Source organism: Brachybacterium atlanticum, from assembly GCF_025669985.1.
Taxonomy (GTDB): Bacteria; Actinomycetota; Actinomycetes; order Actinomycetales; family Dermabacteraceae; genus Brachybacterium; species Brachybacterium conglomeratum.
In genome coordinates, this window is record NZ_JAKJJW010000005.1 from 1 (window position 1) to 111,277 (window position 111,277).

A 111,277-nucleotide genomic window follows, 5' to 3' on the forward strand; every position below is an offset into this window, starting at 1 on the left:
GCCGCGCGGCGAGCCGTGGCGTCCGGCGCCGCGGGGGCGGTGGCGGCCGCGGGTGCCCTTCCGGCCGCGATAGCCGCGGCCGCGCTGTCCCCCGCTGCGCTCGTCCACCGGCAGGGAGAAGGAGGTGATCCGCTCGATCTCGGGGTTGACCTGACGATCGCTGCGGGCACCGGGGCCGTGGGAGACGACGGCCTCCCCGTCGGCGTCGACGAAGAGGTCCAGCAGCTCCTCGCCGACGATCACGTGCTGCCACAGCGGCACCGGCCGCGTCTCGGAGACGATGATCGAGGTCTCGCCCCGCACCTCCTGGAGCCAGGCCCCGAACTCCTCGGCGTTCGAGACCGTCGCCGAGAGCGCGACCAGCTGGACGGAGCGGTCCAGGTGGATGATGACCTCTTCCCACACGGGCCCGCGCAGGCGGTCGGCGAGGTAGTGCACCTCGTCCATCACCACGAAGCCCAGCCCGTCCAGCAGGTCGGAGTCCGCGTACAGCATGTTGCGCAGCACCTCGGTGGTCATCACGACCACCTCGGCGGTGGGGCGGATCGAGGTGTCGCCCGTCAGCAGGCCGACGCGTTCCGCGCCCAGCCAGTCCACCAGGTCGCCGAACTTCTGGTTGGACAGCGCCTTGATCGGCGCGGTGTAGAAGACCTTCCGGCCCTGTGCGAGCGCGAGATGCACCGCGAACTCGCCGACGACGGTCTTGCCGGCGCCGGTCGGGGCGGCCACCAGCACGGAGCGGCCGTCCTCGAGGGCGCGGCCGCCGGCGAGCTGGAAGTCGTCCAGCGCGAAGTCGTAGCGGGCGGTGAAGGCGGTGAGCTCGGAGTTCTTCCGCCGCTTCTCCTCGGCCCAGGCGGCGTAGCGCTCTGCGGGCGAGGTCACTGCGCTCCCCCGTCGACCGCCCTCTCGCCGCGCAGCGCCGAGAGATCGGCGAGCAGGCGCACGGCGCCGGGCAGCACGCGCGCGGTGAGGGGCAGCAGGGAGCGGGCCTCCCCGTCGGCGTAGGCGCGCAGCGAGCGGCCGTGGCGCAGTCCTACGGTCACCTCCCGCACCGGGCGGACGCGCACGCCCTCGAGCTCGGTGTGGGTGCCCTTGAAGACGCGGGGGAAGAAGCGCAGCAGATCGCGCCTGCCCAGCCCCTCGATGCTCAACAGCTCGAGCTGTCCGTCGTCGATGCGGGCGTCCGGAACCATCTGCATCCCGCCACCGTAGACCCCGGAGCTGCACAGCGACAGCAGCGGCGCGTCGATCTCGAACCGCTCGCCGCCGTCGATCTCGAGCCAGTACGGCAGCGGGGTGAAGGTGGGCAGCTCCCGCAGCACGGCGGTGGTGTAGCGCACGGTGTGGGAGGCCCGGGAGCTGTTGGCGCGGGCGTTGACGATCGCGTCGAAGCCGAGGTTGACGTTGCCGAGCGCGAGGGACCGGTGCGGCAGCGCGTTCTCCCCCGCGGAGGTCACCTCGATCGCGTCGATGGTCACGACCGGGCGGGACAGCGCGTGCAGCAGCGCGCGGGTGGACTCCTCGGGGTCGTTGATGCTGAGGCCCAGGGCGCGGGCGAAGTCGTTGCCGCTGCCGGCGGGCACGATCCCGAGCCGTACGGGCGTGCCCGCGACGATCTCTGCGCCGAGCGAGACGGTGCCGTCCCCGCCCACCACGACGAGGGCCGTCAGCGAGTCGCGGACCTCCTCCGCCCGGGCCCGGGCGACGTGCGCGCTGGGACCGGAGAGGTCCACGACCGAGATGCCCGCGAGATGGAGCAGATGCCCCACCTGCCGTCCCACGCGATGGGCGGTGCCCTGGGCGGCGGTGGGGTTCGCGAGCAGGCCGACGCGGAGTCTGCTCACCGGCCGCCCTCGTCGGGCTCGTCGAGCCGGGTGGGGCCGTCGATCTTCTCGACCTCGTCGTCGATGCGGCTGGCCTCGTCGTCGTCGAGGTCCTCGTCGCCGCTGCGCTTCGCCTGGCGCCGGTCGTGGAGCAGCGCGATGACGATCGCGCCGAAGAACAGGCTCGCGATCGCGGCGGACATCGCGATCAGGGTGATCGGCTCGGGCGTGGGCACCATGACCGCGGTGAAGGCGAAGCTCAGGAAGATGATCCAGCGCCAGGCCTTGAGCATCGCGCGGCCGCTGATCAGGCCCATGAAGTTCAGCAGCACCATGACCACCGGCACCACGAACGCGACGCCGAAGGCGAGCATGGTCTTGATCAGCAGGGCGAGGTACTGGTCGTAGGGGATGATCTGCGAGACCGATCCCTCGGTGGGCGTGAAGCTCATCAGCACCGGGACCAGCTGGTTCACGGCCCAGTACCCGGCGACGCAGCCCAGGAAGAACAGCGGGATCGCGGAGCCGAAGAAGCCGATCGCGTACTTGCGCTCGTTCCTGTGCAGGCCCGGCATCACGAACAGCCACACCTGAAGGATGATCATCGGCGAGGAGAGGATCAGGCCGATGTACGCCGCCATCTGGAGCTTGACGTTGAGCCCCTGGCCGACGCCCTGGAAGTTGATCAGCGACTGGAGGTCGGAGTCCTCGCCCGCGGCCTCGATGGGCGCCTTGACGGCGTCGAACACCCACGGGAACAGGAACCATCCGACGATCGAGAAGACGAGCACCGTGACCGCGCTGATGAGCAGGCGGTTGCGGAGCTCGGTGAGGTGCTCGCCGAGGGACATGCGTCCCTCGGGGTCGCGTCCCCTCTTCGTCGCGGGCGCGCCCTGCGCCCGGTCGCGTCCCTGTGTATCACTCGCCACGGATCAGTTTCCTCCCAGCCCGGCAGGACGGGACGGGCACACGGCCCTGCCCCGTCCCGGCGCGGAGCTCAGTCGCGGCGGTAGGGCTCGTCGTCCTCGCGCGGGGCGCGGACGGTCTCGCGGTCGCGGTCCTCGCGGATCTCACGGTCGCGGGGGTCGTACTCGCGGTCGTCGCGAGCGCGGTCGGAGCGGGCGGGACGATCCGACTCGTCCTCGTCGTCCCCGCGCTTCTCGTCGCCGCGCATCTCCTCGACCTCGCTCTTGAAGATGCGCATGGACTTGCCCATGTTGCGCGCGAGTCCCGGAAGCTTGTTGGCCCCGAACAGCAGGATCACGAGCACGATCAGCAGCACGATCGCCCAGGGGTTGCGGAAGAAGTTCATGGAAGTCCCTTTCAACAGCGCCATGACTCAGCGCAGGCGCGCCCATCATCCCACAGCGGACTGGGCGCCGGACGGGCCGCCACGGCGACGGCTCGGCCCACCGCACGGCGGGTCGTCCCAGGGTAGCGCCTAGCGAGGGCTGTGACGTGCAGCCCCCGCGCGCGCCACAGTCACGATCGTGTCTCTGAGCACGGGCGGGGACAGCACCTCGGCGGCGCCGGCGGATTCCAGCACCGCGTCCACCAGCGGTGCCCGCACCGGGCCCTCGAGACGCGCGTAGGTCGCACCGCCACCGGCGCCGTCCGAGCCGTCCTCGCCGGGGCCGCCCCCGCCGTCGCGCAGCTCGGTGGCGGCGAAGGACTCGGCGATCCAGTGCCCGGCGGGCTCCAGGCGCAGCCACACCTCGCCCTCGACACGGCCGGAGAGGTCCGCGTCGACCCCGGGAGCGGTCCGGCTCATCGGGGTCCCGTCCGGCAGGATCTCCACGATCCGGTCCAGGCGGAAGCGGCGGCGGCCGCCGGCGAGCTCGCAGTCGGCCACGAGATAGGAGCGCGCCCCGTCGGACTCGATCCGCTCGGGACGGATCCTGCGCACGCTCGTGCCCGAGCGGTCCGTCGAGGAGTAGCGGATGGTCAGCGTCGCCTCGTCGGTGCCCTGCTCGGCGCGCAGCGCGGCGCCCACCGCGGCGAGCACCGTCTCGGCGCGGTCGGCGGTGCGGGCGGCTCGCTCGTCGGCCGAGAGGGCCTCGGCGATCTCCTCGCGGCGCGGGACGGGCGGGGCGGGGACGCCCTCGGCCGGCGCCTCCCCGGACATGGCGGCCAGCAGCTTCGCCCGGGCGGAGTCGACGACCTGCTCCGCCTCGCCCGCGGCGGGCTCGAGGGCGGCGAGCCCGGCCAGCAGCGCCGTGATCTCGACGGCGCTGAGGCTGAGGGCGCGGCGCAGCGGCTCCGCGTTGCGCACCCGCACGGTGCCGTGCTCCCACTCCGCCTCGATGAGGTCCTCCCAGCCGGCGCCCATATCGCCGCAGACGAAGAGCACCTGCAGGTCGTCGACCAGCTGCTTCTCGCTGACGCCGAGCGCCTCGGCGAGCTCGGCGAGGTCCGCCTCGCCGCGGCTCATGACGAAGGACGCGGCGGAGATCAGGCGCGAGAGGTGGTCGCCGCTCTGCGGGCTCACCCGGATCCGGGGGGCGGGGCGCGGCGCGGCGGCCTCGAGGGCATCGAGCGCGGCGACGCCCTCGTGCCGCGCCGCGACCGCCTCGAGCACCTCGGCGATCTCGGCGCGCCAGGCGGCGGGCTCGAGCAGCTCGACCCAGCGCACGTCGGCGAGGACCAGGCGGCGGGCCGCCGGGCGGGGCAGCTCGGGAAGTCGCAGCTGCTCGGCCTCGAGCGGCGCGACGGCGCGGTCGCGCAGGGCGAGCGCCTTGTAGGGGGCGGCCCGCAGCAGCGCGGAGGCCCGGTCGTCGCTGTCGAGCATCCGATCGAGCACATCGGCGAGGTCGATGTCGTCGGGGCGGGGTGCCTTCGCGGCGGGGCCCTCGGCGGGGAAGGACTCGATCCTCGAGGCGCGGAACACGCGGGGCGCGTCGCGGTCGCGGTCGTGGCCGTAGACGTACCAGTGCCCGTCGTGGACGCCGACGACCCACGGCTCGACATGGCGCTGCGCGGGGGCGCCGTGCGTGCCGCGATAGGTGAAGCGCACCGAGCGCCCGGTCACCACGGCGTCCAGCAGCGGGGAGAGCACGGGCAGGGACTCGACGGCGCCGCGCGGTGTGCGCCGCAGCAGGTCGGGGTCCGCGTCGTGGCCGAGGCTGAGCAGCTTCGCGCGTACGCGCCGGGCCGCTCCTCCGGCCGTCGCGTCGTCCCAGGCGCGGCTCGCGGCGAGCAGCACCGTGTACTCCTCGGTCGTGAGATCGAGCACCGCCGTGGAGGGCGAGGCGTCGATCCGGTAGTGCACGGTGTTCTCGTCCAGCACGTCCCGCTCGGCGACGAGCGGGAGCCCGAGCTCCAGGATCGCGGCCTTGTCGCGCTCGAACATCCGCTCCGCGGCCTGCTCGGACGTCGCCTCGGCGTAGTCGGGGATGACGGAGAAGAGCTTCGCGCGGTCCATCCGCCGTCGCGAGCCGATCGTCATGATGACGTTGAGCAGTCTCTCCACGTTCTTCGAAGCCACCCGCCCAGACTAGCCGGACGGGATCACAGGGATGCGGAGCTTCCGCCGCGCGCCTCTAGGCTGGGGCCATGCTGCGATGGGAACGGGGCACCGTGAGTGCCGTGACCAGCTCCTGGCCCGGAGTGGATCGACTCGAGATCGATCTGGACGACGGGGCGGGGACGCTGAGCGCGATCGCCTACGAGGAGCTCACCGGGCGCCCGCGCGCCGGCGAGCAGGTGCTGCTGAACACCAACGCCGTGCGGCGCGAGCTCGGCACCGGCGGCGACGCCATGATCGTGGCCCGCACCGATGTGCTCCCCGAGGCCGCCGAGGTGCGAGGCCACATGGTCAAGGCCCGCTACACGCCGATGCAGACCATGGTCGACGCGCTCGACGACCCGGATAGCGAGCACTACGAGACGGTCCGGGAGGCCACCGGCATCGACGGGATGCCGGTGGTGGTCGCGGACCTGCACTCCTCCCTCCCTGCGATCGTGGCCGGGATCCGGGCGCGGCGCCGCTCGGTCCGGATCGTCTATGTGCACACCGATGCCGCGGCGCTGCCCGCCGTCTACTCGAGGAGCGCGGCCCGGCTGCGCGAGGCCGGCCTGCTCACCGCCGTGATCAGCGCCGGGCAGTCCTTCGGCGGCGATCTCGAGGCGGTCACGGTCCACTCGGCGCTGCTGGGCGCCCGGCACGTGGTCGGCGCGGACGTCGCGATCGTGATCCAGGGCCCGGGCAATCTCGGCACAGGCACCGGCTGGGGCTTCTCCGGCGTCCAGACGGCGGAGTCGCTCCACGCGACCTCGGTGCTCGGCGGCGTGCCGATCGCGACCCTGAGGGTCTCCGAGGCCGACGAGCGGGAGAGGCACCGGGGCCTGTCCCACCACTCCTCCACCGCCTACGGGCGAGCGCTGCTCGCCCCGGTGCACTTGCCGGTACTGCCCCGCACCGACTCCCGATACAACTCTTTTCATGAGTCCGTGCGGAAACAGGTCAAGAGCACGATCCTGAAGCCGGCGAAGAAGCGCGGCGTGCTGCACCACCTCACCGAGGTCGACGCCAAGGGGCTGCGCGATGCGCTCGAGGAGATGCCCGTGCGGATGACCACGATGGGACGGACCCTCGCCGAGGACTACGCCTCCTTCCAGTACGCGGCCCTCGCCGGGCGCTGCGCGGCCGAGCAGGTCCGGGGCGCCGGCGGCGGCTCGGGCGGCGCGAAGGGCGAGTCCAAGGGCCCGAAGGAGCCCAAGGGCGGCACCAAGCGCTAGACGCCTCGGCGCCGGCATGGGCCCGACGGAGTTGCCGGGGACGGGCGACCGACGGAGTTGATCGACGTGAGGTACCAGGAAAGTGGTACCCGACGTCGAACAACTTGCCGTGCTGCCCTGCGCCGCGGTCGGCGGGGCCGTCCAGCGAGGTTCTTCGACGTGAGGTACCAGGAATGCGGTACCTGAGGTCGAACGACTGCCCGTCCGGCCGTCCGATCCATGTCGGCCGTGCGATCCGCGTCAGCCGCGCTGGGCGTCGCTCTCCCCGTGGGCCTCGCCGCGCTCCTGGACCAGGTGCAGCAGGCGGTGGGCGGCGGAGATCGCCCGCTCCCCGTCGTAGCGCTGGATGGCGTGCAGCGGATGGGTGCGCCCGTCCGCGAGGTCGAGATGGGCCCAGGGATCACCCATCGGGAAGCTGATCCCGAGCACCTCGGGCCACTCGAAGGTCCGGGTGCGCATGAGGTTGCGCACCTCGAGCCCGTCGGGACGGGCGACCACCCGCACCGAGGCCTCGAGATGGCAGAACAGCGCGATGAGCAGACCGATCATGAGCAGGCCGAGCCGTCCGCCGAGCTGGAAGCTCGTGATCATGATCGCGCCGCCGATCATCCCGACCATCACGAAGACGGCGGTGATGTAGGCGGCCCAGCGCACCGCCCGCGGACGGAACACCTCGACGGCGCGTGCGTCGTCGCGGCCCGGGGTCCCTGCGGCACTGCTCATCGGGATCTCAGATGCGGCAGGCCTGGATCGCTGTGACCAGGATGGCGCGGGCGCCGGCCTCGTAGAGCTCGTCCATCATGCGGTGCGCGGAGCGGCTGTCGACCATGGCGCGCACGGCTGACCACTCCCCGCCGTGCAACGGAGAGACGGTCGGGGACTGCAGGCCGGGGGTGATCTCGACCGCCCGCTCCAGCAGCGCGGAGGGGATGTCGTAGTCGAGCATCACGTACTCGCGGGCGACGAGCACACCGCGGATGCGCCGCTCGAGCACCTCGAGCGCGTGCTGCGCCTCGTCGTCCAGCTCCATGCCGGGGCGGGAGAAGAGCACGGCCTCGCTGGTCATGATCGCCTCGCCGAAGGGCTCCAGCCCTGCCTCGCGCAGCGTGGTGCCGGTCTCGACGACGTCCGCGATCACATCGGCGACGCCGAGGCGGATCGAGGACTCGACCGCGCCGTCGAGGTGGACCACCTCGGCGCTGATCCCCCGCTCGGCGAGGTAGTCCTCCACGAGGTTCTCGTAGCTGGTGGCGATGCGGGAGCCCTGCAGCTCCTCGACGTTGCTGTGCGTCCCGGCGGGCGCGGCGAAGCGGAAGGTGGAGCGGGCGAAGCCCAGGGAAAGGATCTCCTGGGCCGGGGTGCGGGAGTCCAGCAGCATGTCCTGGCCGGTGATGCCGACGTCGACCGTGCCGGAGCCGACGTACACCGCGATGTCCCGGGGACGCAGATGGAAGAGCTCCACCCCGTTGTCCTCGTCGACCACGACCAGCTCCTTGGAGTTGCCGCGGCGGCGGTAGCCGGCCTCCTGGAGCAGGTCGGCGGCGGGGTCGGACAGGGCGCCCTTGTTGGGCACGGCGATGCGGAGCACGGATCCTCCTCGGCCGATGCGGCGGCCTCGAGACGGGTGGGACGGGAAGTCGGGGGCGAGCGGCGCGGGACCGGCTCAGAGATGTCGGTAGACGTCCTCGAGGGAGATGTCCTTGGCGATCATCATGACCTGGAGGTGGTAGAGCAGCTGGCTCATCTCCATGGCGGCGTCGTCGGTGGACTCGTGCTCGCAGGCCATCCACACCTCGGCGGCCTCCTCGACGATCTTCTTGCCGATCTGATGGACGCCGGCATCGAGCTCCGCGACGGTGCCCGATCCCTCGGGTCGGGTGCGGGCCTTCTGGGTCAGCTCGGCGAACAGTGCCTCGAAATCCTTCACGGGACCAGGGTACGCGTCCCGGCAGGTGCTCTGCGGTGCGGACCGCCTGCCGGGCACGCGCCCCGCCCGTGGCTCAGCCGCGGCGGACCGTCGGGTCCAGGTGCGCGGTCTCGACCGTGACCCGGTCTGCCTCCGCGTCGCGGCGGCTGCGCACCCGCCACCAGACGAAGAAGCCGGTGAGGGTGAACGCGCCGTAGAAGAGATACATGAATGCGCTCGCGTAGTAGCCGGCGCTCCACAGCAGGGGCACGCCGACGAGGTCGACCGCGACCCAGATCAGCCAGAACTCGACCCAGCCCTTGGCCATGCCGAAGGTCGCCAGCAGGCTGCCCATGAAGATCCAGGCGTCGGCCCAGACCGGCTCGTAGGAGCCCAGCGCCCGGAACAGCGGGGTGAGCGCCGCGGTGCCGCCGACGAGCACGACGAGCAGCAGGGCGCGGGTGCCCCAGGAGGCCCAGACGGGCTCGACGGCGGTGCCGTCCTCGTGCTTCGCCTGGCGCCAGCGCACCCAGCCGTAGACGCTGGTGGCGATGAACATGATCTGTCGGCCGGCCTGGCCGAGCAGGTCGACGGAGTTCGGGTTGCCGAAGACGCTGCCGAGGAAGACGGTCAGCAGCAGGGCGTTGCCCAGGATGCCGATGGGCCAGGCCCAGACCTTGCGGCGCATGCCGCCGAGCGCGCTGAGCAGTCCGAAGACGTTGCCGAGCACCTCGCGGAGCAGGAGGAACTGGCCTCCGCCGAATTCGATCTTGGCGTCGAAGAGCCACTGCAGGATGTCCATGTCGGTCCTTTCACCTCGGATGCAGTGGCTCCGGGGGAAAAGGGTTGCCTGCGGGGCTCGGGGAGGCGTGCGCCGTCCCGGGACCTGCGGGACGTGCGCCTCTCATCCAGGCTGTACTGTCGGTGCCGGAATTCCACCGGCTCCACCGCAGGGTGCGGGTCGCGGACTGTCACCGCCGGCTCGGACTTTCACCGACCCCGGAGCACGTCACAGGATGTGACGGAGCAAGGATAGGTCAGTGCGCGGCGTGGGCGCCCGCCAGTTCGCGCAGGGCGGAGATCTCCTCGGCGGCGTCGCGGGCCTTGTAGATCGCGGAGCCCGCGACGAAGACGTTCGCGCCCGCCTCGGCGCAGCGCTCGATCGTCTCGCGACTGACGCCGCCGTCTACCTGGATCGAGACCTCGAGGTTCGCCTCGGAGATCGCGCGGCGGGCCCGACGGATCTTCGGGAGCATCGTCTCGAGGAAGCTCTGCCCGCCGAATCCGGGCTCGACCGTCATGATCAGCAGCATGTCGAACTCGCCGATGATGTCGATCAACGGCTCGACCGGGGTGGCGGGGCGCAGTGCCACGCCGACCTGGGCGTTCTTGCGGCGCAGGTCGCGGGCGAGCTTGACGGGGGCGCGGGCGGCCTCGAGGTGGAAGGTCACCGACGAGGCGCCGGCCTCCGCGAAGACGGGGGCCTGGGTGTCGGCGTCCTCGATCATCAGGTGCGCGTCGATCGGGATGGGGCTGCGCTCGACGATCTGCTCGACCATGCTCGGCCCGAAGGTCAGGTTCGGCACGAAGTGGTTGTCCATGACGTCGACGTGGACGCTGTCGGCGCTGGAGATCTTGTCGAGCTCGGCGCCGATGGTCATGAAGTCGGCGTTGAGGATGCTGGGGTGGATGAAGCTGGAGTCGGTGGAGTACGAGATGCTCATCAGCTCGGGGTTCCTTCCTCGGTGGGGACGGGGAGCCTGCGCAGCAGGCAGATGAACATGGCGTCGGTGCCGTGGACGTGGGGCCACAGCTGGACGTCGGGGCCCTCGCCCAGCTCGACCTCGTCCCGCACGGCGGGCAGCAGGCCGGCGCGGACGGCGGGGCGGGCGTCGAGGCGCTCGACGTCGTCGCGGCGCTTGAGGACGTCGGCGACGATCAGGCGGGTCTCGGCCAGGTGCGGGGAGCAGGTGACATAGGCGACGACGCCGCCGGGCGCGGTCGCGTCCAGCGCGGAGGTCAGCAGGTCGCGCTGGATCGCGCCGAGCCGGCCGACGTCCGCGGGGGTGCGGCGCCAGCGGGCCTCGGGCCGGCGGCGCAGCGCACCGAGCCCGGAGCAGGGGACGTCGGCGAGGACGCGGGAGAACTCCCCGGGCCGCTCGGCGCCGATGGTGGTGCCGTCGGCGGTGAGGGTGGTGATCTCGCAGCCGGCCTCGCGCAGGCTCGCCACCGCGCGGTCCACCAGCTCGGTGCGGTGCTCCTGCAGCTCGACGGCGAGGAGGTCGGCGTCGTGGTCGATGGTGAGCCCGCCGAGCAGGGCGGTCTTCCCGCCGGGGCCCGAGCAGAGGTCGAGCCAGTGGGCGTCGTCGGTGAGGACGAGGTCGTCGGCGCCGAGCGCGAGGGAGAGGGCCGCGAGCTGGGAGCCCTCGTCCTGGACGGCGACGCGGCCCTGCTTGACCAGGTCCATGCCGCCGGGGTCGCCGGAGGGCCAGGCGGCGGCGAAGACGGAGAGCCGGCCCTGGCTCGCGCCGTGGTCGATCAGCTCGTCGAGGTCGGTCAGCCCCGGGCGCATCACGAGCGAGACCGCGGGGGCCTGGTTCTGCGCCTCGAGCAGCTGGTCGATCTCGTCGCGGGAGCGGCCGTTCCCGGCGAGGGCGTCGGACAGGGCCCGCACCACCCAGCGGGGGTGGGAGTGGACGACGGCGAGATGCCCGGTGGGGTCCTTCTCGCGGTCCGGGGCGACCTCCGCGATCCAGGTGGCGAGGTCCTTCTCCCCCACCCGGCGCAGCACGGCGTTGGCGAAGCTCGCACCTCCCGCGCCGACCTCGGCGCGGGCCAGGGCCACGGTCTCGGAGGTCGCGGCGTGCGGGGCGACGGTCATGTCCAGCAGCTGGTAGGCGCCGAGGCGGAGCACGTCCAGCAGCGCGGGCTCGACCTTCGCCAGCGGTCGGTCCACGCAGGCGGCGATGATCGCGTCGAGCCGGCCCTGGGCACGCAGCGAGCCGTAGAACAGCTCGGTGGTGAAGGCGGCGTCGCGGCCGGAGACGCGGTGGCTGCGCAGCAGGCGGGGCAGCACGAGGTTCGCGTAGGAGTCCTCCTCGCGCACCAGGCGCAGCCCTTCGAGGGCGACCTGGCGGGAGGGGGTGGAGGCGCGGGAGCGCTCGGAGGGGCGGGAGGAGGACCAGCCGCGGCGCGGGCCGCCCTGGCCGCGGGAGCCGGAGCGCTCGCGGCCCTGCGCGTCGCGGGGTAGGTCACGACGGTCGTCCCGCCGACCGCCCCGGTCATCGCGCCGGTCGCCGCGATCGTCCCGTCGACCGCCGCGGTCGTCCCGTCGGTCGTCCCGGCCTCGGCGGTCGTCGCGGCCTCCGCGGTCGTCCCGGCCTCGCCGGCTGTCGTCGTGGCGGCGCCCGCCGCGTCGGTCCTCGCTCATGCGCGTGCTCCGTCCTGCTGGTCGTCCTCGAAGCGGGCGTCGCGGCCGAGCCCCGCCCCGCGTGCCCAGTCCGCCGCGCGCATCGGGCGCTTCCCCGCCGGGGCGAGGGTCGCGATGGCGAGCGGGTCGGTGCCGGTGCCCACGAGCACCTGTCGCTTGGTGGCCGCGAGCGCGCCGGGGGCCGACGGGGCGCTCGCGCGCGAGGCCTCCTCGACGGCCTCGAGGCCGAGGATCTTGGTGCGGGCGCCGTCCAGGAGCGTCCACGCGCCGGGCTGCGGGCTCATGCCGCGGATGTGCGCGGAGATGTCGTCCGCCGGGCGGGTCCAGTCGATCCGGGCCTCGGCGGTGGTGAGCTTCGCGGCGTGGGTCGCGGCCGCGTGGTCCTGCGGGGTGAGGGTCGCGGTGCCGTCCTCGAGCGCGTCGAGGGCCGCGAGCAGCAGCGCGGCGCCGTCCTCGGCCATCCTCTCGAGCAGCTCTCCGGAGGTCTCGAACTCGCCGATGGCGGTGGGGGCGGCGGCGATCACGTCGCCGGTGTCCAGGCCCTTCTCGAGGCGGAACACGCTCATTCCGGTCTCGCGGCGGCCGGCGAGCACGGCCCGCTGGGCGGGGGCGGCGCCCCGCAGCTCGGGCAGGAGGGAGAAGTGGAGGTTCACCCAGCCGTGGCGGGGGATCTCGAGCGCCGCGGGCGGCACGAGGTTGCCGTAGGCGACCACGGGCGCGGCGTCCGGGGCGAGATCGCGCAGCTGCTGCTGCACCTCCTCGTCCCGCAGCGTGGCGGGGGTGAGCACCGGCACCCCGGCCTCGAGGGCGAGGGACTTCACCGGGGACGGGGTGAGCCTGCGTCCGCGGCCGGAGGGGGCGTCGGCGCGGGTGAGCACGCCGACCACCTCGTGGCGGGAGTCGAGCAGGGTGCGCAGGGAGGGGAGGGCGGCCTCGGGGGTGCCGGCGAAGATCAGACGCATGATGGCCCGAGTCTACGGTCCCACCGGCGGCTCCTGCCGGGCCGTGCCTACAGTGGAGGCCATGAGGCGAGCGCGGTGCGAGGGATGAGCGGGGGCGACCCGATCCCGGGCCATGCGCTCGGCTCCGCCGCCTATCGACGGATGCAGCTGGCGCTGGTCTGCGCGGGCATCGCCTGCTTCGCCCAGCTGTACTCCCCGCAGGGGATCCTGCAGCTGATCTCCGCCGATCTCGGCATCGGGCCGGAGCAGGCGGCGCTGACGGTCTCCGCCGCGACCGCCGGGCTGGCGCTGGCGGTGATGCCGTGGTCCGTCGTCGGCGACCGCCTCGGCCGGCGTCCCGCCCTGATCCTCGCCGTGGTCGCGGCGACGGTGCTGGCCCTGGCGGCGGCCTGGTCGCCGAGCTTCCCGCTGCTGCTCGCGCTGCGCCTGCTGGAGGGGATGGCGCTCGGCGGGGTGCCGGCCCTGGCCATGGCATATCCCTCGGCCTCGAGGTCGGGGTCGACTCCCTCCCCCGGCTCCTCGCCCTTGCGGGCGGCGTCCTCGAGCCGCAGCCGGTTCACGAGCACCAGCACGGAGACGCCGATGGGCAGCATCATCACGGCGGTAGCGGTGTTCGAGACCCACATGGAGAGGAATCCGGTGGCGATCATGAAGCCGAGGATCAGCAGGGAGGGGCTGGTGCCGATGGCGCCGACGATCGCCAGCGCGATGCGCTTGTGGAGGTTCCAGCGCTGCATGGCCAGGGCGAGCGTGAACCCGCCCATGAACAGGAAGATGATGTTGTTGCCGTAGGAGGCGCCGACGTCGTCGAAGCCCACCTCGGGGTTCAGCACCGGGAAGACCACCAGCGGGACCAGCGCGGTCGCGGGGATCGGCAGCGCCTCGGTCATCCACCACACGGCCATCAGCACCGCGGTCGCGGCGGTCAGCGTCGCGGCATGGGGGACGTCCGCGGGCATGACGAGGTAGATCAGGAGCGCGGCGACCAGGCCGACGGCGAGGCCGAGGCGGCGCACCAGCAGCGTCCGGTGGGTCTCGGCCGGGGCGCGCTCACCCTCGGAGACGTCCGAGCGTCCCTCCTGCGCGGGGCGGTCCCCGGGATCGGCGGCGGGGTCCGGGGCGTGGTGGTCGGACGTCGGGGAGGCGTTCGAGGCCATGGTGGGGGTCCCTTCAGCGCTTCGTCGCGGCGGCAGGCGGTGGCCCAGAACACTAGCGGATCGTTCAGAACACGTCCGGCGGATCGAGACGGACGCGCAGGGAGCCGCGGTCCTTGCGGGCGCTGCGGGCCGCGACGCCGGAGCGCAGCGCGGCGGCGAGCTCGCGGGAGCGGCGCGGCTCGATCCGCAGCACCGCACGAGCGCGTCCGGCCTGGTCGGGGCCCTCGAGGTCCACGGGGCCGAGCACCTCGGTCCCGTCCGGCAGCTCGGTCGTCTCGAGGAAGCCGCGGCAGGCCTCCCGCTCCCCCACCACCTCGGCGACACGCCGGAACGGGGGCAGGTCCAGCTCGCGCCGGTCCTCCAGCACCCGGTCCAGGAACAGCGCGGAGCGGTGGGCGACGAGGTCGCGGATGGCGGGGAGGGTCGAGGTGCCGACGACGAGCACCTCGCCGCCCTCCTCCGCGGTGCGGACCAGGGAGATGGCGCCGCGCCAGCGGCGGACGGCCTCGACGTCGGCGTCGAAGGCGGCGCGGCCCAGCATCGCGTCGGCGTCGAGCAGCAGGCAGGCGCTGTACCGGCCGGGCGGGGCGGGCTCGGCGCCGGGGGTCGCCACGACGATCCCGTGCTCGGGCACGGCCTCGTCCTCGAGCGGGCCGTGGGCGCCGCCGGCGACCTTCAGCGGTGCGTCGGGGAAGGCGCGGTGGAGCTCCTCGGCGGTGCGGGTGGAGCCGATGACCATGGCGCGCACGTGGGTGCGGTCGCACTCGGGGCAGCGGTAGCCGTCCTCCCGTCGGCCGCAGACGGTGCAGTGCAGGGGCCCGTTCCGGCCGCGCTGCGACAGGGGCGCCGCGCACTCGGGGCAGCGGGCGCGGGTGCCGCAGAAGGTGCAGGCGATCGCGGGGGCGTAGCCGGTGCGCGGCACCTGGACGAGCACGGGGCCCGTCGCGAGGCCCCTGCGCAGCACGCGCATCGCCTCCTGCGGGAGGCGGGAGCGGCCGGAGGGGCCCTCGCGGTCGCGGAGGTACTGGTCCATGGCCACGATGCGGGGGCGGACCGCGGTGACGGGGGCGGGCACGGGATCGAGGCGGGCGAGATAGCCGGCATCGGTGAGGGCGCGCATCGTCACCGACTCGCTCGCGGCGAGGAAGAGGAGGGCGCAGCGCTCCTCGGCGGAGCGGCACTGGAGCACGGTGCGGGTGTGCGGGTAGGGGGCGCGGGGCTCTTCGAGCAGGTCGTCGGCCTCGTCCCAGCAGATCACGAGGGCGAGGTCCTGCACGGGGGCGAAGGCGGCGGAGCGGCTGCCGAGCACGACACGGGTCGCGCCGCGCAGGATCCGGCGGAAGGTGCGATAGCGCTTCTCGGGTCCCTCGGTGCCGGCGAGGACCTCGTGGGCGATGCCCCGCTCCGTCAGGACGCGGGAGAGCCGGGCGACGTCGCGCTGGTCGGGGGCGATGACGAGGGCGCCGCGGTCGGGCCCGAGTGCGGCGATCGACTCGGCCGCGATCGCCGTCCACGGGTCCACGGGGTCCAGCACGAGGGAGGCGCGGGGCACGGGGCCCTCCGCGCTCCCGGCACGGGAGAGCAGGGCCGCCAGGCCCGGGTAGCGGTCGCCGTGGCGCGGTGCGGCGAGGGTATCGGGAGGCGCCGCGGCCCGGTCGTCGCCGTCCGACGCCGCCGGCTCCTCCGCCGACGCGGCCTCATCGGCCGGCGCGACCCCTGCGGTCGCCGCAGTCTCCTCGGAGGTCGCGGTGACCTCGTCCTCGGCAGGTGCTGGTGCGTCTGCGACCGCCTCCTTCTCCGCCGCGGCGCGGTCGGCCTTCTCTGCGCGGGCGTGACGGGGCGGGAGGGCGAGGCGCAGCACGTCGCCGACGGTGCCGGCGCTGCGCTCGGCGACGTCCTCGCACACCCGCATCATCGCGGGAGGGACGACGACGTCGTCGGAGACCAAACGGTGCAGCGGGGCGAGGGCCCGGTCGGTGGTGGGCTCGGCGCGGCGCTCGAGCACGATCCCCTCGGTGTCCTTGCCGGAGAAGCGCACCCGAACCCGCATGCCCGGACCGGCCGCGGCGGTGTCGGGGGTGACCGCGTACTCGAAGGGACGGTCCAGGTGGGGCAGCACGCCGACGAGGCGCACGCTCGCGACCGGCAGCTCGCTCACGACCTCGAAGCCGGCGGTGGTGCGCAGGCCGGGACCCCGGACCGCATCGGGGCGGTCCGGGGAGGCGGTGGCGTTCTCCGCGACGGCGGGGACGGAAGCGGCGGGGGCCGCGAAGAGGGGTGCCTGGCCGTCGGCCGGTCCCTCCTCGCGCTCCCCCGCCGCGCCGTGGGCGGTGCTGGTCAGCGCTTGTGCACCGCCACCAGGTCGCACACGAAGATCAGGGTCTCACCGGGGGCGATGACCGGCGGGGCGCCGCGATCGCCGTAGGCGAGGTGGGCGGGGATCTCGAGGCGGCGGCGGCCGCCGACCTTCATGCCCTGCACGCCCTGGTCCCAGCCGGTGATGACCTGGCCGACGCCGAGCTGGAAGCGCAGCGGCTCGCCGCGGTCCCAGGAGGCGTCGAACTGCTCGCCGGTGGAGTGGGAGACGCCGACGTAGTGGACGTCCACGACGTCGCCGCGGCCGGCCTCCTCGCCCTCGCCGAGGATCTCGTCGGTGCTGACGAGCTCGGTGGGTGCGGGGCCCTCGGGGGCGTCGATCTCGAGCTTGGTGCGATCGCTCATGCGATGTTCCTCCTGTGGTGGATGAGAGGGTGCAGGGGTCAGTCTGCCGTGTGGGCGGCGTCGAGGACGTCGACGACGAAGATCAGGGTCTCGCCCGTCAGGGGGCTGTCCTCGGTGGGCTCTCCCTCCCCGTAGGCCTCGGCGGGCGGGATCACGAGCATCACCTGGGAGCCGACCTTCAGGTCCAGCAGGTTCTCGTCCCAGCCCTGGATCACCTGGCCGCCGCCCTGGACGAAGGAGAAGGGCGCATTGCGCTCCCAGGAGGAGTCGAAGGCGGAGCCGTCGGACCACTTCCAGCCGGAGTACTGCATGGTGAGGTAGTCGCCGGCGCGGGTGGTGTCGCCGGCGCCCTGGATCAGCAGCTCGCGGACGGTCTTCGCGGGCGGCTCGCCCTCGCCGGGGCCGGCGATCGACGGCACGCCGTTCCCGTCGAGGGACACCTCGGGATAGGTGCCGGAGGGCGAGCCGGCCGTGCCCTCCGCGCGCAGCGGGGAGACGACCCGGTCCACGTCCGCGACCTGGAGCAGGGAGCGGGCCTGGCCGCTCGAGTCCTGCTGCCATCCGGCCATCACGAAGCGGGAGCCGACCGTGGTGGTGGTGAGCACGTCGAAGGCGGCCTGTCCGATCGTGTCGACCGTGACCTGCACGCCGCCCGCCGGAGCGCCCTGCCACCAGGACTGCAGCACCTCGCCGGAGCTCGCGTCGACGTAGAGGTCGCGCCAGATCACGGTGTCGCCGTCGGCGATGGTCGCGCCGTCGCCGGGGACCACGACCTGGGCCTTCGCCTCGGAGATCTCGAGCGGAGCGGTGAACTCGACGGTCGGCTCGGCGCCGAGGTCCTCGCTGACGGTCACGCCGGACAGGGCGTCGCCCCCACCGTCCGAGGCGCCGCCCGCGTCGGAGGCGTCGGAGCTGCTCCCGTCGTCGGTGCAGGCGGCGAGGCCGATGGCGGCGGTCGCGGCGAGGGCGGTGGTCAGCAGCGTGCGGCGGCGGATCAATGGAGGACCTTTCGGATCGGCAGCCCGTGAGCGGGCACCGCACCAGGGTACGGGGCGCTCGGTGGGCGGAGCCTGGGGCCGGGAGTGGCTGTCGTCTCAGGCGGCATGCGCCCGACGGCGGTGCTCAGGCGAGCGGCGGCTCGGCGGCGGGAGCGCCCTGCTCCCGGATCTCCGCCAGCAGGGCGTCGACGGCGGGCAGCTCGGTCGCGAAGGGGTCCATGACCTGCACCGGCATCGCGCCGCGGCGGGTCAGCCGCAGCGTGGTCCAGTCCACGACGTGGTCCACGCCGTGCTCCTGGGCGGCGGTGACCACCTGGCCGCGCAGGTGGGCGCGGGTGGTGGTCGGGGCGATGGTGCGGGCCCGCTCGATCCGCTCCTCGGGCAGGATCGCGGGGGCGAGGCCCCGTCGCTGCAGCGCGAAGAACACGCCGCGGGCGGGGTCGATGTCGTGATAGGCGAGGTCGAGCCGCTCGATCGCCGGGTCCTCGAGGTCGATGCCGCGACGCTCCCTCACCTGGGTGAACAGCCGCTCCTTGATCGCCCAGTCGAGGTTCTGCGCCGCCCAGGTCCGGTCCCCCGTGCGCACCGCGTCCAGGGCCTTCTGCCAGGTCTCGAGCACCTCGGTCTCCTCCCCTTCGGCGAGGTCGGCGACATGGTCGAGCCAGCGCTGCTGCACCTCGAGCGCGGTGGTCGTGCCGCCGCCGGCGGTGGGCAGCGGTGCGGCGCCGGTGAGGTCCCGGGCCACGGAGCGGATCGCGGCGATGTCGTCGGCCAGGCCCAGCTCGGGCAGGGCCCTGCCCGATTCGATGGCGCGCAGCACCAGGTCGGTGGTCGCGAAGCGCAGGTGGGTGGAGACCTCGCTCATGGTCGAGTCGCCGACGATGACGTGGAGTCGTCGGTAGAGGTTCGCGTCCCCGTGCGGCTCGTCGCGGGTGTTGATGATGGGGCGGGTGCGGGTGGTGGCGGAGGAGACCGCCTCCCACATGTGGTCGCTGCGTCGGGAGAAGACGAACTGCGCGCCCGCCCCCTCGCCCGCCTCGCCCGGGACGGCGGGGGCGATTCCCCCGGCGCCGGTGACGATCTGGCGGGTGACCAGGAAGGGCAGCAGGTAGCGGGGCAGGCGGGTGAACTCGCCGCGCCGGTCCACGAGGTAGTTCTCGTGGGAGCCGAAGGCGTTGCCGGCCGAGTCGACGTTGTTCTTGAGCAGGTGGATGCGGGCGTCCTGGCCGGCCTCGGCCAGGCGCGCATCGGCCTGGGCGGTGAGCTCGGCGAAGATCCGCTCCCCCGCCCGGTCCTGGGCCACCAGGTCCCACCAGTCGTCGCACTCGGCGGTCGCGTACTCCGGGTGGGAGCCGACGTCGAGATAGAGCCGCGCGGCGTTGCGGAGGAAGACGTTCGAGGAGCGGCCCATCGCGACGACCGGCCGGAACAGCTCCCTCGCCGCCTCCTCCGGCTCGAGGGCGCGGCTGCCGTCGGCGCGCACGCACACGAGCCCGAACTCGGTCTCCAGACCTCCCACTCGGCGCTTCATCGGGTCACTGGCCGCCCTTCTGCACGAAGGAGCGCACGAAGGTCTCGGCGTTGGACTCGAGGACGGAGTCGATCTCGTCGAGCAGGTCGTCGGTGCCCTGCACGGAGGCGAATGTCTGGCCTCCGGTCAGCGTCTCGTCGTCGGGCGCGTTCTCGTCGGGCCCGCCGCCGGGGGCGTTCAGGGACTGCTGGGACATGGCGTCCTCCTTCAGGGGTGCGGGTGGGTCAGGATGCGGTGACGGCCCGGCGCAGCGCGTCGAGCACGTCGTCGAGGTCGGAGTCGGGGTCGATGCCGTGGCGGGCGCACCACTCGGCGCTGCCCAGGCGCGGGTCCGCCAGGCGCAGCCGGTGGCCGCCCGTGGGGCCCGCGACGGTGATCGCGTCCCAGCCGGCGGAGGGGACGTGAGCGCCGTGGGCGGAGATCAGCCCGCCGCGCAGGTGGGCGCGGGTGCTGGCCGGGGCGGTGGTGATCGCGGCCTCGACCTCGTCGGCGCCCACGAGGGTGGCGACGGCGCCGGCGGCGCGGAGCCTGTCGAACAGGCCCTTGCCGGGGCGGAGGTCCGAGTACTGCAGGTCGACCATGCCCAGCCGCGGATCGGACCAGTCCAGGCCGTGCCGGGCGCGGTAGCGCTCGAGCAGGGAGAGCTTGGCGACCCATTCGACGCGGGAGGCGGCGCGCATCGGGTCCTCCGCGAGGAGGTCGAGGATCTCGCCCCAGGCACGGAGCACCTGCGCGGTCTCCTCGTCGGCCGCATCGGCCGCGGTGGAGAGCGCCTCGAGATGGGCGCGCTGGATCTCGAGGGCGGTGAGCTCGCGGCCGTCCGCGAGCGCGACCGTCGCCCGCAGGCTCGGGTCGTGGCTGATCGTGCGCACGGCGGCCACCGGGTCGGCCAGCGCCAGGTCCGGCAGGATCCGCCGCCCGGCGCGGTGCTCCGCCTCGAGCGCGGCGAGGACGAGCGAGGTGGTGCCGAGCTTGAGGAAGGTGGACTCCTCGAGCAGGTTGGCGTCCCCGATGATCACGTGGAGGCGGCGGAAGCGGCCCGGGTCCGAATGCGGCTCGTCGCGGGTGTTGACGATCGGGCGGTTCAGGGTGGTCTCGAGCCCGACCTCCGCCTCCATGAAGTCCGCGCGGGAGGAGAGCTGGAAGCCGGGCTCCTGACCGCGGGTGCCGAGGCCGACGCGGCCCGCACCGACCAGCACCTGTCGGGTGGCGAAGAAGGGCAGCAGCGCCTCGACGATCCGCTCGAAGGGCACGTCCCGGTCCACGAGGTAGTTCTCGTGGGTGCCGTAGGAGGCGCCCTTGCCGTCGGTGTTGTTCTTGTACAGGGCGACCTCGGGGATCCCCTCGGCGCCGGCGAGGATGCCCATCGCCCGGCGGGCGATCTCCTCCCCTGCCCGGTCCACGACGACGGCCTCGCGGGCGCGCAGGACCTCCGGGGCGGAGTACTCGGGATGGGCGTGGTCGACGTACCAGCGGGCGCCGTTTCGCAGCACCGCGTTGCCGATCGAGCGCTGCGAGGCCCAGGCGAGGACCTCGGCGTCATCGCCCTCGGGCGCGACCTCCGGGCCGGTCACGGGCGCGTCGAGCTCGACGCTCGGCACATGGGCGTCGCGCACCTCGTCCGTGAGCTGGGTGGGATGGGCGGCGGCGCGCTGCATCTCGAAGCCGCGCGCGTCCCGCAGCGGGGTCTCGTCGCCGTAGTCCCAGCGCACGCGCCGGCCGCGCTCCCCCTCGGCGGGGTCGAGCAGGGCGTAGGCGCCGACGACGAGATGGGACAGCAGGATCGAGCTGCCGGCCCCGGCGCGGGCGCGGTCCTCGACGTCGGCGTGCAGCACGCCGAACTCGGTCTCGATGCCCATCACCCGCTCGGTGGTGAGGGCAGATCGGTGCTGCTCGGTCACGCGGAGACCTCCTCGGCGGTGGCGGCGGCGTCCTCGGGCCGGCTGCGGTCCTGCAGCGGGACCACGGCCTCGACCCGGCGGCGGGAGCGGCCGGGCAGTCCGGTCACCCGCGCCCAGTCCTCGGCGTGGGCGGCCGAGGGCATGTCCTCGTTCTCCGCGAACTCGACCCGGATCGCCTCGGTCAGGTGCTCGGAGCCGACGCCGACCTCGCCCGTGGCGATCTGGTCCTTCACGGCGAGCTTCTTCGCCCGGTCCACGATGTTGCGCAGCGTCGCCCCGGAGACGAAGTCGCGGAAGTGGAGGGTGTCGTGGCCGCCGTCGGCGTACTCCACGCGCACGTAGGCGGTGGCGGGGCCGTCGGCGTAGATCTCGCGCACGGCGAGGTCCAGCAGCGACTCGCGGTCCTCCCGCACGGGCACGTCGTCGCCGAGGTACAGGCCGAGGATCTCCCGTCCGGCGCGGGCGTTCGGGCGGCGCACCCGGATCTTCACGTCCAGGCGGCCGGGCCGCAGGATCGCCGGGTCGATCATGTCCTCGCGGTTCGAGGCGCCGATGACGATCACGTTGTCCAGGCCCTCGACGCCGTCGATCTCGGCGAGCAGCTGGGGCACGATCGTGGTCTCGACGTCGCTGGACATGCCGGTGCCGCGGGTGCGGAACAGCGCCTCCATCTCGTCGAAGAAGATCACCACGGGGTGGTCGGCGGCGGCCTTCTCCCGCGCCCGCTCGAACACCAGGCGGATCGACCGCTCGGTCTCGCCGACGTACTTGTTCAGCAGCTCGGGGCCCTTGACGTTGAGGAAGGCGGAGTTCGCCAGCGCGTCCTCCACGCTCACCCCTCGCACCTCGGCGCTGCGCAGCACGAGCTCGTGCGCGACGGCCTTCGCGATCATGGTCTTGCCGCAGCCGGGCGGGCCGTAGAGCAGCACGCCCTGCGGGGGCCGCAGCCCGTAGGTGCGGTAGAGGTCCTGCTGCAGGAAGGGCAGCTCGACCGCGTCGCGGATCGCCTCGATCTGCTCGCCGAGCCCGCCGATCTCGCCGAAGGACACCTCCGGCACCTGCTCGAGCACGAGGTCGGTGATCTCGGCGCGGTCGATCCGCTCGAGCACGAGCTGGCTGCGCAGGTCCACGAGCACGTGGTCGCCGGGGTGGAGGGTCTCCTCGGTCAGCGCGCCGGCCCGGCGCAGCACGCGGGTGTCGTCGGGCGCAACCGCGACGAGGATGCGCGAGTCGGCGAGGGCCTCGACGACGGGCACGACGTTGCCGGAGTCGCCCTGCGGCACCGCCTCGACCGCGGCGAGGGCCTCGTTCAGGCGCAGCTCGGTGCCGGGGGTGAGGGCGTCGAGGTCGAGGCTCGCGGCGGTCGCGACGCGCAGTCGTCGGCCGTTGTGGAGCACGTCGACGGTGGTGCCCTCGCAGCGGCGCAGGAAGGTGGCGTAGGAGTTCGGCGGGTCCCCCACCCGCTCGAGGTCGTTCTTGAGCTCGACGATCTGGGCGCGGGCGGAGCGCAGCCCGCTGACCAGTCGCTCGTTGTGGGCGGCGAGCTTCTCGAGCTCGGCGGTCATCTCCGCGTAGGTCTTCATCGTCGTCTCCTCCCCGTGGGGCGGGTTCCTCGGTGGTCTGTGATGGTGCGGCTCAGCGGTCCCGGCCCTGGCGGATGTCGCGCAGGGCGCGCTTGAGCTTGCGGGGTGCGACGCCGCGCTCGCCGACGTCCTGGGCGGTCCACTCGCCCGAGCCGCCGCCGAAGCCCGCGTTCTCGGGGTGGTTCAGCTCCTCCTCGTCGCGGGAGCCGGGCGCGGGCCGGGTCGCGCGGCGCAGCGCCTCGGTGCCGTGGGCGGTGCGGCGGGCGGTGAGCAGGAAGCCGGTGTGCGCGTTCATGCGGTGCTCGGGGCGCACGGCGAGGCCCTCGAGGTGCCACGGACGCACGAAGGACTCCCAGGCGTGCGGCTCGGTGAACTCGCCGTGGTCGCGCAGCGCCTCCGCGGTGCGGGAGAGCTGGGTGACGGTGGCGACGTAGGCGAGGAACACGCCGCCGGAGACGAGCACGTCCGCCGCGGCCTCCACGCACTCCCAGGGGGCGAGCATGTCCAGGACCACCCGGTCCACCGCGGCGGTGCCGAGGGTGGGGGCGACGTCCTGGAAGTCGCCGACGGTGAGATCCCAGCGCGGGTGCAGCGCCTCCTCCTCGAGCCCGAAGAAGGTGCCGACGTTCTCGCGGGCGACCTCGGCGAAGTCCTCACGACGCTCGATGGAGTGGACGGAGCCCTCGGGGCCGACGGCGCGCAGCAGCGCCGTGGTCAGCCCTCCCGAGCCGACGCCGGCCTCGAGCACGCGCGCCCCGGGGAAGATGTCGCCCCACATGAGGATCTGCGCGGAGTCCTTGGGGTAGATGATCGCGGCGCCGCGCGGCATGGCGAGCATGTAGTCGGCGTACAGGGGCCGCAGCGCCTGGTAGCGGATGCCGTGGCTGTTCTCGACGACGGTGCCGTCCTCCGCGCCGATCAGCTGGTCGTGGTGGAGCACGCCGCGGTGGGAGTGGAACTGCCCGCCCGGCTTCAGGGTGATGGTGTGCAGGCGGTTCTTGGAGTCCGCGAGCTGGACCTTGTCGCCGAGGGCGAAGGGTCCGGTGCGGTCGAGGCCGCGACGGGGCGCGCGGGGCGCGGGGCCCGACGCCGTGTCGTCGGCGGCGGGCGGCGGCTGAGAAGTCATGCTCTCCAGCATAGGGCCGGACCAGCGCGGTGACCGGGCCTGTTCACCGTCCGCGCAGGAGCGAGTTCACGTCGGCGCTGAGGATCACGCCCCGGGGCCGCCCGTCGGGGTCGACCACGAGGTAGACCGGCGCGGGGCGCGCGAGCATCGCGGAGACCAGCTCCTCGCCGCCGAGGCCCGTGCGCAGCGCGACCACGTCCCCGACGGGCTCGGCGACGGCGGAGGCGGGGACCTGCTCGCGGTGCTCGGGCGGGACCGCGGCGACGGCCTCGGGCTGGAGACGCAGCGCCCGGCCGACGGTGCCGGGGCGCGGGGACGCGGGATCCAGCAGCAGCACCTGCTCCGCCCCCGGCCCGTCGGGCAGGCCGGCGAGCGGGGTGTGCGGGGCGAGCAGGCGCACCGGGCGGGCGAGCGCGGCGGCGTCGAGCGCCCCCACCCGCTCCTGGACGCGCGCCTCCTCCAGGGCGCGGCTCGCCCCCTGCCAGAGCAGGCCCGCGATGAGCAGCGCCCAGACCAGGGTGAGCAGGGAGAACCCGCCCGCCCCGCCGAGGCGCACGATCCGCGACAGCGGCAGCACCACCACGCCGACGGCGATGGCCCGTCCGATCCAGGCGGTGATCCGGGTGCCGAGGACCGGACGGCGCAGGACCGCGCCGAGCAGGGACTCCAGCGCCCGCCCGCCGTCCATCGGCAGGCCGGGGAGCAGGTTGAACAGGGCGAGGACCACGTTCAGCCAGGTCGCGAAGGAGGCGGCGACCGAGAGCACCGTGCCCTGTGCCGCGATCGCGGCCAGGGCGCCGGTCGCCGCGGCGAGCAGGCCGTTGCTCGCGGGACCGGCGAGGGAGACCAGCACGGACCCGATCGCGGGCATCCGCTCGGCCCGGTACTGCGTGTGCCCGCCCCACAGGGTCAGCGCGATGTGGTCGACCCTCGCCCCGAAGGCGCGGGCGACGAGCGCATGGGCGAGCTCGTGGACCAGCACGGAGAGGATGAGGAACAGACCCAGGCCGAGGGCGACGAGCGCGCTCCGCCCGACGGAGAGGCCCGGGCCCTGCAGGGAGGGGAACATCAGCACGGCCACGAGCAGCACCGTGACGAGGGTGGCCGGGCTGACCTGGAGCGGCGGCAGCGCGCCGATCCTCAGCATCGTCCGTGGCATGGGGCCTCCTCGATCGCGGGGCGACTCCCCGGGCAGGGCGAGGATAGTCCCTGCTCCTGCGTCCCGGCTCGGGACGGGCCGGCCCCGGCACGAGAGGCCGACGAGCCTATGATGGAGTGATGAGTCGAATCGCCATCACGGCCTTCAGCGGGTGGAACGACGCCGGCGAGGCGGCCACCGGGGTGATCGAGCATCTCCTCGAGGTGTGGCCCTCGCGGCCCGTCGGCGCGGTCGACGCCGAGGAGTTCATCGACTTCCAGGTCAACCGCCCCGAGATCCGCACCACCGAGGAGGGGCTGCGGGTCGTGGACTGGCCCGACACCCGCCTGCACCTGATCACCCCGCCGCGGGGGCCGGAGATCGTCGCGGTGCTCGGACCGGAGCCGTCGCTGCGCTGGAAGAGGTTCTGCGACGAGGTGCTCGAGCAGCTGCAGGCGCTCGACGTCTCCTCGGTGGTGTCCCTCGGCGCGCTGCTCGCCGACTCCCCGCACAGCCGTCCCCTGCCGGTCTCCTCGCGGGTCGAGCCGGTGCCCGCGCAGCGGGTCGAGGACTCCGAGCAGTACTCGGGGCCCATCGGGGTGCCGACGATCCTCGCCCGCCGCACCGCGAGCGCGGGGCTGAGGACGACGAGCATCTGGGTGCAGGTCCCCCACTACGTCTCCCAGAACTCCTCCCCGAAGGCGGTGCTGGGACTCGTGCGCGAGGTGCAGGAGCTGATCAGCGCGCCGATCCCGCTCGGCGAGCTGGTGGAGGACGCCGAGGCGTGGGAGCGCGGGGTGGACGAGCTGGCCCGCACCGACGAGGACGTCGCCGAGTACGTGCGGCGCCTCGAGCAGGCGCAGGACGCGGCCGAGCTGCCCGAGGCGAGCGGTGACGCGATCGCGAAGGAGTTCGAGCAGTTCCTGCGGCGCCGCCGCGAGACTGACTGAGCCTCCCGCCCCGCCGGCTCAGCCGGCCAGCGTGATCCCGAACAGGGCGTCGACCGCGGCGGCCACATCGCCCGGGGCGTCCGCGGGCAGCTCGCGGCCCGCGGTCCCCGGGAGCTCGTCGCCCGCGGCCCAGGCATCGAGCGCAGTGAGCGCCGCGGGGGTGTCGAGGTCGTCGCGCAGCGCGGCGCGGAGCGCCTCGACGACGTCGGGGCCCAGTTCGCGGCGGTGGGCGGCGGCGCGATAGGCCTCCAGGCGCTGCTGCGCGACCTCGAGCTCCGCGTCAGACCACTCCCAGTCGCTGCGGTAATGGTGCGCCATGAGCACCAGGCGGATCGCCATCGGGTCGACGCCGTCGCGGACGAGACGGTGGACGAAGACGAGGTTGCCGAGCGACTTGCTCATCTTCTCGCCCTCGTGGGCGACCATCCCGGCATGCGCGTAGGAGGTCGCGAAGGGACGGCCGAGGCCGACCGCATGGGCGGCGCTCAGGTCGTGATGGGGGAAGACGAGGTCGCTGCCGCCGGCCTGGATGTCGAAGGGCAGGCCAAGGCCCTCCTCGGCGATGGAGACGCACTCCACGTGCCAGCCGGGGCGGCCCCGGCCGAGGGCGCCGCCGTCCCAGGCCGGCTCCCCCTCGCGCTCGGCGCGCCACAGCAGCGGGTCGAAGCGGCCCCGCTTGCCCTCGCGGTCGGGGTCCCCGCCCCGGTCGGCGAAGACCTCGAGCATCTGCTCCTCGGTCCAGCCGGAGACGTCTCCGAGGGCTCCGTCGAGGGAGAGGTCGTGGTACCAGTCGTCGCCCTCGGCATCGGGGGTCGGCACCTGGTAGGCGCGGCCCCGCTCGCGCAGGGTGTCGACAGTGGCGATGATCTCGTCCATCGCCTCGCTCACGGAGCGGTAGGTCTCCGGTGCGATGATGCGCAGCGCCGTCATGTCCTCGCTGAACAGCGCGACCTGGGACTCGGCGAGCTCGCGCCAGTCGACCCCGTCGCGGTCGGCGCGCTCCAGCAGCGGGTCGTCGACGTCGGTGATGTTCTGGGCGGTGGTGACCCGGAGTCCGGAGTCCACGAGCGCACGGCGCATGAGGTCGGCCGCGTGATAGGTCGCCGCATGGCCCAGGTGGGTCGAGTCGTACGGGGTGATCCCGCAGACGTAGAGGCGGGCGTGTCCCGGCACGAGCGGCGTCACGGGGGCGATGCGCCCGGTGCGGGGGTCGAACAGCCGCAGCGGCGTCGTGGAGGCGGGCAGCGGGGTCAGCTCAGGGGTGGTCCAGGATTGCACCACTCGATCATACGGTCGACGCCCTCGAGGTGGGATCAGGCGCCGCCCAGCGGGTCGATCACGCCGAACCAGAGCAGACCCAGCAGGGCCACGCCTGCGACGATGCGGTAGATCACGAAGATCAGGTAGGAGCGGTTCTCGATCAGCCGCATGAACCACACGATCACCGCGTAGCCGACGCCGAAGGCGACGAGGGTCGAGATCACGATCGCGGCCAGCGAGGGCTCCCCCGCGGCGGCCGCGGCGGCGCGCCCGTCGGCCGTGAAGAGCACCGGGACCTCCTTGGCGGCCTTGTAGAGGCCGGAGGCGAACACGGCGGGGACCGCGAGCAGGAAGGCGTAGCGGGCGGCGGCCTTGCGGGAGTAGCCCATGAGAAGCCCGGCGGTGATCGTGCCGCCGGAGCGGGAGACGCCGGGGATCAGCGCGAGGGCCTGGGCGAGGCCGAAGAGGATGCCGTCGCGCACCGTGAGCTGATCGAGCTCCTTGCGGTGCGGGGCGATCCTGTCGGCCAGCCCGAGCAGCAGGCCGAAGAGGATCAGCATCGTGGCGGTGATGTACAGGTTCCGCAGGCTGTGGTCGATCTGGTCCTCGAAGAGGAGCCCGAGCACGCCGATCGGGATCGAGCCGAGGATCACCAGCCAGCCCATCCGCACGTCGGGATCCGAGTGCGGGACCTTCCCGGCCAGGGCCTTGAACCACTTGCCGATGATCCGGGTGATGTCGTTCCAGAAGTAGATCAGCACCGCGGTCTCGGTGCCGAGCTGGATGATCGCGGTGAACGCGGCGCCGGGGTCCTCCCCCGGGTTCATGAGCTCCCCGACCACGCGCACGTGGGCGCTGGAGGAGACGGGGAGGAATTCGGTCAGCGCCTGGACCAGGCCCAGGATCACCGCCTCGATGAAGGACATGGACTCTCCTCGATGGACTCGCGCTCGGGGTCGCCGCGGACGGCGTCGTGGTCGCGGCAGCGCCGCGATCGACCCCGCACAGCGTACGCGGCGCTGATGAGGTGAAGACTGCATGGAGGTCCGGCGGACGAGGTCGGACCGTCCGCCGGACGGGGCGCCCGGCTCGGCCGGAGCCTCAGCCGAGCGCGACCTCAGCGGTCCTCGTCGTCGTCCTCGTAGTCCTCGTCGTCCTCATCGTCGTAGTCGTCGTCGTCGTCCTCGAAGTCGTCGAGATCGTCGAAGTCGTCGTCCTCATCGTCCTCGTCGTCATCGTCCCCGTCGAAGACGATCAGCGGGGTGGCGATGTCGTACGCGTCGAAGAGGGCGTCGTCGTAGGTGTCGAAGGCCGTGGAGAGCTGCTCGGTGGCGGCGTCCAGGGCCGGGTCGTCGTCACCGCGGGAGGCGGCGGCCGCCTCGTAGTGACGCTCGAGGGCGGCGATCAGCGCAGCGAGAGCGGAGCGAGGATCCGTGTTCATGGTTGGACCGTACATCGTCCGAGGGCACAATGGACAGGGGAGAACGGCGGGCCGTCCCCGGGATCCCGGGCCGGGATGCGCAGGCGGCCCCCCGTACCGCAGCGACCGTGCCGCATCTCACGCCGCGACGGCCCCGTCGCAGGTCATCGCGCTCAGGAGGAACTGTTGATCCGACCCCGCACCCCGCTCACCGCAGAGGTCCAGCACGTGAGCGATCCCCGTGGCCGTCGCGACCTGCCCGTGGAGCGCGGGCGCCGCCTCGAGGACTACGAGTACCAGATCATCACCGTCCCCCGCGGCAGCTCGATCGGCCAGGTCCGCGCCGAGCTCGCCGAACAGGCGGAGTACGGGCGCTGGGAGCATGCGCGCACCCGCCTGTACATGGGCGGCGGGAAGAAGGTCTGGATGCGGCGGCGGATCATCCGGGTGCAGTCCACGCTGTAGAGCAGCCTCCGGGCGGCGTCCGCCCGTCGTCCACATCGCTCGCGCCGGCCGGGCGCGGACAGTGCGGATCTGGTGGGATGGGCCCGTGCCCGTCTCCTCCCCGCTCCTGCTCGCCGTGCTGCTGGTGGTCTACCTGCCGCCGGCGGCGGTGCTCGCCTGGCACGACGGCACCTCGCACCGTCTCCCGAACCGCTGGGTAGCCGGGCTCACTGGCGGGGTCGGCCTCGCCCTCGGCGTGCTCGCCCTGCTGGTCCCCTCGCTGCGTCCCGCCCTGTCCTCGGCGGTGATCCTCGCCCTGGTGCTCGGGGCCGGGGCGATCCTCCTGGGGCTCCTCGCCCCGTCGCTGCTGGGGATGGGGGATGCGAAGACGGTGCCGGTGGTGGTGCTGATGTCGGCGGCGCTCGGCGGGGAGGTGCTCCTGGCGGGGCTGCTGGCAGGGATGCTCCTGGCGGGGGTGCTGGGCGGCGTGGTCCTGCTCGCGACCCGGCGTGCGGGGGCGCGCTTCGCCGTCGGTCCGGTGCTGCTGGCCGTCCCGTTCCTGGGACTGCTGGGCGCTCCCCTGGTCGCCGCGGCGCTCGGCACCGCCTGAGCGGCAGCACCTGGACGGCAGCGCTCGGACGGCACCGCCTGGGCGGTGGCGGGCGGGCCCCGCTCAGCGGCCGCGCCGGCGCTGCCGGGCGACCTCGTAGAGGGCGAGGGACCCGGCCACGGAGGCGTTCAGAGACGAGGCGCTGCCGCTCATCGGGATCTCCGCGATCGCGTCGCAGGCCTCCCGCCACCCGGCGCTCATCCCCACGGTCTCGTTGCCGACGACCAGCAGCGTCGGACCGGTCAGGTCGACGTCCGCGACCTCGTGGCCGCCTGCCTCGTCCAGCCCCAGCACCGTCCACGGCTCGCCCCCGGCGCGTCGGCCCTCGACCCACTCGAGCACCTCGCGGTGCGAGGGGGCGCGCAGGACGGGCACGGCGAAGACCGAGCCGGTGCTCGCCCGGATCGCGGCGGGATCCCAGGGATCGGCAGCGTGGCCGGCGACCACGAGCCCCGCGCCGCCGAGCGCGTCGACGGAGCGGGCGAGGGAGCCGATGTTCCCCGGCCCCGTCGGCCGGTCGAAGACGACCACGGTCGAGCGCGGCCCGGCCTCGAGGCGGGAGAGGTCGTCCGCGGGCATCGCGGCGACGGCCAGCAGCTCGGGGGCCCCGTCCTCCTTCTCCCCCAGCTCGGCCATCAGCTCGGGGGCGAGGTGGACGACGGGCGCCGGCGAGGACTCGAGCAGCTCGCGGGCCCAGCGGGAGGGGTTCTCCCTCGAGTCGGTCAGCAGCGCGCGGATCTCGTGGCCGTGGTCGATCGCCTGGGTGATCGGACGGACGCCCTGGACGAGCATCTCCCCGGCGCGGCTGCGCTTGGTGCGGTTGGTCAGCAGGGACTGCCACTGCTGGAACTGCGCGTTGCGGCGCTCGATGCGGCGCGCGGTGCGCTGCGGGGCGCGGCGGGGGTCGCGAGGGCTCATGCCCCGGCCCCGTCGTAGCCGAGCTGGCGCCAGGCCTCGTAGACGGCGATCGAGACCGAGTTGGCGAGGTTCAGGGAGCGGCGGGCCGGGAGCATCGGGATCCGCACCCGGGAGGTGATGCGCGGGTGGGCCATGACCTCCTCGGGCAGCCCGGTCGGCTCGGTGCCGAAGAGCAGCACGTCCTCCCGCCGGTACTCGACCTGTCCGAAGGTGGTCTCCGTGTGCGCGGTGAAGGCGAAGACCCGCGCGTCCGGCACCGCGGCGAGAGCGGTCTCGAGGTCGGGGTGGATGCTCACCTGGGCGAGGTCGTGGTAGTCCAGTCCGGCTCGGCGCAGCTTCGCGTCCTCGAGGTCGAAGCCGAGCGGCTCGATGAGGTGGAGGCGGGCGCCGGTCACGGCCGCGAGACGGATCGCGTTGCCGGTGTTCCCGGCGATCGCCGGCTCATGGAGGAAGACGTGGACCATGAGGAGGATTCTCCCACGCACCGTGCCCGTCCCCTCACCAGTGCGCGGCCTGCCGGATCCCGGCGGCGCTCTGCTCCGGCGCGGGGACGCTGACCAGGTGCGCCGAGAGGGCGCCGAGGGCGCAGAGCAGGAAGGGGTAGACGCAGAGGTAGACGCGGAAGGCCTGGCCCGGATCGGTGCCGGGGCTGTCCCCGGAGTGGTACCCGAAGAAGGTGCCCAGGGACGCGAGGGCGAGGCCGCTCACCGCCCCGCTGAGGCGTCCGAGGGCACCGGTCGCCGAGAGGAACAGGCCCTCGCGGTGCAGACCGTGCACCGCCGCGTCCCGGTCCACGACGCGGGCGACGACGAGGTCGTTGGTGGCGAGCCGCCCGGCCCAGCCGATCCCCGGCACCGCTCCGGCCAGCAGCGCGGTGGGGAGATCGCGGGCGAGGTACAGCATGGCGAAGGAGCCGGTCAGGGCCCAGAAGGCGAGGCACCCGGTGCGCAGCGCACCGAGCCTGCGCACCGCCGCGACCCAGGCGAACAACGCTGCCGCGCAGGTCAGCAGCACCACGCCCTGGACGAGGAAGGCGGTCGCGACGGGCGGGTCGAGGGTGTGGCGGACGTACACCTGCACGCCGGAGAGCACGATCGCGACCGCGCTGCCGTAGCAGAGGCTGGGCAGCGCCACCTTCCACAGCAGCGGGGTGCGGAGGATCTGGGCGAGGTAGGGCAGCAGGCGCGGCCGCTTCTCCTGTCGGCGGGTCGGCTCCTCGTGCGCGCCGAGCGCCATCACCACGATCGAGGCCACGGCGATCACGGCGTGCAGCACCGCAGTGCGGGAGAAGCCGCCCTCCTCCTCCGAGCCGAGCAGCGAGGTGGTCAGGACCGGGGTGAGGGCGAGCGAGATGACCATCGCCGCCAGCTGGAACCCCTGCCGCAGCACGTTCGACAGCGTGCGGCGCGGCTCCTCGGGGAACAGCTCGGGCAGGACGGCGCCGTAGTTGGCGCTCAGCATCGAGTCGAAGAGCTCCGACAGGATCGCGAAGAGCGCCAACCAGGCCACCAGCCCCGGCCCGCCTCCTGCTCAGAGGATCAGGAACAGGGCTCCGGCCATGGCGAACCCGATCACGGACTCGAGGGTCTGCTGCACGGTCCAGGTGCGCAGCGTCGTGGCCACGTCCATGTTCAGCAGCCGGCCGACGAGCCAGAAGCCGGAGTCGTTCACGTGCGAGGCGAAGACGGAGCCCGCGGCGGTCGCGACGGTGATCGCGGCGATCTGTCCGGCCGAGTAGCCGGCCGCCTCCACCGCCGGCGCCATCAGGCCGGCGGCGGTGACGAGGGCGACGGTCGCCGAGCCCTGCGCGACGCGCATCACCACGGCGATGACGTAGGCGGCGAGGATCAGCGGCAGGCCCAGGCCGCCGAGCACTCCGGAGAGCGCGTCGCCGATGCCCGAGGAGCGCAGCACGCCGCCGAACATGCCGCCCGCGCCCGTGATCAGCACGACGGAGCAGATCGGGCCGAGCGAGGAGTCGACGATCTTCTCAAGCGCGGAGCCGTTCTCGCCGCGGCGGGAGCCGAGCACGAGGAGCGCGACGAGAACGGAGATCAGCAGTGCGACGGCGGAGGAGCCGAGCGTGGTGAGCACGCCGTACCAGACGGCGCTCTCGTCCACCGCGCCGGCGGCGCGCAGGAAGTCGAGGCCGGTGTTGAGGAAGATCAGCGCCATCGGCAGCAGCAGCACTGCGATGACGGTGCCGACCTTGGGCGGGTTCGCGACCGGCTCGTCGTCGCTGCCGCCGAAGATGCCGCCCATGGTCTCGAGGGTGAAGGGGAACTTCTTGGCGGTCACGCGGCCCCACAGCACACCGGTGAGGTAGAAGGTGGGGATCACGCAGACCAGGCCGATCAGGAGCACGATGCCGAGGCTCGCGCCGTACAGCTCCGACGCGGTGACGGGTCCGGGGTGCGGCGGGACGAAGACGTGCATGGCGGAGAAGGCGACGGCCGAGGGCATGGCGTAGAGCAGCACGGGGCCGCCGAGCCGTGCGGCGACCGCGAAGACGATCGGGAGCATGACCACGAGCCCCGCGTCGAAGAACATGGGGAAGCCCATGAGCAGGGAGGCGACGCCGAGGGCGAGCGGTGCCCGCTTCTCGCCGAACATGCGGATCATCGTCTCGGCCAGCACGGTCGCGCCGCCGGAGTGCTCGATGAGCTTGCCGAGCATCGCGCCGAGGCCCACGAGCAGGGCGACGCTGGCGAGGGTGCCGCCGAAGCCGCCCAGCATCACGTCCACGATCGAACCGGAGGGAATACCGGTCGCGAACGCCGTCAGCAGGCTGACCAGGACCAGCGTGAGGAAGGCGTGGAGCTTGAACCGGATGACGAGGACGAGGATCAGCGCGATGGCGCCGGCCGCGATCGCGAGCAGCGGCGCGGCCCCGAGCGTCTGGGACCAGCCTTCGATCTCCATAGGGATCTCCTTGGGGGGAGGGACGGAGGGACGCCGCACGGCGCGGGGTCCTGGGAACGCGGTCGGGCTGCGGGCCGGCGCCGACGCCGGCCGGGACAGCCGCCGACAGCTCATCCTGTCAGACAGTTCGCCTCCGCGCCCGCGACCGGTCGTCCCCCGGGACGCAGGGAACCGGACATGCGGAAGGCCCCGGCTCATCGAGTGAACCGGGGCCTTCCCTGTGGTGTCCGAGGGGGGACTTGAACCCCCACGCCCTAAAGCGGGCACTAGCACCTCAAGCTAGCGCGTCTACCAATTCCGCCACCCGGACAGGTGATCGTCGTGCTGACTTGAGAACAGTAGCACGGTCCGGACTTCGCTCCGCACCAGAAAGCGCCTCTGCCAGGGTGAACGTGAAGACAATCACGCCGTGGCGGCCACCCGGCCCCGATCCATCACGGCGTGCAGGACGGCCAGGACGAGCTCGATCCGCACCTCGAGACCGGCCGGCGCCGGGACCGGCAGGCGATCGGCGAGGTCCTGGAGCGCAGCGGCGGCGAGCACGACCATGGTCGGATCGGGGTCGAGGAGGTGCGACGCCTCCCAGCTCCCCATCTCCTCGAGGAGCGCGGCGAGCTGAGCGGCGGCGTCCTGCCGGCCGCGCGTGAGCAGATCGGCGCGGGCGCGGGCGGCAAGGGCGGTGCAACGGCGCAGCGCGGCCGTCGAGAGCTCAGCGGGAATCGATGTCGCGGTCACGGCGTCCGGGGAGGGGATCACCTGCCGTGCGGCCTCCACCCCCTCGGCGCTTTGCGCCGTCGTGCCGCCGTTCAGGCCGTCCGTCGCCAGCTCCATGCCGCCCGTCCCCTCCCGCTCGTCCCGGGGCCCGAACGGGCCCCTGCGACGCACGTCACTTTACTCCGTCTTTACCTGAGCGGGCAAGAGCGGCCCGGAGGGCGTTCAGCGCCCGGCGCTCCCCCGGCGCCGTGCGAGCTCGTCCCGGGCGGCGGCGAGCATCGTCGCGACCGGGGCGGCGGGGACGTGCAACATCGAGCGCACCTGCATGTCGGCCTGGTGGGCGAGCATCTCGAGGCCGTCGGCGACCTCTCCCCCGGCCCGCTGCACGACGGCGGCGACGGGGGCGGGCCACGGGTCGTAGAGCACGTCGAGCAGCACCCGCGGCGGCGTGATCCCGTCCTCGCCGCGGGCCTCCCAGGCGGCGGCGACGGCACCGGCGCCCTCGGCCGCGAGGGCGCTGACGACCGCATCGGCCCGGAGCACCTCGTGGTGCGAGGACCAGGGGATCTCGACCGCCTCGGCGCCGGCGTCCTCGGCCAAGCGGCGCAGCGGCACGAGCTTCTCGGCGCTGCGGGCGGTCAGCAGCACGGTGGTGGCGCCGAGGTCGAGCAGCGCCGCGAGCGCGCTGAGCGCGGTCGCCCCGGAGCCCACCACGCCGCCGGTGGCCACGGACCGGGCACCGTGGTCGCGCAGGGTCGCGGCGATCCCGTGCACATCGTGGTTCTCGGCCCGCCAGGTGCCGCCGGGGCGGCGCAGCAGGGTGTTGGCCACGCCGAGCCGCCGGGAGACCTCGTCGTGCTCGGCGGCGAGGGCGAAGGCCTCGGGCTTGCCGGGCATGGTGACCGAGAGGCCCTCGAGCTCGCGCCCGGGCCCGTCGGCGAGGAAAGCGGGCAGCCCCCCGGCCCCGACCTCGAAGCGCTCGTAGCGGGCGTCCTCCACACCGAGCGCTCGGTACGCGGCGGCATGCAGCACTGGGGAGAGCGAATGGGCGACGGGCGAGCCGATCACCGCGAAGCGGCGGATCGGTCCCTGCCGGTTCAGTCCTTCGAGGCCGCCCATTCCTGCCACTCCTTGACGTTCTTCTCGTGATCTGCCCAGGTGGACGCGAACTTGGTCTCGCCCGTGTCGGTGTTGACGGCGACGAAGTAGAGCCAGTCCCCCTCGGGCGGGTCCGCGGCCGCGTCGAGCGCCTGGGCGCCGGGCGCGGCGATCGGCCCGGGCGGCAGGCCGTTCTCGAGGTAGGTGTTGTAGGGGCTGTCGGTGGCGCGCTCCGCATCGGTGGTGCCGACGCTCGCGGACTTCCCCGTCACGTAGTGCACGGTCGAGTCGAACTGGAGCTTCATCGGCGAGCCCTTGGCCTCGCCGGTGCCCTCGAGGCGGTTGTGGATCGTGCGCACGACCTTCCCGTAGTCCTCCGGGTTGCGCACCTCCATCTCCGCGAGGGAGGCGTAGGTGAGGGTGGTGTGCCACTGGTCCTTCGGGATCTCGCGCTCGGTGAGCTGCTCCTCCATCCGGCCCCACATCATCTCGATCACGTCCTCGGCGGTGTGCTCCTCGAGGATGTCGTAGCGGCCGGGCCAGAGGTAGCCCTCGAGGGTGCCTGCCTTGTTCTTCGGGATGCCGTAGGAGGTGTAGTCCTTCGCGGCGGCCTCGAACTCCTCCACCGGGATGCCGGTCTCCTCGGAGAGCAGGGCCCAGATCTGGGTGAGGCGCAGCCCCTCGGGGACGATCACGCGGTGCCCGGCGAGGTTCTCCGGGTCCATCAGCATGGTCAGCGCATCGGCGGAGGTCATCTCCTGCTTCAGCCGGTACACGCCCGGCTCGATCTTCGCGGCGTCCTGGGTGGAGGAGAACAGCGTGACGAACGGCGCGGAGGTCTTGATGACGCCCTCCTCGACGAGGGTCGCGGCGATGTCCGTGCCGGTGTCTCCCTCGCCGACCTCGACGAGCACCTCCCCGCTGCCGGGTCCCTCGAACTCGGGGGCCTCGTCCTCGACGCTGACGTTCGCGGTGACCCACCGGTACCCCTGGAAGCCGCCGACGGCGAGGGCGCCGACCACGGCGAGGACGAGCAGCACGGGCAGCAGCGAGCGGAAGAATCCGCCGCGTCGGCGGCGCGGCTCTCCGCGGTGTCCGCCGCGGCGGGGACGAGGAGCGCCTGACCCGCCGTCCTCGGAGTTCTGCGCCTCGGCGAGGTCGTCGAAGGAGTGGTGCTCGTCCTTCATCAGCTGTCCTCCTCGGTCGGGTCCTGCGAGGTCGCGCTCGGGGGCTCCTCGACGAGCTCGCCGCCGCGCCGCCCGGTGGACCTCTCGAGGTCCAGGGCCTGCTGGAGGATCATCACGGCGGCGACCTGGTCCACGACCTGGCGATGGCGACGCCCCTTGCGGCCGGAGCTGTGCAGCGCCCTGTGCGCGGACACGGTGGTCAGTCGCTCGTCGATCAGGCGGACCTCGATCTGCCGTGAGGCCGCGACCAGCAGCTTCACGAGCTCCGCGGCGAAGACGCGCGCCTTCGTCGCGGCTGCGCCCTCGGTCCCGTCCAGGGACCTCGGGAGCCCGACCATGATGACATGGGCGTCGAGCTCGAGAGCCTCCTGGACGACGCGGCGCGCCGCCGTGTCGCGCTCGAGGGTCTCGACCGGTGTGGCGATGAGCCCGTCGAGATCGCTGCGGGCGAGCCCGACGCGGACGTCTCCGACGTCCACGCCGAGCCTCACACCGCGCGGGAGGCCCGTCGGCGCCTCGGCGTCGACCGGGCCGCTCATGCGGTCCGCGTCTCCTCGATCGCGCCGCGCACCGCGCCGAGCGCCTCGGCGATGCGGGCCGGCTCGCCTCCGCCGCCCTGGGCGAGGTCGGGCTTGCCGCCGCCGCGGCCGCCCATGGCCTCCGCGCCGGTGCGCAGCAGGGTCCCGGCCGCGAGGCCGAGGTCGCGGGCGCCGGCGCTGGTGGCGATCACGAGGGCGGCGCGACCGCCCTCGTGCCCGGCCACGGCGACGACGACGGGCGCGTCCTCGCCGAGGCGGGCGCGCAGGTCGGTGGCGAGGGTGCGCAGGTCGCCGGCGGCGACCCCCTCCCCCGCGTCGTGCAGCAGCACGCGCACGCCGGAGACGTCCTGGGCGGTCTCGACCAGGCGGCCCGCCTCGGCCTGCAGCTGCTGGCCGCGGAGCGTCGCGAGCTGCTTCTCCATGTCCTTCATCCGCTGGGTGAGGGAGCGGACGCGCTCGGGCAGCTCCTCGGTGGAGCCGACCTTCAGCATCTCGGAGAGCTGGGAGACCAGGGCGTGGGACTTGGCCTGGTGACGGTAGGCGGACAGGCCGACGAGCGCGTCGACGCGGCGCACGCCCGAGCCGATCGAGGCCTCGCCCATCAGCTGGACGGTGCCGATCGCGCCGGTGCTCGCGACGTGGGTGCCGCCGCAGAGCTCGCGGGACCAGTCCCCGCCGATGGAGACGACGCGCACGATGTCGCCGTACTTCTCGCCGAACAGCGCCTGGGCGCCGAGCGCCTTCGCCTCGTCGATCGGCATCTGCTGATCGGTGACGGAGAGCTCCTCCTGCAGGAGGGTGTTGACGCGTCCCTCGATCTGCTCGAGCACGGACTTCGGCACGGCCTGGCCGTAACGGAAGTCGAAGCGCATGCGGCCGGGCGAGTTCTCGGAGCCGGCCTGGGTCGCGCCGTGGCCGAGCTCCTCGCGCAGGGACTCGTGGACCATGTGCGTGGCGGTGTGGGCGCGGGCGATCGCCCCGCGTCGGTCGCGATCGATCGACGCGATGGCGGAGACGCCGGGGGCCAGCTCGCCCTCGACGAGGCGGCCGCGGTGGACGATCAGGCCCTTCACCGGCTTCTGCACGTCGTCGACCTCGATCAGGCCGCCGCCGGTCAGGGCGATGCTGCCCTGGTCGGCGAGCTGGCCGCCGGACTCGGCGTAGAACGGGGTCGAGGCGAGCACGACCTCGACCTGCGCGGGCGCCTGGACGGAGTCCACGAGCGCGCCGTCGACGAGCACGGACTCGACGGTGGTGGCGACGGTGTCCTCGGTGTAGCCGAGGAACGGGACCTCGCCGCCGCGCTCGGAGAGCAGGCGGTTGTAGAGACCGGTGTCGGTGTGGCCGGTCTTCTTCGCGGCCGCGTCGGCGCGGGCGCGCTCGCGCTGCTCCTGCATCGCGGAGCGGAAGGCGTCCTCGTCGACCTGGAGCCCGACCTCGGCGGCCATCTCCATGGTCAGGTCGATCGGGAAGCCGTAGGTGTCGTGGAGCTTGAACGCCTCGTCGCCGGGCAGCACGCGCCCGCCGTCGGCCGCGGCGCTCTTCGCGACCTGGTCGAAGATCGCGGTGCCGGTCTCGAGCGTGCGTCGGAAGGTCTCCTCCTCCGCGTAGACGATCTCGGCGATCCGCGGGAAGTCCGCCTCGAGCTCCGGGTAGGACTCGGCCATGAGGTCCTTGGAGATCGGCAGCAGGTGCGGCATCGACGGCTCGGCGTAGCCCAGCAGGCGCAGGGAGCGCACGGCGCGACGGATCAGGCGGCGCAGCACGTAGCCGCGGCCCTCGTTGCCGGGACGCACGCCGTCGCCGACGAGCATCAGCGCGCTGCGCACGTGGTCGCCGATGATGCGCAGGTGGACGTCGTCCTCCGCGTCCGCGCCGTAGCGGCGGCCGGAGAGCTCCTGCGCCTTCTCGATGACGGGGAAGATCTGGTCGATCTCGTACATGTTCTGCTTGCCCTGCAGCAGGTAGGCGAGACGCTCGACGCCGAGACCGGTGTCGATCGCCTTCTGGTCGAGCTCGCCGAGCAGCTCGTAGTCCTTGCCCTTGCCCGGGCCGCGCAGGAACTGGTCGAAGACGAGGTTCCAGATCTCGAGATAGCGGTCCTCGGCGCGCTCGTCGCCGGGCCACTGGGGCAGGCGGCCGGTGGGGGCGTCGGGGCCGTACTCCGGGCCGCGGTCGTAGTACCACTCCCCGGTGGAGCCGGCGGGGCCGGGCTGGCCGGTGTCCCAGCAGCTCTCCTCCCAGGGCAGCTGCACGATCCGCGCGGGGTCCAGGCCGATGACCTCCACGAGGTGGTCGTACGACTCCTGGTCCTGCTCCCACAGGGTGATCCAGAGCCGCTCGGGCTCGAGGCCGAAGCCGCCGTCGTCGACGGAGGAGGTCAGCAGCTCCCAGGAGAAGTCGATCGCACCGGTCTTGAAGTAGTCGCCGAAGGAGAAGTTCCCGGCCATCTGGAAGAACGTGCCGTGACGGGTGGTGCGCCCGACGTTCTCGATGTCGTTGGTGCGGATGCACTTCTGCACGCTCACCGCACGGTCGTAGGGCGCCTTCTCGGTGCCGACGATGTACGGGATGAACGGGACCATGCCGGCGATCGTGAAGAGGATCGAGGGGTCGTTCGAGACCAGCGAGGTGCTGGCCACGACCTCGTGCGCCTTCTTCTCGAAGTGGGCGAGGAACCGCCGGTGGATCTCGGAGGTGCGCATGGGTGCGGGATGTCCTTCCTGGAGCCGCGTCGGCGGCGCGGCGGGATGCTGTGGGGCGGACGGCCGTGGTGCGGCCGGCACTGCGGACACGAAGGCCCCGGTCAGGGTACCGGAGTACACCCGCCGGGGCCTGTCGCGCCGCGGAGAGGAGAGGTCAGCGCGCGTAGTACTCGACGACCATCTGGACGTCGACCGTGACGGGGACCTCGGCGCGCTTGGGGCGCGAGACGAGCTGGGCCTTCAGCTCGGGCAGCTCGACGGAGAGGTAGGAGGGGACCGACGCGAGCACGTCGGAGTTCCCGCCCTCGGCGGCGATCTGGAAGGGCTCCATGGCCTGCGACTTCGGCTTGACCTGGATGGTCTGGCCGGGCGCGACGCGGAAGGAGGGGCGGTCCACCAGCTGGCCGTCGACCAGGATGTGGCGGTGCACGACGGCCTGGCGGGCCTGGAGGATGGTGCGGGCGAAGCCGGCGCGCAGGACGAGCGCGTCCAGGCGCATCTCCAGCAGCTCGACCATCGACTCGCCGGTCAGGCCCGGCTGCTTCTTGGCGTCCAGGTAGGCGCGGTGCATCTGCTTCTCGCGGAGGGCGTACTGCGCGCGCAGACGCTGCTTCTCCTTGAGGCGGACCGCGTAGTCGGACTCGGTGCGGCGACGGGCGCGGCCGTGCTCGCCCGGGGGGTACGGGCGCTTCTCGAAGTACTTGACCGACTTCGGGGTGAGCGGGAGCCCGAGGGCTCGGGACAGACGCGCCTGGCGGCGCGCACGGGTGACGTTGGTCACGAGGTATACCTCTTGTTCGCGTGTGGTGAATCCAGTCTTGCAGCCGCGGATTCAGCGACCGACTCTACCGCACGCCCCTGTCCGGGTCCATGTCCGACGGGGCTGGTCACACGAGGCTTCCTGTGGAGTGCCTCACGCGCCCGCGCCGGGCGGGGGCGGAGCCTGGTCCAGGATGCGGCGCAGCGCCTCGACCCGGCGGCTCGTGACTTCCTCGTGCCCGTGGCCCTTGGGGTGGTAGTAGCGGGTGCCGACGAGGTCGTCGGGCGCGTACTGCTGGGCGACGACGGCGTGCGGGGCGTCGTGGGCGTACTGGTACTCGACCCCGTGTCCGAGCTTCTTCGCTCCCGAGTAGTGGGCATCGCGCAGATGGGCGGGGACGCCCTGGCCCTTCCCGGCGCGGACGTCCGCGATCGCGGCGTCCAGCGCCTTGTAGGAGGCGTTGGACTTCGGGGCGGTGGCGATGTGGACGACGGCCTGGGCGAGCGGGATGCGCCCCTCGGGCATGCCGAGCATCTGCACGGCCTGCATCGCCGAGACCGCGACCTGCAGCGCGGCGGGGTCGGCCATGCCCACCTCCTCGCTCGCGGCGATCACGACGCGTCGGGCGATGAAGCGGGGGTCCTCCCCCGCCTCGATCATGCGGGCGAGGTAGTGGAGGGAGGCGTCGACGTCGCTGCCGCGCATGGACTTGATGAAGGCGCTGGTGACGTCGTAGTGCTGGTCGCCGCCGCGGTCGTAGCGCAGCGCGGCCCGGTTCACGGCCTGGGAGAGGGTGGCCGCGTCGATCTCCTTGGACTCCTTCATGAGGGCCGCGGCGGCGGCCGCCTCGAGGGAGGTGAGGATCTTGCGGGCGTCCCCGCCGCCGAGCCGCAGCAGAGCCTCGCGGGCATCGCCCGTGAGGGTGACGGCACCGCCGAGCCCTCGCTCGTCGGTGAGCGCGCGGTCCACGAGGGTGTCGAGGTCCTCCCGGGCGAGCGGCTCGAGGGTGAGCACGATCGAGCGCGACAGCAGCGGGGAGATCACCGAGAAGTAGGGGTTCTCGGTGGTCGCGGCGACGAGGGTGACCCAGCGGTTCTCGACGCTCGGCAGCAGCGCGTCCTGCTGCGACTTCGAGAAGCGGTGGACCTCGTCCACGAAGAGGACGGTCTCGCGGCCGACGGTGCGCAGCCGGGAGCGGGCCTGGTCCACCACGTCGCGGATGTCCTTGACTCCGGCGAGCACGGCGGAGACCTCGACGAACTCGCGGTCGCCGGACTGCGCGACGACATAGGCGAGGGTGGTCTTGCCGGTGCCGGGCGGTCCCCACAGGATCACGGAACTCGGCGCGGTGCGGGAGTCGTCGGTGGAGACCAGGCGGCGCAGCGGGCTGCCGGGCTCCAGCGCCGCGTGCTGGCCGACGATCTCCTCGAGGGTGCGGGGGCGCATCCGCACCGCGAGCGGGGCGCGGTGGTCGACGTTGCGGTCCGACAGTGTGCGCGGCGCGGGCGCATCACCGCCCAGCGAGAAGAGGTCCTCGTCCATCCTTCCAGGGTAGGCCCGGCGCCCGTGCGGCGAGGGCCTCGCCCGCGGTGACTCCCGTGACGGCAGGGCTCAGCGGCGCAGGGCGCCCGCGATCCGGCCGGGCCAGGACGGGCCCTCGTAGATGAAGGCGGTGTAGCCCTGGACGAGGTCGGCGCCGGCGGCGAGCCGCTCGCGGACGTCCTCGGCGGTGGTCACGCCGCCGCAGCTGATGACCACGGCCTCCTCCCCCAGCTCGGCGCGGAGCAGTCGGAGGATCTCGAGGGAGCGGCGGGCCAGCAGCGGGCCGGAGAGCCCGCCGGCACCGATCCGCGCGATCTCGGCGCGGTCGGCGCGCAGCTCCTCGGGCCGGGAGATGGTGGTGTTGGTCGCGATGACGCCGGCGAGCCCCACCTCGGCGGCGAGGCGGGCCACCGCCGTGACGTCGGCGTCGTGGAGGTCGGGCGCGATCTTCACGAGCACCGGCACCTCGCGGCGCCGACGACGGGCGGCGCTGCGGCTCTCGTCGACGACGGCCTCGAGGATCGGGCGGAGCATCTCGACGCTCTGCAGGTCGCGCAGCCCCGGGGTGTTGGGGCTGGAGACGTTGATGGCGAGATAGGAGGCGTAGGGCGCGAGCAGACCGGCGGAGAAGCGATAGTCCTCGGCCGCGTCCTCGAGTGCCGTGATCTTCGACTTGCCGATGTTCACGCCGATCACCGCGCGCTGGCCGCGCTCGGTGCGTCGGGCCGCGGCGAGGCGGTGGGCGAGGGCCTGGGCGCCGTGGTTGTTGAAGCCCATGCGGTTGATCAGCGAGCGGTCCCCCACCAGGCGGAAGGAGCGGGGGCGCGGATTGCCGGACTGCGCCTTCGCGGTGACGGTGCCGACCTCGACATGGCCGAAGCCGAGGTCGAGGAACGCGAGCGGGAGCTCCCCGTCCTTGTCGAGACCGGCCGCGAGGCCGAGCGGGGAGGAGTGCTCCGCGCCGAGCACGCGACGACCGGTGCCCGCGGGCCGCATCGGGTCCGGGGTGCCCGTCGCGCGGCGCAGGAGCCGCGGCGCGCCGGGGACCGCGTGCGCGAGCGACAGCGCCCGCAGGGTCAGCAGGTGCGCCTGCTCGGGGTCGAGACGGGCGAGCACGTGACGGAACAGGACGTCGTAGGGCCCGCGACGGGCGGCGGTGTCGGTGGTCACGGGCATACGGTACGCGGTCCGGGCCCCGCTCCCCGGGGCCTAGGGCTCTTCCGGACGCGCCGCAGGAGGTGCTCCGGCCGGGCCGCCGGGGCCCGATGGTCAGGCCTCGGGGCGCTTGCGGGCCCCGAGGAGCATGTAGACCAGCGCGAGCACGGGCAGCGCGAGCGGCACGTAGCCGTAGCCCTGGCCGTACACGCTCCACACGGTCGCCTCGGGGAACAGCACGGGGTCGAGCACGGTCAGGGTGCCGACGGCGAGCACGCCGATCAGCTCGATCACGACGAGCACCCGGGCGACCCTCGAGCGCCGTCCGCCGCGCACCAGCGCGACGGTCACGGCGATGTAGGTCGCCGCCGCGAGCAGCGAGAGGGAGTAGGCCACCGGTGCGCGGTCGAAGTCCCGCAGCACCTGCACCAGGCTGCGCGCGGTCGCCGAGAGGGCGAAGATGGCGTAGACGGCGACGAGGACGATCTCGAAGCCGCGCCCGCCGCGGCTCCTGACCGGCGCGGGACCGCGTCCGTCGCGGTCCGCAGGGCGGTCGTCGGTGCGCGGTGCGGTCATGCGAAGCCTCCCGGCCAGATCTGGTGGATGCGCATCAGGAGCACGAGGGTCACCGCACAGGTCACGGCGATCACCACGCTCCCCCAGCGCGTGCGCTCGAAGGCGCCGAGCCAGCCCCCGCCGACGACGAGCATCAGCCCTGTCAGCACGTACCCGTAGAGCGTCACCCGTTCGGGCGGCGGGCCTGCGGAGGTCGCATCGCGCACGCCGAGGGAGATGCCGAGCACGATCCAGCCGATCGCTGTCAGCGCCGCGACGCCCAGCAGCACGAGGTCGGCGCTGAGATCCTTCGCGGCGTAGTAGATCGCGAGCGCGGCGGTCAGACCGCCCAGCACGGCGACCACGATGCTCAGCAGGCTCATCGGTGCGGCTCCCTCATCGTGCGGTCGGTCCTCCTCCACGGCCGCGGACGGTCGGTCGGGGCCGGGACCTACGATAGGCCCATGCCGATTCTGGAACTGACCGCTGAACCCTTCGTCGACGTCGCCGCCGACGTCCTCGTGCTCCCCCTGGTCGCCGGCGCGGGCGATGCCCCCGCCTCCGTCCCGGGGTCCCCCGAGATCTCCGAGGCCGTCGCGGGCCTCGCCCCCTCCGCCGCGCGGGGGGACCTGCACCGTCTGCCCTCCGCCGGCCTCGCCGCCGCAACCATCCTGCTCCTCGTCGGCGTGGGCGAGGAGGATCTCGCCGCCGTCTCCGCCGAGGACCTCCGCCTAGCCGTCGGCGCCGCGACCCGCTCGCTGACCGGCGTCGGCCGCGCCGCGCTCGCCCTGCCCACCGCGTCCGACGCGCAGCGCGCCGCCGCCCTCGAGGGCGCCGCGCTCGGCGCCTACGCCTTCACCGCGCACAAGACCGGCACCGGAGAGAAGGCCCCCAAGCGGGCCCTGGCCGAGATCGTCCTGCTCGCCGGCGAGGCCGGGACCGACGCCCTCGAGCCCGCGCTCGAGCGGGCCCGTGTCCTCTCCGGCTCCGTCGACCTCGTGCGCGACCTCGTGAACACCCCGCCGAACCTGCTGCCCCCCGCGGAGTTCGCCCGCCGCGCGGAGGAGCTCGTCGCCGACCTCCCGATCACGGTGACCGTGCTGGACGAGGCCGCCCTCGCCGAGGGCGGCTATGGCGGCATCGTCGGCGTCGGCCAGGGCTCGACGCGCCCGCCGCGCCTGGTCCGCCTCGAGTACGCACCTGCCGGGGCGAGCCGCTCCGTCTCGCTGGTGGGCAAGGGCATCACCTTCGACACGGGCGGCATCTCCCTGAAGCCGGCGCCCGGTATGGAGGACATGACCTCGGACATGGCCGGTGCCGCGACCGTGCTCGGCGCGACCGTCGCCGCGGCCCGCCTCGGGCTGGACGTGAAGGTCACCACCTTCCTCGCCCTCGCCGAGAACATGCCCGGCGGCGGCGCCCAGCGCCCCGGCGACGTGGTCACCATGCGCGACGGCACCACCGTCGAGGTGCTGAACACCGACGCCGAGGGCCGCATGGTGATGGCCGACGCGCTCGTCGATGCGGTCGCCGCGGAGCCGGACCTGGTGATGGACGTCGCGACCCTCACCGGCGCGGCCGTGGTCGCGCTCGGCAAACGCACAGGCGGCGTGATGGGAACCGAGACCGCCCGGTCGGCCGTGGTGGCGGCCGCCGAGCGCTCCGGCGAGCCCTTCTGGCCACTGCCCTTCCCGCAGGAGCTGCGCGCCGACCTCACCGGTCGCGTCGCGGACCTGCGCAACATCGGCGAGCGTCCCGGCGGCGCGCTCTCGGCGGGCATCTTCCTCAAGGAGTTCGTGGGCTCGACCGAGTGGGCGCACCTGGACATCGCCGGCCCCGCCTTCGCCAGCGCACCGCTGGGCTACATGGGCAAGGGAGCCACCGGGATGAGCGTCCGCACCGTCCTGCAGGTCCTCGAGGACCACGCCGGGGCCGCGGGGGCGTGATGCTCGCCGCATCGACATCCTGACAGTTGCACGCAACAGGTCCGCCCGGCGCCGCCCGGTGCCCTAGCATGGGGCACGCAGGCGGCGCCGTCGGCCATCCGGGTCTGAATGCGCCGCGGAACACCCAAGACACCGAGGAGCACACAGGTGGCGGACACAACCACTGACCAGTTCGACGTCGTGATCCTGGGCGGTGGCAGCGGCGGCTATGCGGCCGCGCTGCGCGGAGCCCAGCTCGGCCAGAAGATCGCCCTCGTGGAGAAGGACAAGCTCGGCGGCACCTGCCTGCACCGCGGCTGCGTCCCGACGAAGGCCATGCTCCATGTCGGGGAGCTCGCCGACGCACCGTCCGAGGCCGCCGCGGCCGGCGTGGACCTCACCCTCAACGGCGTCGACGCCACGAAGGTCCTCGGCTTCAAGGACAAGGTCATCGGCCGCCTGTACAAGGGGCTCCAGGGCCTGGTGAAGGCCCGCAAGATCGACTACGTCGAGGGCTTCGGCAAGCTCACCGGGCCGAACACCGTCACGGTCGAGACCGAGTCCGGCACCCGCACCCTGACCGGCAAGAACGTCATCCTCGCCTCCGGCTCCTACTCGAAGACCCTCCCGGGCATCGACCTCGGCGGCCGCTTCCTCGACTCCGAGACGGCGCTTCAGCTGCCCGAGCTGCCGAAGAACCCGATCATCCTCGGCGGCGGCGTGATCGGCGTCGAGTTCGCCTCGATCTGGAAGTCGCTCGGCGCGGAGTCCGTGACGATCGTGGAGGGTCTGCCCCACCTCGTCGCCAACGAGGACGAGGCGATCTCCAAGGCCCTCGAGCGGGCCTACAAGAAGCGCGGCATCGCCTTCTCCCTCGGCGTCTTCACCGAGAAGGCCGAGCAGACCGAGACCGGTGTCAAGGTCACCCTCGCCGACGGCAAGGTCTTCGAGGGCGACTACCTCCTGGTGGCCGTGGGCCGCGGCCCGAACACCTCCGGCATGGGCTACGAGGAGCAGGGCATCGAGATGGATCGCGGCTTCGTGCTCGCGAACAAGGAGACCCTCGAGACCAACGTCCCCGGCGTCTACGCCGTCGGCGACATCGTCCCCGGCCTGCAGCTCGCCCACCGCGGCTTCGCCCAGGGCATCTTCGTCGCCGAGCGGATCGCGGGCCTGAGCCCCGCCCCGATCGTCGAGTCCGGCATCGAGCGCATCACGTACTGCGAGCCGGAGGTCGGTTCCGTCGGCGTCACCGAGAAGCAGGCCAAGGAGCAGCTCGGCGAGGACAAGGTCGAGGCCTACGAGTACAACCTCGGCGGCAACGGCAAGTCCCAGATCCTCGGCACCACCGGCTTCATCAAGCTGGTCCGCGAGAAGGACGGCCCGATCATCGGCGTCCACATGATCGGCTCGCGCACCTCGGAGCTGATGGGCGAGGCGCTGCTCATCGTCAACTGGGAGGCCTACCCCGAGGATGTCGCCTCCCTCATCCACGGCCACCCCTCGCAGCACGAGGCCATGGGCGAGGCTGCCCTCGCCCTCGCCGGCAAGCCGCTGCACGCCCACGCCTGAGTCTTCCCAGAGGAGAGAACCCCATGTCTGAAACCGTGAAGATGCCGGCACTCGGCGAGTCCGTCACCGAGGGCACAGTCACCCGCTGGCTCAAGGCCGTCGGCGACACTGTCGAGGTCGACGAGCCGCTGCTCGAGGTCTCGACCGACAAGGTCGACACCGAGATCCCCTCGCCCGTCGCGGGGACCATCGAGAAGATCCTGGTCGAGGAGGACGAGGACGCCGAGGTCGGCGCCGATCTCGCCGTCATCGGCGACGGCTCGGGCTCCGCGGACGCCGGCTCCGGGGACTCCGGCGCCGAGGCCGAGGAGGCTCCCGCCGAGGAGGCTCCCGCAGAGGAGCAGGGCGAGGACCTCGCCTCCGACGAGACCGTCGCCCCGTCCACCGACGAGGAGACCCCCGCCGGGGAGTCCGAGAAGCCTGCGGACGCCTCCGGCGATGCCGCCTCCGGCGCCTCCGGCGGCGCGGCCGGGGGCGAGGAGGTGACGATGCCGGCGCTCGGCGAGTCCGTCACCGAGGGCACCGTCACCCGCTGGCTCAAGGCCGTCGGCGACACCGTCGAGGTCGACGAGCCGCTGCTCGAGGTGTCGACCGACAAGGTCGACACAGAGATCCCCTCCCCCGTCGCGGGCACGGTGCTCGAGATCCGCGTCCAGGAGGACGAGGACGCCGAGGTCGGCTCCGTGCTGGCGATCGTCGGCTCCGGCGCTGCCGCGGCCCCGAAGGCGGAGGAGCCCGCCGCTCCCGCACCCGAGGAGAAGAAGGCCGAGGAGAAGCCCGCAGAGGCCCCGAAGGAGGAGGCTCCGAAGCAGGAGGCGCCGAAGGCCGAGGCCCCGAAGCAGGAGGCTCCGAAGCAGGAGGCTCCGAAGACCGAGGCGCCCGCGCCCGCGGCGGCTGCGGCCCCGCAGGCGGCGGACTCCGTCTCCGGCGCGGAGTCCTCCGGCTACGTCACCCCGCTGGTGCGGAAGATGGCGGCCGAGGCCGGCGTGGACCTCTCGAGCGTCAAGGGCTCCGGCCTCGGCGGTCGGATCCGCAAGCAGGACGTGCAGCAGGCGATCGACGCGCAGAAGGCCGAGGCGGCACCCGCCGCCGCGGCCGCTCCTGCCGCCTCGGCCGCCGCTCCCGCGGCGCCGAAGGTCGAGGTCTCCTCGAAGCGCGGCACCGAGGAGAAGATGCCCCGCATCCGCAAGGTCATCGGCCAGCGGATGATGGAGTCCCTGCACGGCATGGCGCAGCTGACCACCGCGGTCGAGGTCGACGTGACCCGCATCGCGAAGCTGCGCGCGAAGGCGAAGGACGAGTTCGCCGCCCGCGAGGGCGCCAAGCTCACCTTCCTGCCCTTCCTCATGATGGCGGCGATCGAGGGTCTGAAGACCTACCCGCAGCTGAACTCCACCATCGACGACGACAAGGTCGTCTACCACGGCTCGGAGAACATCGGCATGGCGGCGGACACCGAGCGCGGTCTCGTGGTCCCGGTCATCAAGAACGCGGGCGACCTGAACCTCGCCGGCCTCGCCCGCCAGATCGGCGACCTCGGCGGCCGGGCGAAGAGCAACAAGCTCGTCCCCGACGATCTCTCCGGCGCGACGTTCACGATCACGAACACCGGTTCGGGCGGTGCGCTCTGGGACACCCCGATCGTGCCCGCCCCGCAGGTCGGCATCCTCGGCACCGGCACCATCACGAAGCGTCCCGCCGTGGTGCAGAACGCCGAGGGCGACGACACCATCGCGATCCGCTCGATGATGTACCTGTTCCTCTCCTACGACCACCGCATGGTCGACGGCGGCGACGCCGCCCGCTTCCTCACCTTCATGAAGAAGCGGCTCGAGGAGGGCGCGTTCGAGGGCGAGCTCGGCCTCTGAGCCCGTCGCCGCGCGCAGCCATCGGCTGAGCATCGGCAGGGCCCCGGCACCGTCACGGTGTCGGGGCCCTTCCACGTCCCGGCCCTCCTCGGGCGTCTCAGACGGTGCGCGTCTCGAGGATCCTCCAGCGTGCCCCGTCCCAGACCAGCTCGAGATCGAGCTGCGAGGCACCGCTGGTCGGGGTCTCCTGCACGAGGACGGAGCCGTCGCGCACCTGGCCGGCCTCGGTCGAGACGAGCACGCGCAGCACGGCCCTGCCGTCCTCGTCGGGTCCCTCGATCAGCTCGGCCTCGTGCACGACGGGGCCGCTGCCCTGCACCTCGTAGCCCTCGTAGGCCGCGCGGATCCGCTCGTCCTCCTCCTGCGCGGAACCGCCTTCGGCGGCGACGGGCACGTCGGAGGCGCCGGTGAGATAGGAGTGGCGGGAGCCCGCGAGCTCCGCCGCCAGCGCCCACGGGTCCTCGATCTCGGGCACCTGCCCCTCCTGAGAGCTGCCGGCGCCCGAAGGAGCTCCGCCGGCGACGACCGCGGGGGCCTGTCGCGCCGGCTCCGGGCGGTCCGTGGTCAGCGTGATCGCCGCCGCCGCGCCGAGACCGAGGGCGAGCACCACGGCTCCGCTGAGCAGGGCGGTGCGCCGGTGTCGCCGCTGCCCCAGCACCGCGGAGAGCGCGCCGCCGGTCCCGCGCCGACGCGATGAGCCGGCGTCCGCTCCGCCCGCGGCCCGCACCTCCGTGCGCGCTCTGCGCAGCCGGGGCGCCGGAAGCGGCGCCACAGATCCTGCGTCGGCCGCGTCGGCCTCCTCCTCCGCCTCCTCCCGCGCCACCTCCTGCTGTGCCGCGTCCGGCCCCTCCGGCTCTCCCGGTACCCGCGACGGATCCGCCGGACCCGCTCCCGCGGGGGCGTCGAGGAGGCCGGGCAGGTCGAGCGAGGGCGCGCCTCCGCGAGGGAGGGCGTGGATCCGTCGTCGCAGCGTCCTCTCCTCGTCCTCGAGCACGGAGTCGATCCAGTGCAGATCCGCGCTGCGCGCTGCGAGGGACTGCTCATGCCGCAGGCCGCTGAGGTCGAGCACCAGCACGCTGCCGTCGGCCCGGACCCCGAGCCCGCGGCCTCGCGGTGCCCCGAGCACCCAGCCGCGCTCGTGGAGCGCCGCGACGAGGGCCTCGAGGTCCTCCCGTGCCCGGGCCTGCGCCACCCGCTCCCCCGTCGCAGGTGCACCGCCGTCGGCGGCGCGTCGCCCGCGGCGCCGCGCGAGCGGCGGGGCGGTCTCGCGGATGTACCCGTCCTCCTCCATGCCGATCACCTCCGGCGCGGCGCTGATCCCGGCCACCTCGAGCGCGGCGAGCAGCTGCATCTCCGCGGTGACGGACTCCCGCCCCTCCGGGCCCCGCCATCGCACCCGCAGCGCGTCCTCCCGCCCCGGCGCTCCGAGGCTCTCCTCCTCGCGCCCGGCCCGGTCCCCGGCGCCACCGTCCAGGCCGGCGCCCGCGTGTCCCGGACCGTCGACCGTCGGCCCCAGGACGAACCTGTGGCGTCCTCCGCACCTGGCGTGCTCCCCCTGATCCATAGCCACAGTGAACCCCACCGCGACGCGCACCCCTGCTGGTCATCCACAACGTGCAGGTCGCGGCGGGAGTAGCCTGGAGCGATGCTCGATGTGATCCGTCTCGGCCTCAGCGAGCCGCTCCCCCACGAGGACCGGCACGCACAGTTCGACCTGCCCCCGGGGCCGGTGGACTACCGCGCCGCCTGGGACCTGCAGCGCCGGATCCACGCCGAGGTGGTCGCGGGCGAGCGGCCGGACACGCTGCTCCTGCTGGAGCACCAGCCCGTGTACACCGCGGGCAAGCTCACCCAGGACCACGAGCGCCCCCGCGACGGCGCCGAGGTGGTGGACATCGACCGGGGCGGGAAGATCACGTGGCACGGGCCGCAGCAGCTCGTCGGCTACCCGATCGTGAAGCTCCCGATCCCGATCGACGTGGTCGGCTTCGTGCGCGCCCTCGAGCAGGCGATCATCGGCGTCTGCGCCGGGCTCGGCCTCGAGACCGTCCCGATCGAGGGGCGCAGCGGGGTGTGGGTGGCTCCCGAGGGCGAGGAGGAGCGTAAGGTGTGCGCGATCGGGATGCGCGTCTCGAAGCGCGCCACGATGCACGGCTTCGCGCTGAACTGCGCCAACGACCTCTCCTGGGCCCAGAACGTGATCCCCTGCGGGATCGACGACGCCGGCGTGACCAGTCTCAGCCGGGAGCTCGGCCGCAGGGTGCCGGTCGTCGAGCTGCTCGACCCGGTCGCCGAGGCGATGATCGACCTCGTGGCGCACCGCACCTCCGCACGGGCGCTGTGAGCGCCGCGCGCGCAGACGGGATCGATAGACTTCAGGGACGTCGAGACGAGGAGGCATCACTGTGACGATCGCTGCCGAGGGCCGTCGCATGCTGCGCGTCGAGGCGCGCAACGCCGAGATCCCCATCGAGCGCAAGCCCGAATGGATCAAGACCAGGGCCGTCATGGGCCCCGAGTACACGGCCATGAAGCACCGCGTGCACGGCCAGGGCCTGCACACGGTCTGCGAGGAGGCTGGCTGCCCGAACATCTTCGAGTGCTGGGAGGATCGGGAGGCGACCTTCCTGATCGGCGGGGACACCTGCACCCGGCGCTGCGACTTCTGCAACATCGCCACCGGCAAGCCGATGGCGGTGGACCCGATGGAGCCGTTCAAGGTCGCGCAGTCGGTCAAGGAGATGGGCCTGCGCTACTCGACGGTCACGGGCGTGGCCCGCGACGATCTCGAGGACGGCGCGGCGGGGCTGTTCGCCCGCACCTGCCAGCAGATCCACGCGATGAACCCCGGCACCGGCGTCGAGCTGCTGATCGACGACATCAAGGGCCGCGGCGAGCACCTCCAGCAGGTGTTCGAGGCCGTGCCCGAGGTGTTCGCGCACAACCTGGAGACGGTGCCGCGGATCTTCAAGCAGATCCGTCCCGCCTTCCGCTACGACCGGTCGCTGGACGTCATCTCGATGGGCAAGGACGCCGGGATGATCACCAAGTCCAACCTCATCCTCGGGATGGGCGAGACGGACGAGGAGATCCTGGAGTCGATGCAGGCCCTGGTCGACGCCGGCTGCGACATCCTCACCATCACCCAGTACATGCGGCCCTCGAAGCTGCACCACCCGATCGACCGCTGGGTGAAGCCCCAGCAGTTCGTCGAGCTGTCCGAGGCCGCGAGGGAGATGGGCTTCCTCGCGGTGATGGCCGGTCCGATGGTCCGCTCCTCGTACCGCGCCGGGAAGCTCTGGGCGCAGGCGATGCGCGAGCTCGGCCGCGAGATCCCGGAGAACCTCCGCCACCTCGACTCCGATCAGCCCGCCCGTCAGGAAGCTGCGAGCGTCGTCGCCCGCACCCAGCCGGCCGCCGCGAGCTGACGCTCCGCCGGCCCCGAGAGGACACATCCCCCATGGCTCGCACGTCCGAGACCACGTCCGCCAAGGACGACACGAAGAAGCGCGGCAAGCGCAATGCCGACGGCACGAAGAAGCCCGGTCGCCTCAAGCAGATGTTCGAGGTCTTCAAGTACACGCAGGAGGTCGACCGGTCGACCCTGCCGCTGATGATCCTCGCGATCGTCGGCGCGATCGCCGTCGGCGTGCTGCTGACCGTGCTGATCTTCGACAGCCCCTGGTACGGCATCTTCATGGGCCTCGCCGTCGGCGTGCTGATCGCGATGATCATCCTGGCCCGCAAGGCGGAGCGAGCGGCCTTCGACCGCATCAAGGGCCAGACCGGCGCGGCCCTCGCCGCGATGCAGTCGATCCGCCGCGGCTGGAACGTCGAGGACGAGCCGGTGCAGATCGATCCCCGCAGCCAGAAGATGCTCTTCCGCGCCTCGGGCCGGGCGGGCATCGCGGTCGTGGCCGAGGACTCCACGGGCATCTCGATGAAGCTGCTGGAGAAGGAGCGGCGCAGCATCCGGCGCGTGCTCCAGCACGACAACGTGCCGGTCCATCAGATCGTCGTCGGCGACGGCGAGGGCGAGGTGCCGCTGCACAGGCTCCCCACCTACATGCAGCGCATGAAGAAGCAGCTGACCAAGCAGGAGTCCGCACAGGTGACCAAGCGCCTGAACGCGCTGCACCGCTCGCTGCGCCAGCAGGTGCCCAAGGGCGTGGACCCGATGCGCGCCCGTCCGAACCGCAAGGCGATGCGCGGCCGCTGACCCGGCACCCGTCCTCTCGGCGACGCCCCCTCCCGCTCCGGCGGGAGGGGGCGTCGTCCTGTGACAGGCGGCTGTCCGGGGATCCGGGAAGTGGCCGTGACCTTCTCGTGACCTGCGTGACCTTTTCGTGACATTCGGCGTCGACGCAGGTCAGCGGGGTGAAGTGGAGCGGCGCCCTGCGGGTCGACAGGGCGCGTCCAGGGGTGCTGGAGTGCTTTCTCCCGCCGCGCAGGCGAGGCGACGAGCCCCGTCAGAGGGTGACGACCGCGGTGCCTGCGACGACGTCGTGCAGGGGCTGGGTGTCGCGGTTCCAGACCACTGCCGGGAGCACCAGCAGCATCAGCGCGGTGCGCACGACCGCGCGCAGCAGCATCGGGCTGCGGCCGCTGACGGGGACGACCCGCACCCGCAGCAGGAACTGACCCGGGGTCACTCCGAAAAGCGTCAGGAACAGCACGTTCACCGCCGCGAAGAGGATCAGGTTCGCCAGCGGGTCGCCGCCGAACAGCAGGGCCGAGATGCCCACGCACAGTCCCCAGTCGACGATCAGCGAAAGGGGTCGGCGCCAGAACGACGCGACGGCGCCGCGGCCCGAGGCCGGCAGTCCGAGAGCGGAGCCCTTGACGTAGCCGGCCTCCCCGGGCGGGCCGTCCATCCAGGAGCCGAGGTCCTTGCGATCGATCACGGGCGGAGCCTACGCGGCCGTGCTGGGAATCGCCGGGCTCCGCGGGCGCGGGGCACCACTGCCCCTAAGCTTGGTCTCACCCGAGTCCCGGCCGGACGCGGTCCCTCGGCACTCGAGCGGTTCGGCCTCTCGGGGTGAGACAGCACTTAACGCGCCGCACGGCGCGGATGGAGGAGATGTGTTCAACAATCCCAGCGAGATCACGAAGTACATCGAGGAGGAGGGCGTCGAGTTCATCGACATCCGCTTCTGCGATCTCCCCGGCGTCATGCAGCACTTCAACATTCCGGCGAGCACCTTCGACGAGGAGGCCATCGCGACCGGCCAGCTCTTCGACGGCTCCTCGATCCGTGGGTTCCAGGCCATCCACGAGTCGGACATGAAGCTCGTGCCGGACCTGGAGACCGCGTACCTGGACCCGTTCCGCGAGCGGAAGACCCTGATCGTCAACTTCTCGATCGTGGATCCGTTCACCGACGAGCCCTACTCCCGCGACCCGCGCACCGTCGCCTCGAAGGCCGAGGAGTACCTCAAGTCCACCGGCATCGCGGACACCGCGTTCTTCGCGGCCGAGGCCGAGTTCTACATCTTCGACGACGTCCGCTTCAAGACGTCGGTCAACTCCGGCTTCTACTCGATCGACTCCGACGAGGCCGTGTGGAACACCGACCGCGACGAGTCCGAGTTCGGCGGCAACCAGGGCTACAAGACCCGGCTCAAGGGCGGCTACTTCCCCGTCCCGCCGAACGACCAGATGGCGGATCTCCGCGACGAGATCGTCTCCGTGCTCGAGGACACCGGCCTGCAGGTCGAGCGTGCCCACCACGAGGTCGGCACCGCGGGCCAGCAGGAGATCAACTACCGCTTCAACACGCTGCTGCAGGCGGCCGACGACGTCATGAAGTTCAAGTACGTCGTCAAGAACACCGTGTGGGACGCGGGCAAGACCGCGACCTTCATGCCCAAGCCCCTGTTCGGCGACAACGGCTCGGGCATGCACACCCACCAGTCGCTGTGGAAGGACGGCGAGCCGCTGTTCTTCGACGAGCGCGGCTACGGCGGCCTCTCTGACATCGCCCGCTGGTACATCGGCGGCATCATCGCCCACTCCCCCTCGCTGACCGCGTTCACCAACCCCACGGTGAACTCCTTCAAGCGCCTGGTGCCGGGCTTCGAGGCGCCGGTGAACATGGTCTACTCGGCCCGCAACCGCTCCGCCGCCATTCGCATCCCCGTCACGGGCTCCTCCCCGAAGGCCAAGCGCGTCGAGTTCCGCGCCCCGGACCCCTCGGCGAACCCGTACCTGTCCTTCGCCGCGCAGCTCATGGCCGGCATCGACGGCATCCGCAACCGGATCGAGCCGCCCGAGCCGATCGACAAGGATCTCTACGAGCTCCCGCCGGAGGAGCACGCGCAGATCCAGCAGCTGCCCGACACGCTGGGTGCGGCACTGGACGCCCTTGAGGCGGACCACGACTACCTCACCGAGGGCGACGTGTTCCCCGAGGACCTCATCTCCACCTGGATCGAGCTCAAGCGCACCACGGAGATCGATCCGTTCCGCTTCCGCCCGCACCCCCACGAGTTCGAGCTGTACTACGACATCTGAGCCGACAGCGCTCGCGCAGCAGAGACCCCCGTCCCGCCGTCCGGCGGGGCGGGGGGTCTCCGCGTCGATGCACCTCTCCGCCTCAGCGAACGGAGCGGTACTGGCACGAGACGACGGCGCCGTTTCCGGGGGCTCCGCCCACGCCGGACACGCCGATGGTGGCGTAGACGGTGCCGCGCCCGAGCTCGACGCCGGCCGCCGAGGCGGCCTCGAAGAGGGTGCGGGCCCTCGTACGGCCGGGCGAAATGGTGGAGATGTCGTCGCCGAACATCTCGGCGACGAGGATGTATGTCGCCGTTCGGGGCGACGGCGAAAGCCGGACAGCAGGCTCCGGCGGCCGCAGAGGACAGGCGCATGACTTCCTCCGGGTGGGACGGCATCGTCCGGGCCGCCTCGGTCGGGGCAGCCCGTGCCGGGCATGCGGACCCGCGAGCGGCAGGGCGTGCGGGCGACGGCAGAGTATGCCCTGCGTCACTTGCGCGTCAGAGTCCGGACGGTCACGTGTCGCCTGCCTGCGCTCCTGCTCATGGCGTGTTTCGGCGCGTCGCGCACGCTCCCCCGCGGAAACCGTGCGGCTCAGCTCTCCGGGTCGTCCCCGAACACCCGCACCTCCTGGGCGCAGCGGCACGCGACGGCGATCCGGCGCGCCCATTCCAGCGCCTCCTCGCGGGTGGCGAGATCGAGCACGGCGAACCCGCCGTCGATGCGTCGGGTCTGCTCGTAGGTCGTCTCCAGCACGCTGCCGCTGCCGGTGACCATCACCGGGGGCACGGACTCGTCGATCCCACCGCCGAAGACCCACACCCCGGCGGCCTTCGCCTCGCGGACCACGGCATGGGAGTCCGCGGACGCGGCGGCGAGCTCCTCGTCGGACAGGTTCGTCGCGCTGCTGGGGAAGGAGATCAGGTACTTCGCCATCGTCGGCTCCTCTCGTCGGCCTCCGCGCCGTCGCGGGGCTCGCCCCCGAGTCTGCTCACCCGCGGCCCGCGCCGCCACCCCGACGACCAACGGCCCTCAGCCGGCGGCGAGGTCCCGGCGGCGCAGCAGAGCGAGTCCGAGCAGGGCCAGCACAGCGGCGGCGACGCCCATCACCACGAGCGGCATCGCCTCGAGATCCTCGGAGGGCACCAGCGCGATGTGCTGCAGGGGCGAGAGGTCCATGGCCCAGTCCGGCAGGCCCAGCATCTGACCGAGGAAGGTGACCAGCGCGGTGTACACCACGAGCAGCCAGGCGAGAGGGGCGAGGCGGGACCCGAGCCCGTAGAGGGCGAGCGCGATCGCCGCATACAGCGCGACGGCGGGGAGATAGGTGAGCGCGGCGAGGGTCATCTCTCCGATCCAGGCCGTGTCCTCGGTCGCGCTCCACACGCCGATCCCGACGCCGAGGCCGAGCAGCACCTGCATCGCGGCGGTGCCCAGCAGCACGACCAGGAACCACTGCCCGGCCAGGCGCGCCCGGGACGTGCCGGCGACGAGCACGCCGGGGAGGCGTCCCGCGGTCTCCTCGGTGCGCATCCGGAGCATCCCGGAGACGGCGAGGGCGACCGGGCCGATCGCGAGCATCATCAGCACGAAGGCGGAGAACGAGCCGGTGAGGTCGTCGAGCCGGATCGGGGCCATGCCGGCCAGGTCCGGCAGGTTCTCCGCGAAGTCGGTGAGCGAGCTGGCGAGGGAGCCGAAGGCGAGCGCGAAGAGGAACAGTCCGATGCCCCAGGCCAGTTGGGTCCCGCCGAGCAGCCGGCGGGTGAGGCCGCCCGGGGCGAGCAGCGCCGCCGACGCGGCGGCGCGTCCGGCCGCCGCGGGGCGGAGCCCGGCCCCGAGATCGCGGCGGTGCGAGAGCCGGCCGGCGATCACCAGCAGTACGGCGACGGCGGCGAGGGAGACGAGCAGGGGCCACCAGCGCAGGTCCACGAAGGCGCGCGTCTGCTGCGCCCAGGCGAGCGGCGAGAACCAGGACAGCCACGAGCCGTCGCGTTCGATCACGTCCCCGATGCCGCGCACCATGAAGGCGAGCGCCAGGATCCCCAGCGCCGTGCCGGAGGCGGTGCCGGCGTGCTCGGCGAGCTGGGCGGTGACCGCGGTGACCGCGCCGAAGACCAGTCCTGTCAGGGCGGTCGCGAGCCCGAGCGCCAGCGAGTCCGCCGTCTCTCCCCCGCCGATCAGCATCCCTGCGGCCACCGCGGCGCCGAGGGCGAGGTTCGCCAGCGCCATCACCAGCAGGGCGGAGACCGACGGGGCGAGGCGGCCGGTGGGCAGGGAGCGCAGCAGCTCGAGCCGTCCGGACTCCTCCTCGCCGCGGGTGAGGCGGGCGGTGAGCAGGATCGACATGATCGCGGCCGGGACGAGCAGGTAGAGCAGCAGCTCGTTGGCGACCATCGCCCAGAAGGTGTAATGGTCGGCGGCGAAGAACGGGCCGGTCATCATCACGGCCGAGGGGTTGTCCAGCAGCGCCGCCCGGGCGTCGAGCGCGGCCTGGTCGGGGTAGACGTCCTCCATCGCATAGATCGAGGCGGGTACCAGGACGAGCACGGCCAGGGTCCAGATCAGGATGCCGCGCCGGGCGAGCCGGAGGTGGAGACGGAGCAGGGCGCGCAGCCCGGTGAGCGGGCCGGCCGCGCGGCGCTGCCCGCGATGGGTGGGGGCGGCGGTCGCGGCGGTCATGACTCGTCCTCGGACACGGGCTCGAGCTCGTCGCCGTAGTGGCGCAGGAAGAGGTCCTCGAGGGAGGGCGGGGTGATCGTGAGACCGGTGACGCCGAGGGCCGTGAGCACGGGCAGCACGTCGTGCAGCGCCCGGTCGTCCACGTCGAAGCGGAGGCGCCCGTTCTCGGCGACGAGGTCGTGGACCCCGTCGAGCCGGGTGAGCGGCGCAGGATCGGCGTCGGTCGTCGCGGCGACGGTGGAGCGGGTGAGGTGGCGCAGATCGGCGAGGGTGCCGGACTCCACGGCCTTCCCGGCGCGGATGATGGTGACGGTGTCGCAGAGCTTCTCGACCTCGGCGAGGATGTGGCTGGAGAGGAGCACGGTGCGGCCGGCGGCGCGCAGGCGGGCGACCTCGTCGGTGAAGATCGCCTCCATCAGCGGATCGAGGCCGGAGGTCGGCTCGTCCATGATGTAGAGGTCCACGTCGCGGGAGAGCGCGGCGACGAGCGCGACCTTCTGGCGGTTGCCCTTGGAGTAGGTGCGGGCGCGCTTGGCGGGGTCGAGCTCGAAGCGCTCGATCAGCTCCTCGCGTCGGCGGCGGTGGCGATCCCCGCTCTCGCCGCGGGTGAGCACGTCGATCGCCTCGCCGCCGGTGAGGCCCGGCCAGAGGTTCGTGTCGCCGGGGACGTAGGCGAGGCGGTGGTGGATCGCGACCGCGTCCCGCCACGGGTCCCTGCCCAGGACGCGAGCCGTCCCGGAGCTCGCCCGCAGCAGGCCCAGCAGCACGCGGATGGTGGTGGACTTGCCCGCGCCGTTGGGGCCGAGGAAGCCGGTCACCTCGCCGTGGGGCACGGTGAGGTCGAAGCCGTCCAGCGCACTCGTGGCGCCGAAGGTCTTGGTGAGGTCGCGGACGTGGACTGCAGGTCCCGAGCTGGTCACGTCGGGCTCCCGTCGGTCGGTGAGGTGGAGTTGGTGGTGTGCGCGCCCTCGTCGGCCGCGGTGTCCGTGTCGCTCTGTGCGGCGAGATAGGCGTCCAGCAGGCTCGCGTCGGTGAGCAGCGGGGTGGTGTAGAGCTCGAGCAGGGGCAGGGTCAGCGAGTCGGTGTATTCGCGCATCCACCGCGGGAGGTCCTCCAGGTCCATCGGCGCCCCCTGGCCGGGCATCTGCAGCACGAGGGAGCCGAGCGCCATGTGCGCGAGCACCCGCACGCGCGCCTCGGGGTCGCGGCTGGGGCTGAGCACCCCTGCCCGCTCCCCCTCCTCGTAGTAGTCCCTCGCATTGGCGATGAAGTCCTCGATCAGCCGCTGGGCGAGCGGGCCGCCGGCCTGGAGGCGGCGCAGCACGTAGCCCGTCTCGGGCGCGTACTGCTCCACGGCGGCGAGCTGGGCGAGCATCGTGCCCACGCCACCGGTCACCGCCGCCCTCTTCTGCTGCCGGGTGACCTCGAGGGCGCGCCGGTCGCAGGCCTCGAGGAGCTTCTCGCGCGAGCCGAAGTGGTGGATGATCAGGCCCGCGCTGACCCCGGCGTCCTGTGCGACGGCGCGCAGCGGGGCGCCCAGGCCGTCGACGGCGAAGCGTCGCATCGCGGCCCGGAGGATCCGCTCGTCGGCGGGGGCGGGCTCTGCCATGCGGCTCTCCTCGAGCATCGGGCCCGCTCCGCGGGAGCGCGCAGCCCTGTATTGAACTGACGTTCAACACGTTATACGTGTGTTCAATGCGAGGCAAGGGCTTCTTCGCCCGGAGAGGCGAGCGCGCCGGCCCCGAAGGGACCGGCGCGCGGCGGCGGAGGGCGTGAAGTGCTCAGCCCAGGGCGTCGAGCCCGCCCTTGGTGCGCAGCAGCGAGAGCACGAGGCCCTTGGGGTCGGCGGCAGGCTCGAGCGCGCACTCGTCGGGCTCGAACGACCATGCCGCGCGCAGCGCCCGGAACACCTCGAACTCCTCCTCCCCCGTCCTCAGCGGCACGGCCTGGTAGCCGCCCGCCTCGGGGAGGTGGATGATGAACGCTCCGGTCAGCTCCGGCATCTCCCGGGTGGAGCCGTCGTCGTCGAGCAGCAGCTCGGCACGGCACACGGCCACCCCCTGCAGCGCGTAGTCGCCGCGGACCTTCTTCGACGTCTTGATGTCGGCGCTGAGCAGGGTATTGCCGATTTTCACGATCGCATCGGTGGTGCCCGCGTAGCCGACGGAGTGGTTCACGACCGTCTGCTCGACCTCCACGAACTCGGGCTGGAAGTCGTCGAGGAAGCGGCCGTAGCCGTCCAGTCGCACCTCGGCGCGGGCGACGAGGCCGCGGAGGTCCTTCTCGGCGCCGAAGGCACCGGAGCCGGTGCGCATCCGCTCGATGATCCCGCCGATGTGGTCGGCGTCGGGCCGTGAGCCGCTGGTGCCCCAGTCCTCGCAGGCGGAGTGGACCAGGGTGCCGAAGTCCGAAGCGGCGGCGGTGTACTCCGGCGCCGCCGCGGCGATCTTCTTCTGGGTGCCCCAGCGGTCGCGGGTGACACGGGAGATCTCCGAGGCGGCGCGGTCGGGGTTCCGCTCGAGCCAGGCGTACATGTCCAGCGCCCGCTTCGAGGCCATGGTCGCGTACCAGCCCTGCAGGAAGTCCTTGGCGCGCATCCCCGCCACGGTGGTGATCGAGGGGTACATCAGCGGGCCCTCGGGCTCGAGGCGGTACATGCGGCCGCGCGGGGTGTCTGCGCTCAGGGAGGGGGTGGTCATCGGTCCTCGGAGGGGTGCGGGGGTCGCGCGGGGCGACGCGGGCGGACAGCCTCCCACGGTACGCGCTCGGCCGCCCCGTGCCTGTCCGCGGCGGGGCCGACGCGCCGGGGGCGGGCGCGTCTCACGTCAGCGGGAGGGCTCAGCAGGTCTCGCCGAAGATGATCTGCTCGGCGAGGGTGCGGGAGCGGCGGGTGACCTTGAGATAGCGGTCCTCGAGCTCCGATGCGGTGGCGTCGTCGCCGTCGATGAGCAGGGCCAGGGCCCGCAGGTCGTTCCGATCGCTGGGGAGCACCTCCCCCTCGCGCCCCTTCCACAGGAACAGCCCGCGCCGCAGCTGCCAGGCGAGCGTCCAGGCGGCCCGCAGCTCCTCGGCCTCGCGACCTTCGAGCAGCTCGGCCGCGACCGCGGCCTCGAGCTGGGCGAGGGTCGAGGTGGTGCGCAGGCCCTCGACCTCGTGGCCGTGCTCGAGGGCGAGCAGCTGCGTGCACCATTCGACGTCGGTCATCCCGCCGCGTCCGAGCTTGAGATGCCGGGCGGGGTCGGCGTTGCGGGGCAGACGCTCGGACTCCACCCGCGCCTTCATGCGCGTGATCGCCCGACGGTCCTGCTCCTCCAGACCGCCGTCCGGATAGCGGTGGCGGTCCATCTCCTCGGTCAGCCGCTCGCCGAGGGCCGCGGAGGAGACGACCACGCGGGCCCGCAGCAGCGCCTGCTTCTCCCAGGTCTCGGCATCCCGCCGGAGGTAGTCGATCCAGGACTCGGCGGTGCGGGTGAGCGGGCCGACCTTTCCCTCGGGGCGCAGATCGGCGCTGACCTTCATGTCGGAGCGGGCGACGGGGGCGTTGAGGATCTTCTGGATCTGGGTCGCGACGGCGTTCGTGATCTCGACGGTGTCGCGGCCGGCGCCCCGGTCCACGGCGATGAACTGCACGTCCGCGTCGGAGGAATAGCCCATCTCCCGGGCGCCGAAGCTGCCCTGGGCGATGATCGCCAGCTCCACGCCGAGCGCCCGCGCGGGATCCGAGCGTCGCTCGCGCAGCTCCTGCGCGGTGGTCTCGTCGACCTCGTCGACGCCGTCCAACGGCTCGGCCTCCTCGCCGACGACCTTCCGCTCGCGGGCCACGACGTGATAGGCGACCAGCAGCCCGGCCTCGAGCACCGCCTCGGCGAGGTCGGTGAGGGCACAGGCGACCTCCGCGGCGGAGGCGACGTCCGTGAGATGGGCGAGCGCGATCCGCAGCAGCTCGCGGCTGCGGGTGCGGCGCAGCACGTCCCGCGCCTCCTCGACGGTGTCCACGCGGGTGATCACGGCGAGGAACTCCCGGCCCAGCACCTCGCGGGACAGGGGGCGCAGCTGCTCGTCGCGGGCCAGCCAGCGCACCGCCTCCGGGATGCGCTCGAGCTCCTCGCCGACGTACCTGCTCGCCGCCAGCACTTTCGTCAGACGCTTCGCGGCGAGCCCGGAGTCGCGCAGCAGCCCCATGTACCAGTGGGCGGAGCCGATCTCGTCGGAGAGGCGGCGGAAGGCGAGCAGCCCCAGGTCCGGGTCGATCCCGTCGGCGAACCATTCGAGCATCGCCGGGAGCAGCTGACGCTGGATCCTGGCGCGTCGGGAGATCCCCTCGGTGAGGGAGGAGATGTGCGCGAGCGCCCGGCCGGGGTCGCGATAGCCGATCGCGGCCAGGCGCGCCTGGGCGTCCTCGGCGCTCAGCGCGATCTCCCCGTCGGACAGCTGCGAGGCGGTCAGCAGCAGCGGCCGGTAGAAGATCTCCTCGTGCAGCTGACGGACGCGTCGCCTGGTGCGCTGGTAGCGCCCCGCGAACTCGTCGGTGCCGAGGCCCATGCTGCGCGAGAGGCGGCGCAGGTCCGAGGCGGCGGTGGGCAGCACCTGGGTGCGGCGCAGGCGGTGCAGCTGGAGGCGGTGCTCGACGCAGCGCAGGAAGCGGTAGGCCTCGTCCATCTCGGCGACGTGGGTGCGGGAGATGTAGCCGCCTTCGCCGAGCCGAGCGAGGGAGTCGAGGGTGGAGCGGCCCTGGAGCTGTTCGTCGGCGCGGCCGTGCACCAGCTGCAGCAGCTGGACGGTGAACTCGACGTCCCGCAGTCCGCCGGGGCCGAGCTTGATGTTCCGGTCCACCTCGGCTCGCGGGATGTGGGCGACGACGCGGCGGCGCATCGCCCGGGTGTCCTCGACGAAGCCCTCGCGGGTGGAGGCCTTCCACACCCACGGCGCGACCATCTCCTCGTAGGCGGCGCCGAGCTCGCGGTCGCCGGCGGCGGCGCGGGCCTTCAGCAGCGCCTGGAACTCCCAGGACTTCGCCCATTCGGTGTAATAGCGGCGGTAGGAGTCCAGGGTGCGCACGAGCGGTCCGTCCTTGCCCTCGGGGCGCAGGTTCGCGTCCACCTGCCACAGCGATCCCTCGGCGGTGCGCTCGGAGCAGGCGCGGGCGAGCTCCCTCGCCAGCGCGGCCCCGATCGTGATCACGTCCTCCTCCTCGCACCCCTCCTGTGCGGGGGCGACGACGTGCATGACGTCGACGTCGGAGATGTAGTTGAGCTCCCGCGCACCGGTCTTGCCCATCGCGATCACGGACCAGCGCACCTGCTCGTGCCCCTCGACGGTGGCGCGGGCGATCGCGGAGGCCGCTTCGAGCGCGGCGTCGGCGAGGTCGCTGATCGCGGCGGAGACGCGAGGCTGGAGGGCGGCGGGGTCGGCGGCGACGGCGTCGGCCGCGGCGATCTGGGCCAGGCGCAGGTGGTAGCCGGCGCGCAGCGCATCCCTCTGCTCGCGGCCGCCGGAGCCCGCCACGGGCACCTCGGCCGACGGATCGGCGCCGACGGCCTCGAGCAGCGCCTCGCGCACCGCGGCGGCGGGGACCGCGAGCTCGTCGTCCCCCTCGCGCAGGAGCTCGAGCCTCTCGGGGTGGCGGGCGAGCACGTCGCCGAGCGCGACCGAGACGCCGAGCAGGTGGATCAGCCGGTGTCCCGGGGTGCCGACGGTGCCCACCCCGGCGAGGAACTCCTCGAGCACGGCGTCCTGGCCGGCCTCCCGGGCGGACTCCGCCAGGCGCAGCAGGCCGAGCACCGCGTCGTCCCCGTCGGCCGTCGCGCCGAGGGCCTCCGCGGCGCCGTCGCCGAGGCCGCGCAGCGCCGGTTCGGAGAGGAAGCGGCTGACACGGTCGGTGCGGCTGAAGCCGAGGCGGGCGAGGGCGCCGGTGGTGGTCGCCGGCTCCTCTCTGGCACCGGGCTGCTCGGGCGATGCGGACTTCGACGACGGCACGGTCTGCGACGTCGGTGCGTTCTCCTCCGGAGAGCCGTGCTTCTCGGGCGGTGGCGCGGCGTTCACGGCGTCCCCGTCAGACACGGCTGAAGGTCGAGCGGAGCTCGTGGTCGGTCACCTGTTCGCGATAACGGTGCCACTCCTCGCGCTTGTCACGGAGGAAGTACTCGAAGACCTGCTCGCCGAGCGTGTCCGCCATCAGCTCGGAGCCCTCGAAGACCTCCAGGGCGCGGAACAGGTCGGTGGGCAGCGGCTCGATGCCCATCGCGCGGCGCTCCCGCTCGGTGAGCTCCCATACTGCGTCCTCAGCGCCCTCGGGCAGCTCGTAGCCGCCCTCGACCCCGGCCATCCCGGCGGCGAGCAGCACGGCGAAGGCGAGATAGGGATTCGCCGAGGAGTCCAGCCCCCGGAACTCGACCCGGGAGGAGGTGGTCTTGGTGGGCTTGTGGAAGGGGACGCGCACCAGCGCGGAGCGGTTGTTGTGGCCCCAGCAGATGTAGCTCGGCGCCTCCTGCGCGCCCCAGAGACGCTTGAAGGAGTTCACCCACTGGTTCGTCACCGCCACGTACTCGGGGGCGTGGCGCAGCAGTCCGGCGATGAACTGGCGACCGGTGCGGGAGAGGCCGTACTCGGCGCCCGGCTCGTGGAAGGCGTTCTTCCCGCCCTGGAAGAGGGAGAGGTGGGTGTGCATGCCGGAGCCGGGCTGGTCGATCATCGGCTTGGGCATGAAGGAGGCGACCTGCCCCAGCGACAGGGCGACCTCCTTGACCACGGTGCGGAGGGTGACGATGTTGTCGGCCGTGGTGAGCGCGTCGGCGTAGCGCAGGTCGATCTCGTTCTGGCCCGGACCGTTCTCGTGGTGGGAGAACTCGACCTGGATGTTCATCGCCTCCAGGTGCTGGATGGCGGCGCGGCGGAAGTCCTGGCCCTGGCCGCGGTGGACGTGGTCGAAGTAGCCGGCGTGGTCCACCGGCCGCAGCGGGGAGCCCTCCTCGTAGGGCTGCTCGAAGAGGTAGAACTCGATCTCGGGGTGGGTGTAGAACTCCAGCCCCTTCTCCTCCGCGCGGGCGAGGGCGTCCTTCAGCACGCGGCGCGGATCGGAGGCCGCGGGCTCGCCGTCGGGGGTGAGGACGTCGCACATCATGCGGCCGGTCGCGTTGGTCTCGCCGCGCCAGGCCAGCAGCTCGAAGGTCGCGGGGTCCGGGCGCAGGATCATGTCGGATTCGTAGCTGCGGGTGAGGCCCTCGATCGTGGACCCGTCGATGCCGATGCCCTCGGTGAAGGCGATCTCGAGGTCCGCCGGCGAGATCGCGATGGACTTCAGCGTCCCCACGATGTCACTGAACCACAGCCGGATGAACCGCACGTCCTTGTCGGAGACGGTGCGGATGACGTCGTCATGGAGATGTCCCATGGGGTAAGTCTGCCTCAGGTCGCCGGCGCGGTGCGGGCTCCGGGCTCCCCCGGGCAGGATGCGCCCCGGTCTCCTCCGGAGGCCGGGGCGCATCACGGGCGGGGCGCTCAGCGACAGTCCGGTCGGTTCAGATCAGCTCGGCGGAGTTGACGTACCACTCGCCGTCATCGCCCTGCACCATCGAGATCCCCGCGTCCTCGCCCATGAAGCTGACGGCCGCCGTGCCGTCTCCGTTGTCGCTGGTCTTCACCATCGAGCGGTCGAGGGCATCGGCGACCGAGGGGTCGAACTCCGTGCCCTCCTCCTCGGCGCTCTCCTCGAACCCGGCGACGCACGACTTGGCACGCGAACCGGTCAGGCCGCTGCCGGTGGTGGGGTCCAGGGCCACCGCGCAGGCGCCCTGGGCGTCCCCGGAGGCGGCGGCCTTGACGAACTCGAAGGCCTGGTCCCCCGCGGCGGTGAGGTCCTCCTCGGAGATGGGCTCGCCCTCGGCCCCTCCGGCGACGTCATCGCCCTGGGCCCCTTCGGCGGCATCGCCCTCGGTGCCCCCGCCCTCGGCGTCCTCCCTCTCGGAACCCTCGCTCTCGGCGTCCGAGCCTTCGGACTCCCCATCGTCGTGACCGTACCCCGGCGGCGCGGGGATCAGAACGGGATCGAGAGGTACCACTGCCCGTCGTCGCCGCGTGTCATCGGGATCTCCACCGGCTGCTCGAGCAGGCTCAGCGAGATGGTGCCGTCGGCGGCGGGCTCGGCCTGGACCATCGAGGCCTCCAGCTGGTCGAACACCCCCGGTCCCAGCATCTCCTCGTAGTCCGCCATGGCGCCGCGCGCCCCGTCCGCGCACTGCTGCAGGCGCTCGCCCTCGGGGGCAGTGCCGGTGCCCGGGTCGAGCACGTAGCCACAGGCGGCCTCCCAGTCCTGGTCGTCGATCACGCCGAGGAAGCCGAGGAACCGGTCGGTCGCCGCGGAGAGATCCGCGTCGCTCACGTCGCCGCCGCCGTCGCTCGCCTCCGGGGCGGCGTCGGCCGAGGCGCTCGGCGTCGCACTGGGGGTCTCCGGGGCGGGCTGCTCGTCGTCCCCGCCGGTGCAGGCGGCGGTGCCGAGCGCGAGAGCGAGGGCGGAGGCGCAGGCGGCGATCCGACGGACGGGGCCGCGCAGGGGATGCGGTTCCATGGTGACCTCTTCTCGGCGACGTCTGCGCACGACGCTCCAAGGGTGGCACACGCCGGGCCCGCACCGCACCTGACCGGCGGGAACCGGGCGCCCCGGGGCGACGCGGACGGCGCTAGGCTGGAGCGCCGGATCCCCGTCCCCGTCCAGGAGCCCGCTGTGAGCACTGAGTCCCCCGCCACCGTCCCTGCCGCTCCGGCGAAGATCCGGCTGCGCCACCTCCAGCAGGCCAAGGAGCAGGGCCGCCCCTTCGCGATGCTGACCGCCTACGACCAGTTCTCCGCCCGCGTCTTCGAGGAGGCCGGGATCGAGACCCTGCTGATCGGCGACTCCGTGGGCACCACCGTGCTCGGCCACTCCTCGACCACCGCGACCACGCATGCGGACATGCTCGTGTTCACCGCGGCCGTCGCCCGCAGCGTCACCCGCCCGCTGATCGTCGCCGACCTCGCCTTCGGCACCTACCAGACCGGGCCGCGGGATGCGGTGCTGCACGGCATCGAGCTGGTGCGCGCGGGCGCCGAGGCGGTCAAGCTCGAGGGCGGCGCCGAGGTCGTCCCCCAGATCGAGGCGCTCGTCGCCGCGGGAATCCCCGTGATCGGGCACCTCGGCTTCACACCCCAGTCCGTCAACGCCCACTCCGGGCACCGGGTCCAGGGCCGCGGTGAGGAGGCGGCGAAGAAGATGCTCGCCGACGCGCTCGCGATCCAGGAGGCCGGGGCCAGCGCAATGGTCCTCGAGCTCGTGCCGGCGCGCGTCGCCGCCGAGGTCACCGCCGCGCTGCGGGTGCCGACGATCGGGATCGGCGCCGGGGCCGGCTGCGACGGCCAGGTGCTCGTGTGGCAGGACATGGCGGGCCTGTCCGGCTTCCGGGGGAAGTTCGTCAAGGCCTTCGCGGACCTGCGCGGCGAGCTGCTCGGCGCCGCGACCGCCTATCGCGCCGAGGTCGAGGAGCGCAGCTACCCGGGGGCCGAGCACTCCTTCGACTGACCGGACCGACGGGCCGGCCGCCCGCGCGGGAGCGGCCGGCCCTCACGCGGGTGCGGTCAGCCCGCGTGCACGCGGGCTCAGCCCTCCTCCCACTCCTCGTCGTCCTGCTCCCACTCCTGGTTGCGCTTCGCAGCGGTGCTCAGCGCGCGCTCGGCCTCCTCGCGCGTGGCGTAGGGCCCCATCCGCTCGGTGGCCGGGGACTGCGCCCCCTCCTCGACCACGCCGGTGCTCAGGTTGTAGTAATACTGCGTGCCCTCGGTCACGTCGGTCTCCTTCGCTGTCGGTGAGAGACTGGTGGACATGACTGTAGAGCAGGATTGGATCCGTCCCGAGGGGCGCGCGCTGCTGGTGCCCGGAACCCTCAGCCCCCGTCGGCCCGTGCCCGCGCACATCGAGCGCCCCGAGTACGTGGGCAAGGACGAGGCGGTCTCGGACACGGGTCCGTTCGTGCAGAGCGCCGACGTGATCACCCGCGTGCGCGAGGCCTCCCGCGTCGCGGCGCTCGCTCTCCAGGCCGCCGGCGAGGCCGCGCAGCCCGGCGTCACCACCGACCACATCGACGCGGTGGTCCACGCCGTGCTGCTCGAGAACGGCGCCTACCCCTCCACGCTCGGCTATCTCGGCTTCGAGAAGTCCTGCTGCACGAGCCTGAACGAGGTCATCTGCCACGGCATCCCCGACTCGACCGTGATGGAGTCGGGGGACATCCTCAACGTCGACGTCACCGCCTTCCTGCACGGCGTCCACGGCGACTGCAACGCGACCTTCCTCGTCGGCGACGTCGCCCCCCGCGCCCAGGAGCTGGTCGAGGTCGCCCACGACGCGATGCTGCGCGGGATCAAGGCGGCCCGGCCCGGCCGCGAGGTCAACGTGATCGGCCGCGTCATCGAGAAGTTCGTCTCCCGCCACGGCATGGAGTCGGTGCGCGACTACACCGGCCACGGCGTCGCCGAGGGCTTCCACAACGGGCTGGTCATCCCCCACTACGACTCCGCGCCGATGTTCGACGACGTCATCGAGGAGAACATGACCTTCACCATCGAGCCGATGGTGACGCTCGGCTCGCAGGCCTGGGACCAGTGGGACGACGGCTGGACGGTCGTCACCCGCGACGGCTCCTACTCGGCCCAGTTCGAGCACACCATGCTCATCACCGACGCGGGCCCCGAGCTCCTCACCGTCGTCTGAGACCGGTCCGTTCCCGGACCCCGCGGACCGCTCGCCGCGGGGGTCCGGCGGCCGTGCGGCGCCATCCTCGGACGTCCCCGTCGCGTGCCTGCGCAGCCCGGGTATCGTGGGCGCCCGAGAGAGGGCGCCGAGGACGGTGCCCCGGCACCGGGCGGGGCCTTCCCGCATCGCACGACCAGGGAGAGACGATGAGCAAGAAGGCCTTCGGGATCGACATCGGCGGCAGCGGCATCAAGGGAGCGCCCGTCCACCTCGGCAAGGGCGAGCTCTCCGCCGACCGGGTGCGGATCCCGACCCCGCAGCCCTCGACCCCTGAGGCCGTGGCCGACACCGTCGCCGAGCTCCTCGGCTCCTTCGACATCCCCGAGGACATGCCCGTCGGCGTCACCTTCCCGGCCGTGATCCAGGAGGGCGTGGCGAAGACCGCCGCGAACGTGGACAAGTCCTGGATCGGCACCGACGTGGACGCCCTGTTCACCGAGCGCACCGGCCACGACGTGTTCGTGGTCAACGACGCCGACGCCGCCGGCATCGCCGAGATGGAGTTCGGCGCGGGCAAGAAGAGCTCCGGCGTGGTGCAGGTGTTCACCCTCGGCACCGGCGTGGGCAGCGCGACCTTCGTCGACGGCCGCCTGGTGCCCAACACCGAGCTCGGCCACGTGCTCCTGCACGGCGACGACGCCGAGAAGTACATGGCCTCCTCCGCCAAGGAGCGCGAGGACCTGGACTGGGAGACCTGGGCCGGTCGCCTCCAGGAGTACTTCTCCCACATCGAGTTCCTCTTCAGCCCCACCCGCATCATCGTCGGCGGCGGCGTCTCGAAGAAGCACCAGAAGTTCCTGCCGCTGCTGGACCTCGAGGCCGAGATCGTGCCGGCCGAGCTGCGCAACGAGGCCGGGATCATCGGAGCGGCGGTGCTCGCCCATCGCGAGGAGAAGGCCCTGCGGAAGGGCAAGAAGAAGGACGACAAGCACCACGCCGGCAGCTGAGCCCATCGGCCGGGGCCGTCCCGCGGCCGGAGTGCCCCGTCGACCGGGCGATTCCGTCGCGGGCGCTCCCCTCGGGCGCCGCGTCCGTCGGGCGCGGCCCTCGCGGGGCTGCCCCGCGGGGCGGACCAGCCGGCCTGTAAGCCGGGTTCTGTGATCGGCAGCCATCCCTCTCGGGTCGCCGTTGCCGACGACCTCCAGCGGTCTACCCGGGAACTCGGGCCGGCGCCCTCATGCGTTCCCTGTCTGACCTTGCTCCCGGTGGGGTTTACCGTGCCGGTCTCGTCACCGAGACCGCGGTGGTCTCTTACACCACCCTTTCACCCTTACCGCCCCGCCCGAGGGCGCGGCGGCGGTCTGCTCTCTGTGGCACTGTCCCGCGGATCACTCCGGGTGGGCGTTACCCACCACCGTGCCGGATGGAGCCCGGACTTTCCTCGGCCCCGCAGCGTACGCCGCGGGGACGCGGCTGCCCGGCCGACTGGTCCGCCCGGCAGTCTACGCTCCCACCTGCACGTCCCCGTCCCCCGTGGACAGGCGCCCGCCCCGACGTGCCGAAGCTCTCGCGGCGTCCTCCCTCGCCCCTGCCCTGCCACCTCGGAGAATGGTCTGATGCTGATCCTGCTGCCGCCCTCGGAGACGAAGACCCGGCCCGCCGAGGTGGGGCGTCGTCCGCTCGACCTCGACGAGCTCGCGCTGCCGGCGCTGAGGGAGGCGCGCGGGACGATGCTGCGGGCCGCGCAGCGCACCGCCGCGGGGTCCGACGCCGCCTCCCGGCTGGGGGTCCCGGCCTCCTCCCCTGAGCTCGTCGGGCGCATGCTGCATCTCGAGCAGGAGCCCGCCGCCGCGCCGCTCGACGTCTACTCGGGGGTGCTCTACGACCAGCTCGAGCCGGGCACGCAGATTCCCGGCGACCGTCGCGTGCTGGTCCAGAGCGCCCTGCTGGGCCTGGTCGACGCCGGGTGGGACCGGATCCCCGCCTACCGTCTCTCCGCCTCCTCGCAGCTCTCGCGGCTGGGGAAGGCGGGTTCCTGGTGGGCGCCGCGGCTGACGCCGATCGCCGCACAGCTGCGCGAGGAGGAGGCCGCGGGGTCCTCGCCGCTGGTGGTCGACTGCCGCTCGGGCTCCTACCGCTCGATGATGGCGATGCGCAGCGGGGACGGGGTGCGGGTGCTGGAGGTCGCGCCGGTGCAGGAGAGCGGCGGGGTCCGCAAGGTCATCTCCCATGACGCGAAGCGCTACCGGGGCCTGGTGACCCGTGTCCTGCTGGCGGCGCAGGCCGCGCCCGCCACGGCGGAGGAGCTGGTCGACGTCGTCGGCGAAGGCCTCGCCGGGGTCTCGGGGCGCGGCAGCTTTCGGCTCGGCGTCGAGCTGGACGGGGACAGGCTCGTCGTGGTCGATCAGGTCGACTGACGCCGCCTCGACGGGCGTGGTCCGCCCGGCCGCGTCCCCCGGGTCCGGCCGAGCGCCGCGGCCCCGGCTCTCGGGCGGCCCGTCGCGTTCGGCCGGCCCGACCGGGCTCGGCCTACCCGACCGGGCTCGGCCTACCCGACCGGGCTCGGCCTACCCCACCGGGTTCAGCCGGCCCGGCCGCCCCACGGGTCGGTGACCTGCGCGGTGATCTGCACGTCGAGGCCCGGCAGCGCCTCCGTGAGCAGCTCGCGGGCGAGCGGGAGCCACAGCGCCTCGCTCGCGGCGTGCGGCACGTCGACCAGCGCCGGCACGGCGGCGGGGTCCGCCGCGGACTCGAGGTGCTCGAGCGCCGGGTGGTGGCGCAGGTCGGAGGTGATGTACGCGTCGGCACCGCTGCGCGTGGCGGCCACCAGGAAGGAGTCGCCCGCCCCGGGGCAGACGGCGACGGTGCGCACGGGACGCTCCGCCTCGCCCGTGTGCAGGATCCCGCGCGCGGTCGCGGGGACCAGGGCCGCGATCTGCTCGACGAGGCCGCCGACGGTGGTGGGCGTCGCCGGCTCGCCGACGGCGCCGAGACCGAAGCGGGTGGAGCCGTGACCGGCCTCCTCTCCCTCGTCACCGGGCAGCAGAGGGCGGGGGTCCTGCAGGTCGAGCGCCCGCAGCCAGGCGCCGACCGTGCCGCGCGTGGAGCGGTCCACGTTCGTGTGCCCGCACCACAGCGCCGTCCCGGCGCGCAGCAGGTCGGTGACCACCGCGCCCTTCCCGTCGTCGGCAGGCAGGAAGCTCGCCCCGCGCAGCAGCAGCGGATGGTGGGTGATCAGCAGCTCGGCGCCGGAGGCGACCGCCTCGCGGGCGACCGCGAGGGTCGGGTCCACGGCCAGCAGCACACGGGAGACCGGCGCCTCCCGCTCCCCGAGGACGAGGCCCGCGCGGTCCCAGTCCTCCGCCCAGGCGAGCGGATAGGCGGCCTCGAGCACGCCGACGACGTCGCCGACGGTCGCGGTGGTCTCGGAGGTCGCCGGGGTCCGGGCGCTCATGTCGCTCATCCGCGCAGCGCCCGCGTCTCGAGGAGCGCCGCCTGATAGGCCTTCCACGGCATGAGCACGCATTTGACCCGCGCGGGGAACTTCGCCGCGCCCATCAGCGCGACGCCGTCGCCGATCAGCTCCTCGTCGCCCTCGAGCCGTCCGCGGGAGCCGATCGCCTGCTCGAAGTGGGCGCGCACCGGCTCCACCTCCTCGACGCCGTGGCCGATCAGGAGATCGGCCATGATCGAGGCGGAGGCGCGGCTCATCGCACAGCCGACCGCGTCGTAGGAGACGTCCTCGATCCGCTCGGCGCCGTCCTCGGACAGATGCAGGCGCAGCGTGATCTCGTCGCCGCAGGTGGGGTTCACGTGGTGGACCTCGGCCTCGAACGGCTCGCGCAGCCCGGCGTGGAGGGGCCGCTTGTCGTGCTCGATCACGAGCTCGGTGTAGAGCGCGGAGAGATGGGTGCTCATGAGAGGGCTCCGAAGAACTCGACGGTGCGGGCGACGCCGTCGACGAGCGCGTCGACCTCGGCGTCGGTGGTGTGGACGGAGAAGGACGCGCGGGTGGTGCCGTGGATCCCGAAGCGGCGGTGCAGGGGCCAGGCGCAGTGGTGGCCCACCCGCACCTCGATGCCGTAGGAGTCCAGCACCTGGCCGACGTCGTGCGGGTGGCGGCCGGCGACGTCGAAGGCGACTGCTCCCGTGCGCTGCGGGGAGGCGGCCGGGCCGATGATACGCACCCCGTCGATCCCGGAGAGCCCATCGATCGCGCGCACGGTGAGAGCCTGCTCGTGCGCGGCGACCTGCTCCATGCCGAGCGCATCGAGATAGTCGCAGGCGGCGGCGAGACCGACGGCCTGGGAGATCGGCGGGGTGCCGGCCTCGAAGCGGGCGGGCGGCTCGGCGAAGGTGCTGGCCTCCATCGTCACCGTCTCGATCATCGATCCGCCGGTGAGGAAGGGCGGCATCGCCTCGAGCAGCTCGTAGCGGCCCCAGAGCGCGCCGATGCCGGTGGGGCCGAGCATCTTGTGCCCGGACAGGGCCGCGAAGTCGACGCCCAGTGCGGCGAGGTCGAAGGGCATGTGCGGCGCGGACTGGGCGGCGTCCAGCACCGTCAGCGCGCCGACCGCGCGCGCTGCCTCGACGAGCCGGCCGACGGGGTTGACCGTGCCGAGCACGTTGGACTGGTGCGTGAATGCGAGGATCTTCGTGCGCTCGGTGAGCAGCGAGTCGAGGTCCGTGAGATCGAGGGTGAAGTCCTCGGCCATGGGGATCCAGCGCAGGACGGCGCCGGTGCGGCGAGCCAGCTCCTGCCACGGGACGAGGTTCGCGTGGTGCTCCATCTCGGTCACGAGGATCTCGTCGCCCTCGCGCACGCGCAGGTGGCCGGGGGTGGAGGCATCGCCGTCGCCGAGGGAGCGGGCGACGAGGTTCAGCGCCTCGGTCGCGTTCTTCGTGAAGACGATCTCCTGCGCGGAGGGGGCGCCGAGGAAGGCGGCGAGCCGCTCGCGGGAGTCCTCGTAGGCGTCTGTCGCGGCCCCGGCCATCCGATGCGCGCCCCGCTTCACCGCGGCGTGGTCATGGGTGAGATAGGCGACCTCCGCGTCGATGACCTGCTGAGGGCGCTGCGAGGTGGCACCGCCGTCGAGGTAGATCATCGGGGTCTCGGGGTCGAGCATCCGCTGCAGGATCGGGAAGTCGGCCCTGATCGCGTCCACGTCGAAGGGTCTGGTCGCTGCGCTCACCTGCGGGGGCCTCCTGTGGTCGATGGCGGTCCGGCCAGTATAGGAACGCCCAGGATCCGGGGGCGGGGCCGTGAGACCCTGTGCACAGTCCGCCCTGCCCACGACCCCGGAGGTGCCCGTGGAGACCCTGATCCTCGCCGCGATCGCTGTGTCCATCGCAGTCTCCCTCGTCGTCATCATCGGCCGCATGCTGGTGCGCCGGCGCGAAGAGCGCGAGCAGTGGGAGCGGGACGGCCGCCCCGAGCCGCGCGAGCGGACCCCCGAGGAGAAGGAGCGCGACCGCCGCAGCGCCATCACCTGGGGCTGCCTCCTCGTGGCCGTGCCCGTGGTGCTGGTGCTGGCCTACTGGGTCAGCCGCTGACGCTGCCGCCCTTCGCGCGACGGAGGTCAGCACGGCCGCGATGATCGCGGGAGCCGTGCTCAGACTGTGCTCGACTCCGCGAGAAAGCCCCCGACCCAGCACTGTCAGTGCAGGTCGGGGGCTTCTCTTCGGGTGGGTCGTGAGGGGCTCGAACCCCCGACCTTCTGGGTGTAAACCAGACGCTCTGACCAGCTGAGCTAACGACCCGGAACGGGGCCTCCCCCGTCGGTGCGAGGTCACCCCCGTCAGGACGACGCCTCCCCCGTCAGGACCGGACCCCGTCGGTGATGGCGGTCACTTGGCGCGGCTGGCCAGGCGGGTGCCGGTCCAGTCGGCGGCCAGCGACAGCGAGCTCATCACACGCAGGCCCGCGATCTCGGCGCTCTCCTGGACCTCGCCCGGGGCGACATGCCCGGGCCGGCCGGCCTTCGGCGTGAGGACCCACACAGGGGCGCCCGCCTCGATGTTGCGCAGCGCGTCCACGAGGGCGTCGGTGAGGTCGCCGTCCTCGTCGCGCCACCACAGCACCACGGCGTCGACGATCTCCTGGGTGTCCTCGTCCTCCATCTCCTCACCGATCAGGTCCTCGATCGCGTCGCGGAGGTCGTGGTCCACGTCGTCGTCGTAGCCGATCTCCTGCACGATCTGACCCGTGGTGAGGTTCAGCGCCTCGGCGATGGCGCTGGGCGTGGGGGCGTCGGCCGACGGTGACAAGAAAGAACTCCTCAAGACGTGGTGTCAGTGCGAGCGCAGCATTCCGATCGGCCCGCACGGGCCCACCGCAGGTGCTGCGCGCGCCGATTCTATGCCACGGCGCACTCTCCTGCATTCCCGGCGCAGGACGTCGGCCCCGGCGTAGGCGGCAATGTCCCGAGCGTCACAGATGGGGAGGGTCTGTGAAGGTCCTCGGCGCGTCGCACGACGGTAGTCTGGGCGGAACCGAGGCCGACAGGAGCCGAGCCCACCGGCGTTCTTCAGCTCCCGCGGCCGGTCCATCGACTCCGGTAGAGAGAAGGACAGTGTGACTTCGCACGAGACCCCTCGTCCCATCGGCATCAACCTGCCGAGCCACGCGCAGGATCCGGACCCGGAGGAGACCCGGGAGTGGCTCGACTCGTTCGACGGACTCGTCGAGCACCGCGGCGTCGACCGGGCCTCCGAGGTGATGCAGAGCCTGATCCAGCACGCGCGCGACGAGGACCTGCACCTGCCGGACTCGCTCACCACGGACTACGTGAACACGATCCCCGCGGATCAGCAGCCCGAGTACCCCGGCGACGTGGAGCTCGAGAAGGAGCTGCGCAACATCAACCGCTGGAACGCGGCGATGGTCGTCCATCGCGCCCAGCGCCCCGGCGTGTCCGTCGGCGGGCACCTCTCCTCCTACGCCTCCATCGCCACGATGTACGAGGTGGGCTTCAACCACTTCTTCCGCGGACGCAGCCACCCCGGCGGCGGCGACCATGTCTTCTTCCAGGGACATGCCTCCCCCGGCATCTACGCCCGCGCCTTCGCGATGGGCCGCCTGGCCCAGGAGGACCTCGACGGCTTCCGCCAGGAGGTCTCCTCCGAGCACGGCATGCCCTCCTACCCGCACCCGCGGGCGATGCAGGACTTCTGGGAGTTCCCGACGGTCTCCATGGGCATCGGCCCGGTCAACGCGATCGAGCAGGCCTCCTTCGACCGCTACCTGCACCACCGCGGCCTCAAGGACACCTCCGAGCAGCACACCTGGGCGTTCCTCGGCGATGGCGAGATGGACGAGGTCGAGTCCCGCGGCGCGCTCCACATCGCCGCGAAGGAGCACCTGGACAACCTCACCTTCGTCATCAACTGCAACCTGCAGCGCCTGGACGGCCCGGTTCGCGGCAACGGCAAGATCATCCAGGAGCTCGAGAGCCAGTTCCGCGGCGCGGGCTGGAACGTCGTCAAGGTGATCTGGGGCTCGGGCTGGGACCCGCTGCTCCAGGAGTCCACCGACGGCGCGCTCATCGACCTGATGAACGCGACCCCGGACGGCGACTACCAGACCTACCGCGCGGAGAACGGCGCGTTCATCCGCGACAACTTCTTCGGCCGCGACCCGCGCACGAAGGCGCTCGTCGAGGACCTCTCCGACGACGACATCTGGTGGAAGCTCAACCGCGGCGGCCACGACGCCAAGAAGATCTACGCCGCCTTCCAGCAGGCGATGACGCTGAAGAACGGCAAGCCGACCGTCATCCTCGCCCACACCATCAAGGGCTACCGCCTGGGCTCGAACTTCGCCGGTCGCAACGCGACCCACCAGATGAAGAAGTTCACGATCGAGGACCTCAAGGCGCTGCGCGACACCCTGCGCATCCCGATCTCCGACGAGCAGCTCGAGTCCGGCAGCGTCTACGACGCGCCGTTCTACCTGCCGGGCGACGACTCCCCGGTCATGCAGTACCTCAAGCAGCATCGCGAGGCGCTCGGCGGCCCGGTCCCCTCCCGCAGCACCGAGCACAAGGCGCTCGAGCTGCCGGGCGACAAGGCCTACGAGGTCGTCCGGCGTGGCTCCGGCAAGCAGGAGATCGCCTCGACGATGGCGCTCGTGCGCCTGCTCAAGGACCTCATGCGCGACAAGGAGACCGGCAAGCGCTGGGTCCCGATCGTGCCCGACGAGGCCCGCACCTTCGGCATGGACTCGCTGTTCCCGACGGCGAAGATCTACAACCCCGACGGGCAGAACTACCTCTCGGTGGACCGTGACCTGCTGCTGGCCTACAAGGAGTCGACCTCCGGCCAGATCAAGCACATGGGCATCAACGAGATCTCCTCGACCGCGGCGTTCACCGCGGCGGGCACCTCGTACGCCACGCACGACTACCCGATGATCCCGTTCTACATCTTCTACTCGATGTTCGGGTTCCAGCGCACCGGTGACTTCTTCTGGGCCGCCGGGGACCAGATGGCCAAGGGCTTCGTGATCGGCGCGACCGCCGGCAAGACGACGCTCGCGGGCGAGGGCCTCCAGCACATGGACGGCCACTCCCCCGTACTCGCCTCGACCAACCCCGGCACGGTGATCTACGACCCGACCTACGGCTACGAGCTCGGTCACATCATCCGCGACGGCCTGCAGCGCATGTACGGCGAGGACGACCGCCTGCAGGAGGTCTTCTACTACATCACCGTCTACAACGAGCCGATGGTGCACCCGGCCGAGCCGGAGGACCTGGACGTGGAGGGCCTGCTCAAGGGCATGTACCTCAACGAGGCCGCTCCCGAGGGCGACGGCCCGGTCGCGCAGCTGCTCGCCTCCGGCGTGGGCGTCCCGTGGGCCAAGCACGCCCGCGAGCTGCTCGAGCAGGACTGGGGCGTGCGCGCCAACGTGTGGTCGGTGACCTCGTGGACCGAGCTGCGCAAGGAGGCCCAGGAGGCCGAGAAGCACAATCTCCTGAACCCCGAGGACCAGCGCACCCCGTGGCTGGAGCAGCGCCTCGACGGCGTCGAGGGCCCGTTCGTGGCCACCTCCGACTACGACTTCATGGTCCCGGACATGATCCGCGAGTGGATCCCGGGCCGCTACGGCGTGCTCGGCGCCGACGGCTGGGGCTTCTCCGACACCCGCCCGGCCGCCCGACGCCACCTGAAGATCGACGCGCACTCGATGGTCGTCAAGACCCTCCAGCTGCTCGCCAAGGACGGCAAGGTCGACCCCTCGGTCGTCCGCCAGGCCATCGACAAGTACGACCTGACGAACGTGAACGCCGGCGAGTCCGGCTCGTTCGGCGGCGAGTCCTGATCACCCCGTCGGGCCGCTCCTCCGTGCGAGGGGCGGCCCGACGGCCGCTCTCCCCCGTCGGCCCGCTCCGCCTCGCGAGCGGGCCTTCCCCTTCTCTCCCCTGGAGGTTTCCCGTGCTCGCGATCGTCTGCCCCGGCCAGGGGGCCCAGAAGCCCGGCTTCCTGAGCCCCTGGCGTGAGCTGCCCGGCGTGGAGGAGTCCCTCGCGGGGCTCTCGGAGGCTGCAGGCATCGACCTGCTGCGCCACGGCACCGAGTCCGACGCCGATACGATCCGCGACACCGCGGTCGCCCAGCCGCTGCTGGTCGCCGCGGGCATCGTCGCCGCGTCGCAGCTGCGCGCCGAGGAGGACCTCCCGGCAACCGACGTGCTCGCCGGCCACAGCGTCGGCGAGCTGACCGCCGCGGCGCTCGGCGGGGTGCTCTCCGACGAGGACGCGATGCGCCTGGTCGCGGTGCGCTCGCGCGCCATGGCCACCGCCGCCGCGGCCGAGCCGACCTCGATGGCCGCCGTCGTCGGCGGCACCCGCGAGGACGTCCTCGCCGCGATCGAGCGCCACGGCCTGCACCCCGCGAACATCAACTCCGCCGCCCAGGTCGTCGCCGCCGGCAGCGCCGAGAGGATCGCCGCGCTCGGGGAGGACGGCCCGGCGAAGGCGCGCGTCATCCCGCTGCAGGTCGCCGGGGCCTTCCACACCCCGTACATGGCCGCCGCGCGCGAGGAGCTCGCCGCCTTCGCGCCGACGCTCTCCCCCGCCGACCCGACCCTCCCGCTGGTCTCCAACGCCGGCGGCGAGGTCGTCACCTCCGGCGCGCAGTACCTCGACGCGATCGTCACCCAGGTCGCCTCGCCCGTGGACTGGGAGGCCTGCATGGCGACCTTCCGCGACCGCGGCGTGACCGCGATGATCGAGGTCGCCCCCGCGGGCACCCTCACCGGACTCGCGAAGCGGGAGCTGAAGGGGATCGCGCTGGCGAACCTCAACACGCCCGACGACCTCGAGGCCGCCCGCGCCCTGGTGCGCGAGCACGCCGGTCGTGCCCCGTCGGACCGAGAGGCCTGACATGGCGATCACCCTCACCGCCCCGCGGACGGTCCCCGGCTCGCAGGTCCTCGCCTACGGCGCCGCCCGCGGCGACCTGGTCGTCCCCAACGACGACCTCGTCGGCCCGATCGACTCCTCCGACGAGTGGATCCGCCAGCGCACCGGCATCGTCACCCGCACCCGTGCGAGCGCCGAGGTCGGCGTCAAGGACCTCTCCCTCACCGCGGCGAAGGAGGCGATCGAGCGCTCCGGCGTCGCGCTGGAGACCCTCGACGCGATCATCGTCTCGACGATCTCCTTCCCCTATCCGACCCCGTCGCTCGCGACGCTGCTGGCGGGCGAGCTGGGCCGGCCCGACGTCATCGCCTACGACATCTCCGCGGCCTGCGCCGGCTTCGCCTACGGCATCGGGCAGGCCGACTCCCTGATCCGCTCGGGCGCCGCCCGGAACGTGCTGGTGATCGGTGCGGAGAAGCTCTCGGACTTCGTCTCCCCCGCCGACCGCTCGATCTCGTTCCTGCTCGGGGACGGGGCCGGTGCCGCGGTCGTCGGCCCGTCCGACACCCCGCGCATCGGACCGACGGTCTGGGGCAGCGACGGCGACCACTGGGACACGATCCGGATGACCGGCTCGTCGATCGACTTCCGCGACGGGAAGGCCGAATGGCCCACTCTCGAGCAGGACGGCCGCACGGTGTTCCGCTGGGCCGTCTGGCACACCGCGAAGAAGATCCGCGAGATGCTCGAGCTCTCCGGCATCGGCATCGAGGACGTGGACGTGTTCGTCCCCCACCAGGCGAACATGCGCATCATCGACGAGCTCGCCAAGCAGCTGAAGCTGCCGGAGGACGTGGTGATCGGCCGCGACATCGCCGAGACGGGCAACACCTCCGCCGCGTCGATCCCGCTGGCCACCCACCGCCTGCTCGAGGAGGGCGCAGCGAAGAGCGGCGACGTGCTCGTGCAGTTCGGCTTCGGCGCCGGGCTCGCCTACGCCGGCCAGGTGCTGGTCCTCCCCTGAGCCCCGCCCGGGCCGCCGGGCACCGCCCGGACGACTGTCACCCGCATCACGACCGGGAAGTAACATCGTTCGGCCTGACCGGAACAGCACAGCGTCCCGGGTAGTCTGTCCCCGCCACACAATCCGAACACCCTAAGGAGCACCCATGGCACACACCGAGAACGAGATCCTCGAGGGCCTCGCCGAGATCGTCAACGAGGAGACCGGTGTCGCCACCGAGGACGTGAAGCTCGAGAAGTCCTTCACCGACGACCTCGACATCGACTCCATCTCGATGATGACCATCGTCGTGAACGCGGAGGAGAAGTTCGACGTGCGCATCCCCGACGAAGAGGTCAAGAACCTCGCCACCGTCGGCGACGCCGTCAAGTACATCGCGGGCGCCCAGAACTGAGCCCCGCCTGACGCCCGGGACGGGTTCGTCCCGGGCGTCGCCGTTCCCCGTCTGCCCCGACCCGGAGGTCCGCATGTCCGCTTCCCGTTCCCGAGTCGCCGTCACCGGCCTCGGCACCGTCAACCCGCTGGGCGCGGATGTCGCCTCGACGTGGGAGGCGGCGCTGGCCGGGACCTCCGCGGCCCGCACCCTCGAGAACGACTGGAAGGAGTCCTACGGGCTCTCCGTCGACTTCGCCTGCCGTCTGGTGCCCGGGGCGCTGGACTCCCTGAGCCGTCCCGAGTCGAAGAAGCTCGACCCCTCCGGCCAGTACGCGATGGTCGCCGCCCGCGAGGCCTGGGCCGATGCGGGCGCCCCCGACGTCGACCCGACCCGCCTCGGCGTGGTCGTCGGCACGGGCATCGGCGGCATCTGGACGACGCTGGACCAGTGGGACGTCGTGCGCGAGCGCGGCGCCCGCCGCGTCAACCCCTTCACCGTGCCGATGCTGATGGCGAACTCCTCCGCCGCCAACATCTCCATGGAGCTCGGCGCCCGCGCCGGCGCCCACACCCCCGTCTCCGCCTGCGCCTCCGGCTCGGAGGCCGTGGCGCTGGGCATAACCATGATCCGCGACGGCCGGGCCGACGTGGTCGTCGTCGGCGGCACCGAGGCGTCCATCCACCCGATGACCATCGCGGCCTTCGCGAACATCCGGGCCCTGTCCACGCGCGTCGACGATCCCGAGCACGCCTCGCGTCCCTACGACGTGGACCGCGACGGCTTCGTGCTCGGCGAGGGCGCGGCGATCCTGGTGCTCGAGAGCGAGGAGCATGCGAAGGCCCGCGGCGCCCGCGTCTACGGCTACGCCGCCGGCCGCGGCATGGCCTCTGACGCCCACCACATCTCGGCCCCGAATCCCGAGGGGCAGGCCGCCGCGGTGCGCGAGGCCGTCGAGGACGCCGATCTCGCCGCGGCGGACATCAAGCACCTCAACGCCCACGGCACCTCGACGCCGCTGGGCGACGTCGGCGAGCTGAAGGCCGTCTCGGACGCGCTGGGCGGCGAGACCGATCAGATCGTCGTCACCTCGACGAAGTCGATGACCGGCCACCTGCTCGGCGGCGCCGGCGCGCTCGAGACCGTGTTCTCGGTCCTCGCCGCGCACCACCGCACCGTCCCGCCGACGATCAACATCGAGAACCTCGACCCCGAGGCCCCGATGGCGATCGCGAACGGCGCCCCGGCGCAGCTCCCCGAGGGGGATCTCGCCGTGCTCAACAACGCCTTCGGCTTCGGCGGCCACGACATCGCGCTGGTGGTCACCACGGCCTGACCGGCACCGCTGCCGCAGCGCTCGCGAAGGGCGCCCGCTCCCCTCGGGGAACGGGCGCCCTTCGCGCATCGGAGCACCGTGCGGCCGCGGCCGCCGCGCGCTCAGCTCACGCGGTGCAGCCAGCGCATCGGCACGCCCTCGCCGGCGTGGCGGTAGATCTCCAGCTCCTCGTCCCACGGCTCGCCGAGCGCGATGCCGAGCTCGCGCGGGAGGGCGCGCGGGTCGGAGCCGGCGCGCTCCATGCAGCCGCGCACGTGGTCCTCCGTGAGGACGATGTTGCCGGCGTGGTCGGTCGCGGCGTGGTGGATGCCGAGCTCGGGGGTGCAGCTCCAGCGGGCGCCGTCGACGGCGGCGGTCGCCTCCTGGGTGACCTCGAAGCGCACCTCGTGCATGCCGCGCAGCGCGCTGACCAGGCGTGCGCCGGTGTCCTCACGGCCGCGCCAGGTCATCTCGGCCCGCTGCAGGCCGCGGCCGACGGGCTGGTCCTCCCAGCGGATGCGTGCAGGCATGCCGAGGACCCCGCTGGCCGCCCATTCGATGTGGGGCGTGAGGGCGCGCGGGGCCGAGTGGATGTACAGAACGCCCTGGGTCATCTCGTTCCTTCCGGTGTCCGATGCGTCTTCCCCAACGAATCGGAACCCTGGACGGAGCTGATGGCAGCGCGTGCTGGTCCAAGACGAGCTTAGAGGGTCTCCCTGATCTGGCGCAACGCGCGCTTCTTCACGGAGCGCTCGAGGCCGTCGATGTAGAGCTCCCCGTCGAGGTGGCCGACCTCGTGCTGGATGAGGCGTGCGATGATCCCCTCGCCGGCCAGCTCGATCTCCTCGCCCTCGAGGTCCCTGCCCACGCAACGGGCGTAGGCGGAGCGGGTGCGCGGGAAGAAGAGCCCGGGCACCGAGAGGCAGCCCTCGTCGTCGTGCTGCAGCTCCTCGGAGAGCTCCACGATGACGGGGTTGAGGATGTAGCCGAGCTCGCCGGTCTCCACGAGGTGCCAGGAGAAGGCGCGCTGGCCGATACCGATCTGGTTCGCGGCCACGCCCGCGCGGGCGGGGTCGTCCACGGTGTCGAGCAGGTCCCGCACGAGGGTGCGGGTGCCGTCGGTGACCGTGCGGATCGGGTCGCACGGGGTGCGCAGGACGGGGTCGCCGACGACCCGGATGGGACGGACGGTCACGCCTGCTCCTCCCCCGGCTCCGCGCCGAGCACCCGGTGGGTGACCTCGACGCCGGGGACGACGCTGCGCTCGACGGTGCAGCCCGCGGCGACCGCCCGGCCGAAGACCTTCGCGACCGTGGCGATCTCCTGCGCGGTGAGCCCCTCGAGCGGGAGCTGCACCTCCTCGGCGATCGACAGGTAGCGGTTCTCGGCCTCGTCGGAGGTGCCGTGGGCCCACATCCGCGCCTCGAAGTCCTCGCCGAGGCGGCGGGCGAGGTTCACGTCGCTGCTCATCCCGGCGCAGCCGATCAGGGCGAGCTTGAGCAGCTCGCCGGGGCTCGCCTGGCCCTCGCCGTGGCCGATCGGGATCTCGACGCCGCGCTGGGTGCGGCCGACGAGGGTGCGGTGGCCGGTGCGGTCCGCCCACACGCTGCCGGGGCCGAAGTCCTCCGGGAGCGGGAAGCGGTCATCGGGCAGGGAGGGCATCGGCATGCTCCTTCAGGGGACCGGAGGAAGAAATGACTCAGCCCCGGACGAGGCCGGGGCTGAGTCTCAGGGGCTCCCGCAGTTGGATTCGAACCAACAACCCTTCGATTAACAGTCGAATGCTCTGCCGTTGAGCTATGCGGGATCGACCTGGACGACTGTAGCAGGATCGGGGCGGGGCTCGCATCCCGGAACTCCTTCACGACCGGCCACTATGACGAAGGTTACGCGCCCGCGCCGGGTCCCGTCGTGGATGCTGACGCGTCATCGCCCGGACCGCCGCCCCCGGATCGAGGAGGTCGTCATTCCTCCGGAGCACCTCGAGAAGGCGGGTGGCGCCGCAGCGACCGGACAGCCCGTCCGAGGCGGAGTGCCCGCGGGGCCCGCGGCGCGGCGTCGAACCAGGTCATGCGGCCGTGCGTGGTAGATTCGTCCGGGCCCTCTCGCGGGGCCACGGCCCAGTAGCTCAGCCGGTCAGAGCAGCGGACTCATAATCCGTCGGTCGCGGGTTCAAGCCCCGCCTGGGCTACCTGACCTGCAGTTTCACCCTCTCCGGTACATTCCGGAGCGGGGAGGAGCGAGTTAAGAGCGAGAAATGACCTCTCGTGTGTCATGCGAGAGCCTCCGCCGCGGCGCCCACATCAACGCTCTTGTGGTCCACGTAGCTCGCCCAGGACGTCGCCGGATCGTGCCCCATGACGGCCATGATCACTCGCGGATCGACGTTCGCATCCATGAGCTGACGCTCCACGGTCCGACGTAGCGTGTGGAAGGTCGCCCAGGGGAAGCCGGCACGGTCGAGCTTGCGCCGCACCGCCTTACGGGCCGTCACGGCATCGGGCACTCCCCCGGTCTGGGCCGGGAACACGAACTTCACCGCTGGGTCGCTCACCTTCGTGCCGCGCCGACCGATACCCGCCTTCTCCTTCCGGGCCCGGAGCAGCTCGACAGCGGCCGGAGGCAGCGGCACCGTGCGCCGACTGGACTCACGCTTCAGGAGCGGTTCCCACGTTCGATCCGCTCCACTGCCGTACACCTGCCCCTCGACGGTCAGGAACGACGTCTTCTCGCCGAGGTGGACGTCCTCCCAGCGCAGCGAGTTCGCCTCGTTGATCCGGAGCCCGGTGTAACTGCCGAGGATGATCAGGTCGGCGACGTCAAGTCGCTGCTGGGGATGCCGCACCTTCACCTCCTCGCGGAGCGTTGCGAGCTGCGCATCGGTGAGGGAGTTGTTCAGCGGCCGACGGGCGCCGTTTCTGTAGACCCGGTTCGAGGGAGCACTGGTCGGCTTGGGCAACGGCAGCCCGACCGCCGGGTCGATCGTGATGTGTCTCAGAGCAATCGCACGGGCAGTCGCCTTGCGCCACAGCGCCCGGAGATGCGGGAGGGATCCGGCACCGAGGGCTGCGACACGCTCGAGCTCGTCGGCCAGGTCCGCGGGAGTGAGCCGGTCGATACGGATGCCGTGCACGCGGGACTCGTGCTGGACCGTCTCCTTCAGGTGCGATCGACGCTCCATGGTGGACTCGTCGAGCTCGGGTGCGGGGTGGCCGCCCCAGAGCCTGGCGATGCTCGCGTACTTCAGGATCGAGTTCGGGGACTTGACCTTCGGGTCCCGTCCCTGCTCGATCCGCTCCACCACCCAGGCGATGAGGTCGCCGAGGGTCGGGATCGAGTCTTCGGGGTCGAGGATTCCGCGTCGCTGCTCGGCGAGGACCAGTTCAAGTGCCGCCAGCGCGCCAGTCGGGGTCAGGCCCGAGCGCGACACCTTGGTGGTCGTCCCGTCGGGGCGCCCCATGCGGGTCTGGGCCCTCCATTGACGTCCTCGCTTGGCGCGGGCCAGCACCGGATCCGTAGGGTTGGCTGCTCGCCAGGGTCCCCCGTCGGTGCGGACGTGGTATCCGATCGCCGTGATGTCTCCCGGTGCGGTCTTACGCCGTGCCATCTGTCGATCGCCCTTCGGTCGAGTATCTGGAGAGTCAGGGGCTCGTGCGGCGTGACGCCCGGAGCTCCGTCGCCGGCGGCCGCGGGGTCTCGGCGGCGTTGTCGGTGTCGTTCAGCGTAGCCGTGAGCGCTTCGCGGCCCTCGAGCGATGTGGATGCAGCGTGATCGCTCCCCACCCTCCGACAACCAGGAAGCAGATTCAGTCCGGCGGACAGTGCGAGAGGGTCACTCATGATGCGCGGCCCGGTCATTTACTGCCCGACCCTCAATTCATGGGCGCTGCACACAGTATGCACCCGGAGCATCATCCAATTCTAATGTCCGATAATGGCCGTTACCGGACATGAGGATGTTTCAGCGACACAGCAACTGTCCAGTCCACAGCACCTGCCGTCCACCTCAGGTAGTACGGTGGTTATATTCTGCCCGATGCTCACTTCACGCCTTTTCACGGCAACTGCCCGGTGCTCGAAAAGGCGATCCCGGTATGGAATGCTTTGCTGATGCCCACCGTCCGCAGCACGAAGCCGAATCTCGACGAGCAGCTCCCCGTCGCCCTCGCCGCGCGCATCATCGGCATCGACCGCGCCGCCCTCGCCCACCTCGTCGACCATGGACTGGTGCCCCGGCTCGATCTCGAGGCCGTGCGTGCGTTGGCGGCCAGTGGCGAGGTCGCCGCCAGGACCACCGACGATCCAGGGCATCTCGTGATCCGCATGGACATCGACCCCGCCATCGAGCGGATCGGGGACTCGAGCGACGACGACCTGGCCCACGCCGCCGAAGGCCCCCACCGACTCCCCGAATCAGCGGCGGGCCGCGGAGTACTGCTGTGCGTACGGTCGTTCATCGTCGCGACCGGGCGTCTCGTCGCTGTCGGCGCTCCCATCGCCGTTCGTACCGACCGGCGGGGACGAGAGATCTCCGGACGCACCATCACAGTCCACATCGAGCACCGCCTCAGCGACCTTACAACGCGCCCGTCGAAGGCTGTCGGAGATGCCCGGTGGCTCGGCCGGCGGGCTCGAGTCGGCACTGGCGGCGCGGTGCTCCCCCTGCAGTCCTGATTCACAACGGCGCTAGCCGTGGCCAGCTGGGCACTGTGGCCGTCCCGCGAGGTGATCGCTTCGCCCACTCCCGTCATACCCGGACGCACCGGGGGTACGAGGAGCAGGAGCCGTCATGACCGCCACCGCCCAGCACACCGCACCCCACTCGCACACCGCGCGCGCCCAGCTGCGCACTGCCGAGTTCAGCGATGACGCCGAGATCCTCGACGAGCTCGCCCGCGGCCAAGTGTCCGAAGAGGTGCTGCGGAAGATCGCGCACAACCCGGCGACCCGTGAGGCGACCCTCGCGCATCTGGTCGAGCTCGACGAGCGCTGGCTCACTTACCCCGTCACCCAGCGCCGCGACCTCTCCCCCGGGTTCATCGACCGGATCGCCCGGCGACTCACCGACCGGAACGCGATATTCCACGCCTCCTCGGCGCCCAACGCCTCTCCGGAGACGCTCCGTTTCCTGGCCGCCCATCCGTCGGCGCCCCCGGCGACCCTCGAGACGGTCACCCAGCGGCTCGGCGAGAGGGCCACCCCCGCCGCGTGACCGCAAGAGCGGAACGCAGGCTCTTCGAGCATCGGGCGCTTGCCGCGATAGCGTGAACGTCCCGCGAGAAGCGGGCTTCGCCCACTGGCATGGGGCTCGGAGAAGCCGGGAGGGAGGGGGTCGAGGTGGCGCTGACGCACTACGAGACCCTCGGCGTACCCCGGAACGCCTCGAAGGCCGAGATCACCAGTGCGTTCCGCACCCAGATGCGGGCGCTGCACGGTGATGCCGGCGGCGACGACGAGCTCGCCAAGCACGTCAGCTCCGCCTACAACGTCCTGTCCGATGCGTCGCGCCGGGCCGCTTACGACCGCGCCCTCACACCTCAGCCCCCGCCGCCGCGGAAATCTGCCACGCCGCGTCGCCGCGTGTTCCACGCCGAGCAGGAGCCCCGCGCCGCGTCGATGCTGGACGTCGATCCCACCGGGTGGGACTGGTACACACCGCCCGAGGAACGCATCGACGGCGCCGACGCGAAGGGTGGGAGTCGACGGCCGCTCCGCATGGCCCTGCTCGCAGTCGCCGTCATCGCATGGGTGCTGGCCGGGGCCGCTGCCGCCACGACGCTCGGGCTACCTCTCGCCCGCATCGACGCGCTCTCCACCTCGGTCGCACTGCTGTGCGGTGTCGGTGCACATCTGATCTGGTCCGCCCTGGTCATCACGCGAACCCTCACCCGGAAGTGGGGATTCATCGCTGCCGCACTCGTCACCACGGTCGGCGCCGTAGTCATCTACCTCGACGCTGGCACTCCCCTGCCCATGGTCGGGAGTGTGCTGTGCCTGCTCGCGACGGTGCTCACCACCTACCTGTCCTTCGGCATGCTGCTGTCCCGGTCGCCGCGGCAGGACGGGATCATCGACTCCTCGTTCTTCACGCAGGTCGGCTCGACCTCGCTCGGTTCCCGGCATCCAGACGTAGATCGACTTCTCGGCGCTCTCACGGGAGCGTTCGGCCATCGCGACGGGGTACGCGTGATCCTGCTGCCGGATCGGGTGACGCCACGACCCGGGGTGTCCCGGGTCCGGGCGCAGGTCGCTGTCGTCGTCGGACGCGCCGTGTACTTGATTGCGACCCCTCCTCTCGGCGCCGACGGGCTCGAGATCGCGGGATCTGAGATCCTCGCCGACGGCCAGGTCCACCGAAACGTCGTCTATGACGAGGTAGTGGCCCTCCGCAGGAACTTCGGCCGCGAAGCAGACGTGCACGGCTACGTCATCCCCACGAACCTCGCATCTGCCCCCGCGAAGCTCGAGCTCGCAGGTGGCGTTGCCTTCGGCACCCTCACCCAGGTCCTCGATGCGATCGGGGCCAGCGCTGGCCCGAACCTCGATCGGCCGAACACGCTGTTCCGCCACCGCGCGCTGGAGTCGATGGCGCTCCTCGTCTGGCCCGCGCCACTGAACCGGTCGGCTGCGGTCAGTGCGCGCGTCGGTAGTCGGCGAACAGATCCCGCGCCACGTCCAGCACTTCCCGCAGACGCACACTGAACTCTCGCCGCGCAGCCGGCTCCGTGATGCCGAGGCGCTCAAGGAGCTCCCGCCGGGTCGGAAACTCACCAATCTCATGATCGGCGAAGTACGCCCGCGCCACGTCGACCAACAAGACCGGCGCCCGCTTCAGGCGCCGAGCGCGGCACGCTTCCCGCTCACGATCCAGCCGCCGGCATCGGCAGATCACCGCTTCGATCCGATCCGCCCAGTTCAGCGACCCCACTTCCGACACTGCGGGGACCGCGATCCGACCCTCCACCTCGGCCGATGCGCCGTCCAGCAGCACAACACGCGCTGGACGTAGATCGTCCCGGGAGATGAGGACGGCCTGGCGCGCCGCATCCTTTCGGGTGGCCCGCATTCGGTCGTTGTGGAAGTCGACGAGCTCGGCATCCGCTGCCGCACGGCCATGCTCGATCTCGTACAGCTGGCGAGACTTCGCGACGTGCGCGCCCTTCCGGTCCTGCGCACCGCCGCCGGGAACGCCAACAGTTCCGTCGAGCAATCCCAGGCGCCGGTCGTCACGGATGCAGGACCGCGTCTCGGCCTCGAGGATCATCGGCAGGTTCGAGCTGTAGTTGAATACTGGGCTCGTGCCGGGGCCGTCCTTGGCCCGCCACCGCTGATTCACCATCCGCAGCAGTGCCTGACCGAAGTACGACAGCACCAGGTCATCGTCATCCCACTCCAACCTCGCCACCCGCTTCACCCGGGCGAGGACACGTCGCACCTCAAGCATCTGAGCTTCGAGGAAATCATCCAGGCGCCGACACTGCTCAGCATCGTCCCGCGCGTGAAGCACTGCGCACAGCTCCGCCTTCCATGGCGAATCGAGCGTGCCGGGATCGCATTCGCAACGAGCATGGTGCCGGGCAAGACGTGACACGGCTGGGCTACGGTTCCTCACCCGCTCACCACCGGAGACGCTTCCATGACTTGCGCAGGCAGACAGCCCATCGCCACTGCCGGCGCGGTACACACGGTCCTCGCCGTTCACGCAAGTGCGCGTGTGAGGTGCATGCGTGCGGTCCGATCATGAGCGAGCTCCCCCTCGAAGGCCTGGCCGGGTCAGACGAGCCAACAAGACGTCGTTGGGCATGTCTAAACTGCGTTAGACATGTCTAGCAGGTAGGGTCAGACATGTCTAAGAGGACGGAGGAACTGTGGACAGAGACGATCTCGACCCCGGCGAGCAGAACTCGCTGGGCATGCCGCAACGTCTGCGACTCCTCGTGGACCTCTACGCGGTCGAGCACGGAGCAGAGCCCACCTACTCCGAGATCTCCGGGCACCTGGAGGCTCACGGAGTCAGCCTGAGTCGTGCTCGCTGGAGCTACATGCTGAACGGACACCGCGAAGTCACCGATCAACAACTCCTCGCCGCGATCGCAGACTTCTTCGGTGTGCAGCCTGACTTCCTGCTCAACGACGGCCCACTCCCCGAGCGAGTCGAGTCTCAACTCGAGCTGATCAGGGCAATGCGCATCGCGCGGGTCAGATCCTTCGCAGCACGCACCCTCGGTGACGTGTCCCCCCAGACCCTCAACGCCATCACCCGGTTCCTGGACGAGGAAGCAGCAGGACGAACCCAAGAGAGGTAATCCATGGCGAGCACCGGCCGCCACGCGCAAGCACCCGACTCATCACTCGGAATCGGGCTACCCGAATCGTTCACCTTCAACGACATCGTCACTGCCCTCGAACGGGAGCGCGAGACAACGATCAAGATCGTCGAGTTCCCGGAGATCAGCCCTCAGGACGGCCTCTTCGGCATCTGGCTCAACACGAAGTTCGGAGACTACGTTCTCCACGCCCCAGCGCCATCCGAGCTGCATCGCCGACAGATCATCCTCCACGAGCTCGCGCACATGATCCTCGGACACGACCTGGCCGAAGGACAGAGCAGCGCCGCCAAGCTCTTCCCCGATCTCCCCGAAGACGCTGTCATCCGCACTCTCGCGCGGGGACACGAAGACAATCAGCTCGAGCGGGAGGCTGAGTCGCTGGCGGACCGGCTCGCGCATTCGCTGCGGATCAATGCACAACAGTCATCGTTCTCAAGAGTCTTCGGATGATCCAAGTCCTGATCGCGGCCTCCGTATGGCTCGCCGTCATCGGCCTCCTTGCCCTCAGGGGACAAGGCGCCGCGGACCGATCCACCATCTACGCGACGGCATCGGTGGGGGTGGGAGTAGCCCTCAACATCACCCCGCTCTACTTGGCGGTCGATGCCTGGCTCGGCGGACGGAATCTCACCGACCTGCTCGCCAACACCGCCATCGTCTTCGGGATGTCTGCTCTCGCCCGAGCGGTCACGCTCGCGTCTGACCAGCACATCTGGTTGAGCAAAGTCCTTCTTGGCCCCCGCCCGACATGGCTTGCTGTGGCGTTCACCGTCGTGGCCTTCTCGGCTCTCGCGTTCTCGCAGATCGACATGCACGGAACATCTGCTCGCTTCATGATCGACTACGGCGATCAGCCTGCAACCGCGCTGTACTCAGGCGTGCAGCACGTGTACTTCGGCGCGGTCACGGCATCACTCGCAATCGTCTGCGCGCGGGAGGCCCGGAATGTCGATGGCGCGAAGCGGATCGCGACAATCGTGCTCATGCTCGGTGGCGCCCTGCAGGCGATCTCGTGCCTGGACGTCCTGGTCATGGACGTCTCCCATGTCGCGGGCAACGAGGGTGTTCTCCGACTCGCCCAGACCGTCTACGACTACGTCAATGGGATCAGCTTCCTGCTCATCACCGCCGGGTTCGTTCTGCTCCCCCTCGGACGTCTCCTTGACGCTCGCAAAGACCGCAAAAGGTCTGCCCAGCTCGTTGAGACCCTCTCTCCGGCGTGGAAACGCGCACGGGCACTGAAGCCGCTCGGCCCGGCCGTGGAGAAGTCCGGTGATCACGGTCCGGCGCTGTACCGGCTCATCATCGAAGTACGAGACGTCCAGGCGACCCTGGGCCAACGATTCGACCTGTCGCACGATGAGGCCGCAGCCCTCGACGAGGCAGAGCGCCACCTGCTAGGCCACCATCTGTCGGTTCGCACCAATGCGTAGGCCAGTGGTGCCGGGCCTGACCGGCAGCGTCGCGCTCGTCGCCCTCGGACTGGCCGGAGCAGCAGGTTGTGCGATCACCAGAACGCTCACGGCGCCCTACTCCGGCCGGAGGTACTCTACTCAGATTCTGAACGTCTCCACGCACGGTGATCAGTCGATGGTCCTGTTGGCAAACACCGCTCAGACGAGACAGTCGGGGAGGTTCGGCGCCTTCCTCCCGGACGGACGGCACATCAAGTTCGGCACTACACCGATTTCAACGGGAGGCGGAATCACCCGGTCGGTGTCGGCCGCCGACGCCGACGCGCTGGCCGGCGTCGAGCATGTCTCCTGGACCGGCATCGAGTTCGCCAACCCGAACGACGCCGGCCTCCAAGCAGTCGATGTGGAGATCCCCACCGAACACGGTTCGATTCCGGCATGGGTGGTCGGCGACCCGGCACGTGCGACGTGGGCCGTGCATGTCCATGGGCTTGGCAGTACGCGGGCTGGCACCCTCCGCGGTGTCCAGGTCGCCTCCGAACTCGGCTTCACGTCGCTCGTGACGACGTACCGGAACTCTGCCGAGGGTCCCGCCATCGGGTCGCGACGCTCGACGCTCGGACTCGACGAGTCCGACGACGTGGAGCACGCCCTTGAGTACGCGGTCGCTCACGGGGCTGAACGCATCGTCATGTTCGGCTGGTCGATGGGAGCGAACATCGCGCTCACCATGGCGGAGGAGTCGCGGTGGCGTCGTCGGATCGTCGCGATCGTGGCTGAATCTCCGGTGCTCGACTGGCGCGCAACCCTGCGGTCGAATCTCGCCGGGCTAGGGCTCCCCGCCTGGACGACTTGCCTCGCCTTCCCGTGGTTGATGAACCCGGTCCTCGCGCGCTGCATCGGGTTGGACCACGCGATTGACTTGGACGCCCTCGACTGGACTCTGCAAGGCCGCATCGAGACCCCCACCTTGATCCTGCAGGGGCGCTGTGATCGCTCCGCGCCCTGGCAGTTAGCGGAGCACGTCGCCGCGCAGAATCCTCGAGTTCACCTCGAGCTGTTTGACGCCGACCACACGACGACCTGGAACTCGGACCCCGAACGCTGGCGCTCCACGGTGGCGGACTGGTTGACGACTCGACTCGACGGGCCTGCCGATCCTCGGATGTCCTGACCACTCAGGCAAACTTTCGGGCGTCGATCAGGAACACCCCTCGAGTATCGAGCTCAGCGCGCCCGCGACGGCGTCGTCGCTGCGGGCGAGGTAGGCGTCGATCATCTCTTCGATCTCCTGGTGGGAGAGCTCGGCGCGGACGTGGTCCATCGGCCAGCCGGCGGCGTCGAGCAGGTCGATGTCGTCGTACAGCTGCTCCAGCGAGTCAAGCATGGACGGTGCCATGGCGGTGCTCCTTCGTCGTGGTGGTGGTCAGCGGGGAGACATGGGCAGGTAGAACCTGCCGTTCGGGATGTCGGAACGGATACGCAGCGCGGTGCGCTCCAGCACTCGCCACGACTGGCGGGCGTGATGTCCGCACAGGTAGACCTCACCGGTCGCGTAGCACGCCTTCACACGGTCCGCGGCAGTCGGGCAGCGATCGCACGGAACACGCTCGGAGGCGACAGTGGGGGTCGGTCCGAAGAGGGTGTCTGCGCGGCGGGGCGGGACCGACAGCGGTGTCGGGCGGTGCGCGGTGTGCGGCGTCGTGATGGTCATGCCCGCGAAGTGGGCACTCACAGCTCCCCGTGGGACGGTCAGGCGGGAGGGCCCGGAACCACAGCGCCGCGAGGGACGAGACGGCCGGCTTCGACACGGGCGTACTGCTCGATGACCGCGTTTTCCTCGACGACCACCCGCTCCCCCAGCTCAGCGCCGTACCCCATCTCGACGCCGCACCCGACCGTTGCGCTGTCGCCGAGCACCGAGCCGTTGATGACGGAGAAGTTCCCGACAGTCGCCCCGTCGCCGAAGACAGAGCCTGCTCCGGTGGTCACGCGATGGCCGATCTCCGCTGCCGAGCCGATCATGGTGCGCTCCCCCAGTTTCGTCCCCGAGCGGACGATGGCATGATCCAGCGCCTCGCAGTGTCCGTCGATCTGGGTGACGACCTCATCGGGATGGGCACCGCTGGGGCCGTGGATCTGGACGGACTCACCGATTTCGATGCCGTCCTGGAGAGTGATCGCTCCATCGAGCCTCGAATCGGCACCGAGCGTGATGGTGCCGTGCAGTTCACTGGTCCCAGCCCGTCCCTGGATCGTGACGCCGTCTCCGGTCGAGAGCTCTCCAGTCACGACGGCCGAGGTGATGCTGGTCTTGTCGCCAAGCTGGGTGTCGTCGGCGAAACGGGAGCGTGCGTCGGTCTCGATTTTCACCCCGTCTCCGATCTGGACGTTGTCCCCCCAAGTGCTGCCACCGAGGAGACGCGTGCGGGTGCCGACCTCGAGCTCGTCACCGAAGCTCCCCTCGAGTCGGGTGCGGCTGCCGATCCGCGAACCGTTGCCGATGCTCGTTTCTGCGTGGATCTCGGTGCTCTTCCCGATCGTGACCGCGTCGCCGAGCCGGGTCGAGCGTCGAATGATCGTGCGGCCTTTGAGGACGCTGGACTCCCCGATCTGCGTGCCGTCCTCCACGTTGACGTCGGCGCCGATGCGCGTGGACGGCTCGACTCGCACGCCCCGGCCGATCCGCGCTCCCCCTCCGACGGATACGTCCTCATCGAGGCAGACTGCATCACCGAGCACGGAACCGTTCTGGACGGTCGCACCCTCACGGATGATCGAGTCATCCCCCACGCTGGCTCGTTCGCCGATCGTCACGTCGTCCCCGATGCTCGTCCCGGCACCGATCATGGCCCCGTCCCGGATCACGGCACCCGCCCCGACGGTGACGTGCGATCCGATCGTCACGTCCTCACCGACCTGAGCCCCGTCGCCGATCGTGACGCTGTCACCGAGATGGGCGCTGGCTGCGACCTGGGCGTCTTCCCCGAGGTCCGGGCGGGCCGTAGACGCCGTCGGGATCGGGACGTCCACTTCGGCACGGATCACTGCTGCGAACTCGCCCCCATTGCCTTGTTCGCCGGTGTCTCGCTTACGCGTCTTCGAGCTCGCCGCTGTGCGGGCCGTTGTCGCCATCTCGGGTCCCTCCGTTGTCGTCCCCGTCCGTCTCATCGACCGACCGGGGGTCGGAATGCCGCAGGTCCCGCCTCGTCACCGGAGACTGCTGGGAGCACCGCACGGAGCTCATCGAAGATCTGTCCGAGCTCGACACGGTGCTGGAACCCGAACATCGCCACGACGGTGATCGCGGCGAGCCCGATGAGCACGTTTCGGGCGCGCGCGGCACGAGATTGCGGGTTCCTACTGCTCATGCCGGCCCAGTGGGCGACAACAGCGCCTCACAGGACGGGGCCTCACCGCTCGAGGTAAGCCTCGTCATCGTCGGGCACGAACTGCTCGGCCAGCTGCGGGTGTTTCTCGGCGTAGTAGGCGCTGGTCAGCTCGTCCAGGCGCCGCTTCTGCTCGATCGCCGTGGTGCCGTGCTTCTCGGCGAGGGTCCTCGCGATCACCGGGCGCATCCGGGCCCGCCACGCAGCTCGCGCTTCTTGGTCCCGGCGGTAGTCAGCGAACTCGGGCAGCGTCTCCCCCGAGGTCCGCCTCAGGTTGATGGCATCGCCGTGGCCGCGCTCCCACGCCAGTTCCGCGTCGCGCTCGGTGGAGATCACCTCCCGCACCTTGCCCGCATCGCCGAGGTCTTCTTCGAATCGGAGCGGCTTGCCGGTCTTCGATACGGCCTTCGCGAGCTTCTCCGCACGCTTCCGTGCCCGCTTCTCGGCCGGCGACAACGCCGCCCACGCCGCACGCTCCTCCCGCTCCCGCTGCGCCGCGAGCTCATCCGGCGTGAACATCCGCGTCGGCAGCGACGCCGCATCCCCCACGGGCGCGGACGGGTAGCAGGTCGTGCAGGCGCGGTGCCCTGCTGCCGCGACGATCGCGTCCTCGTCGGCGCCGGAGTAGTCGGTCAGCCACGCGTACTGTGTGGTGGGCCGGCAGGTCGAGCAGCCCATGCTGGAGTGGACGTGGCCGTTTGTGTTCGCGACGAGGAATGCACGGTTCCAGCCGCCACGGATCCGGAACGCCTCGTCGAGCCCGTCGACCTGCTCGCGAGCCTGGTCATGCACAGTCTGGGCCGTCTCGACGTCGCGGAGCGGCCCTCGGATCCGCTCTCCGGTCTGCTGGGAGGCGGCGTCGCCGTCGGCAAGGGTCACCCATTCGCGGGCCGCCGTGAGCACCTGCTCGTCGGTCCTTCCCCAGCCGGTCCTTGGGCTCCGCTGGTCCCCGACGGAGCGGTGCAGCGCGTCCAGGCGACCCCTCAGACGGGATTGCGCCTTCGCGAGCATCTTGCCAGCGGCTGCGGCATGCTCATCGAACTCGACAGGATCCGCGCGACGCACATCGAACCCGAACAGCTCGACGAGCCCCGCATCCACGTCGCCATGCTCATCCGCCCTCGGGTCCACCTCGATGTCCGCGTCCCGGCGCGCCACGGTGCCGAACTCCCCGCCGTTGCCCGCCTCGCCCGTGTCCCTCTTCCGCACGATGCCGTCCATCGCCTGCCTCCTCAGTGCTCGCGTGCGCGAGGAGTGGGCGAAGGATGGCCGTCGCGGGACGAGCGGGGTCAGTCGGCAGTGCGCACGTCGAACACGACTGCGCTGAAGTCCGTGCCGGGAAACACCGTCTCCAGGAGGTCCCGCACCATCGTCGGGGCGTCGTCGATGTCCTCGACCTGCGTCACCAGATCCTCGCTACCGAGGACGTACAGCTCCCAGCCGCCACTCCACCGCTTTGCATCAACGCGGACTGCGAGCTCGAGAAGCAGGTTGACCAAGAGCTCAGCCCGGTCGACCTCGGCCTGCTCAAAGCTCCGGGCATCCATGTCGCCGCCGGCTTCCTGCTCGATCTCGATCCCGTAGCGCTCCAGTGCGGCTCCAGCGAGCGGTCTGAGCACGGGCGGGATCGCCTCGGGCAGGCGAGAAACGTCCGGCTCAAGCTCCGACGCCGTCTTCATGAGATCACTCCCGAGGATGTCGGTGTCGGGCCACTGCACTCCGCCGCCCTTCGCGATCAACTCGACCGCGTGCACGTATTCGGGTGCGAGTCCGTCAGGCGGGGTGGACATCAGGTCGTCGGCGCAGCCGTTCAGTGCCCGGCGGAGCGTTTCGACGTCGTCTCGGTCCAGCGGTGCGGTGATCATCAGGGGTCCCTTCGTCGGTTCCGAACAGGATGCACGAACGGTCCGACAGCCTGGCTCCGGCCACGACATGTTCCTGACGCCGATGCTGCCAGGCCGGCGTCGCGAATGAGCAGCCGGCCAGGGGTGCGGATCGTATGCTCAGCGCGTCACCCTCCAACGCAGGCGGGAGGTCACCAGGTGAAGCTCACCGACGATCAACGCGAGCAGATCGCCGACGACGCGGCCACTCGATACCGAGCCGGAGAGTCATGGCGCGAGATCGCCGAGACCTACGAGCTCACGCCCCAGTACGTCTATCGACTCACCGTCGCACGCCACGACATCACGTTCCGTCGCTGGGGCCAGCAGCCCATCGCCGACGTGGACGAAGTCGTCCAGCGCAGGTATGACGGGGAGACGCTCGACCAGATCGCCGACCGGCTCGGCTGCTCACGGCAGGCAGTCCGTACGGCTCTCGAAACCGCGCAGCGCACGGCGATGACTCGGTACCCGCGCCTCTCCGAGTGTCGTGCACCGTCCGATGACGAGATCGTGCGGATCACCGAGCTATATGAGGCGTGTCCCCAGGCACCGCGGAACCGCGAAGGGGCACGGGCCGTACGCGGATCCAAAGGACGGCTATTGGCGGAAGCCTGCCGTGCCGTCATCGACGATGGAGTCCCCATGCAGACACTCTCCATCGCACTCGGCCACAGCACCGGCTGGGTGCACTGGCTCCTTGGCTGCCACGACCTCCGACTAGAGCCACGACCCGTGCGGACGACCGCCCGCCGGACGAGAAGCGAAGGAGACGGATAGATCCGAGTGTCGTCGCCGCGTCTCATCCGCGCCGCCGTACGAAGCATTCAGTGCGAGCCGCACGCTCCCCAAGCCGTTCGCCTCAGGCAACCGGAGATACGCGGATTGCCATGAAATCAGCGGGATCCAGCGGCACGGGGAGGCTCTGCTCGTTGTGGACGATGTACGAGTCCCCGTCCTCCAGCACATGAAGTTGGCGCCCCGGCACAAGACGCTGGAGCTCGAAAGCCTGCAATCGCGCGGGGTATGCGTCCGATACTCGGACGATCCGGTATTCGCCCGGTGCAGCATCGGCCAGGAGAAGCGTCCCTTCAGGAACGTGCGTTCGGCCCTCCGGGGTGGGGATCGGATCGCCGTGGGGATCCTGCCGGGGATGCTCGAGCAGTTCGTCGATCCGCTCGATGAGCATCTGGGAGGCGGCGTGCTCGAGACGCTCGGCCTCGTCATGCACCTGGTCCCAGGAGTAGCCGAGCTTCTCGACGAGGAAGGTCTCCAGCAGCCGATGACGGCGCACCATCGCCACCGCGTACTCGTGGCCAGCGGGCGTGAGCTCGACCGGCTTGTAGGGCCGGTGCTCGACCAGCCCCTGAGCGGCGAGTCGCTTGACGGTGTCGGTGACGTTCGGAGCGCTGGTCCCGAAGCGCCCCGCGAGGGCGGAGGTGGTGATCGGCGCGTCCCCCCACTCGGTCGCGGACCAGATCACCTTGAGGTAGTCCTGGGCGACCGGAGTGATCTCGGAGGGGTCCATGGCCCCCACGCTAGCCGACCCCGGGGGCGGGCCGCCCCGCGGTTCAGCCGAGCCCGAGCGCCATCAGCGCGATCAGGGCGAGGTTCAGAGCGACGATCAGCACCACGATCATCCAGGACGTCAGGCGCAGCGGGAGGCGTGCGGCGAAGCGTCCCATGACGGTCCGGTCCCCTGTCAGGCGCACCAGCGGGATCAGGGCGAAGGGGATCCCGAGGCTCAGCACCACCTGGGAGAGGACGAGCGCCCGGGTGGGGTCCACGCCCGCGGCGATGATCACCAGTGCCGGGATCAGCGTGATCGCCCGCCGTGCCACCTGCGGGATGCGGCGATGCAGGAGGCCGGCCATGATCGTGGAGCCGGCGTAGCAGCCCACCGAGGTGGAGGCGAGCCCGGAGGCCAGCAGGCCGATGCCGAAGGCGATCCCGACGGCGGGGCCGAGCGCCTCGGTGATCGCCGAGTGGGCGCCCTCGATGGTGTCGGTGCCGGGGACGCCGGCGAGGTTCCCGGCGGCGAGCAGGAGCATGGCGATGTTCACCGACCCGGCCACCAGCAGCGAGAGCGCCACGTCCCAGCGCGTGACCCGGAGCAGTCTCGGGAGCGCGGCGGGGCTGATGTCGCTGCCGTGGCGGTCGCGGGCCAGGGCGGAGTGCGCGTAGATCGCGTGCGGCATGACGGTCGCGCCGAGCATGCTCGCGGCGAGCAGCAGGGTCTGGGTCCCCTCGAAGCGCGGCACGATGCCGGCGGCGGCTTCGGACCAGGAGACCTCGCCGAGGAAGAGCCCGGCTACGAAGCCGACGGTGATGATCGCGAGCAGCCCGGTGATCACGAACTCGAAGGGCCGCTGGCCTCGCCAGGACTGCAGCGCCAGGAGCAGCATCGAGACCGCGCCCACGATTACTCCGCCGGGCAGGAGGGGGATGCCGAAGAGGATGTGGAGGGCGATCGCTCCGCCGAGCACCTCGGCGAGGTCCGTGGCGGCGGCGACGAGCTCGGCCTGGGCCCAGTAGAGCAGGCGCCGCCGACGGGACAGACGCCGACCCAGGAGCTCGGGCAGCGAGGAGCCTGTGACGAGTCCGAGGGAGGCGGAGAGGTACTGGATGACCACGGCCATGAGATTGGCCGCGACGAGCACCCATACGAGCAGGTACCCGTACTGCGCGCCGGCGGTGAGGTTCGCGGCAACGTTCCCGGGATCGACGTAGGCAACCGACGCGACGAAGGCCGGGCCGAGCATCCATGGCAGGGAGGCCCTGCTCTGTCCAGTCCCGTCTCGCGGCGCGCGGGCCTGCCGACGTTGGTCGGGGGCAGGCGAGTCGTCGGTGCTGGGCGGCGGAAGTGCGGGGCGGATCACGAAAGTTAACCTACACGAACTTCTCTTGCGTAGCAGCGGGCGCTTACGATGGTCACCACTTGCTGACCTATCACTGATCACTGTACAGTCATTGCATGCTGACCAAAGCCTCGCAGCTCGATGTCATGAACCGCCTCGGCCGCGCCATGGCCGACCCCACCCGGTCCCGTATCCTGCTCTCCCTCCTCGACCACCCGGGCTACCCCGCCGTCCTCGCCGACGAGCTCTCGCTGACCCGGACCAACGTCTCCAACCACCTCTCGTGCCTGCGCGGCTGCGGGATCGTGGTCGCCGCCCCCGAGGGCCGGCGCACGCGCTACGAGATCGCCGACGCACACCTCACCCGGGCGCTGTCCGCTCTGGTCGAGACGGTGCTCGCCGTCGACGACGGCACGCCCTGCACGGATGCGGACTGCGACGTGCCCCTGTGCTGCAACGCCACCACCCCGGAGGAGATCGCCCGATGAGCGACGAGTGCTGCGGACCCGCCCGACCCACCACGAACGCCCGGGCCCCGCTCACCCTCACCTCCCGCCCGGCCTCTGAGGCCGACGCCTGCTGCGGCCCCGCGCCGACGCCTGCACCGATTCCGATCGAGGACGGGGACGCGTGCTGCGGGAGCACCACCCCGGCACCTCCAGGTGAACCGATCGAGCTCGAGCAGTCCACTCCGTGGTGGCGCGACCGCTCCCTCCTGCTCCCCGCCACTGCCGGGGTCCTGTGGGTGGCCGGGCTGCTGCTCGACTGGGCGGGCCTGGACCTGGTCGCACTGATCGTGCACGTCCTCGCCCTCGCCGCGGGGGCCTGGACCTTCGTGCCCAGCACTCTGCGACGCCTCGTCCAGGGGCGCGGCCGTGGACGGCTCGGCGTGGGCCTGCTGATGACGATCGCCGCGACCGGGGCCGTGCTGCTCGGTCACGTCGGCGAGGCCGCGGCGCTCGCGTTCCTGTTCTCCCTCGCCGAGGCCCTCGAGGACCGTTCGATGGACCGCGCGAAGCAGGGGCTGCGCGCCCTGCTCGCCCTGATCCCGGAGACCGCCCGGATCCAGCGCCCCGACGGCCCGCAGACCGTGCCGGCCGCCGACGTCCGCGCCGGGGACGTGCTCCTGCTCGGCGCCGGCGACCGCGTCGCCACCGATGGCGTGATCGCGTCGGGCCGGTCCTGGGTGGACACCTCCGCGATCACGGGGGAGTCCATCCCCGTCGAGGTCGGGCCCGGGGACGAGGTCCACGCCGGCTCCGTGAACGGCTCCGGCTCCCTGTCGCTGCGCGCCACGGCCGACGGACGCGACAACTCCCTGACCCAGATCGTGCGCCTGGTCGACCAGGCCCACGCCGCCAAGGGCGAGCGAGCGCGCCTCGCCGACCGCATCGCCCGCCCGCTGGTCCCGACCGTGCTCGTCGTCGCCGCACTGGTGGCCCTCGTCGGCGTCGTCACCGGAGATCCCTCGACCTGGATCGAACGGGCACTGGTGGTGCTGGTCGCCGCCTCCCCGTGCGCGCTCGCGATCGCCGTGCCGGTCACCGTGATCTCCTCGATCGGCTCCGCGAGCAAGCTCGGGGTGGTCATCAAGTCCGGTGCCGCCTTCGAGCAGCTCGGCACGATCCGCACCGTCGCCCTGGACAAGACCGGCACCCTCACCCGCAGTCAGCCCCGCGTCGTGGACGTCGCGACGGTCGACGGACGCGGCGACGAGGAGATCCTTGCGATCGCCGCCGCCCTCGAATCCGTCAGCGCCCACCCGCTCGCCGCCGCCGTCCTCGCCGCCGCAGACACCCTCCCGGAGGCCGACGAAGTCCAGGAGATCCCCGGTCACGGGATCTCCGGAACACTGCAGGGCCGCACCGTGCGCGCCGGCAGTCCCCGCTGGATCGCCCCCGGCGCACTCGCGGACCGCGCCCACGACATGGCCTCCCAGGGCATGAGCGTGATCATGATCGAGGAGGACTCCCAGGTGATCGGCGCGATCGGGATCCGCGACGAGCTGCGCCCCGAAGCCGCCGAGGCCGTCGCCTCCCTGCATTCCCAGGGGATCCGCACCGTCATGCTCACCGGCGACAATGAGCTGACCGCGCGGGCGATCGCGACGGAAGCCGGCATCGACGAGGTCCATGCCGAGCAGCTGCCCGCCGACAAGGCGGCCCACATCCGCCGCCTGGCCGAGCAGTCCCCGACCGCGATGATCGGCGACGGCATCAACGACGCCCCCGCCCTCGCCTCGGCGACCGTCGGGATCGCGATGGGCGTCACCGGCACCGCCGCGGCGGTGGAATCGGCCGACGTCGCCTTCACCGGCACCGACCTGCGCCAGCTCCCCGCCGCCCTCGCCCACGCCCGCCGGGGGCGACGGATCATGACCGGGAACATCGCCCTGGCGCTCGCGATCATCGTGGTGCTCTTCCCGCTCGCCCTGTTCGGCGTGCTCGGGCTCGCAGCCGTGGTTCTCGTGCACGAGGCCGCAGAGGTCGTCGTCATCGCCAACGGCATGCGCGCCGCCCGCACCAAGGGCCTCGCCCTGCAGGGGACGTCCAGCCCCGTCCGGCAGGATCCGCACGAGACGACCCCCACCCGAGAGGCCGCCGCATGAGCCGCAGCACGAAACTCACCATCGGACTGATCGCCGCCGCGGCACTGGTCCTCGCAGGATTCCTCCTCATCCCCGACCGCGGGCAGGACACACCGGCGGCACCGGAGGCCTCGGACTCCGCAGGCCCTCAGCTCGTGCGTGAGGACAGCCCCCGCCTCTCCGAAGGCAGCAGCGAGGTCGTGTTCGTGGAGTACCTCGACTTCGAGTGCGAGGCCTGCCTGTCGCTCTACCCGACCGTCGAAGAGCTCCGCGCCGAGTACGGCGACCGGGTCACGTTCGTGGTCCGCTACCTGCCGCTGCACGGCAACTCCGTCGAAGCCGCCCAGGCCGCGGAGGCCGCGAAGGACCAGGGCGAGTTCGAGGCGATGTACAAGGCCCTGTTCGACAACGCCACCGAGTGGGGCCACCAGGAGACGTCCCAGCGAGAGCTGTTCTTCTCCTACGCGGAGGAGATCGGGCTGGACATGGAACGCTTCGAAGAGGTCTACGACGACCCCGCCACCGCGAAGAGGATCGAGCAGAGCGCCGCCGACGCCCAGGCCCTCGGCGTGACCGGCACACCCACCTTCTTCGTCGACGGGAAGCGCCTGGAGCCCACTCGTGTCGAGGACCTCACCGATCCGCTCGATGCCGCCCTCGAGGGCTGAGCGCGTGAACACCACCCCTCCTCACGCCCCGCCGGAGAGCGGCAGCACCCGTGGCCTCGGTGCGCTCTTCACCGCCACCGGAGCGATCGGCCTGCTCATGGCCGCCGTACTGCTGGTTGAGAAGATCGCACTGATCGAGGACCCCGCCTACGTCCCCTCCTGCAGCCTCAACCCGGTCCTGTCCTGCGGTTCGGTGATGGCCACGCCGCAGGCCTCGGCGATCGGCATCCCCAACCCGATCCTCGGGATCGCGGGATTCTCCGCCGTCCTCGCCCTCGGGTTCGCCGTCCTCGCCGGAGCCCGCATGGCGGGATGGATGAGTGTGCTGATCCAGATCGGCGTCACCTTCGCCGTGCTGTTCGTGCACTGGCTGATCGGACAGAGCCTGTACGAGATCGGGGCCCTGTGCCCGTACTGCATGGTCGTCTGGGCCGTCACGATCCCGCTCTTCTGGTTCAGCACCCTCCACCATCTGCGCCTATGGACCCGCGGCGCCTCCACCTCGGCGCGCCGGGCGGTCGCACTCCTGCACGAGTTCCGCCTGCCGGTGCTCGTCGTCTGGTATCTCGCGATCCTGACCCTCATCACGGTGAGGTTCTGGGACTACTGGTCCACGCTGCTCTGAGCAACGGCACCAGCGCGGCCAGCGCCTCCGACCCCACACCATCCCACTCCCGAAGGAAAGCCACCATGCCCGCCCGCTCCCGGCGACAGCTCCTCCAGGTGACCGGGCTCGCCGCCGCCATCGGCCTGACCACAGCCTGCAGTAGCTCCGACACCAGCGACCGCTACGACTCCGAAAGCTCCGGATACGTCTCCGGCAACGGAGTCACCACGGAGATCGCCCCCCAGGACCGCGGCGAGCCCCTCGAGTTCTCCGGGACCACCTACGACGGCGACGCGTTCGACGCGGTCGAGCAGCGCGGCAACGTCCTCGTCGTGAACGTCTGGTACGCCTCCTGCCCACCCTGCCGGGTCGAAGCCCCGGACCTCCAGGCCATCCACGAGGAGTACGCCGACCAAGGAGTCGCCTTCATCGGCATCAACCTCCGCGACGGCGCAGGGCCCGCCCAGGCCTTCGAGGAGAACTACGGCATCACCTACCCGTCGATCCCCGACCAGCAGTCCGAGGTCATGTACAAGCTCCGTGGAGTCGTCGCGCCCAATGCCGTTCCGACGACACTCGTCCTGGATCACGAGGGACGGGTGGCCGGCAGGATCTCCGGAGCAATCGACCCCTCGATCCTGCGGGCGATGCTCGACGGCGTTCTCGAGGAGGCGGCGTCATGACTGGGGGCGGTCTGGCGGAGACCTTCCAGTCGATCGCTCTGTCCGGATCACTCGCACTGGCCATCGCCGTGGCGGCGATCGCGGGTCTGATCGCCTTCCTCTCGCCGTGCGTGCTGCCGATCGTGCCCGGATATCTCGGGTACGTCTCTGGACTCGCCGGACAGCGCCAAGGAATACCTGCAGGAATCCGCACAAATCCAAGCGCCAAGGGCCCTGATAGCCAGCGTCGGACTACCCGACCGGGAGCTGGGAGAATGCTGGCAGGCAGCGTCCTGTTCGTCGCCGGATTCGCGACCGTCTTCATGGCGCTCGGCGGATTCGCCGGCGCAGTGGGGTATCTACTGCAGGAACATGCAGTGTGGATCAACCGCATCGCAGGAATCATCGTAATATTCATGGGACTCATTTTTATGGGGCTCCTGCCGCGCTTCTCAGGAAACATCCAGGCGACGAAGAAGAAACCCGACACCGGACTCCTGGGAGCCCCACTCTTGGGCTTCGTCTTCGGCCTGAGCTGGACCCCGTGCATCGGCCCCACCTACGCCGCGATCATCGCACTCTCCCTCGACCCGGGAGCCGGTGACTCCGGCGCGACCCGAGGCGCCGTCCTCGCCCTCGCCTACTCCCTCGGCCTGGGGATCCCCTTCGTCATCAGCGCACTCCTACTGGACAAGGCCATCGGTGTGAGCAGGGCGCTCTCGCGCCACCGACGACTCCTCGGAATCCTCTCCGGAGTCCTGCTGATCAGCATCGGCCTGCTGCTGCTCACGGGGACATGGGCCTCCTGGATGGACCAGCTCCAAGGCTCCATCGCCTCATTCCAACCCGCAGTGTGAGCGCCCGGACGGCCACCCTCACGACACATGTCCGGAATCACCGCGAGGTGAGCTGCTCAATCGGCACGGCGTCGCGTGCCAGAATGGTCCACGAGAGCCGTGACGTGAACCCCACTGGGTCACCGGGGAAGAGTAAAGAGAAGGTACGGGGCGCCGGGGAGCCGTGACCCTGGTTCAAGAGCAGGTGAAGTCCTTGACCAGGATCACCCTTCGCCGTTCCTTCTGCTCCGACCCCTGGGTACGTTAGTTGCACCGGTTACGAGGTACGAGAGTTTCTTCCCGATACTTGCGCTGCTTTTGCGTTGCCGCGACCCAATGCCCGACTCTCCCCGCACGATACGGGGATAATCACGGAGACCATTCATGGCCACGAGCAATTCCCACCGCGCGCCCGGCCGCGCAGTCACCCCCCTCCGCCACAGCGGACGCGCCCTGCGCGGCACCGGCGGCGCCGCCGTTCTCGGCACCGTGCTGCTCGGCTCCGCCTTCGCCGGCGGCGCCGCCCAGGCAGCCCCCGCCGCCCCGGCATCCGCCCCCGCCATCTCCTCGTCGACCGCCGCGCCCGCCGCCCCGGCCCCGACCGCTGCACTCCACTCCTCGGAGCAGCTCCGCTGGGGCTCCCAGGGCTCCAATGTCGAGCAGCTCCAGTCAGCGCTGAACGACGAAGGCGCCGACCTCGCCGTCGACGGCAAGTTCGGCAAGCTCACCCACGGCGCGGTGAAGGACTACCAGCGCGCCAACGGCCTCCAGATCGACGGCGTCGTGGGCCCCGAGACCCGTGGCTCCCTCAACGGCGGCGCCTCCATCGGCGGGTCCGGCACCTCCGTCCCCACCTCGGGTACATCCACCTCCAGCAGCGGCGAGGCCATCGTCGATGCCGCGCGCACCCAGATCGGCGCCTCCTACTCCTGGGGCTCCAGCAACCCCGGCGTGAGCTTCGACTGCTCCGGTCTGACCCAGTACGCATACAAGCAGGTCGGAATCGACCTCCCCCGTACCTCCGGCCAGCAGGTTGCCGCGGGCACCCAGGTCTCGAAGTCCGAGGCACAGCCCGGCGATCTCGTCGTGTGGCCCGGCCACATGGGCATCTACGCCGGCGGCGACAAGGTCGTCGATGCGGGCCGCTCCCCCGGCGCCGTCACCGAGCGCACCATCTGGGGAAACCCCACCTTCATCTCCTTCCGCTGACACCAGCAATCACGAGCGGCGTGCACACCACCGGACGGTGGAGTGCACGCCGTTTCGGCATTCGCCAGCGGGGCGCAGGCAACACAGGTCTCCGGCACGCAGGTCAGGCGTCGCCCCGGGATCTGCGCACCCGTCACCTGATCAGGACCCGATGAACGACCGGAAGGCGCACTCGGAGCGGCACTGCTCGTCACTGTCGGGGCAGGTATCGACGTGGCCCCGTGCCTCGAGCAGCTGTCGTCGCATCTCGCTCATCGCCCGGATCTGCTGTTCGAGGGCGCTGATCTGCGCTGCGAGCAGCGGCTGAAGCGTGGCCTTGACGTCGGTGCACGTGCCGGAGTCCGCAAGATCCAGCAGCTCACGGATTTCTGGCAGTTCGAGACCGAGCCGTTTGGCCGATCCGATGAACTCCAGGCGCTCGAGATGCTCCTCGCCGAAGTCCCGATACCCGTTGGCGTGTCGGTCCGCGGCGAGCACCCCGAGTCGCTCGTAGTAGCGCAGCGTGCTCGCCGGAACCCCGGTCCTCTCGGAAACCTCAGAGATCCTCATGTGATCGAGCCTACGGTTCACCACCTTGACCTTCAACCCGGGTGCAAGGTCTAACGTCGTCGGCATGACCTACGTGATCGCTCTTCCCTGCGTGGACGTCAAAGACCGCGCATGCGTGGACGAATGCCCCGTCGACTGCATCTACGAGGGCCAGCGGATGCTCTACATCCAACCCGACGAGTGCGTCGACTGCGGGGCCTGCGAGCCCGTGTGCCCCGTGGAGGCGATCTTCTACGAGGACGATCTGCCTGACCAGTGGGCCGACTTCTACCGCGCCAACGTCGAATTCTTCGACGACATCGGCTCGCCCGGCGGCGCGGCGAAGATGGGCCTCATCGACAAGGACCATCCGATCGTCACGGCCCTCCCGACTCAGAGCAGCGAGATCGACGCTTCCCGTGGCGCCAGTTGAGCGGCCCTGAGCGCCGCTGCAGACCCACGTGACCATGCGAGACCGACCCCAGGGGGAAGACGTGCGCGTGATCGTGAAGAGGATGGAACGACACCAGGTGGCTCTGTACGTCGCAGGCCTAGCTCTCGGTCTCGCCGTCGGACTCGCCGTACCCGAGCTCGCACACCCGGCCGAGCTCGCGATACACCCGGTCCTCGCCGTACTGCTCTACACGACGTTCCTCGGCATCCCGCTGAGCCGGCTCGGACAAGCATTCACGAACTGGCGATTCCTCGGCACCCTCACGGTGCTGAACTTCGTGATCGTGCCCGCGATCGTGTGGCTGCTCTCGCGCATCGTCGCCCACGACCAGGTCCTCCTCGTCGGGGTGCTCTTCGTCCTGCTGACCCCGTGCATCGACTACGTCATCGTCTTCTCGGGTCTCGCAGGTGGTGACGAGGAGCGGCTGCTCGCCGCCGCGCCGCTGCTGATGCTCGCCCAGATGCTCCTGCTGCCCCTGTACCTATGGCTGTTCGTCGGGGGGGAGTTCGTCAGGTCCGTTGAGTTCTGGCCGTTCGCTGAAGCGTTCGCGCTCATCATCGCCTTGCCGCTCATCGCAGCCGCGCTCACACAGATCTTCGCTACCCGATCCCGCCTTGGCCAGAGAGCCGAGAGCGCCGCGATGGGAGCGATGGTGCCTCTCATGGTGCTCACGCTGGCCGTGGTCGTCACATCCCAAGTGGCCGCAGTTGGTCAGCAGCTCAGCTCCCTGCTGCTCGCGGCACCGGTCTACGCAATTTTCGTCGTCATCATGGTCCCAGCCGGGATCCTGGCGGGCCGCGCGGCGGGACTCGATGTACCCGGCATTCGCGCGGTCGCCTTCAGCGGCGTGACGAGGAACTCGCTTGTCGTCCTGCCGCTGGTCCTCGCGCTCCCGCCGGCATACGACCTTGCTCCGCTGGTCGTGGTCATGCAGACCTTGATCGAGCTCGTCGCGATGGTCGTGCTGGTCGAGCTGATCCCTCGCATCGTTCCGGAACAGGCGTGACCGACGCGCCGTAAGCAAAGGCGGTCGCGCACCCGCAAAGCACCGTGAGGGGAGATCACACGGACCTCCCCGGGGTCGGGCCGCGTAAAGGTGTGCTTCAGGCGCAGACACTCCTGCCCGCAGCGCTCGCCCGTAGCTCGCGGAGTACCGTACGCTCATTCCATGACTACATGGAATGCTGGAGGGCCCTCGAAGGCGGAGGTCTTCACCGCGTTCGCGGACGTGCTCAAGGCCGTCTCGAACCCGCGCCGGCTCGAGCTCCTCGAACTGATGGCGCAGGGCGAGCACAACGTCGACGCCCTGGCACGGATGTCCGGGCAGGGCGTGACCACCACCTCGGCCGGACTGCAGAATCTCCGCCGCGCCGGTCTCGTCACCACCCGCCGTGACGGCGCGCACATCTTCTACCGGCTCGCCGGTGACGACGTCGCGGAGCTGTACACCGCCGCGAAGCGGGTCGCGCTCGAGCGCTACCCGCAGATGCGGCGCTCCCTGGACGAGTTCCGCGGACAGCTCGACACCGACGTCCCCGAGATGGACGCGGGCACCGTCACCGCCGAGATGCTCGTCATCGACGTGCGACCCCGGTGCGAGTACGACGCCGGGCACTTCCCCGGCGCCGTGTCGATGCCGATCGGCACGTTCGACGACTCCTCGAAGGGGATCCCCGAGGACGCGATCGTCGTCCTCTACTGCCGCGGAGAGCTGTGCCGGCTCGCCCGGGAGGCCGCCAGCGCGCTGCGCGCACGAGGCATCGACGCCCGCGTCCTGGATGAGGGCGTCGTCGAGTGGCGCGCCACGCGGGAGGTCGCCCTCGATGGTGCATGAGACAACCTCCGCGTTCACGAGCGCGGTGAGCGAGCACGAGCGCGCCCGCGTCCACCGGCGCACGCTCACCGTCGTCATCGCCAGCCAGATCCTCGGCGGGGCAGGTCTCGCCGCCGGCATCTCCGTTGGGGCGCTCCTGGCCCAGGACATGCTCGATAGCGACGGCCTCGCCGGCCTCCCCACGGGACTGTTCACCCTGGGGTCGGCGCTCGCGGCGTTCCTGGTCGGCCGCTCGACCCGCGCCTTCGGTCGCCGCCGCGGCCTCGCCTTCGGATTCCTCGCCGGCGGTGTCGGTGCGGCCGGGGTTGTCATCGCGGCACAGGCCGACTCGGTGCCGCTGCTGTTCGCCGCGCTCTTCGTCTACGGGGCGGGCACCGCGACGAACCTCCAGGCCCGCTACGCCGGCTCCGATCTCGCACTCCCCCGCCGGCGAGGGTTCGGCACCTCGATGGCGATGGTGGCGACAACCCTCGGCGCCGTCGCCGGCCCGAACCTCATCGAACCGATGGGCACTCTCGCCACCTCCCTCGGCATCCCCGCCCTCGCGGGCCCGTTCCTCCTGGCAGCGGTCGCCTACAGTTCCGCGGGCGTGGTGCTTTTCGCCTTCCTCCGCCCCGACCCCTACCTGCTCGCGCGACAGATCGCCGCGACCACCGCCCCGGCGGTCCGCCCCGGCCGGACGGCCGGGCGGGCACGCGTGGGGACGGGTGCCTACGTGGGGGCCCTCATCATGGTCCTCACCCAGATCGCCATGGTCGCGATCATGACGATGACCCCGGTGCACATGAGCGCCCATCACCACGGCCTCGGTGCCGTCGGCCTCGTGATCGGGATGCACGTGGGCGCGATGTGGCTGCCCTCCCTGTTTACCGGCACCCTCGTCGACAGGGTCGGGCGGTTCCCGGTGGCGATCGCCGCCGGCGCGACCCTGCTCGGCGCGGGAGTCCTCGCCGCGCTCGCTCCCGGGGACTCCCTCGGCCTCCTGGTCCTCGCGCTGGTCCTGCTCGGAGTGGGCTGGAACCTCGGGCTGGTCTCCGGGACGGCCCTGGTCGTCGACGCCACCGTTCCGGAGAACCGCCCGCAGACCCAGGGCACGATCGACGTGCTCATCGCCCTCGCCGGTGCCGGCGGCGGCGCCGCCTCCGGTCTGCTCATGACGGCGACCAGCTTCCAGATTCTCGCCCTGACCGGCGGAGTGCTCGCCGTGCTGCTCGTCCCCGTGCTGCTGGGGAACCGACGCCGCCTCGCCGCAGACGTCCCTCCGCCCCAGTGACCCGCCCCCGGACCGTCCACCCCATCGCCCACCGCGATCCCGCGGAGGAGTCCATGTCCGATCGTTCCCACGGACAGTCGACCCGCGCCATCCACGGCACGACCCTGAAGGACCCCAACGGAGCACCCCATCTGCCCGTCTACAACACCACGACCTTCGCATTCCTCTCGACCGCCGAGCTGCTCGACGTGGTCGAGGGCCGGATGGCCGGTGCCCTGTACACCAGGTACGGCCTGAACCCGACAACCTTCGCGCTCGAAGAGACGCTGGCCGGGATCGAGGGCGCCGAGGCGTCGGCAGAAGAGCCGACACCGGTGCCAGGCGGCTGAGCTGTCGGAGAGGTCGAGAGCATGCGAGCCCTGGCCCCTGGGAATCAGCGGACGGAAGGCGCCAGATCGTCCAGGAGGGCCCTCACCCGGACGTCGATGTCGTCGCGGACCAGACGCATCCGCTCCATCCCTTCGATCCCCCGCTGGGAAGGTTCGTCGGTGAGCCAGGTCGTGACCGGTGCGGTCATGCCGTCGATCGGTTCGATGACGGCCTCGCCGCCGAGGAGGATCACCTGGTCGACGCTGCGCAGCAGTTCAGGGGTGACCGGTTGCGGGACGGCGGTCGACATG

At 71.7% G+C, this 111,277-nt stretch carries 110 protein-coding genes, 4 tRNA genes, 1 other RNA gene, 3 pseudogenes and 1 riboswitch (1 of these 119 cut by a window edge); of the genes and pseudogenes, 44 read left to right on the forward strand and 74 right to left on the reverse strand.

The window, feature by feature from the left end; genetic code table 11:
• The 5 genes from L3K22_RS03460 to L3K22_RS03480 form a co-directional block, all read right to left on the reverse strand.
• Positions 1–882 (reverse strand): DEAD/DEAH box helicase (locus L3K22_RS03460; RefSeq protein WP_263310165.1); only part of this gene is annotated, 882 nt, incomplete at its 3' end.
• Entirely contained in the window at positions 879–1,844 is a 966-nt protein-coding gene (locus tag L3K22_RS03465) for a diacylglycerol/lipid kinase family protein (protein ID WP_263310166.1), read from the reverse strand. The genes L3K22_RS03465 and L3K22_RS03460, both read right to left, overlap by 4 nt.
• Positions 1,841–2,674, reverse strand: a complete 834-nt coding sequence (gene tatC, locus L3K22_RS03470) for a twin-arginine translocase subunit TatC (protein ID WP_263310167.1) — start codon at positions 2,672–2,674, stop codon at positions 1,841–1,843. Before tatC ends, L3K22_RS03465 begins: the two co-directional genes overlap by 4 nt.
• A gap of 146 nt (positions 2,675–2,820) precedes the next feature.
• Positions 2,821–3,135: a Sec-independent protein translocase subunit TatA gene (gene tatA, locus L3K22_RS03475; RefSeq protein ID WP_263310168.1), complete on the reverse strand. Its 315-nt coding sequence runs from the start codon at positions 3,133–3,135 to the stop codon at positions 2,821–2,823.
• A gap of 129 nt (positions 3,136–3,264) precedes the next feature.
• Complete coding sequence (locus tag L3K22_RS03480; protein WP_263310169.1) at positions 3,265–5,307, reverse strand: WYL domain-containing transcriptional regulator; 2,043 nt, start codon at positions 5,305–5,307, stop codon at positions 3,265–3,267.
• Between the two features lie 68 nt (positions 5,308–5,375).
• On the opposite strand from L3K22_RS03480, the gene L3K22_RS03485 reads away from it, so the two are divergent.
• On the forward strand, positions 5,376–6,560 hold the full coding sequence (locus L3K22_RS03485; protein ID WP_263310170.1) for a DUF3866 family protein: 1,185 nt from the start codon (positions 5,376–5,378) through the stop codon (positions 6,558–6,560).
• Positions 6,561–6,800: 240 nt separating this feature from the next.
• On the opposite strand, the gene L3K22_RS03490 is transcribed toward L3K22_RS03485, so the two are convergent.
• From L3K22_RS03490 to fmt, 7 genes are all read right to left on the reverse strand, one after another.
• On the reverse strand, positions 6,801–7,283 hold the full coding sequence (locus L3K22_RS03490; protein WP_263310171.1) for a PH domain-containing protein: 483 nt from the start codon (positions 7,281–7,283) through the stop codon (positions 6,801–6,803).
• Between the two features lie 7 nt (positions 7,284–7,290).
• Positions 7,291–8,148, reverse strand: coding sequence for an ATP phosphoribosyltransferase (hisG, locus tag L3K22_RS03495; protein WP_263310172.1), 858 nt, complete (start codon positions 8,146–8,148; stop codon positions 7,291–7,293).
• A gap of 75 nt (positions 8,149–8,223) precedes the next feature.
• On the reverse strand, positions 8,224–8,487 hold the full coding sequence (locus L3K22_RS03500) for a phosphoribosyl-ATP diphosphatase (RefSeq protein ID WP_010551582.1): 264 nt from the start codon (positions 8,485–8,487) through the stop codon (positions 8,224–8,226).
• A 73-nt stretch (positions 8,488–8,560) separates the two neighbouring features.
• Positions 8,561–9,268 (reverse strand): nicotinamide riboside transporter PnuC, encoded by a 708-nt coding sequence (gene pnuC / locus L3K22_RS03505; protein ID WP_070501109.1) that lies wholly within the window; start codon positions 9,266–9,268, stop codon positions 8,561–8,563.
• 90 nt (positions 9,269–9,358) lie between these two features.
• Positions 9,359–9,477: riboswitch (FMN riboswitch) on the reverse strand.
• Positions 9,478–9,503: 26 nt separating this feature from the next.
• On the reverse strand, positions 9,504–10,190 hold the full coding sequence (gene rpe / locus L3K22_RS03510) for a ribulose-phosphate 3-epimerase (RefSeq protein ID WP_263310173.1): 687 nt from the start codon (positions 10,188–10,190) through the stop codon (positions 9,504–9,506).
• Complete coding sequence (locus L3K22_RS03515; protein ID WP_263310174.1) at positions 10,190–11,896, reverse strand: RsmB/NOP family class I SAM-dependent RNA methyltransferase; 1,707 nt, start codon at positions 11,894–11,896, stop codon at positions 10,190–10,192. Before L3K22_RS03515 ends, rpe begins: the two co-directional genes overlap by 1 nt.
• Complete coding sequence (gene fmt / locus L3K22_RS03520) at positions 11,893–12,858, reverse strand: methionyl-tRNA formyltransferase (RefSeq protein ID WP_263310175.1); 966 nt, start codon at positions 12,856–12,858, stop codon at positions 11,893–11,895. Before fmt ends, L3K22_RS03515 begins: the two co-directional genes overlap by 4 nt.
• A 141-nt stretch (positions 12,859–12,999) precedes the next feature.
• Here fmt and L3K22_RS03525 point away from each other — a divergent pair.
• Positions 13,000–13,278 (forward strand): annotated as a pseudogene (locus L3K22_RS03525) (MFS transporter); the annotation flags it as partial.
• Positions 13,279–13,484: 206 nt separating this feature from the next.
• On the opposite strand, the pseudogene L3K22_RS03530 reads toward L3K22_RS03525, so the two are convergent.
• The 10 genes and pseudogenes from L3K22_RS03530 to L3K22_RS03575 all read right to left on the reverse strand — a co-directional run.
• A pseudogene (locus tag L3K22_RS03530) lies at positions 13,485–14,015 on the reverse strand (SLC13 family permease); the annotation flags it as partial.
• A 64-nt stretch (positions 14,016–14,079) separates the two neighbouring features.
• Entirely contained in the window at positions 14,080–16,383 is a 2,304-nt protein-coding gene (locus L3K22_RS03535; RefSeq protein WP_263310176.1) for a primosomal protein N' family DNA-binding protein, read from the reverse strand.
• Positions 16,353–16,736 (reverse strand): FKBP-type peptidyl-prolyl cis-trans isomerase, encoded by a 384-nt coding sequence (locus L3K22_RS03540; RefSeq protein ID WP_263310177.1) that lies wholly within the window; start codon positions 16,734–16,736, stop codon positions 16,353–16,355. The genes L3K22_RS03535 and L3K22_RS03540 overlap by 31 nt, the downstream gene beginning before the upstream one ends.
• Before the next feature lie 38 nt (positions 16,737–16,774).
• Positions 16,775–17,734: an FKBP-type peptidyl-prolyl cis-trans isomerase gene (locus L3K22_RS03545; protein ID WP_263310178.1), complete on the reverse strand. Its 960-nt coding sequence runs from the start codon at positions 17,732–17,734 to the stop codon at positions 16,775–16,777.
• 124 nt (positions 17,735–17,858) lie between these two features.
• The gene (gene pafA, locus L3K22_RS03550) at positions 17,859–19,265 is read right to left on the reverse strand and encodes a Pup--protein ligase (protein WP_263310179.1); all 1,407 of its coding nucleotides are present in this window, start codon (positions 19,263–19,265) and stop codon (positions 17,859–17,861) included.
• 4 nt (positions 19,266–19,269) lie between these two features.
• Positions 19,270–19,461 carry a ubiquitin-like protein Pup gene (locus L3K22_RS03555; RefSeq protein WP_010551593.1) on the reverse strand — a complete coding sequence of 64 codons (192 nt, stop codon included), beginning with the start codon at positions 19,459–19,461 and terminating at the stop codon, positions 19,270–19,272.
• A 28-nt stretch (positions 19,462–19,489) separates the two neighbouring features.
• On the reverse strand, positions 19,490–21,124 hold the full coding sequence (dop, locus tag L3K22_RS03560; protein ID WP_373317986.1) for a depupylase/deamidase Dop: 1,635 nt from the start codon (positions 21,122–21,124) through the stop codon (positions 19,490–19,492).
• Between the two features lie 38 nt (positions 21,125–21,162).
• Positions 21,163–22,749, reverse strand: a complete 1,587-nt coding sequence (gene arc, locus L3K22_RS03565) for a proteasome ATPase (RefSeq protein ID WP_263310181.1) — start codon at positions 22,747–22,749, stop codon at positions 21,163–21,165.
• Between the two features lie 52 nt (positions 22,750–22,801).
• Entirely contained in the window at positions 22,802–23,875 is a 1,074-nt protein-coding gene (locus L3K22_RS03570; protein WP_263310182.1) for a tRNA (adenine-N1)-methyltransferase, read from the reverse strand.
• A gap of 43 nt (positions 23,876–23,918) precedes the next feature.
• Complete coding sequence (locus tag L3K22_RS03575) at positions 23,919–25,034, reverse strand: site-2 protease family protein (protein WP_263310183.1); 1,116 nt, start codon at positions 25,032–25,034, stop codon at positions 23,919–23,921.
• Positions 25,035–25,153: 119 nt separating this feature from the next.
• Here L3K22_RS03575 and L3K22_RS03580 point away from each other — a divergent pair, with 119 nt between their 5' ends.
• Positions 25,154–25,963 carry a PAC2 family protein gene (locus L3K22_RS03580; protein ID WP_263310184.1) on the forward strand — a complete coding sequence of 270 codons (810 nt, stop codon included), beginning with the start codon at positions 25,154–25,156 and terminating at the stop codon, positions 25,961–25,963.
• A gap of 18 nt (positions 25,964–25,981) precedes the next feature.
• Here the strand turns inward: L3K22_RS03580 and mshC are convergent, their stop codons facing one another.
• The 3 genes from mshC to L3K22_RS03595 all read right to left on the reverse strand — a co-directional run bounded on the left by mshC (position 25,982) and on the right by L3K22_RS03595 (position 28,664).
• A complete protein-coding gene (gene mshC, locus L3K22_RS03585; RefSeq protein ID WP_263310185.1) occupies positions 25,982–27,241 on the reverse strand; it encodes a cysteine--1-D-myo-inosityl 2-amino-2-deoxy-alpha-D-glucopyranoside ligase in 1,260 nt (419 codons plus the stop codon).
• A 35-nt stretch (positions 27,242–27,276) separates the two neighbouring features.
• Positions 27,277–28,149, reverse strand: a complete 873-nt coding sequence (locus L3K22_RS03590; protein ID WP_010551600.1) for an undecaprenyl-diphosphate phosphatase — start codon at positions 28,147–28,149, stop codon at positions 27,277–27,279.
• A gap of 191 nt (positions 28,150–28,340) precedes the next feature.
• On the reverse strand, positions 28,341–28,664 hold the full coding sequence (locus tag L3K22_RS03595; protein WP_263310186.1) for a DNA primase: 324 nt from the start codon (positions 28,662–28,664) through the stop codon (positions 28,341–28,343).
• Positions 28,665–28,829: 165 nt separating this feature from the next.
• Here L3K22_RS03595 and L3K22_RS03600 point away from each other — a divergent pair, with 165 nt between their 5' ends.
• Together L3K22_RS03600 and L3K22_RS03605 are read left to right on the forward strand one after the other, a co-directional pair.
• Positions 28,830–29,108: a DUF5703 family protein gene (locus tag L3K22_RS03600; protein WP_010551602.1), complete on the forward strand. Its 279-nt coding sequence runs from the start codon at positions 28,830–28,832 to the stop codon at positions 29,106–29,108.
• Positions 29,109–29,193: 85 nt separating this feature from the next.
• Positions 29,194–29,697 (forward strand): hypothetical protein, encoded by a 504-nt coding sequence (locus tag L3K22_RS03605; protein ID WP_263310187.1) that lies wholly within the window; start codon positions 29,194–29,196, stop codon positions 29,695–29,697.
• A 63-nt stretch (positions 29,698–29,760) separates the two neighbouring features.
• Here the strand turns inward: L3K22_RS03605 and L3K22_RS03610 are convergent, their stop codons facing one another.
• The 15 genes from L3K22_RS03610 to L3K22_RS03680 all read right to left on the reverse strand — a co-directional run bounded on the left by L3K22_RS03610 (position 29,761) and on the right by L3K22_RS03680 (position 44,175).
• On the reverse strand, positions 29,761–30,615 hold the full coding sequence (locus tag L3K22_RS03610; RefSeq protein WP_263310188.1) for an RNA methyltransferase: 855 nt from the start codon (positions 30,613–30,615) through the stop codon (positions 29,761–29,763).
• Positions 30,612–31,079, reverse strand: coding sequence for a tRNA (cytidine(34)-2'-O)-methyltransferase (locus L3K22_RS03615; protein ID WP_263310189.1), 468 nt, complete (start codon positions 31,077–31,079; stop codon positions 30,612–30,614). Before L3K22_RS03615 ends, L3K22_RS03610 begins: the two co-directional genes overlap by 4 nt.
• 34 nt (positions 31,080–31,113) lie before the next feature.
• Positions 31,114–32,124: an MFS transporter gene (locus L3K22_RS03620; protein ID WP_263310190.1), complete on the reverse strand. Its 1,011-nt coding sequence runs from the start codon at positions 32,122–32,124 to the stop codon at positions 31,114–31,116.
• 21 nt (positions 32,125–32,145) lie between these two features.
• Positions 32,146–33,531: a GntP family permease gene (locus tag L3K22_RS03625; protein ID WP_263310292.1), complete on the reverse strand. Its 1,386-nt coding sequence runs from the start codon at positions 33,529–33,531 to the stop codon at positions 32,146–32,148.
• Between the two features lie 227 nt (positions 33,532–33,758).
• Positions 33,759–33,847: transfer RNA gene (locus tag L3K22_RS03630), tRNA-Leu, on the reverse strand.
• Positions 33,848–33,939: 92 nt separating this feature from the next.
• Complete coding sequence (locus tag L3K22_RS03635; RefSeq protein ID WP_263310191.1) at positions 33,940–34,368, reverse strand: hypothetical protein; 429 nt, start codon at positions 34,366–34,368, stop codon at positions 33,940–33,942.
• Positions 34,369–34,473: 105 nt separating this feature from the next.
• On the reverse strand, positions 34,474–35,370 hold the full coding sequence (locus L3K22_RS03640; RefSeq protein WP_263310192.1) for a shikimate dehydrogenase: 897 nt from the start codon (positions 35,368–35,370) through the stop codon (positions 34,474–34,476).
• Positions 35,349–36,536: an endolytic transglycosylase MltG gene (gene mltG, locus L3K22_RS03645; protein WP_263310193.1), complete on the reverse strand. Its 1,188-nt coding sequence runs from the start codon at positions 36,534–36,536 to the stop codon at positions 35,349–35,351. Before mltG ends, L3K22_RS03640 begins: the two co-directional genes overlap by 22 nt.
• Positions 36,536–37,075, reverse strand: a complete 540-nt coding sequence (gene ruvX / locus L3K22_RS03650; RefSeq protein ID WP_263310194.1) for a Holliday junction resolvase RuvX — start codon at positions 37,073–37,075, stop codon at positions 36,536–36,538. Before ruvX ends, mltG begins: the two co-directional genes overlap by 1 nt.
• Positions 37,072–39,780, reverse strand: coding sequence for an alanine--tRNA ligase (gene alaS, locus L3K22_RS03655; protein WP_263310195.1), 2,709 nt, complete (start codon positions 39,778–39,780; stop codon positions 37,072–37,074). The genes ruvX and alaS overlap by 4 nt, the downstream gene beginning before the upstream one ends.
• Before the next feature lie 154 nt (positions 39,781–39,934).
• The gene (rpsD, locus tag L3K22_RS03660) at positions 39,935–40,561 is read right to left on the reverse strand and encodes a 30S ribosomal protein S4 (RefSeq protein WP_010551614.1); all 627 of its coding nucleotides are present in this window, start codon (positions 40,559–40,561) and stop codon (positions 39,935–39,937) included.
• 132 nt (positions 40,562–40,693) lie between these two features.
• Complete coding sequence (locus L3K22_RS03665; protein ID WP_053915727.1) at positions 40,694–42,082, reverse strand: replication-associated recombination protein A; 1,389 nt, start codon at positions 42,080–42,082, stop codon at positions 40,694–40,696.
• 69 nt (positions 42,083–42,151) lie between these two features.
• Positions 42,152–43,258, reverse strand: a complete 1,107-nt coding sequence (locus L3K22_RS03670) for a quinone-dependent dihydroorotate dehydrogenase (protein WP_263310196.1) — start codon at positions 43,256–43,258, stop codon at positions 42,152–42,154.
• A 93-nt stretch (positions 43,259–43,351) separates the two neighbouring features.
• On the reverse strand, positions 43,352–43,813 hold the full coding sequence (locus L3K22_RS03675) for a hypothetical protein (protein ID WP_263310197.1): 462 nt from the start codon (positions 43,811–43,813) through the stop codon (positions 43,352–43,354).
• A complete protein-coding gene (locus L3K22_RS03680; RefSeq protein ID WP_263310198.1) occupies positions 43,810–44,175 on the reverse strand; it encodes a hypothetical protein in 366 nt (121 codons plus the stop codon). The genes L3K22_RS03675 and L3K22_RS03680 overlap by 4 nt, the downstream gene beginning before the upstream one ends.
• Before the next feature lie 81 nt (positions 44,176–44,256).
• On the opposite strand from L3K22_RS03680, the gene L3K22_RS03685 reads away from it, so the two are divergent.
• From L3K22_RS03685 to sucB, 3 genes are all read left to right on the forward strand, one after another.
• Positions 44,257–45,738 (forward strand): leucyl aminopeptidase, encoded by a 1,482-nt coding sequence (locus tag L3K22_RS03685; protein WP_263310199.1) that lies wholly within the window; start codon positions 44,257–44,259, stop codon positions 45,736–45,738.
• Positions 45,739–45,885: 147 nt separating this feature from the next.
• Positions 45,886–47,289, forward strand: coding sequence for a dihydrolipoyl dehydrogenase (gene lpdA, locus L3K22_RS03690; RefSeq protein ID WP_263310200.1), 1,404 nt, complete (start codon positions 45,886–45,888; stop codon positions 47,287–47,289).
• A 23-nt stretch (positions 47,290–47,312) separates the two neighbouring features.
• Positions 47,313–49,157: a 2-oxoglutarate dehydrogenase, E2 component, dihydrolipoamide succinyltransferase gene (sucB, locus tag L3K22_RS03695; RefSeq protein ID WP_263310201.1), complete on the forward strand. Its 1,845-nt coding sequence runs from the start codon at positions 47,313–47,315 to the stop codon at positions 49,155–49,157.
• A gap of 97 nt (positions 49,158–49,254) precedes the next feature.
• Here the strand turns inward: sucB and L3K22_RS03700 are convergent, their stop codons facing one another.
• Positions 49,255–50,721: a hypothetical protein gene (locus L3K22_RS03700; RefSeq protein WP_263310202.1), complete on the reverse strand. Its 1,467-nt coding sequence runs from the start codon at positions 50,719–50,721 to the stop codon at positions 49,255–49,257.
• 81 nt (positions 50,722–50,802) lie between these two features.
• Between L3K22_RS03700 and lipB the strand changes: the two genes are divergently transcribed.
• The 3 genes from lipB (at position 50,803) to L3K22_RS03715 (ending at position 53,376) form a co-directional block, all read left to right on the forward strand.
• A complete protein-coding gene (gene lipB, locus L3K22_RS03705; protein ID WP_263310203.1) occupies positions 50,803–51,501 on the forward strand; it encodes a lipoyl(octanoyl) transferase LipB in 699 nt (232 codons plus the stop codon).
• A 61-nt stretch (positions 51,502–51,562) separates the two neighbouring features.
• The gene (lipA, locus tag L3K22_RS03710) at positions 51,563–52,585 is read left to right on the forward strand and encodes a lipoyl synthase (RefSeq protein WP_263310204.1); all 1,023 of its coding nucleotides are present in this window, start codon (positions 51,563–51,565) and stop codon (positions 52,583–52,585) included.
• A gap of 32 nt (positions 52,586–52,617) precedes the next feature.
• A complete protein-coding gene (locus L3K22_RS03715) occupies positions 52,618–53,376 on the forward strand; it encodes a DUF4191 domain-containing protein (protein WP_263310205.1) in 759 nt (252 codons plus the stop codon).
• Positions 53,377–53,626: 250 nt separating this feature from the next.
• On the opposite strand, the gene L3K22_RS03720 is transcribed toward L3K22_RS03715, so the two are convergent.
• Positions 53,627–54,061: an RDD family protein gene (locus L3K22_RS03720; protein WP_263310206.1), complete on the reverse strand. Its 435-nt coding sequence runs from the start codon at positions 54,059–54,061 to the stop codon at positions 53,627–53,629.
• 178 nt (positions 54,062–54,239) lie between these two features.
• Here L3K22_RS03720 and glnA point away from each other — a divergent pair, with 178 nt between their 5' ends.
• Entirely contained in the window at positions 54,240–55,670 is a 1,431-nt protein-coding gene (glnA, locus tag L3K22_RS03725) for a type I glutamate--ammonia ligase (RefSeq protein ID WP_263310207.1), read from the forward strand.
• An 82-nt stretch (positions 55,671–55,752) separates the two neighbouring features.
• Here the strand turns inward: glnA and L3K22_RS03730 are convergent, their stop codons facing one another.
• The 10 genes from L3K22_RS03730 to L3K22_RS03775 form a co-directional block, all read right to left on the reverse strand.
• Positions 55,753–55,941, reverse strand: coding sequence for a hypothetical protein (locus L3K22_RS03730; protein WP_263310208.1), 189 nt, complete (start codon positions 55,939–55,941; stop codon positions 55,753–55,755).
• Between the two features lie 305 nt (positions 55,942–56,246).
• On the reverse strand, positions 56,247–56,588 hold the full coding sequence (locus L3K22_RS03735; protein WP_263310209.1) for a YciI family protein: 342 nt from the start codon (positions 56,586–56,588) through the stop codon (positions 56,247–56,249).
• A gap of 96 nt (positions 56,589–56,684) precedes the next feature.
• Entirely contained in the window at positions 56,685–58,331 is a 1,647-nt protein-coding gene (locus L3K22_RS03740; protein ID WP_263310210.1) for an ABC transporter permease, read from the reverse strand.
• Complete coding sequence (locus tag L3K22_RS03745; RefSeq protein WP_263310211.1) at positions 58,328–59,251, reverse strand: ABC transporter ATP-binding protein; 924 nt, start codon at positions 59,249–59,251, stop codon at positions 58,328–58,330. Before L3K22_RS03745 ends, L3K22_RS03740 begins: the two co-directional genes overlap by 4 nt.
• Positions 59,248–59,940, reverse strand: coding sequence for a TetR/AcrR family transcriptional regulator (locus L3K22_RS03750; RefSeq protein ID WP_263310212.1), 693 nt, complete (start codon positions 59,938–59,940; stop codon positions 59,248–59,250). The genes L3K22_RS03745 and L3K22_RS03750 overlap by 4 nt, the downstream gene beginning before the upstream one ends.
• Positions 59,941–60,112: 172 nt before the next feature.
• Positions 60,113–61,030, reverse strand: a complete 918-nt coding sequence (locus L3K22_RS03755) for a hypothetical protein (protein ID WP_263310213.1) — start codon at positions 61,028–61,030, stop codon at positions 60,113–60,115.
• Positions 61,031–61,169: 139 nt separating this feature from the next.
• On the reverse strand, positions 61,170–64,391 hold the full coding sequence (locus tag L3K22_RS03760) for a bifunctional [glutamine synthetase] adenylyltransferase/[glutamine synthetase]-adenylyl-L-tyrosine phosphorylase (protein ID WP_263310214.1): 3,222 nt from the start codon (positions 64,389–64,391) through the stop codon (positions 61,170–61,172).
• Positions 64,384–65,721 carry a glutamine synthetase family protein gene (locus L3K22_RS03765; protein WP_263310215.1) on the reverse strand — a complete coding sequence of 446 codons (1,338 nt, stop codon included), beginning with the start codon at positions 65,719–65,721 and terminating at the stop codon, positions 64,384–64,386. The genes L3K22_RS03760 and L3K22_RS03765 overlap by 8 nt, the downstream gene beginning before the upstream one ends.
• Positions 65,722–65,848: 127 nt before the next feature.
• The gene (locus L3K22_RS03770) at positions 65,849–66,388 is read right to left on the reverse strand and encodes a hypothetical protein (RefSeq protein WP_263310216.1); all 540 of its coding nucleotides are present in this window, start codon (positions 66,386–66,388) and stop codon (positions 65,849–65,851) included.
• Complete coding sequence (locus L3K22_RS03775) at positions 66,364–66,894, reverse strand: hypothetical protein (RefSeq protein ID WP_263310217.1); 531 nt, start codon at positions 66,892–66,894, stop codon at positions 66,364–66,366. Before L3K22_RS03775 ends, L3K22_RS03770 begins: the two co-directional genes overlap by 25 nt.
• A 156-nt stretch (positions 66,895–67,050) precedes the next feature.
• Between L3K22_RS03775 and panB the strand changes: the two genes are divergently transcribed.
• The gene (gene panB, locus L3K22_RS03780; protein ID WP_263310218.1) at positions 67,051–67,881 is read left to right on the forward strand and encodes a 3-methyl-2-oxobutanoate hydroxymethyltransferase; all 831 of its coding nucleotides are present in this window, start codon (positions 67,051–67,053) and stop codon (positions 67,879–67,881) included.
• 77 nt (positions 67,882–67,958) lie between these two features.
• On the opposite strand, the gene L3K22_RS03785 is transcribed toward panB, so the two are convergent.
• Entirely contained in the window at positions 67,959–68,144 is a 186-nt protein-coding gene (locus L3K22_RS03785) for an SPOR domain-containing protein (protein WP_259882192.1), read from the reverse strand.
• Positions 68,145–68,181: 37 nt separating this feature from the next.
• On the opposite strand from L3K22_RS03785, the gene map reads away from it, so the two are divergent.
• Both map and ppgK read left to right on the forward strand, forming a co-directional pair.
• Positions 68,182–69,069: a type I methionyl aminopeptidase gene (map, locus tag L3K22_RS03790; protein ID WP_263310219.1), complete on the forward strand. Its 888-nt coding sequence runs from the start codon at positions 68,182–68,184 to the stop codon at positions 69,067–69,069.
• A gap of 188 nt (positions 69,070–69,257) precedes the next feature.
• Positions 69,258–70,058, forward strand: coding sequence for a polyphosphate--glucose phosphotransferase (gene ppgK / locus L3K22_RS03795; protein ID WP_263310220.1), 801 nt, complete (start codon positions 69,258–69,260; stop codon positions 70,056–70,058).
• A gap of 121 nt (positions 70,059–70,179) precedes the next feature.
• Here the strand turns inward: ppgK and rnpB are convergent.
• Positions 70,180–70,540, reverse strand: an RNA gene (gene rnpB, locus L3K22_RS03800) — RNase P RNA component class A.
• 127 nt (positions 70,541–70,667) lie between these two features.
• Here rnpB and L3K22_RS03805 point away from each other — a divergent pair.
• Positions 70,668–71,468 (forward strand): YaaA family protein, encoded by an 801-nt coding sequence (locus tag L3K22_RS03805; protein ID WP_263310221.1) that lies wholly within the window; start codon positions 70,668–70,670, stop codon positions 71,466–71,468.
• A 164-nt stretch (positions 71,469–71,632) separates the two neighbouring features.
• On the opposite strand, the gene L3K22_RS03810 is transcribed toward L3K22_RS03805, so the two are convergent.
• The 3 genes from L3K22_RS03810 to L3K22_RS03820 are packed head-to-tail and all read right to left on the reverse strand — an operon-like array spanning position 71,633 to position 74,243.
• Positions 71,633–72,505: a Nif3-like dinuclear metal center hexameric protein gene (locus L3K22_RS03810; RefSeq protein WP_263310222.1), complete on the reverse strand. Its 873-nt coding sequence runs from the start codon at positions 72,503–72,505 to the stop codon at positions 71,633–71,635.
• A 5-nt stretch (positions 72,506–72,510) separates the two neighbouring features.
• Positions 72,511–72,969: a Fe-S cluster assembly sulfur transfer protein SufU gene (gene sufU / locus L3K22_RS03815; RefSeq protein ID WP_263310223.1), complete on the reverse strand. Its 459-nt coding sequence runs from the start codon at positions 72,967–72,969 to the stop codon at positions 72,511–72,513.
• Positions 72,966–74,243 (reverse strand): aminotransferase class V-fold PLP-dependent enzyme, encoded by a 1,278-nt coding sequence (locus tag L3K22_RS03820; protein WP_263310224.1) that lies wholly within the window; start codon positions 74,241–74,243, stop codon positions 72,966–72,968. The genes sufU and L3K22_RS03820 overlap by 4 nt, the downstream gene beginning before the upstream one ends.
• A 70-nt stretch (positions 74,244–74,313) precedes the next feature.
• On the opposite strand from L3K22_RS03820, the gene L3K22_RS03825 reads away from it, so the two are divergent.
• The gene (locus L3K22_RS03825; protein WP_263310225.1) at positions 74,314–74,604 is read left to right on the forward strand and encodes a hypothetical protein; all 291 of its coding nucleotides are present in this window, start codon (positions 74,314–74,316) and stop codon (positions 74,602–74,604) included.
• A 133-nt stretch (positions 74,605–74,737) separates the two neighbouring features.
• On the opposite strand, the gene L3K22_RS03830 is transcribed toward L3K22_RS03825, so the two are convergent.
• Both L3K22_RS03830 and L3K22_RS03835 read right to left on the reverse strand, forming a co-directional pair.
• A tRNA-Val gene (locus L3K22_RS03830) sits at positions 74,738–74,811 on the reverse strand.
• 87 nt (positions 74,812–74,898) lie between these two features.
• A complete protein-coding gene (locus L3K22_RS03835; protein ID WP_263310226.1) occupies positions 74,899–75,318 on the reverse strand; it encodes a DUF3052 domain-containing protein in 420 nt (139 codons plus the stop codon).
• A gap of 307 nt (positions 75,319–75,625) precedes the next feature.
• Here L3K22_RS03835 and aceE point away from each other — a divergent pair, with 307 nt between their 5' ends.
• From aceE to L3K22_RS03860, 5 genes are all read left to right on the forward strand, one after another.
• Positions 75,626–78,373 carry a pyruvate dehydrogenase (acetyl-transferring), homodimeric type gene (aceE, locus tag L3K22_RS03840; protein WP_263310227.1) on the forward strand — a complete coding sequence of 916 codons (2,748 nt, stop codon included), beginning with the start codon at positions 75,626–75,628 and terminating at the stop codon, positions 78,371–78,373.
• A 113-nt stretch (positions 78,374–78,486) separates the two neighbouring features.
• The gene (locus L3K22_RS03845) at positions 78,487–79,434 is read left to right on the forward strand and encodes an ACP S-malonyltransferase (protein WP_263310228.1); all 948 of its coding nucleotides are present in this window, start codon (positions 78,487–78,489) and stop codon (positions 79,432–79,434) included.
• 1 nt (position 79,435) lies between these two features.
• A complete protein-coding gene (locus tag L3K22_RS03850) occupies positions 79,436–80,437 on the forward strand; it encodes a beta-ketoacyl-ACP synthase III (RefSeq protein WP_263310229.1) in 1,002 nt (333 codons plus the stop codon).
• Between the two features lie 145 nt (positions 80,438–80,582).
• Complete coding sequence (locus tag L3K22_RS03855; RefSeq protein ID WP_010551652.1) at positions 80,583–80,831, forward strand: acyl carrier protein; 249 nt, start codon at positions 80,583–80,585, stop codon at positions 80,829–80,831.
• 73 nt (positions 80,832–80,904) lie between these two features.
• Positions 80,905–82,146 carry a beta-ketoacyl-[acyl-carrier-protein] synthase family protein gene (locus L3K22_RS03860; protein WP_263310230.1) on the forward strand — a complete coding sequence of 414 codons (1,242 nt, stop codon included), beginning with the start codon at positions 80,905–80,907 and terminating at the stop codon, positions 82,144–82,146.
• A 101-nt stretch (positions 82,147–82,247) separates the two neighbouring features.
• Here the strand turns inward: L3K22_RS03860 and L3K22_RS03865 are convergent, their stop codons facing one another.
• From L3K22_RS03865 to L3K22_RS03880, 4 genes are all read right to left on the reverse strand, one after another.
• Positions 82,248–82,739, reverse strand: a complete 492-nt coding sequence (locus tag L3K22_RS03865) for a DUF3145 domain-containing protein (protein ID WP_010551654.1) — start codon at positions 82,737–82,739, stop codon at positions 82,248–82,250.
• Positions 82,740–82,828: 89 nt separating this feature from the next.
• On the reverse strand, positions 82,829–83,320 hold the full coding sequence (locus tag L3K22_RS03870) for a peptide deformylase (protein WP_263310231.1): 492 nt from the start codon (positions 83,318–83,320) through the stop codon (positions 82,829–82,831).
• Positions 83,317–83,787 (reverse strand): OsmC family protein, encoded by a 471-nt coding sequence (locus L3K22_RS03875; RefSeq protein ID WP_263310232.1) that lies wholly within the window; start codon positions 83,785–83,787, stop codon positions 83,317–83,319. Before L3K22_RS03875 ends, L3K22_RS03870 begins: the two co-directional genes overlap by 4 nt.
• A gap of 73 nt (positions 83,788–83,860) precedes the next feature.
• Positions 83,861–83,932, reverse strand: a tRNA-Asn gene (locus L3K22_RS03880).
• A 310-nt stretch (positions 83,933–84,242) separates the two neighbouring features.
• On the opposite strand from L3K22_RS03880, the gene L3K22_RS03885 reads away from it, so the two are divergent.
• A tRNA-Ile gene (locus L3K22_RS03885) sits at positions 84,243–84,316 on the forward strand.
• An 81-nt stretch (positions 84,317–84,397) separates the two neighbouring features.
• Here the strand turns inward: L3K22_RS03885 and L3K22_RS03890 are convergent.
• Positions 84,398–85,585 carry a tyrosine-type recombinase/integrase gene (locus L3K22_RS03890; protein ID WP_263310233.1) on the reverse strand — a complete coding sequence of 396 codons (1,188 nt, stop codon included), beginning with the start codon at positions 85,583–85,585 and terminating at the stop codon, positions 84,398–84,400.
• 649 nt (positions 85,586–86,234) lie between these two features.
• Between L3K22_RS03890 and L3K22_RS03895 the strand changes: the two genes are divergently transcribed.
• The 4 genes and pseudogenes from L3K22_RS03895 to L3K22_RS03905 all read left to right on the forward strand — a co-directional run bounded on the left by L3K22_RS03895 (position 86,235) and on the right by L3K22_RS03905 (position 88,826).
• Positions 86,235–86,798: a hypothetical protein gene (locus L3K22_RS03895; protein ID WP_263310234.1), complete on the forward strand. Its 564-nt coding sequence runs from the start codon at positions 86,235–86,237 to the stop codon at positions 86,796–86,798.
• Between the two features lie 115 nt (positions 86,799–86,913).
• Positions 86,914–87,336 (forward strand): hypothetical protein, encoded by a 423-nt coding sequence (locus L3K22_RS03900; protein WP_263310235.1) that lies wholly within the window; start codon positions 86,914–86,916, stop codon positions 87,334–87,336.
• A gap of 89 nt (positions 87,337–87,425) precedes the next feature.
• Positions 87,426–87,635 (forward strand): annotated as a pseudogene (locus L3K22_RS16720) (J domain-containing protein); the annotation flags it as partial.
• A gap of 105 nt (positions 87,636–87,740) precedes the next feature.
• Complete coding sequence (locus L3K22_RS03905; protein ID WP_263310236.1) at positions 87,741–88,826, forward strand: hypothetical protein; 1,086 nt, start codon at positions 87,741–87,743, stop codon at positions 88,824–88,826.
• Here L3K22_RS03905 and L3K22_RS03910 read toward each other — a convergent pair.
• Positions 88,756–89,715, reverse strand: a complete 960-nt coding sequence (locus L3K22_RS03910) for a hypothetical protein (RefSeq protein ID WP_263310237.1) — start codon at positions 89,713–89,715, stop codon at positions 88,756–88,758. The genes L3K22_RS03905 and L3K22_RS03910 overlap by 71 nt on opposite strands.
• 277 nt (positions 89,716–89,992) lie before the next feature.
• Between L3K22_RS03910 and L3K22_RS03915 the strand changes: the two genes are divergently transcribed.
• From L3K22_RS03915 to L3K22_RS03930, 4 genes are read left to right on the forward strand one after another with little or no spacing between them, the layout of a single operon-like run.
• Complete coding sequence (locus L3K22_RS03915) at positions 89,993–90,430, forward strand: hypothetical protein (protein ID WP_263310238.1); 438 nt, start codon at positions 89,993–89,995, stop codon at positions 90,428–90,430.
• A 3-nt stretch (positions 90,431–90,433) separates the two neighbouring features.
• Positions 90,434–90,904, forward strand: coding sequence for a hypothetical protein (locus L3K22_RS03920; protein WP_263310239.1), 471 nt, complete (start codon positions 90,434–90,436; stop codon positions 90,902–90,904).
• A complete protein-coding gene (locus tag L3K22_RS03925; protein ID WP_263310240.1) occupies positions 90,901–91,887 on the forward strand; it encodes a hypothetical protein in 987 nt (328 codons plus the stop codon). The genes L3K22_RS03920 and L3K22_RS03925 overlap by 4 nt, the downstream gene beginning before the upstream one ends.
• Before the next feature lie 7 nt (positions 91,888–91,894).
• Positions 91,895–93,043 carry an alpha/beta hydrolase family protein gene (locus tag L3K22_RS03930; RefSeq protein WP_263310241.1) on the forward strand — a complete coding sequence of 383 codons (1,149 nt, stop codon included), beginning with the start codon at positions 91,895–91,897 and terminating at the stop codon, positions 93,041–93,043.
• 27 nt (positions 93,044–93,070) lie between these two features.
• Here L3K22_RS03930 and L3K22_RS03935 read toward each other — a convergent pair whose 3' ends face one another.
• The 5 genes from L3K22_RS03935 to L3K22_RS03955 form a co-directional block, all read right to left on the reverse strand.
• Positions 93,071–93,268 carry a hypothetical protein gene (locus L3K22_RS03935; protein ID WP_263310242.1) on the reverse strand — a complete coding sequence of 66 codons (198 nt, stop codon included), beginning with the start codon at positions 93,266–93,268 and terminating at the stop codon, positions 93,071–93,073.
• A gap of 27 nt (positions 93,269–93,295) precedes the next feature.
• Entirely contained in the window at positions 93,296–93,583 is a 288-nt protein-coding gene (locus L3K22_RS03940) for a DUF7455 domain-containing protein (RefSeq protein WP_263310243.1), read from the reverse strand.
• Between the two features lie 38 nt (positions 93,584–93,621).
• Positions 93,622–94,902, reverse strand: a complete 1,281-nt coding sequence (locus tag L3K22_RS03945; protein WP_263310244.1) for a DapH/DapD/GlmU-related protein — start codon at positions 94,900–94,902, stop codon at positions 93,622–93,624.
• A 380-nt stretch (positions 94,903–95,282) separates the two neighbouring features.
• Positions 95,283–96,479 carry a hypothetical protein gene (locus L3K22_RS03950; protein ID WP_263310245.1) on the reverse strand — a complete coding sequence of 399 codons (1,197 nt, stop codon included), beginning with the start codon at positions 96,477–96,479 and terminating at the stop codon, positions 95,283–95,285.
• Positions 96,480–96,547: 68 nt separating this feature from the next.
• Positions 96,548–97,123, reverse strand: coding sequence for a hypothetical protein (locus tag L3K22_RS03955; RefSeq protein ID WP_263310246.1), 576 nt, complete (start codon positions 97,121–97,123; stop codon positions 96,548–96,550).
• Positions 97,124–97,300: 177 nt separating this feature from the next.
• Here L3K22_RS03955 and L3K22_RS03960 point away from each other — a divergent pair, with 177 nt between their 5' ends.
• Positions 97,301–97,921 (forward strand): hypothetical protein, encoded by a 621-nt coding sequence (locus L3K22_RS03960; RefSeq protein ID WP_263310247.1) that lies wholly within the window; start codon positions 97,301–97,303, stop codon positions 97,919–97,921.
• Positions 97,922–98,003: 82 nt separating this feature from the next.
• On the opposite strand, the gene L3K22_RS03965 is transcribed toward L3K22_RS03960, so the two are convergent.
• A complete protein-coding gene (locus L3K22_RS03965; protein WP_263310248.1) occupies positions 98,004–98,669 on the reverse strand; it encodes a metal-dependent transcriptional regulator in 666 nt (221 codons plus the stop codon).
• A 43-nt stretch (positions 98,670–98,712) separates the two neighbouring features.
• Positions 98,713–100,017, reverse strand: a complete 1,305-nt coding sequence (locus tag L3K22_RS03970; protein ID WP_373317987.1) for an Nramp family divalent metal transporter — start codon at positions 100,015–100,017, stop codon at positions 98,713–98,715.
• A gap of 98 nt (positions 100,018–100,115) precedes the next feature.
• On the opposite strand from L3K22_RS03970, the gene cmtR reads away from it, so the two are divergent.
• The 7 genes from cmtR to L3K22_RS04005 all read left to right on the forward strand — a co-directional run bounded on the left by cmtR (position 100,116) and on the right by L3K22_RS04005 (position 106,568).
• Positions 100,116–100,487, forward strand: coding sequence for a Cd(II)/Pb(II)-sensing metalloregulatory transcriptional regulator CmtR (cmtR, locus tag L3K22_RS03975; RefSeq protein WP_263310250.1), 372 nt, complete (start codon positions 100,116–100,118; stop codon positions 100,485–100,487).
• On the forward strand, positions 100,484–102,607 hold the full coding sequence (locus L3K22_RS03980; protein ID WP_263310251.1) for a heavy metal translocating P-type ATPase: 2,124 nt from the start codon (positions 100,484–100,486) through the stop codon (positions 102,605–102,607). Before cmtR ends, L3K22_RS03980 begins: the two co-directional genes overlap by 4 nt.
• Positions 102,604–103,254 (forward strand): DsbA family protein, encoded by a 651-nt coding sequence (locus tag L3K22_RS03985; RefSeq protein ID WP_263310252.1) that lies wholly within the window; start codon positions 102,604–102,606, stop codon positions 103,252–103,254. Before L3K22_RS03980 ends, L3K22_RS03985 begins: the two co-directional genes overlap by 4 nt.
• Positions 103,255–103,351: 97 nt before the next feature.
• Positions 103,352–103,879, forward strand: a complete 528-nt coding sequence (locus tag L3K22_RS03990) for a vitamin K epoxide reductase family protein (RefSeq protein ID WP_373317988.1) — start codon at positions 103,352–103,354, stop codon at positions 103,877–103,879.
• A gap of 65 nt (positions 103,880–103,944) precedes the next feature.
• Positions 103,945–104,544, forward strand: coding sequence for a TlpA family protein disulfide reductase (locus tag L3K22_RS03995; RefSeq protein WP_263310254.1), 600 nt, complete (start codon positions 103,945–103,947; stop codon positions 104,542–104,544).
• A complete protein-coding gene (locus tag L3K22_RS04000; RefSeq protein ID WP_263310255.1) occupies positions 104,541–105,380 on the forward strand; it encodes a cytochrome c biogenesis CcdA family protein in 840 nt (279 codons plus the stop codon). Before L3K22_RS03995 ends, L3K22_RS04000 begins: the two co-directional genes overlap by 4 nt.
• Before the next feature lie 363 nt (positions 105,381–105,743).
• Positions 105,744–106,568: a C40 family peptidase gene (locus tag L3K22_RS04005; RefSeq protein WP_263310256.1), complete on the forward strand. Its 825-nt coding sequence runs from the start codon at positions 105,744–105,746 to the stop codon at positions 106,566–106,568.
• Between the two features lie 141 nt (positions 106,569–106,709).
• Here L3K22_RS04005 and L3K22_RS04010 read toward each other — a convergent pair whose 3' ends face one another.
• Positions 106,710–107,183: a MerR family transcriptional regulator gene (locus L3K22_RS04010; RefSeq protein ID WP_263310257.1), complete on the reverse strand. Its 474-nt coding sequence runs from the start codon at positions 107,181–107,183 to the stop codon at positions 106,710–106,712.
• On the opposite strand from L3K22_RS04010, the gene fdxA reads away from it, so the two are divergent.
• The 5 genes from fdxA to L3K22_RS04035 all read left to right on the forward strand — a co-directional run bounded on the left by fdxA (position 107,182) and on the right by L3K22_RS04035 (position 110,986).
• The gene (gene fdxA / locus L3K22_RS04015; protein WP_263310258.1) at positions 107,182–107,529 is read left to right on the forward strand and encodes a ferredoxin; all 348 of its coding nucleotides are present in this window, start codon (positions 107,182–107,184) and stop codon (positions 107,527–107,529) included. The two genes, L3K22_RS04010 and fdxA, sit on opposite strands and share 2 nt — an antisense overlap.
• 82 nt (positions 107,530–107,611) lie before the next feature.
• Positions 107,612–108,556: an arsenic resistance protein gene (locus tag L3K22_RS04020; protein WP_444542276.1), complete on the forward strand. Its 945-nt coding sequence runs from the start codon at positions 107,612–107,614 to the stop codon at positions 108,554–108,556.
• 162 nt (positions 108,557–108,718) lie between these two features.
• The gene (locus L3K22_RS04025; RefSeq protein WP_263310259.1) at positions 108,719–109,384 is read left to right on the forward strand and encodes an ArsR/SmtB family transcription factor; all 666 of its coding nucleotides are present in this window, start codon (positions 108,719–108,721) and stop codon (positions 109,382–109,384) included.
• Positions 109,374–110,657 carry an MFS transporter gene (locus L3K22_RS04030; protein WP_263310260.1) on the forward strand — a complete coding sequence of 428 codons (1,284 nt, stop codon included), beginning with the start codon at positions 109,374–109,376 and terminating at the stop codon, positions 110,655–110,657. The genes L3K22_RS04025 and L3K22_RS04030 overlap by 11 nt, the downstream gene beginning before the upstream one ends.
• 53 nt (positions 110,658–110,710) lie before the next feature.
• Positions 110,711–110,986, forward strand: a complete 276-nt coding sequence (locus tag L3K22_RS04035; RefSeq protein WP_263310261.1) for a PLP-dependent transferase — start codon at positions 110,711–110,713, stop codon at positions 110,984–110,986.
• 44 nt (positions 110,987–111,030) lie between these two features.
• Here L3K22_RS04035 and L3K22_RS04040 read toward each other — a convergent pair whose 3' ends face one another.
• On the reverse strand, positions 111,031–111,277 hold the 3' portion of the coding sequence (locus L3K22_RS04040) for an arsenate-mycothiol transferase ArsC (RefSeq protein ID WP_263310262.1). Its footprint extends 191 nt past the window's final position; only the last 247 of its 438 coding nucleotides appear in the window; its start codon lies beyond the right edge, outside the window; it ends in the stop codon at positions 111,031–111,033.

Coding starts and splice junctions, on each gene's coding strand:
- L3K22_RS03920 (WP_263310239.1), top strand. CDS start 90,434: ATGGCGAGCACCGGCCGCCACGCGCAAGCACCCGACTCATCACTCGGA.
- L3K22_RS04025 (WP_263310259.1), top strand. CDS start 108,719: ATGACTACATGGAATGCTGGAGGGCCCTCGAAGGCGGAGGTCTTCACC.
- L3K22_RS03615 (WP_263310189.1), bottom strand. CDS start 31,079: ATGGTCCACGTCTTCCTCCATGAGCCGGCGATCGCCGGGAACACCGGC.
- L3K22_RS03940 (WP_263310243.1), bottom strand. CDS start 93,583: ATGACCATCACGACGCCGCACACCGCGCACCGCCCGACACCGCTGTCG.
- L3K22_RS03750 (WP_263310212.1), bottom strand. CDS start 59,940: ATGGCAGAGCCCGCCCCCGCCGACGAGCGGATCCTCCGGGCCGCGATG.
- map (WP_263310219.1), top strand. CDS start 68,182: ATGACTGTAGAGCAGGATTGGATCCGTCCCGAGGGGCGCGCGCTGCTG.
- L3K22_RS04000 (WP_263310255.1), top strand. CDS start 104,541: ATGACTGGGGGCGGTCTGGCGGAGACCTTCCAGTCGATCGCTCTGTCC.
- L3K22_RS03900 (WP_263310235.1), top strand. CDS start 86,914: ATGACCGCCACCGCCCAGCACACCGCACCCCACTCGCACACCGCGCGC.
- L3K22_RS04035 (WP_263310261.1), top strand. CDS start 110,711: ATGTCCGATCGTTCCCACGGACAGTCGACCCGCGCCATCCACGGCACG.
- lipB (WP_263310203.1), top strand. CDS start 50,803: ATGCTCGATGTGATCCGTCTCGGCCTCAGCGAGCCGCTCCCCCACGAG.
- L3K22_RS04030 (WP_263310260.1), top strand. CDS start 109,374: ATGGTGCATGAGACAACCTCCGCGTTCACGAGCGCGGTGAGCGAGCAC.
- L3K22_RS03700 (WP_263310202.1), bottom strand. CDS start 50,721: ATGGATCAGGGGGAGCACGCCAGGTGCGGAGGACGCCACAGGTTCGTC.
- pnuC (WP_070501109.1), bottom strand. CDS start 9,268: ATGGACATCCTGCAGTGGCTCTTCGACGCCAAGATCGAATTCGGCGGA.
- L3K22_RS03665 (WP_053915727.1), bottom strand. CDS start 42,082: ATGGACGAGGACCTCTTCTCGCTGGGCGGTGATGCGCCCGCGCCGCGC.
- sucB (WP_263310201.1), top strand. CDS start 47,313: ATGTCTGAAACCGTGAAGATGCCGGCACTCGGCGAGTCCGTCACCGAG.
- L3K22_RS03555 (WP_010551593.1), bottom strand. CDS start 19,461: ATGTCCCAGCAGTCCCTGAACGCCCCCGGCGGCGGGCCCGACGAGAAC.
- mltG (WP_263310193.1), bottom strand. CDS start 36,536: ATGAAGGACGAGCACCACTCCTTCGACGACCTCGCCGAGGCGCAGAAC.
- L3K22_RS03955 (WP_263310246.1), bottom strand. CDS start 97,123: ATGATCACCGCACCGCTGGACCGAGACGACGTCGAAACGCTCCGCCGG.
- L3K22_RS03640 (WP_263310192.1), bottom strand. CDS start 35,370: ATGGGCGGCCTCGAAGGACTGAACCGGCAGGGACCGATCCGCCGCTTC.
- L3K22_RS03570 (WP_263310182.1), bottom strand. CDS start 23,875: ATGACTTCTCAGCCGCCGCCCGCCGCCGACGACACGGCGTCGGGCCCC.
- L3K22_RS03610 (WP_263310188.1), bottom strand. CDS start 30,615: ATGAGCCCTCGCGACCCCCGCCGCGCCCCGCAGCGCACCGCGCGCCGC.
- L3K22_RS03855 (WP_010551652.1), top strand. CDS start 80,583: ATGGCACACACCGAGAACGAGATCCTCGAGGGCCTCGCCGAGATCGTC.
- L3K22_RS03575 (WP_263310183.1), bottom strand. CDS start 25,034: ATGCCACGGACGATGCTGAGGATCGGCGCGCTGCCGCCGCTCCAGGTC.
- L3K22_RS03515 (WP_263310174.1), bottom strand. CDS start 11,896: ATGAGCGAGGACCGACGCGGCGGGCGCCGCCACGACGACAGCCGGCGA.
- L3K22_RS03965 (WP_263310248.1), bottom strand. CDS start 98,669: ATGGACCCCTCCGAGATCACTCCGGTCGCCCAGGACTACCTCAAGGTG.
- L3K22_RS04005 (WP_263310256.1), top strand. CDS start 105,744: ATGGCCACGAGCAATTCCCACCGCGCGCCCGGCCGCGCAGTCACCCCC.
- L3K22_RS03865 (WP_010551654.1), bottom strand. CDS start 82,739: ATGACCCAGGGCGTTCTGTACATCCACTCGGCCCCGCGCGCCCTCACG.
- alaS (WP_263310195.1), bottom strand. CDS start 39,780: ATGCGCACCTCCGAGATCCACCGGCGGTTCCTCGCCCACTTCGAGAAG.
- L3K22_RS04020 (WP_444542276.1), top strand. CDS start 107,612: ATGGAACGACACCAGGTGGCTCTGTACGTCGCAGGCCTAGCTCTCGGT.
- L3K22_RS03730 (WP_263310208.1), bottom strand. CDS start 55,941: ATGTTCGGCGACGACATCTCCACCATTTCGCCCGGCCGTACGAGGGCC.
- L3K22_RS03810 (WP_263310222.1), bottom strand. CDS start 72,505: ATGAGCGCCCGGACCCCGGCGACCTCCGAGACCACCGCGACCGTCGGC.
- rpe (WP_263310173.1), bottom strand. CDS start 10,190: ATGAGCATCTCGTACTCCACCGACTCCAGCTTCATCCACCCCAGCATC.
- L3K22_RS03590 (WP_010551600.1), bottom strand. CDS start 28,149: ATGTCCTTCATCGAGGCGGTGATCCTGGGCCTGGTCCAGGCGCTGACC.
- L3K22_RS03595 (WP_263310186.1), bottom strand. CDS start 28,664: ATGAACACGGATCCTCGCTCCGCTCTCGCTGCGCTGATCGCCGCCCTC.
- L3K22_RS03490 (WP_263310171.1), bottom strand. CDS start 7,283: ATGAGCAGTGCCGCAGGGACCCCGGGCCGCGACGACGCACGCGCCGTC.
- L3K22_RS03680 (WP_263310198.1), bottom strand. CDS start 44,175: ATGAGCCTGCTGAGCATCGTGGTCGCCGTGCTGGGCGGTCTGACCGCC.
- tatC (WP_263310167.1), bottom strand. CDS start 2,674: ATGTCCCTCGGCGAGCACCTCACCGAGCTCCGCAACCGCCTGCTCATC.
- cmtR (WP_263310250.1), top strand. CDS start 100,116: ATGCTGACCAAAGCCTCGCAGCTCGATGTCATGAACCGCCTCGGCCGC.
- tatA (WP_263310168.1), bottom strand. CDS start 3,135: ATGAACTTCTTCCGCAACCCCTGGGCGATCGTGCTGCTGATCGTGCTC.
- L3K22_RS03775 (WP_263310217.1), bottom strand. CDS start 66,894: ATGGAACCGCATCCCCTGCGCGGCCCCGTCCGTCGGATCGCCGCCTGC.
- ppgK (WP_263310220.1), top strand. CDS start 69,258: ATGAGCAAGAAGGCCTTCGGGATCGACATCGGCGGCAGCGGCATCAAG.
- L3K22_RS03950 (WP_263310245.1), bottom strand. CDS start 96,479: ATGGACGGCATCGTGCGGAAGAGGGACACGGGCGAGGCGGGCAACGGC.
- L3K22_RS03805 (WP_263310221.1), top strand. CDS start 70,668: ATGCTGATCCTGCTGCCGCCCTCGGAGACGAAGACCCGGCCCGCCGAG.
- fmt (WP_263310175.1), bottom strand. CDS start 12,858: ATGCGTCTGATCTTCGCCGGCACCCCCGAGGCCGCCCTCCCCTCCCTG.
- L3K22_RS03995 (WP_263310254.1), top strand. CDS start 103,945: ATGCCCGCCCGCTCCCGGCGACAGCTCCTCCAGGTGACCGGGCTCGCC.
- L3K22_RS03925 (WP_263310240.1), top strand. CDS start 90,901: ATGATCCAAGTCCTGATCGCGGCCTCCGTATGGCTCGCCGTCATCGGC.
- L3K22_RS03635 (WP_263310191.1), bottom strand. CDS start 34,368: ATGGAGCTGGCGACGGACGGCCTGAACGGCGGCACGACGGCGCAAAGC.
- L3K22_RS03980 (WP_263310251.1), top strand. CDS start 100,484: ATGAGCGACGAGTGCTGCGGACCCGCCCGACCCACCACGAACGCCCGG.
- L3K22_RS03670 (WP_263310196.1), bottom strand. CDS start 43,258: ATGCCCGTGACCACCGACACCGCCGCCCGTCGCGGGCCCTACGACGTC.
- L3K22_RS03935 (WP_263310242.1), bottom strand. CDS start 93,268: ATGGCACCGTCCATGCTTGACTCGCTGGAGCAGCTGTACGACGACATC.
- L3K22_RS03675 (WP_263310197.1), bottom strand. CDS start 43,813: ATGACCGCACCGCGCACCGACGACCGCCCTGCGGACCGCGACGGACGC.
- L3K22_RS03540 (WP_263310177.1), bottom strand. CDS start 16,736: ATGAGCGATCGCACCAAGCTCGAGATCGACGCCCCCGAGGGCCCCGCA.
- L3K22_RS03860 (WP_263310230.1), top strand. CDS start 80,905: ATGTCCGCTTCCCGTTCCCGAGTCGCCGTCACCGGCCTCGGCACCGTC.
- L3K22_RS04010 (WP_263310257.1), bottom strand. CDS start 107,183: ATGCCGACGACGTTAGACCTTGCACCCGGGTTGAAGGTCAAGGTGGTG.
- dop (WP_373317986.1), bottom strand. CDS start 21,124: ATGGGCATCGAGACCGAGTTCGGCGTGCTGCACGCCGACGTCGAGGAC.
- fdxA (WP_263310258.1), top strand. CDS start 107,182: ATGACCTACGTGATCGCTCTTCCCTGCGTGGACGTCAAAGACCGCGCA.
- L3K22_RS03765 (WP_263310215.1), bottom strand. CDS start 65,721: ATGGGACATCTCCATGACGACGTCATCCGCACCGTCTCCGACAAGGAC.
- L3K22_RS03985 (WP_263310252.1), top strand. CDS start 102,604: ATGAGCCGCAGCACGAAACTCACCATCGGACTGATCGCCGCCGCGGCA.
- L3K22_RS03485 (WP_263310170.1), top strand. CDS start 5,376: ATGCTGCGATGGGAACGGGGCACCGTGAGTGCCGTGACCAGCTCCTGG.
- L3K22_RS03755 (WP_263310213.1), bottom strand. CDS start 61,030: ATGACCACCCCCTCCCTGAGCGCAGACACCCCGCGCGGCCGCATGTAC.
- pafA (WP_263310179.1), bottom strand. CDS start 19,265: ATGAAGCGCCGAGTGGGAGGTCTGGAGACCGAGTTCGGGCTCGTGTGC.
- L3K22_RS03715 (WP_263310205.1), top strand. CDS start 52,618: ATGGCTCGCACGTCCGAGACCACGTCCGCCAAGGACGACACGAAGAAG.
- L3K22_RS03895 (WP_263310234.1), top strand. CDS start 86,235: ATGCCCACCGTCCGCAGCACGAAGCCGAATCTCGACGAGCAGCTCCCC.
- ruvX (WP_263310194.1), bottom strand. CDS start 37,075: ATGAGCGGCCCGGTCGACGCCGAGGCGCCGACGGGCCTCCCGCGCGGT.
- L3K22_RS03735 (WP_263310209.1), bottom strand. CDS start 56,588: ATGGCGAAGTACCTGATCTCCTTCCCCAGCAGCGCGACGAACCTGTCC.
- L3K22_RS03740 (WP_263310210.1), bottom strand. CDS start 58,331: ATGACCGCCGCGACCGCCGCCCCCACCCATCGCGGGCAGCGCCGCGCG.
- sufU (WP_263310223.1), bottom strand. CDS start 72,969: ATGAGCACCCATCTCTCCGCGCTCTACACCGAGCTCGTGATCGAGCAC.
- arc (WP_263310181.1), bottom strand. CDS start 22,749: ATGAAGACCTACGCGGAGATGACCGCCGAGCTCGAGAAGCTCGCCGCC.
- L3K22_RS03580 (WP_263310184.1), top strand. CDS start 25,154: ATGAGTCGAATCGCCATCACGGCCTTCAGCGGGTGGAACGACGCCGGC.
- L3K22_RS03990 (WP_373317988.1), top strand. CDS start 103,352: ATGGCCGCCGTACTGCTGGTTGAGAAGATCGCACTGATCGAGGACCCC.
- L3K22_RS03905 (WP_263310236.1), top strand. CDS start 87,741: ATGCTGGACGTCGATCCCACCGGGTGGGACTGGTACACACCGCCCGAG.
- L3K22_RS03685 (WP_263310199.1), top strand. CDS start 44,257: ATGCCGATTCTGGAACTGACCGCTGAACCCTTCGTCGACGTCGCCGCC.
- L3K22_RS03890 (WP_263310233.1), bottom strand. CDS start 85,585: ATGGGGCGCCCCGACGGGACGACCACCAAGGTGTCGCGCTCGGGCCTG.
- L3K22_RS03850 (WP_263310229.1), top strand. CDS start 79,436: ATGGCGATCACCCTCACCGCCCCGCGGACGGTCCCCGGCTCGCAGGTC.
- L3K22_RS03875 (WP_263310232.1), bottom strand. CDS start 83,787: ATGCCCTCCCTGCCCGATGACCGCTTCCCGCTCCCGGAGGACTTCGGC.